This is a genomic window from Acinetobacter sp. YH12251, assembly GCF_013417465.1.
Lineage (GTDB): Bacteria > Pseudomonadota > Gammaproteobacteria > Pseudomonadales > Moraxellaceae > Acinetobacter > Acinetobacter amyesii.
The window spans coordinates 57,672-173,014 of record NZ_VPDZ01000009.1; the positions used below are offsets into that span (position 1 = coordinate 57,672).

A 115,343-nucleotide genomic window follows, 5' to 3' on the forward strand; every position below is an offset into this window, starting at 1 on the left:
AGCTACAGGTGCCGAAGGTGCATCGACCTCTTTTTCAGCCTCACCAGTTGAACCAAATGGATTATTTTGTGGTTGATCACTTGGGTTTACATCCAACTGATCTGGCGTGGCCGTTTCTTTTTCACTGACACCGGGAGCAGCCTGTTGAATGTTTGGATAGCCATCATCGGTTTTCACTTCAGAAGTCATCACAGATGTTGATGGCGTTGGACTCGCTACAGACGATGTAGGTGTATTAAAGGTGGTTTTCGCCTTTGCCTGCTCCTGTACTGGATTCGGTTCATTGGCTTCGCGTTTCGCTTTATCGATTAGATCTGATAACAATCGTTCCGCCGGATTGCGACCACCTAAACCAAAGGCCAAAGCGAAAGCAACTGCAACCGCACCGAGGGTTAAACCAAAGGCCAAATTCACGATCGAGTCGGCAATACCCATGGCACGCAAGCCCATGGCTACAACCAAGCCCATAATCAGCACACGGACCAAATTACCTAACCAACGTGAACTGTTATATTCCCCTCGTTGCACCACATTTGCCACAATATTGGCAAGCCAGAAACCCACCACCAAGATTACAGCACCAAGTAAAATACTTGCACCGAACTGGATAAACATAGCAATAAGGGCACTGATTTGCTCAAAGCCTAAACGGTTAGCAGCTTCAGATACCGCAAACAACATGGTGAAAAATACAATGAGGCAACCGACCACATCCGACACTTTGGTTTTGCCCAAAAAGCGTTGAATGTCTAATTTTTCTGGCACAGTATCAACACCTGTACCCGAGATCACATCCACAACTAGACGCGCTACAAAGCGTGACACCACATAGGCCAAGATTAAGATTAAACCTGCGGCAATGATGTTCGGTATCGCATACATGATCTCATGTAACATGGCTGTTGCAGGCTGAGAAATCGCCTCGATACCAAGTGCTTCGAAAGCCACAATTAAAGCCGTGATAATAACTATAGCAAAGACAAAATTACCCAAAACTTGAGCAAGTTTTGCATTTTTGAACATGCCCACTTTTTCGACTTGCTGCTGCAAACTCAAACTGTTTACCAAGCCTTCCACAATGCCTCGCACAATCTTCGCCAAGATGTACCCCACAAAGACGATGACACCGGCAATAAAGATATTTGGAAGATAAGAAACAACTTCAGTGACCATATTTTGGATTGGGAACAAGAGACCGTTCAAACCCAATATCGATAAAACAATCGGTAGGAAAAGTAACAAAATCAGCCAATATACAATTTCACTGATATTTTGACTGATTGGACTAACGCCAACCTCAGAACTAAGTTTTTCATCGAGTTGGGTTTTATCAAGCAGTTTCTTTGAACCGACTTTGACCAAACTCGCCACGATCCAGCCAATAAAACCTACAGCTACTGCAGCCAAGAGCTGTGGAATAAATAACAAGAACTGCTGAATCATGTTACTGAATGGGCCACTGACACTAGTCAAATTCAGTACATTGAGTGCACCAATGACGGCAATGATCAAAATAATCCAGAACACAACTCTGGAGACTATATTTTCAACATTGGAACGGTGCCCAGTTGCATTTGAAAGTTTTTGATTTGTACCTAATTTTTGCAGAACTTTTTTGACGCCAGCAGCAACCAATAAAGCAATGACCCAACCTATCAGGAGAATTGCTACTGCACTTAAAATGGGGTGAAACTGTTCCCAATAATACATGGCATCAAAACGGCCACGCGGACCACCCAGATAATCATTCATACGTTCGCCCTCATTGTTATACATGATCTGTTGTTATGTGCATTTTTACGTATGCCGCGTATCACACAGCATTAATGCTTTGAACTTAAGCTTTCTTTTCCACCTTAGTTTTTGCGTATTTTTTAATCAACCAAAGTATGCATAACTCCAACAAAAGCTCACAATTGAATGTAAAAAAGCCTTGGGACAACCAAGGCTTTATTTATGTCAGTCTGATGAGAAAATTAAGGTTCAGATCTTGCGCTCATGTAACACTGACTCATGTATTTATCATGATTTATTATCAACGATCTGTCGCAGTTGCAGTATTTGAATCATTAGCAACAGCTTCATCCCCGGGTGTACCGCTAGTCGTATCATTGGCTGTTGCAGTTTGTGCATTGGGTGCAGGATGATCAGGCGGTGCATCCGAAGCAGAAGGTTTCATATCTGCAAACATATAAAATAATAATGCGATTAAAAAGATACCCACTAAGATCAGTATGTACACAGGGATACGTTTTTTTTGTGTTGTTTCTTCCGTACTGGTGGTATGGGGTGGTTTATTAAAATCGTGTGTCATATTCCCCTCGCTATTTTGTTGTTCATAGTTGAATTTTTATACTAGCAATACAATATCCTGTATTGTGTGAAGAACAATTACAATCAGTGAAAACGTGTAACTTGAAAGATCAATTCAATTTATATCCGTTTTTCTGTTTAGATAATTCCCTTAATTTTAGATTTAAAATCAATCGCTAAGGTATAAATATCGGACAATGAACTGAATACTACATTTCAATCGTATTCATTTTCAGAGTGATAAGTTTTTCGAAAATAACTGCTTTTTTGAGCTAGATGGAATTCTCTGCTTTTGATGGATGAAATGAGCTATAATCATGCACCTTATTTTTCACCTGTTATCAAATCTATGGCGTACCATCAACAAGGTGTAACGCTTGATCTTGACACTGACGTCACTCATCAATGTTCCCTTCATTACACTCGCGATCAACATCTTATTGGCATTATTGAATTTAGTAAGCCAAGTTATGTATTGAAATGGGGTGATTTGGAATATTTTCGCCGACGTACTGAAGAGTTTTCAGTGATGCCTTTCCCTGAATGCATCAATGCGATGGTGATTGATATTCGAAATATTGCGGCTTTTTTAGATAATGAAGTGCCTATTATTCCTTGGCGCTTGCTCGAAGAAGAATGTCCGATTCGCTTAGTTGTTCCCCAAGATCGACTGGAGCATTATGCTGGCTTTTTTGAACCGACTTGGTTGACTTCCGACGTAGACACAGCGATTCAAGAAATTCGTGAATTTATGGATATGTTTGTGCATTAATACGGAGATTAAACTAAAGTTTAATCCCGAAAACCTCCATTTGGAGGTTTTTTTATGCCCTTTTATTTTAATTATTTATTTCACAATAAAATTAAATTATTTTATATTTAATGACTTATAGCAAACCTTCTTATAAAAAATGTTCATAACTTATCCCATTTCTTAGTAACAATTCGGCAATAAATTTTGCTTGAGCCTTGCTCGATTTATCACCTAAGATGTAGAAAATGATCTCTTTTTTATTGTTGAAACATTCTTAAAAACAAAGCAATAAAATCTAACGAGAAACAAGATCATAAAAAGTGGATATTAAATCAGGGTAAAAGGAGTTTTAACGATGACGTCAAAAAAACATTTAGCAACTTTGTTCTGTGCAAGTGCGCTCACTTTAGGGCTTAGCGCATGTAGTGACAATAAAGCACCTACAACGGATAAAGCTGCAGGAAGTGAAGCTGCTGTTTCTGACTCAGGGACTTTAGATAAGATCAAAAAATCCGGCACGATTGTATTAGGCTATCGCGATTCATCGATTCCATTTTCATATATCGCAGATAATCCAAACCAACCTGTAGGTTATGCACACGATCTTCAATTAAAAGTAGTTGAGGCAGTTAAAAAGCAATTAAATCTTCCCGAATTAAAAGTCCGTTATAACTTAGTGACTAGCCAAAACCGTATTCCATTGGTTTCTAATGGCACCGTCGACTTAGAGTGTGGTTCAACCACAAACAATAAAGAACGCCAACAACAAGTAGATTTCTCAACAGGTTTCTTTGAGGTCGGTTCACGCTTACTTACAGCAAAAGACTCTGGGATTAAAGATTTTGCTGACCTAAAAGGCAAAAAGTTAGTCACCACGGCAGGAACGACATCTGAGCGTTATATTCGTCAACATGAAAAAGAATTAGGTATTGGTGAAGTTATTTCTGCCAAAGACCATGCTGAGTCTTTCCTCATGCTACAAAATGGTCGTGCAGCGGCATTTATGATGGATGATATTTTGCTGGCGGGTGAAAAATCAAAAGCCAAAGATCCAAATAAATGGGAAATCGTGGGTACAGCACCGATTCATGAAATCTATGGTTGTATGATGCGTAAAGGCGATACTGGCTTTAAACAAGTGGTTGATGATGCAATCAAAGCAACTTATAGCTCTGGTGAAATCAATGACATGTATAAAAAATGGTTCCAAACGCCAATTCCACCAAAAAATATCAATTTAAATTTCCCGATGTCTGATCAATTAAAAGCATTGATTAGTAATCCACATGACCGTGACGAATAACTTTCCCTAAACATTCTAAAGATGCTTAAGCCAAACGGATTTTGGCTTAAGCTCATTATAGGGAGTTCCTATGAATTATAGCTGGAATTGGGGTGTGCTGTTCCAATCTACAGGTGTAGGTGATTCAACCTACCTGAATTGGATTTTAATTGGGATCGGCTGGCTGTTTGTCATCGCTTTGGTGGCATGGAGCATTGCGATGGTGCTTGGCAGCATCTTGGGTATTATGCGTACCCTACCGAGTCCTGTAGCACGAGGTATTGGTACGGCCTACGTGACTATTTTCCGAAATGTACCCTTATTGATTCAACTGTTTATATGGTTCTATGTTGTACCCAACTTCCTCCCCGATGCGATTAAAAGCTGGTGGATGAATGACCTTGGGGCAAATACGACCGCCTTAATTTCTGCAAGTGTCGGCTTGGGTCTTTTTACAGCTGCACGAGTCTGTGAGCAAGTCAGGACAGGTATTGAAGCGCTTCCTTTGGGGCAAACCAATGCAGGTTATGCCATGGGATTTAGTACGGCTCAACTATACCGCTATGTGATCTTACCGCAGTCATTCCGCACGATTTTGCCACCTCTCAGCTCTGAGTTGACCAACTGTGTCAAAAACACCTCAGTCGCGTCTTTGGTCGGTGTTGCAGAAATCATTTCGCAGATGAAAACCATCAGTGAATACACGCAAAACACCATCGAAATTTATACCTACGTCACCATTATTTTCATCGTGATCAATATCTGTTTAATTGGTTTCATGAATTTTCTGGAAAAACGCCTACGCGTTCCTGGCTTAATTGCAGGAGATAAATAATGGAATGGCTCAGTTCTTTTATTCAAGACCTCCAAGCGTCTGGCCCTGCGCTATGGCATGGTTTCAGTATCACACTCAAAGTGGTGATCACGGCAACCATTGGTGGTGTCTTTATTGGGACTTTATTGGCGTTGATGCGCCTGTCCTCGATTAAGGCTTTTAATATTTTTGCTAAAGGCTATGTGAACCTCTTCCGTTCTATTCCTTTGCTCTTGGTGCTGATGTGGTTCTACTTTGCAGTACCCTTTATCTACACAGGAATCACCGGTAACTATCTAACGATTGATACTGCCCTTGTGTCGAGTATCGTGGCCTTCATGCTATTTGAAGCGGCTTACTTTTCAGAGATTGTCCGTGCCGGGATTCAATCAATTCCTAAAGGTCAAACTTCTGCAGCTTATGCTCTCGGTATGAGCTATAGCCAAGCGATGCGCTTAATTATTTTGCCGCAATCTTTTCGCAAAATGACGCCACTGCTTTTACAGCAAACCATCATTCTGTTCCAAGATTCAACCATGGTTTATGCCATCGGACTGTTAGACTTTTTCCGCACCAACTATGTTCGAGGTGACCTTATGTCATTGTTAACTCAATACATTCTGTTTGCTGGTTTGGTGTATTTCACTATTAGTATGATCGCTACCTATGCAGTTAAAAAATTACAACGGAGGTTAAGTGTATGACCGATCAAAAAACGATGATTGACCTCCAAAATGTCAGTAAATGGTATAAAGATTTTCAAGTGCTTACCGATTGCACGACTCAAATTAAACAAGGTGAAGTGGTTGTGGTGTGTGGACCTTCGGGTTCAGGTAAATCAACGCTCATTAAAACCGTTAATGGACTTGAGCCTTTTCAGGCCGGTACGATTTTAGTCGACGGTATTTCCATTAATGACCCAAAAACCGATTTAAATAAATTGCGTAGTCGTGTCGGTATGGTGTTCCAGCACTTTGAATTGTTTCCACATTTATCCATTACCGAAAACCTGACCATTGCGCAGGTTAAAGTCTTGGGTCGATCAGAAGCCGAAGCCAAGAAAAAAGGTTTGGCTTATTTAGACCGTGTGGGTTTAAGTGCGCATGCCGCTAAATTCCCTGCACAGTTATCAGGTGGACAACAACAACGTGTTGCGATTGCACGTGCGCTCAGTATGGACCCGATTGCCATGCTGTTTGATGAACCGACTTCGGCACTTGATCCAGAGATGATTAACGAAGTGCTTGATGTGATGGTGGGTCTTGCCAAAGAAGGTATGACCATGATGTGTGTAACCCATGAGATGGGCTTCGCACGTCAGGTTGCGGACCGTGTGATCTTTATGGATCAAGGAAAAATTGTGGAAGACTGCAGTAAAGATGATTTCTTTAATGCCCCTCGTGGTGAACGAGCGCAGCAGTTCTTAAATAAAATTCTGCATTAAAATCAAAACGTTTATTTAACTGATGTTACGCAGTAACATCAGAAGCGTAATTTGATTCAAATAAAAGTACGATACGCGGTAACGTCATCCGCAAGTGTTTGAGATAGAACTTCTTCTAATCAAAAATATTTTTGCGATACTTTAGATAATTAGACGCTAGTGAACGAGTTTTGCGGTGAGGAGCACTGCTCCGCAAGATGGTTTCCTTGCGAAGCTTCGCTTCTCATTTTGCCTAATGAGAAGCGTGCTTCGTAAGAGTACCTCCAGCCGAAGGCTAATCACTTTATTCATTCCCTTGATGTAAGACTCCATCGAATTGGCTTAACAATCATTTTAAAAATGCAAAATTACTTTTGCATGCATAACATCAGTTATTTAATTTCCGAAAATAAAAAAGCTCATCCATCGATGAGCTTTTTTTCATGGCAGATTACCAATAATTTTCTACAGCAATATTGCCTTCACCACGACGGTTCATGGTCAAACCACGCGCTTTTAAGGCCGCCTTGGTGTCATCAACCATTTGTGGATTACCACACAGCATGACATGCGTCGTTTCCACATTAAATGCTAAGCCCGCCGCCTGTTCTAGCTCGCCATTTTCAATTAAAACTGGTAAACGATCATGCAGCGGTGCATTTGGATCACGTGTCACAATAGGTATAAATTTAAAACCCGTATGCCCTTCACCAAAGGTCTCGGAGATTTCTTGAATACGCTCGACATAAGCCAATTCTGATACGGTACGCACACTGTAGACTAGATTAATTTTTTCGTATTTAGACCACGTTTCAAAGTCTTGTAGCATTGATAAAAATGGTGCAAGACCTGTTCCTGTTCCCAACAGCCATAAGTCCTTTGGCAATGGCAACTGATAACGTGCCAAGGTAAGGAAGCCATAAGGGACTTTTTCTAAATACAGCTCATCACCCACTTGTAGATGCTGTAAATTCGAGGTAAACGCACCATCTGGAACGACGATAGAGAAAAATTCTAAAGTTTCATCAAAGGGTGACGACACCACAGAATAGGCACGAACCACCAATTCATCGCCCACTTTCAAGCCAATTCGTGCGAACTGACCAGCGGTAAATTTAAAATGCGCAGGGCGTGTCATGGTAAAACTGAACAAAGTATTGGTCCAACGGTGTACAGATAAAACCTTTTCTAAGCTAAATTTTTCAATTGACATGATTTGAACGTGGCGTGACAGACTGTGCTCATGTTAGCATGACAGCATAATTTATTAATATTTTTTAAATGTTAAGGCCTGATTCATGCGCATGACTTTACGCCAGTTGGCTGTTTTTGTAGCAGTCGCTCAAGAAGGTACCGTTACCAAAGCCAGTGATGCTGTCAAACTTACTCAAAGTGCAGCAAGTATGGCATTGGCAGACCTCGAAGATGGTCTCGGTGCTCCACTGTTTGACCGACTTGGTAAACGCTTGCAATTGAATGACTTGGGTCGTTTTTTATTGCCACAAGCTTTGGAAATTTTAGGGCGCTGTGAAGCTTTTGAACAAGCAGCCAAAGGCGAACTACAAAGTATTGATCTGCGTTTAGGTGCGACCCTAACCATCAGCGACTACCTGATGCCAGACCTCATGGCAGATTTCCTACAGATTCAGCCTCAAGCACATTTACAACTTCAAGTCGGCAATACCCGCCAAATGATTGAAGCGGTAAACCAATTTCAGTTGGATTTGGCCTTAATTGAAGGTTCATGCCATCTGCCACAGTTGCAATGTATTCACTGGCGTGACGATGAACTTGCAGTATGCTGTTCACCAGAGCATCCTTTAGCGAAGTTGGATCGTGCAATCACTGCAGCTGACTTTGATAACGTGGAATGGATCTTACGTGAAGAAGGTTCAGGCACACGTGAAGTATTTGACAACGCAATTTTAAAAGACCTGCCAGATGCCAATATACGTTTAACCTTGGGTCATAACGAAGCCATTTTAAAAATCGTGGCAGGTGGTCTTGGTATGTCATGTATTTCTAAACTTGCGATTGAGCCTTTACGTGAAAAAGGTCAATTGGTGGTTTTAGATACGCCGTTCTGGCAACTTGCCCGTCCATTATTTATGTTGGTACATCGTCAGAAATACCAAGGACCGGGTCTCAAAGCCTTTATGCAATTTTGTGAAAAATCTGTTTAAACTAAAAAGCGCCTAATGGCGCTTTTTTTATTTATTAAATTGTCGTTCGCAAGGTATTCCGTCGTTGTTTCCGTCCATTTTCGTGCCTGGACAATGTTGTAGAAAATACACCGCTTCTTCATAAGATTTCATCTGACTACAATGCGTACGCCCATCACAACTAAACTGTGCTTTCTCTACTGCCCTTGGCGTATCACTTGAAGAAGGTGCCTGCGCAGTGTCTTGAACAACAGATTGAGCTTGCGTTGAAGCTGTGCCGTATAGATTTTTTTCACCTTGCTCCGACAGCACCCGATCGGGTAAATCCCCCTGTGCTTTTCGTTGTTCTTTTACGATGTTTTCATTTTCTTGCATGAGCTGTTGTAAATGTAGCTGCTTCTGTTCTTGGTACTGCTGATATTTCCCATAAACAGCCACAGCTAATACTAGAATTACAATGAGTCCAATCATGCTGAAGATTTTACTGCCCCAAACTGTGCCTTTACCTACATCGTGAGGTATAACTTGCTCATTCACTCGATCTGTCATTGATTCAAATGACGGATTTATCTGTTCATGAGTGGACTGCTCTTTTTTCAAATCTAAACGGATGATATTTACCGCTTTAAATTTACCTTGATCTGCTTCAATCCTGTATTTGAGATTTTCTCCAACACGTGGTTCGATGTGTCGGCTAGGAAAATCACGAATATGAAAAAATAAGTCCTTTGCTTGATCTTGTTGTATAAATCCAAAGCCGCGCTCAACGTTATAGCTTTTGATTTTCCCCTCTTTAAACATAAAAATTGTCTCTCATCTTTTCTTTTAATACTCTTATGATAATAAAAAAAGAGACCCGATAGACCTCTTTTTCAATTTCAAAGATTTCATGGAAATCTCAAAATCACATTATTTACGCAAATTCGAAAGCAAAGCTGAAGTAATTGACTGGTTATTTGCCACGACTTTAGATTTTTTAGCTTTTGCAGATTTGTCTTCTTCACGCTCAATGTTTATGGCTTTATAACGATCACCATTTTTCACCACATTAAATTTCACACGATCATTACGTTTTGGCTCGACACCATCTGCGGGAAAGTCAGAGATATGGAAAAATACATCACCTTCTTCACATGAAAGAAAGCCAAAGCCCTTTTCAGGATTGTACTGCTTCACTTTACCTTTATATTGTTCGGACTTCATAAAGTACCCTATTCCATTTATTCCAATGTCTTTAGTATATAAAAAAAGAGGCTATAAAAGCCCCTTTTCTGTTCATGATGCAAAAATTAGTCTTTTTGAACTGAACCGAAAATTTTATCGCCTGCATCGCCAAGACCAGGAACGATATAACCGTTTTCATTTAAACCTTGGTCTACAGATGCTGTGTAAATGATCACATCTGGGTGAGCTTCATTTACACGTTTAATGCCTTCTGGAGCGGCAACAAGCACCATGACACGAATATCTTTACAACCACTGGCTTTTAGAACGTCAATAGCAGCAACGAGCGATGAACCTGTTGCAAGCATTGGGTCAATAATCATCGCTAAACGGTTTTGTACGTCTGGTACTAATTTTTTGTAGTAAGTACGCGCTTCTAAAGTTTCTTCATCACGCTCTAAACCCAATACAGATACTTTCGCACTTGGAATCAGGTTTAAGAAACCATCCAACATACCAATACCTGCACGTAAAATCGGTACAACTGTTATTTTTTTACCGGCAATACGATCTACAGTTACTTTACCATTCCAACCATCAATTTCATGATCGACCATTGGTAAATCTTTCGTTGCTTCATAAGTCAGAAGCATAGTCACTTCTTGAGCAAGCTCACGGAAGTTTTTAGTACTAATATCTGCACGACGAAGTAAGCCGAGTTTATGTCGAATAAGCGGATGACGGATTTCATGGATAGCCACGGGAGAACACCTAAAAGGTTAAGATAAAATTTCAACCATTATAAAGCTATTTAACAAATGATAAAAATAAAAAAGCCCCCTTTACAGGAGGCTTTTTTGTAATAAGCAAATTAATTGCTTAATTCATTAGTTAAAACCACTTTGAATTAAGCTAAAAATGAACTGTTGTAATTCAGGTGAGATCGCAAAGTATGCCACTTGAGAAACTGCAATGATTGGATCTGGATATACACCGATCAACAACACAAGAGCAGCTGCACCAAGCACCATAATACCACCCACTTTTTGACCCCAATGATCGACAGCGTCGATACGTGGGTTTTCCGGTGGAGTCATGTACATCACAACCATCACACGTAGGTAGTAGTACAAACCGATACCTGAACCAAGGATCACCATTGCAGCTAAGAACCATGAACCACCAGCAACTGCTGTTTTGATCACAAGGAACTTACCAATAAAGCCCGCTGTTAATGGGATACCTGCAAGAGATAACATCATGACAGTGAGTGTTGCAGTCAACACTGGACGACGCCAGAACAAACCACGGTACTCAGCAAGACTACCTGCTTCGTCTTTGTTGTTGTAAGGGCTAGACATCAGTGTCACAACACCGAACGCACCAATCGTTGTTAATACATAAGTAATCACATAAACGTTGACGCTGCTGAATGTTGCAAAGCCTTGTACTTGAACAAAGTCAGTATTACGTGCACTGACAATCGCAACAAGTAAGTAACCAAAGTGAGCGATTGAAGAGTATGCAAGGATACGTTTCAAGTTCACTTGACGTACTGCTAGTAAGTTACCCGCAAGGATAGACAATACTGCAATGATGGTCACGATCGTGATGAAGCTGTCAGAAAGGATTAAGCCAGAAGCCAAGAAATAACGAACGAATAGACCGATCATTGCCACTTTAGCCACAGTCGCTAAGAATGTCGCGATTGGCGCTGGCGCACCTGCATACACGTCTGGTGTCCATTTGTGGAATGGCGCAAGAGACAATTTAAATGCAACAGCAAATACAATCAGTGCAAGACCAAGGACTACACCCGGTTGGCTGAATGTTGTGAACATTTTGCCTGGTTCAGCAACGAATGCCATTGTACCTGTATACGCATATACATAAGCCATACCCATCAACAACATCGCAGAAGCGGTTGCTGAAAGCACCAAGTATTTCACACCCGCTTCAAGCGACTGTGAACGTTGGTGTGTATAAGCCAATAGGCCGTATACAGGAATCGACATTAACTCAAGGCTGATAAAGAATGACGCATAGTGAGAACTTGCAACCATTAACAATGCACCTGTTACAGAGCACAGCATCAAGATATAAAGTTCTTCACGGTTATCTTTATAGGTTTCGATATACACATGTGACAATGTACAGCAAGCAAGTGCTGCAATCAAAATCACGAATTGGTACAACATCGTAAATGGATCTACGATGAACAAATTCATTACGTTTGCAGGTGCATACTGCCCTGCAACGAAAACAAAAATAATATAAAAGGCTGCAAGGTTCAGACCGATAACGGAAGTCGTTGCAACTAAATTGTGGTTACGCTTGATTGCAATTAGCAACATCACGACGATCGCAGTTAAAGCCACGATCATCACAGGAGCTAATGGCATAAGCTCAGAAAATGACATTGTGAAGTCCATGGCTTATTGCATCTCCACATTTTCAGGTTGTACAGCAATCTGCTGCACAACATCAACGACTTCTTGAACTGGGATATAGCTATTTGCAATCCACGCCATGCTTGAATTTGAAATATCAAGGAAGCTTTGTGGGAATAGACCAAGCCATACTAGACCAAGAGCACAGATTAAAAGAATCACAACTTCACGCGCATTTAAGTCTTTCAACGGATTTGCGTAATGCTGTTTTTGTTCTTCGTTTGGTGTACCAAACAATGCTTTGTGGATCAGGATTAAACCGTAAAGACCGGCAAATACTAAGCTTACTGCAGCAAGGATTGTATACACAGGGAACTTGTCATAAGAACCCATCAAGATCAGGAATTCACCGATGAAGTTACCTAGACCCGGAATACCTACAAGTGCCGCAACAAAGAACATTAAGAAGAATGAAAGGTATTGGAACTGACCACGAATACCGCCCATCAAACGCATGTCACGTGTATGCAGACGTTCGTAAACCTGACCACACATAATGAACAATGCAGCAGAAGATAGACCGTGAGCCAGCATCATAATCATCAAGCCTTGGAATGTCAGGATGTTACCTGCATACAAAGCAAGAAGTACGAAGCCCATGTGCGAAATAGATGTGTACGCAAGCAGACGTTTCATGTCTGTTTGTTGGAATGCACACCATGCACCGTAGAAAATACCGATTAGACCAAGAATGATCGCGATGTCAGCAAACTGAGCAGATGCTACTGGGAAGAATGGAATTACGAAACGTAAAAGACCATAAGCCGCAGTTTTAATCAAGATACCTGCAAGGTCGACAGAACCCGCTGTAGGTGCTTGCGCATGTGCATCTGGTAACCAACCGTGTAATGGGAAAACTGGAAGTTTTACCGCAAAACCAATGAACATACAGATCATGAATGCATACGCAAGTGCTGGAGCTTTCGCCTCAACAGTGTGTGCAACACTCATCAAGAAGTCATAGTTAAAGCTGATTTGACCGTGAAGTTGGAAGCCAACAACCACTAGACCCAAGATACCGATCAACATGATCAGACCTGCAACCTGAGTATAGATAAAGAATTTAGTTGCAGCGTAAACGCGTGACTTACCTTCTGCCCCTTTATGACCCCAAAGTGCGATCAAGAAGTAGATTGGTACCAGCATCATCTCCCAGAAGAAGAAGAATAGGAACATGTCAATCGCTAAGAATACACCGATCACACCACCTAAAGACCACAGTAGGTTTAAGTGGAAGAAACCAACGTTCTTTTGAATCTCACCCCATGAACAGCCGACCGCAAGTACACCCAGTAATGCAGTTAAACCTACCATAAGCAGTGAAAGACCATCCACCGCAAGGTGAATGTTAATCCCTAAAGTGGTAATCCATGGTAGGTTAAATTGAGCAGCCCACTGTGGAGCTTGTGTACCCAACTCATAGTTATAAGTACCGCTTTGCCATAAAACGACGGTTAACACCAACGTTAATAGCATACCAATTAAGGCAATATAGCGTGGTAAGTGCTTGTCGAGTTTATCGACAAGCCAGCATACAAAACCTGCAATGAACGGAATAAGGATCAGAGCGGGTAGAATTAAATTGTTTGGAGTTTCCATTTTATTTCCCCACGACCTGAATCACGACCAGGATCAATAGTAATGCAAACGTACCGAATGCCATACTAGATGCGTATTCACGCAATGAACCTGTTTGACGTGAACTTGTAAAGCTATTACCGCCTTTAACAAGTGCAGGCAATACAAGCCATAAGCCGTCAATTGGATCACGACCAAAGATTTTAGCCAGTAGCAAATAAGGCTTAACGAAAACAATGTTGTACAAAGCATCGAAACCAAGTGCATTACGACAGATATTTGCAAGACCCGCGCCCAGTGAAGTTTTCGCGAACGATTTCACTGCACCATAAGCAAAGGCAAATAACACCACACCAACTGCAAGACCTGCAAGTGCAATACCAACTGCTGTATATTCAGCGCTATGCATACCGTGTTCTAGTGCTTCTGGAATATTAAACGCTGGGATTTGTGCAGCATTTAAAATATTCGTTACTGGTGCTTTTAATACATAAGCTAAACCAGTTGAAAGCACTGCAAGAATCGCCAATGGACCCCAGTAAGTAACACCTTTGATTTCGTGGTAAGGCGTGTTTTCTTTACCAAAGAATACAACCCAAATAAGACGGAATGTATAAATTGAAGTTAAGAACGCACCTGCTACACCAGTCCAGTACAAGCAGTCATAAACTGCAATCGCTTGACCTTTCACCCATACCGCACCAAGAATCGCATCTTTCGAGAAGAAGCCGATCGTGATGAATGGAATCGCAGCCAATGCACCGCCACCAATCGCGAAACAAGCAAACAAGAATTTGTTTTTGTGGAATAGACCACCCATCTTGAAGATGTTTTGTTCATGATGGTAAGCCAAAATCACTGCACCAGAAGACAAGAATAATAATGCCTTGAAGAATGCGTGAGTCAGCATGTGGAATAGACCAGCTTGGTAAGCTTCAGCACCTACAGCCATAAACATATAACCCAACTGACTCATAGTTGAGTAAGCAAGAATACGTTTGATGTCTGTTTGTACCAATGCAGCAAAGCCTGCTACCAACAATGTCACTGCACCCGTGATTGAGATGAACATCATCACTTCTGGCGCTTGTTCAAACACGCTGAACATACGGCTACATAGGTAAACACCCGCTGTTACCATTGTTGCTGCGTGGATCAATGCAGATACTGGTGTAGGACCAGCCATCGCATCTGCCAACCATGTTTGTAATGGGATCTGAGCAGATTTACCTGCAGCACCCAAGAACAACATCAATGCAGTCCAAATTGCAATCGAAGAACTCTGAGCCAAAACTGTTGGCGCAGCAGCCACAACTTCTGCAATGTTTAAAGTGCCGAATTGTTGGTAGATCAAGAACAATGCAATCAGTAAGAATACGTCACCCACACGTGTCACAGTGAATGCTTTAATTGCAGCAAAACCGTTTGCAGGTGTTTGGTAGTAGTAACCAATCAATAGGTATGAACATAGACCTACACCTTCCCAACCGAGGAATAACAACGCTAAGTTGTCACCCAACACTAAAAGCAGCATGCTTGCTACGAATAGGTTGAAGTATGAGAAGAAACGTGCAAAGTCTTCTTCGCCACGCATGTACCATGTTGCAAAGATGTGAATTAAGAAACCCACACCTGTGATCATGCCCATCATCAATAATGATAAGCCATCTAAATGAAGCGTGAAGCCCGGTGCTAAGTTACCTGCACTGAACCAAGTCCAAAGATGCTGAGTTGTTGCAACTGAACCATTATTAACAAAGTCGATACCGGCAATTAATGCAAATAAAGCTGAAAGACCAACTGAACCTGCACCAATAATTGCAGCAACTGATTCAGGAAGATTTTTACGACCTGCCGCCAACAGGATAAAACCAATTAGCGGGAAAAGTACTGTTAAATATAAATAACTCATCCGCGCATCTCACTAGCAGCATCCACATCCAGATGATGGAAGCGATGATAGAACTGAAGGACGATCGCAAGACCGATACAAGCCTCTGCTGCAGCAAGCGTTAAGATCAAGATAAACATCACTTGACCATCTGGCTGTGCCCATGCGCTTCCTGCCAAAACGAACGCTAAAGCAGCAGCGTTCATCATGATTTCAAGGCTCATTAAAATAAATAGTAGGTTGCGTCGAACCATCACACCGTAAAAACCCAGTGCAAAAAGAATGGTTGCAACGATCAAACCATGTTCTAAAGGGATGTTGCCCATTATTCTTTGTCCTCTTCTGCACCTGGCTCACGTTTGCCAAGATGGAATGCAGCGACAAGTGCGCCAAGCAATAACATCGCAGCAACTTCAACCAGCAATAAGTACTGAGTAAAGAGTGAAGTACCCACTTCTTTCGGACCGACAACTTGAGCACCCATGACAGTGCCAGCAGTTGTGTAGTCTGACTTCAACATCCAAACAAGGATTAGACCCATTAGGAAGCTCATCAACGCAGGATATGCCCACGCTGAAGAAGTCAGCCATTTGCTTTCTTGTTCAACTGTATTTTGACCAAGATTCAGCATCATCACGACGAATACGAATAGCACCATGATTGCGCCAGCGTAAACGATAATTTCGAGGGCACCGGCAAACGGCGCACCCACGATCATGAAGATACCTGCAACTGCAAGTAAAGAGATAATCAAGCTTAATAAAGCGTGTACTGGGTTCGTGTTAGTTACAACACGAACGGTAGAGACGATGGCCACAAGCGCCATCAAATAAAATGGCCACATCATGGTAATAGACTCCGTACATCAACTGGTGTGCTTTCGCGTTGAGCCTGACCTTTATCTTTACCAGCAACAGCCATACCTGTTACGCGGTAGAAGTTATAGTCTGGGTATTTACCAGGACCTGAGATAAGAAGGTTTTCTTTCTCATATACTAAGTCCTGACGAACATACTCACCTAACTCAAAGTCAGGTGTCATTTGAATCGCAGTCGTAGGACATGCTTCTTCACACATACCGCAGAAAATACAACGTGAGAAGTTGATACGGAAAAACTCCGGATACCAACGACCATCTTCTTTTTCAGCTTTTTGTAGTGAAATACAGCCGACTGGACATGCAACCGCACAAAGGTTACATGCAACGCAGCGCTCTTCACCATCAGGGTCACGCGTTAACACGATACGACCACGGAAACGTGGTGGTACGATGTCTTCCGCTTTAACCTCTGGATATAAAATGGTGTCACGTTTACGTGTCGCGTGTGAGAATACCATCCACAACGAACGTACAATTGACCCAAATCCAGCTAGAAATTTAAACATTTTATTCTCCCTGCTGTCTTAGGCCTGATTCATCAGAATCACAGCACCAGTTACCAGAAGGTTAACCAACGCCAATGGCAAGCAAATTTTCCAACCAAAGTTCATGACTTGGTCATAACGTGGACGCATTAAAGAACCACGAGCCAAGACAAACATCATTACAAAGAATGCTGTTTTAATAATGAACCAGAACGCAGCTGGAATGAATGGAATATCTAGGTTGAAAGGCGCTAACCAACCACCGAAGAATAAAGTCACGATTAATGCAGAAATCAGTACGACGTTGACGTATTCCGCAACGAAGAACATACCCCATTTCATACCGCCGTATTCGACATGGTAACCTTCTGCCAATTCTTGTTCTGCTTCTGGTTGGTCAAATGGATGACGGTGAGTTACCGCAACACCCGCAACTACGAAGATCAAGAAACCTAAGAACTGAGGAATAACAAACCAAACATCACGTTGAGCTTCAACAATTTCACGCATGTTGAATGAGCCTGCAATCGCAACCACACCCATTAGTGAAATACCCAAGAACACTTCATAAGAAATGGTTTGAGCAGCAGAACGTAAACCACCAAGTAATGCGTATTTGTTATTTGATGACCAACCACCGAACAATACTGCGTATACCGCAATACCAGCCATTGCCATAAAGAACAATAGACCGATGCTCATGTCTGAAACACCTAAATAAGGTGAAACAGGAATAACCATGAACGATAGCACCGCAGTTGCCATCGCAACTGCTGGAGCCATACGGAAAGTCAATTTGTCAGCAAATTTTGGTGTCCAGTCTTCTTTGAACATGATTTTCAGCATGTCGGCAACAATCTGGAACATACCGCCCGGACCTACACGGTTCGGACCGTAACGGTCTTGCCACAAGCCGAGTAAACGACGTTCAATAAAAGACATCAACGCAGCGATCAATACCACAACCAGTAAGATCACAATTGCTTGAAGAACTGAATAGGCGATTGGCCAGTTTTCAGCCCACAGCGGCGTTTGACGGATTAATTCTTGTTCCATGAATTACACTCCTACCGCGACTGAAACAGGTTCTGCAAGCGATACTGTAGGTGCTAGACCCACTGGGTAACCGATATAACCTGTAGGTAAGTATTCAATCACTTGAACTGGAAGGACGATTTCAACATCCCCTGCTTTCACAGCGATACGTTGACCATCTTGAACATTTAAGCGTGCTGCATCTTGTTCACCCACAGCAAACATTGCTTCAGGAATACGTGATTCCATCGCAGGTGTTTTCACTGTAAATTCACCAGAAGCGAAGATGTGATGCATCGGTACAAGACGGAAGCTTTCACCATTAACCGCAACAGGTGCAGGTGCAACGAATGTACGTGCTGGACGTTTCGCTAAACGATCGAATAAACGAACGCCTGCATCGCCACCTTTTAAGTGACCACCCACGTTGTCTTGGTATTTGTTCCAAGCTTGCGGTGAGTTCCAACCTGCAGACCAAGCAAATGGTACAAGTGAAGCTGGAGTTTGGTTACCTACATAACCTTCCATAGAGAACGTCAACGCAGAGTCTTTATCGACTGGTTGTTTTGGTTCATGAATAGAAAGTGGTGCGCGCATCGCAGTACGACCTGAGTAACGACGTGGTTCACGTGCCACTTTCAGACCATGTACACGGAAGCCAGCATCTGGTGCGACGTCTTGAATTGCTTCAAGTGCAGGAACGTTTTTCGCTACTGACTCAATCACGTCATCAAGAACTGTCCAAGAAATCGCTTTGCCTTTCACGCCAGTTTCAATGGCATGTAACCAGCGCCAAGATTCTTTGATCGCAAGTTCTGGTTTGTAGTAGCTTGGGTCATACACTTGGTAGAAACGTTGTGCACGGCCTTCTTGAGAGACCACAGTACCATCACCTTCGGCGAAGCTTGCAGCAGAAAGCACAATATTCGCTTTCTTCACAGTTTCAGTTTCAGAATGATCAAGTACGATCACTTCTTTACCAGAAAGTGCAGCATTCACCTGAGCGGCTGGTAAGCGACGATAAAGGTCATTTTCCACCACGATCACAGTATCGTAATCTTGTGCAAATGCTTGTTCTAAGCTTTGACCACCAAAGATCGCTAAGCCCATTGAGTTCACTTCAGGAACAGTCAATGTTAAGCCCGCATTACCAAGGTTCTGTGCAACTTGTGCAGCAGCTTCCATGATTGATGCGTCTTGCAAGCTTGTACCAGAGATGATTAATGGTTTTTTCGCAGCTTTTAAAGTGTCAGCAATGGTTTGTGCAAATGCTTTTGCATCGTCATCCAAACCTAAGATCACTTCACCTTTGACAGCAGCTGCGACCGCAAAACCTAAACGTGCAATGTCGTTAGGTGATGCAACAACTTCACCTGTTGCAACATCAGCTAAACGTGTTTGAGTTGCAGCAAGGATGTAAATCGGAGATTTCGCATCTTGAGCAATACGTTGTACAGGCTCAGCCAACCACTCTTGCGTACGGCGCTCTGCAGCCATTTCTTTGGCTTTATTTTTCGCAGCTTGGCGAACAGATAGAGCCATACGTGGTGCAGTTTGAGTTAAGTCTTCACCCAAAATCAACACAGCATCGTAGCTTTCGATTTCACGCATACCTGGGTTATAAACACCTTCGGTTTGCATGATAGAAGCTGCAAGCTCAACAAGTTTTTGCTCTTTTTGAGACATACCTGTTGAGAAGTTGTCTTGACCTACAAGTTCGCGAAGCGCGAAGTTTGATTCAAGTGATGCACGTGGTGAACCGATACCCAATACTTTTTTGCCTTGGATATTTTCAATTACGGTATCCAATGCTTGGTCTACAGAAACTGTAGTTACATTTGCACCAGAACGGAATTGTGGTTGACGTGGACGATCTTCACGGTTCACATAACCTGTACCGAAACGACCTTTATCGCAAAGGAAGTATTGGTTCACATCACCGTTAAAGCGGTTTTCTACACGACGTAGTTCGCCATAACGTTCACCTGGAGAGATGTTACAACCTGAAGAACAGCCTTGGCATACGCTTGGCGCATACTGCATGTCCCATTTACGGTTATAGCGTTCAGAGTGAGTTTTATCTGTGAATACACCTGTTGGGCACACTTCAGTCAAGTTACCAGAGAATTCAGATTCTAAAGTACCTGATTCTGGACGACCAAAGTAAACACGCGAAGCGTTTGCATACACACCAAAGTCTGTACCACCTGCATAATCTTTGTAGTAACGCACACAACGGTAGCACGCAATACAACGGTTCATTTCATGAGAAATGAAAGAGCCTAGCTCTTGGTTGTAATGCGTACGTTTTGTGAAGCGGTAACGACGACGGTCATGCTGAGTCATTACAGTCATATCTTGTAAATGACAGTGACCACCCTCTTCACAGACTGGGCAGTCGTGTGGGTGGTTGGTCATCAAGAATTCAACAACAGAAGCACGGAAATTTTTTGCTTCGTCATCTTCAATCGAGATGTAGGTATTGTCAGATGCTGGCGTCATACATGACATAACTAAACGACCGCGAGTATCTTCAGGATTCGCGTATTGAGTCACAGCACATTGACGGCAAGAACCGACAGAACCTAAGGATGGATGCCAACAAAAGTATGGGATGTCGATGCCAAGGCTAAGACATGCTTGTAGCAAGTTCTCTGAGCCGTTGACTTCATACGATTTTCCATCGACATGAATTGTAGCCATAGTCGAATTCCTTAAGCTTGTTCTACGTTGCTAGTTTGAGCTGCCGCATTTACGACTTTAGCTTCAAACTCGCCACGGAAATGTTTGAGTGCGCCCATTAACGGTTCCATCGCACCTGGAGCATGCGCACAGAAAGTTTTACCAATCCAAAGCTTACGAGTAAGTTCTTGTAAGTGATCGATATCTTCTTTCTTACCTGTGCCATCTTCCAAGGCTTTAAGCGCTTTAACCGCCCAAGGTAAGCCATCACGGCATGGTGTACACCAACCGCAAGATTCACGCGCAAAGAATTCTTCTAAGTTACGTGTCGCAGAAACCATACACTGAGTTTCATCGACTACCATGAGCAAACACGTACCTAAACGTGAACCTGCTTTCATGATGCTTTCAGCATCCATAGGAAGGTCAATATGTTCAGCAGCAAGGAAGTCTGTAGAAGCACCACCCGGTAACCATGCTTTGAGTTTTAAACCATCACGCATACCACCCGCATGATCTTCAATCACTTCACGCGCAGTTGTACCAAATGGAAGTTCCCAAAGACCTGGGAATTTTACTTTGCCTGAAGCGCCATAAATTTTAGTACCTGGATCTTTCGACTTACCTTCAGATAAACCGATATACCATTCAGGACCACGAAGCATAATTGCGGGTAAGTTGTTGTAAGTCTCTACGTTGTTAACAATCGTAGGACGACCCCAAGCACCTGCAACTTGTGGGAATGGCGGTTTAGTACGAGGGTTCGCACGGCGACCTTCAAGCGAGTTAATCAATGCAGTTTCTTCACCACAGATATAACGACCCGCACCAGTATGCACGTGTAACTCGAAGTTCCAACCTGTACCGAGGATGTTTTCACCCAAGTAACCTTTGGCACGAATTTGGTCTAATGCTTCATTTAAGTATTGAGCCGCTTCGATGTATTCACCACGGATGAAGATATAACCCTGTGTTGCTTCTAATGTATAAGCAGCAATCAACATACCTTCGATCAATTGATGAGGAAGTTTTTCCATCAACAGACGGTCTTTGAAGGTACCAGGTTCCATTTCATCGGCATTACAGATGAGGTAACGAGGGCCTGAGTTATCATTTGGCGCCATAAGCGACCATTTGATCCCTGCAGGGAAGCCCGCACCACCACGACCTTTTACAGTCGCAGCTTTGATCACTTCAAGCACTTCTTTCGGTTGCATGCCAACAGCTTTCTTAAAGCCTGCATAACCTTCAAGTGCTTCGTAATCATCTGCACTGCGAACGTGTTCCTGTTTACTCAAACGCCAAGTTAATGGGTGAGTTTCTGGGTTACCGTCGCCATAAATTGGTTTTGGTTCAGTATTCATACATACTTCTCCAATAACTGTTTAATTGAAGTCACTTCAACTAGACCGTGAGTGTCTTCGTCAATCATTAACGTCGGACCTTTGTCACAGTTACCTAGGCAGCAAATTGGCAATAAAGTAAAGCGACCATCTGCAGTCGTTTGACCAAATGAAATGCCTAATTCACGCTGGAATGCTTCAGCAAGTGTTTCCGCACCCATCAAGAAACAAGCAATCGAGTCACATAATAAAATTACGTGGCGACCAACTGGTTGACGGTAAATACGGTTATAGAAAGTTGCAACACCTTCTAGGTCTGCAAGGCTCATGCTAAGCAATTGCGCAATAGCATTCATCTGTGCATCATCTACCCAGCCATTACGGCGTTGTACACACTTCAAAGCATCAAGACATGCTGCGCGTGGGTACGGATAGTGACCAATGTGATGTTCGATATCGTGGATTTCTTCCGCAGTTAAAATCCCTTCAACATTCACACGTGGTTTTTTGTCAGTCAAAATCATCATAATGCGATTACCCCTTAGCGATCCACGTCAGCCATTACGACGTCAATTGTCGCTAAATAAATGATTAAGTCAGACATTAAGCTGCCGTTAATCACAGAAGGCATTTGCTGTAAGTGCGTGAAGGTTGGTGTACGGATACGTGTACGGTAACTCATCGTTGACTTGTCTGAAGTCAAGTAGTAGTTCGACGCACCTTTTACCACTTCCGCCATTACAGAGCTTTCGCCTGCTGGCATTACAGGACCCCATGACACGCTCAAGAAGTGCGTAATCAATGTTTCGATGTCTTGTAAAGTTTTATCTTTTGGTGGTGGAACAGCCAGTGGATGGTCTGCTTTGTATGCACCAGAAGGCATGTTGTCTAAACATTGCTTGATGATTTTCAGCGATTCTTCAATTTCACGGAAGTGAACAAGAACACGTGCATAAGCATCGCCTTCGTACTCTAAAGGCACATCAAAGTCGTAGTTTTCGTAGCCGCTATAAGGACGGTATTTACGAACGTCGAAATCAATACCTGTAGCACGTAGACCAGTACCCGTTACACCCCAAGCCAATGCAGATTTAGCATCATACTGAGCAACATTACGGGTACGACCGATAAACACTGAGTTTTTCAGTGCTGCAGTGTAGTACTCGTTCATACGCTTCGGCATCCAATCTAGGATTTCGCGAATGAGGTGCTGCCAGTTGTTTGGCAAGTCATGCGCTGTACCACCGATACGGAACCATGCTGGGTGCATACGGTAACCCGTGATCGCTTCGATCGCGTCATAGATTTTTTGACGGTCAGCGAACATATAGAATACTGGGGTCATACCGCCGGCATCCTGAATCGCAGTACCAATGAACAATAAGTGGTTATTGATACGGAACAATTCAGACATCATGACACGGATACATTGTGCACGATCAGGAACGGTAATCCCTGCCATTTGCTCTACGCCAAGAACGTAAGGCATGTTTTGCGCACAACCACCTAAGTAGTCAACACGGTCTGTATACGGGATGAATGAGTGCCATGTTTGACGCTCAGCCATTTTTTCCACGCCACGGTGGTGATAGCCGATGTCAGGAACACAGTCTTTCACTTCTTCGCCGTCCAACTGCAAGATCACACGGAATGCACCGTGCGCAGATGGATGGTTAGGACCCAAGTTTAGGAACATGAAGTCTTCATCATCGTTCCCACGCTTCATACCCCAATCTTCAGGTACGAAACGAAGATGTTCTTGTTCGTAATCCTGTTTCGCTTGGTTTTGGCGATAAGGCGTGTATTCAGTCGCACGTGCAGAATATTCTTTACGTAACGGGTGACCTTCCCAATATGTTGGCAACAAGATACGACGGAGCATTGGATGCCCTTCGAAGTTGATACCAAACATGTCGTAAGCTTCACGTTCGTACCAGTTGGCATTTGGCCAAATGTTGGTTGCCGTTGGAATGTTTACATCATTCTCAGCTAATGCAACCTTGATACGAATATCACTGTTACGCTCAAGCGATAACAAATGATAGAACACAGTGAAGTCAGATGCAGGCAGACCATCGCGGTGTGTACGTAAACGCTCATCAACCGCAGACAAGTCAAACAGCATCACGTATGGACGTGACACCGTACGCAAGAACATTAAAACTTCTTGTACACGTGCGCGCTCAACCCAGACTGTTGGAAAGTCTTCAAAAGTCGTTTGCACGTAGAAGTTCTCACCAAATTTGGTTTTGAGCTCTTCTACAATTGCAAATGCAGGGCGGGAATCAACTGGAGTTGATTCTGGCATAGCAATGTCAGTTTCAGCCATTGGCTTGGCTTCCTATTTAATACAAATTCAGTCAATCAAAACGACAATTACACCCAGTCCGGGTGTATCAATATTTCGTCGCAGTGATTATTTAATTTCATCCATTGAGCGTAAGTTTTTCACTGCAATACGCTGTGCGTTCTTACGGTCACGTTCTGGCATCATCTTTGGCTTATACACTGGCTTAAGATCATCACCAATCACGGCCGATAAAGGACGGCGCTCAAGTTGAATCTGGTCTTGCAATAACATCAATGCCTGAATTAAAGCTTCAGGACGTGGTGGGCAACCCGGGATATACACATCGACAGGGATGATTTTATCCACACCTTGTACAACTGAATAAATGTCGTACATACCACCAGAGTTTGCACATGCGCCCATTGAGATTACCCATTTAGGCTCAAGCATTTGCTCGTACAAACGTTGAATTACTGGCGCCATTTTCATGAAGCATGTACCTGCAACAATCATCAAGTCAGCCTGACGTGGTGAAGCACGAATAACCTCGGCACCGAAACGTGACAAGTCATGCACGCCTGTTAAAGTCGTTGCATACTCTACGTAGCAGCAAGATGTACCAAAGTTAAACGGCCAAACTGAGTTTTTACGCCCCCAGTTTACTGCTGTATGTGCAACATCCTCTAAACGAGTCATGAACACATTTTTATTCACTTCTTCTTCAAGCGGATCGGTAACGATTTGACGCTCTTGAAGTGGATATTGATCAGCATCCGGATTCGCACGGGTTAATGTATATTTCATCCCGTCTTACTCCTTGTCAGATGATGCAGTCGGTGACTTAGATTTCACACGACCAGATGATTGCGCTGGAATTTGACCTGTAGGGTCCATAACCAACTCTTCAATAGAGTTAAAGCGTGTGATTTCTGCGATATCCATATTTGGCGAACCAATTTTAGGTTTAATTCCCGCCGCTTTACGTTTGTCAGAAGGTGACCAATTCAAACCACCAGAAGACAATTCATAAACCAAACCAGCAAGTAAAACTAAAATAAAGACTGCTGCAGCTGCAAAACCAACCCACCCTGTTTCACGAACAGAAGATGCCCATGCATAAAGGTAAAGTGCTTCGATATCGAACACCACAAAGAAGATCGCAACTAAATAGAATTTCGCAGACAAGCGAATACGTGCACCACCAGCACCTACTACACCTGACTCAAACTGCTCTTGCTTAGCACGACCCCATGATTTACCCCCAAGGAGTAAAGGGACGGTCAGCATAAAGACGCAAAGAAATGTAACGCCGATCACGAAGGCAATAATTGCCCAATCGTATGGAGTAATGGCACTCATGCGGGGATAACTCCTGGCAGGCCTATTTATTAACAAAGAATGTATGTATTGGCCTTCAAATACACCAAACACAAAATTAATCCCGCCAATTGTACCTGATTGAGGAGGCTTCTTGCTAGCTTATCGATATTCGTCTTTAGGATGATTTTTTAATCATTTCAGCATTTAAATTGGGTTTACTCCCTTAAATTTAGGATTAATCGCTTAATTAGATTAGATCTTATTTTTTTATTAATTATTACATTTATGTGATTTTAACAGAAAATTATGACTGTTCAGTTTCATGAACAAATCCTTCAACTTTTAGCTCATGTATTAAATTTTCATGGCCGTATCATTTATTAAAGAAATTCCATTTTGTTTCAAATTGGTTGCTTTTTTATCCCATCTATTAGCTTTGATCTTTCCCCTAAAATGAAAAACAAGTTGAATTAGCACAAAGAAAAAAGTCTTTTTTTAGCTTCTTGTGACTTTTTTGCAATTCTTTGACACGACCCACAAAGAGTGTGATATTTGTAGTTAAAACAGAAAAAGCAATCACAACGGAGAGACAATAATGACTTTAGAATTTACGCATAAACCTGATTATTTTCTATCTGCACAATTGGTGATTCACCATATTAAAAGCTATTTAGATAAGCATCCTGATGCTCAAAATGCCATTTTTGATTTACGTGATATTTATGAGTTGTTACGACAAGATTTAGCTTCTGCAACAACCAACCTTAACGGGATTATGAATATTGCAGATGAATATAAACTTGAAACTTTAAACGGTGATCAAAAACTTATTAGCAATTATTCTATCGATGCTAAAAACAACTCCTTACTCATCGATTTTAATGCAGATGCTCTTGCCGCATTAAAAAATGGCAAACCTATTATTGAACCCGATGCAACAATTACGGAATAAGTAGAAAACTGATATCAAAAAGCCATTCAAATTGAATGGCTTTTTATACTTATCATTCACTAAAATCAGCTTAGCCACATATCTAAGCTTACTTAATTTTCATTGGTACTCGGTTCTTTAACATCTAACTTCGGTTTATTTTTCTTAAAACGAGTTGCAGGCCATGTCATGGTGAAACGCGCCCCGCCTAATATTGGACTTTCATCAATATCAATAGTCCCGCCAAACCAATATGCAATGCGACTAACAATCGATAAGCCTAAACCATAGCCCCCTGAGGCACGAGTGCGACTATCATCTAAACGTGCAAAAGCATCAAAGATACGTTTACGATCTTCTTCTGGAATGCCGGGGCCATCATCTTCAACACAGATATAAGCCATACCTTCATCATTCACACCACCACTAATCAGCACTTTATCGTCACAATATCGCACTGCATTCCCCACCAAGTTTTGTACAACACGGTGTAAATAGCGACGCTCGGTTTCCACAACCACTCCAATTGGTGGTGCTTGCAATTCCAAGGTTTTCCCAGTCTTTAAGGCTTCAGTTTCAATCAGGACCTGATCTAAAACTTCAAACAAGCTAACATCTTCAAACTCCAAAGATGGCATACCCTGTTCGAGCTTAGCATAAGTCATGATTTCATCAATCAAGGTGTTGAGCGCTTCGATATCTTTGTCGATTTGTTCAACTTGTTGCTGCCGGTAATCATAATCATCTTCATCCGCCATCATTTCAACACCAAAGCGAATACGTGCCACGGGTGTCCGCAGTTCATGCGATACCGCGCGCATTAACTCACGCTGTGCTTCAATTAAACGCTCAATATGATCTGACATCGAGTTATAGCTGGATGCCAAGGTACCAAACTCATCCGTGCTTTCGACAGGCAGACGTACAGATAAGTCCCCGCCCTTCATTTTATTTAACGCATAATTTACAGCACGCAGCTTACGTTGCATCGGCACCAATAGACCATAAACACCCAAGCTCAAGACAAACAAGCTCAGTAGCGTAATACCCGCTGCCAACTGGAAAGGCATCCAATTAAATAATGGTACCGGCCCCATGACCAAGACTTCTGAAGTTGAGCTTGGAATTGGTGATACGATCGAAATAGTTGTGCCGCGCTCTGTTGCACTATCACGATACAAAATAATACTGTGATCTAAGCGTAGTCGACCGATTTGCTCAGAGTCTAAAGGCAAACTTTGAACATTTTGAATTGAAATTGGATAAGAAAAATGATGTTGGATTTTTTCAAGATATTGTTTTTCTTGACCTGGGTAATACACCAAATAATCCAGTATAAATACAGGCAATGCTTTCATTTGGCGTTCTGAAATATTATCGGCTTTTATATACAGTAGATGTGCAGGGTCATCTTTTAAGCCAATAATAATATAAGCTGCTGTGGTTTGTGCGTCCCAACGCACTACAGCTTTACGCTCTTCTATACGTTTTGTTTCCGCTCGGGTTAAATCAACCTGATTAGCTTTTACATAATAAATAGGCAACTCAAGTAGATCGGATGCATCTGACACCCAATCTGACTTTTGTTGTTCATTTGGCTGACGTGCAATACCTTCACTTATAATGAAAGCCAAACCGTCAGTAAGCGATTCACGATATTCTTGCGCGCGCTGGTAGTTAATGATTTGCACCAGCAAATAGCCAAATGTAGCGACTAAAAAGACTAAAATCAGTAGCCCCGCATAAACGCGCAAAAATATACTGTGTTTAAACACGTAAAAGTGTCCTACTTTGCCAAACTAAGGGACGGTATTTTACATTAAATGCCGTTGGTTTCTTTTACGAATAAATAACCTTTACTACGTACGGTTTTAATGCGTTTCGGGTTTTCTGGATCATCACCAATTTTTGGACGAATTCGCGAGATACGCACGTCAATTGAACGATCTTGACCATCGTATTCAATACCACGCAGACGCTCAAAAATATCTTCACGAGAAAGAATGCGACCCGCATTAGATGCCAACAACCATAAAAGGTCATATTCTGCACTGGTAAAGTCAACCAACTCATTATTGAGTGTGACAGAACGACCACCATTATCAATTACAAGATCATCAAATTCGATGCGCTGTGCAACCTCATCTTCTGGTGCTTTGTCTGTACGACGTAATAATGCACGAATACGCGCAAGTAAAACGCGAGGTTGAACAGGTTTTGCAACATAATCATCTGCACCCATTTCTAGACCCAACACTTGGTCCATGTCTTCGGTACGTGCAGTCAACATTAAAATTGGTTGATGGTAGTGTGGACGAACTTCACGACAAATGGTTAAACCATCAGCACCCGGAAGCATCACGTCGAGTAATACCATATCTGGTTGTTCAGCGATAATACGGCGAATCGCACGATTACCGTCTGGTTCTACCCCAACCTCAAGTCCGTTACGGATTAAGTATTCTTGAGTTAAACGAGCAAGACGCTCATCGTCTTCAACAATTAAAATTTTAGGTAACTTTTCTTCTTGGCTCATTGATTGCCCCTTATTTGATTGGGCGTATCCTATTTGAAATCCGATAGATACGCTTAAACATAGTTTGCAATATACACACGTTTACATTGTAAACAAGATGGCATTCACCAAACTGATACATCAATATCGTATTTTGTAATAAATTTTAACCTGCTACATTTTTGCAGCCGTATTTACCAATCATTTCCACGCCCTATTGCTCACAATACCAACAATTATAAATTTGGATACATTTTCATCGAATAAAAACTGACTGATTAATTCACAACTTTTTAGGCTTTCTGAAGTTATCCACAATGTTATCTATAAGCACTCTTTTTCGACTTTGCTATGCTATGCCCTTGTCGGATAAGGCATATATAACAAAGATAAAAAATAGGGATTTTTTGAGATGGATTTCTGCCAGAAAAGTTCAAAGCATTTAGTAAAATGTCAATATTGATATACCCTGAATTTTCCCGTATCTTGTGTTCAATAAATTTTTAAACCACTAGGTCTTGTGTTTAAACCTCAAACACTGTGGCATAAAAATTGCCCAGTTCAAACGGTCCTAACATAAAAATAGATGACAAATGGAGCTATGCTAGCATGAGCGTAACGAATTCAACCCCTGGTCAAATTCAGGTGATTAAACGCACCGGTGACGTTGCACCTTTTGATGCAGAAAAAATCTCTGTGGCGATTGGTAAAGCGTTCTTGGCCGTTGAAGGCCAGCAAAGCGCTGACTCCAGCCGTATTCATGACCGTATCTCTCAATTAACTGAGATGGTATTGAATACCTTTAACCGTCGTTTACCTTCTGGCGGTACCATTCATATTGAAGAAATTCAGGATCAGGTTGAACTTGCGCTTATGCGTACAGGTGAGCAAAAAGTTGCTCGCTCTTACGTGATTTACCGCGAACAACGTGCCGAAGCTCGTAAACAAACTGGTGCTCACCACCACCCTACTTTACAAGTGACAGGTTCAAACGGTCAGCTTAAACCGCTTGATCTTGGCGCACTTGAGGCAAATATTGTTAAAGCAGCTGAAGGTTTAGAAGGCATCGATGTTCGAGCGATTATCGATGAGACTGTAAAAAACCTTTATAACGGCGTAAAAGAGTCAGACATATCAACGACCATGATGATGGCTACTCGTACACGTATCGAACAAGAACCAAACTATACATATGTGACTGCGCGTTTATTGCGTAACGACCTTGTTGCTACAGGGTTAGAGTTCTTAGGTTTAGATACTGACACGAATGAAGGCGACGCTTTAGAAACTTTCTTGAAGAAAGGTATCGAGCTTGATCTTCTTTCTCCAGAACTACTTAACTTTGACCTTGCAAAATTGGCTGCTGCGATTCAACCAGAACGCTCAAACCAATTTACTTATTTAGGTCTACAAACTTTATTTGACCGTTACTTCATCCACTCAAATGGCGTACGTTTCGAATTACCACAATTATTCTTCATGCGTGTTTCAATGGGTCTTTCATTGAACGAAGAAAACCGTGAAGAACGTGCAATCGAATTCTATAATTTATTGTCTAGCTTCGATTACATGGCATCTACGCCTACTCTATTTAACTCTGGTACTTTACGTCCACAGTTATCTAGCTGTTACTTAACAACGATTTCAGATGACCTTTACAACATTTATGGCGCAATGCGTGATAACGCAATGTTGTCTAAATGGGCGGGTGGTTTAGGTAATGACTGGACACCAGTTCGTGCGCTTAACTCGTACATCAAAGGTACAAATGGTAAGTCACAAGGTGTTGTACCGTTCCTTAAAGTTGCCAACGATACTGCTGTTGCAGTCAACCAAGGTGGTAAACGTAAAGGTGCAGTATGTGCATACCTTGAAACTTGGCACTTGGACATCGAAGAATTCCTAGAGCTTCGTAAGAACACAGGTGATGACCGTCGTCGTACACACGACATGAACACAGCGAACTGGGTTCCAGATTTGTTTATGCAACGTGTATTCGAAGATGCTGAATGGACTCTGTTCACACCATCTGAAACACCTGACTTGCATGACCTAACAGGTGCAGAATTTGCTGAACGCTATGCTTACTACGAAGGCATTGCGAAAGAAACCAACATGCTACATAAGAAAGTCCGTGCGAAAGACTTATGGCGCAAAATGTTGTCTATGTTGTTTGAAACTGGTCACCCTTGGATCACATTCAAAGACGTATGTAACTTACGTTCACCACAACAACACGTTGGTGTAGTTCACTCTTCTAACTTGTGTACAGAAATTACGCTGAACACTAACGAAGATGAAATCGCAGTATGTAACTTAGGTTCAATTAACCTTGTACAACACGTTCAAGGCGGTGTGTTAGATCGTGAAAAGCTTGCTCGTACAGTTAAAACTGCTGTTCGTATGCTCGACAACGTGATTGACATCAACTACTACGCTGTTCCACAAGCGCGTAACTCGAACTTGAAACACCGTCCAGTGGGTATGGGTATCATGGGCTTCCAAGATGCTTTATACGAAATGAAATTGGCTTATGGTTCTGATGCTGCGGTTGAGTTCGCTGACGAATCTATGGAAGTGATTTCTTACTACGCAATCCAAACGTCTAGCGACTTGGCACTTGAACGTGGTACTTACGAGACATTTAAAGGTTCACTTTGGGATCAAGGTATCTTGCCAATTGACTCTTTAGATATCGTACAAAAAGCACGTCCTGACCGTATGTTCGAAGTTGACCGTACAACACGTTTGGACTGGGATACTTTACGTACTAAAGTTCAAAAAGACGGTATGCGTAACTCAAACGTGATGGCGATTGCACCGACTGCAACCATTTCGAACATTTGTGGCGTGTCTCAATCAATCGAACCAACTTTCCAAAACTTGTATGTGAAATCTAACCTTTCTGGTGAATTCACAGTGATCAACCCGTACCTAGTACGTGCGTTAAAAGATCGCGGTCTTTGGGATTCTGTAATGGTGAACGACCTTAAACACTTCGAAGGTTCGGTTCAAAAAATCGCACGTATTCCTGAAGAGCTTAAAGCAATCTTCGCGACTGCGTTCGAAGTTGAGCCACGTTGGATTGTTGATGCTGCATCACGTCGTCAAAAATGGATCGACCAAGCTCAGTCTCTTAACCTTTACATCTCTGGTGCAAACGGTAAGAAACTTGATATGACGTACAAAATGGCATGGTTACGTGGTCTTAAAACTACTTATTACCTACGTGCATTGGGTGCGACGTCTGCTGAGAAATCAACCATTAATACTGGTGCATTGAACGCGGTTAAGCCTGCTACTGTTGCAGCACCTGTAACTGCAGTTGCGAAAGAAGAACCTAAAGCTGAAGTTGCTGCTGAAGAAGAAGGTTTTGGTCAAGCAGCTCCAGTGCCAATGGCATGTTCAATTGACAACCCTGATTGTGAAGCTTGTCAGTAATTAACTAAAGGTATCTACATCAGAATAAAGGCTACCTCTGTAGCCCTACCTGATAATTCTTCAAAACATGGGCTACATGTAGCATAAGTTTTCAGTAGTGAGGATTTATGTCTAAGAAGAAAGATGTCTTTGGTCAAAAGCTCAAGCTAACCAAAAAAGAAAAAGCAGATCATAAAAGTCGCATGGAGAAATTTGAAATCTTTTCTCTATATTGGATACAAACCCAAAGATTTTTAGATGCCCTGTACACATTATTAGTTCAAATGGGAAAATTAATTTTCCCTAATGAACATATAAGACAACGGTTATTGGATCTTCTTGTAAAGTTAATTACTAAATTTGGATGGTGGTTTTTCACTCCAATTTTATTTCAATTAATAAGTGATCAATTTGCGTTGTCTACATTATTCAATAATTTCTTTTTATAAAGAATTATTAACAAGCAAAGGACTCCACCATGCTCCATATGACCCATAACTATCAGTTAGGACTTGTTGCCTTGGTGGTTTCCTTTATTTTGACTTTTTATGTCCCGATCGCCTATTTCTGGTTCAAGGCATATAAATCGCGTAATCAAAATAAGTAGTGGGGATATTTGCTCTACCGAACACTTTTAGAGCAGTGATCGACAAAACTTAATTTTGCTTACACAAATTGAGCGTATAGTAGGACATCTCAGCGACGCTGGATGTCTATAAAAGATATAAAGCAACGAAGAGAGAACTGTTATGTCTATCCTAAGTTGGGACGATTTCGAAGATGATGAACCGAAACAAGCTGCACAAGCTCACCAGCCTGCGCCCGTCGAACCGCAAAAAACGACTGATTCGCAAGTGGTATCTAATGCACAGCACTCATCGCCGAATTTGGCAGCTGCACAACCCGCTCGAACCAGTACAAATCGACCAACAGATCCAACCGATCCGTTGGCAAGAGCATCTAACGCTCTAGAAAATCTAGACGTTGCACCTGGCTTAGAAGAGCTAGAAATGGGTGCTCAGCGTGTTCAAGTTGACGATAAAGCGATGATCAACTGCCGCGCTGACTTAAACCAACTTGTACCGTTCAAATACGAATGGGCTTGGCAAAAATATCTAGACGGTTGCGCAAACCACTGGATGCCGCAAGAAGTGAACATGAACCATGACATCGCACTTTGGAAGTCTGAAAATGGCTTAACCGAAGATGAGCGTACCATTGTTATGCGTTCTTTAGGTTTCTTCTCGACTGCGGATTCATTGGTTGCGAACAACTTGGTTCTTGCAATCTACCGTCACATTACTAACCCTGAATGCCGTCAGTACATCTTACGTCAATCATTTGAAGAAGCGATTCACACGCACGCTTACCAATACTGTATCGAATCTTTAGGTATGGACGAAGGCGAAGTCTTCAACATGTACCGTGAAATTCCTTCAGTGGCTCGTAAAGCAGCTTGGGGTCTGAAATATACACAATCTTTAAGTGATCCTACGTTCAAAACAGGTACACCTGAAAACGACCAAATCTTGCTTCGCAACTTGATCGCGTTCTACTGCGTACTTGAAGGTATCTTCTTCTACTGTGGTTTCAGCCAAATCTTGTCTATGGGTCGTCGTAACAAGATGAATGGTGTTGCTGAGCAATTCCAATACATCTTACGTGATGAATCTATGCACTTGAACTTTGGTATCGACATGATCAACCAAATCAAGATCGAGAACCCTCACCTATGGACTGCTGAGTTCCAAGAAGAAATCATTCAAATGATTCTTGAAGGTACAATGCTTGAAATCGAATATGCACGTGACACGATGCCACGCGGTGTATTGGGTATGAATGCAGGCATGATGGAAGAATACTTGAAGTTCATCTGTAACCGTCGTTTAAGCCAATTGGGCTTGCCTGAACAATTTGCTGGCGTGAATAACCCATTCCAGTGGATGTCAGAAATGATGGACTTACGTAAAGAGAAGAACTTCTTTGAAACTCGCGTAACTGACTACCAAACTGGTGGTGCGTTAAGCTGGTAATAAATTTTTCAGCGAAATATCAAAAGCGGAACCAAAGTGTTCCGCTTTTTTTTATGAAGAATTTCATTCACCCAAGCAAATCTATGCATTTAATTTAATTCATATTCTGCTAATATAAAACGGTATAAAAATACATCAATTAATAAAAATCACATAATAAAAGAGGACAGAATGAAAGGTCAGATATTAGATTATTCAGTACAAACTAATTCAGGCATCATCAGTGGAGATGATCAAAACCGTTATGAGTTTACAGGTGCAGAATGGCGTGGCCAAAATACACCTAAACGCGGCGATCATGTAGATTTCGATATCAGTCCAGAAGGTCAAGCTGTTCAAGTATTCAATGCACTTGGCAGCAGCAATCATATTCAACAAATTTCACAGCAACTCGATAAAATTTCAAACCAAGACCAAGCTGAATCACAATTCAACATGATTGATTGGTTTGTCAAATGTCTAAAAAATTATGCCAACTTTACTGGACGTGCACGCCGTAAAGAATATTGGTATTTTGTATTGGTCTATCTTATCGCAATGATTATTACTCTGATTGTCGATTCAGTGCTTAGGACCAAAGGAATATTCACTGGTATTTTCATCTTAGCAATGGTTATTCCGTCCCTTTCTGTTGCAGTACGTCGTTTACATGATATTAATAAATCCGGTTGGTATTGGTTAATACAAATGATTCCACTCGTTGGACCGATTTTAGTCCTAATTTGGCTTGCAACGGAAACTAAACCTGAAGTAAACCAATGGGGACAACCTGCAAAATAAATAAAAAATCGTGGCTACTATTTATGTAGCCACCCTATCAACAGCACATTAACTCAGGAAAAATATGAAAGGACAAATACTAGATTTTTCGATTCAAACTAATACTGGGGTGATTAGTGCTGAAGATGGAAAACACTATCAATTTGCTGGTCATGAATGGCGAGGTCAAAGACCACCTACACGTGGAGAACAGGTTGATTTTGCTTTGGATGAAAGTGGGCAAGCGATTCAAGTCTATATTGCATTACGCCAACAAAGTTTTTCCACCAATACGCGAACAAACTACAGTGAAGAAGAGGAAAACTATGACTTTTTCGCGTGGTCATTCAAACCACTGAAAAAGTTTGCTGAATTTGAAGGACGTGCTCGACGTAAAGAGTTCTGGTTCTTTTGGCTATTTTGTATATTGGTCATTATACTTGCCTCTGTTTGCGATTTCGTTATTGGCAGTGAACCTTGGCTAGAAAATATTACTAATATCGTTTTACTCATTCCTAGCTTAGCTGTTGGCGCACGTCGACTACATGACACAGGACGTTCAGGTTGGTGGCAACTTTTAATGCTCACAATCATTGGGATCATCCCACTGATTATCTGGTGGGCTACAGACACCAAAGCCGAGAACAACCAATGGGGTCAACCCGCTAGAGATCTGCAACAATAAGATAAGGCGCACAATGCGCCTTATCTTTTAACACAAAAATTTAGCCATATTTACGTGCAAAATCTTCATCTGAAGTGCATAGATAAATAATAAATTCAATAAAAGCAACAATGGATGGAATAAAGGTCCAACAGAATAGTAGATACACAATCCCCCATCCAATACGACCCAAATAGAATTTATGGATACCAAATCCACCAAGGAAGAATGCTAAGAGTGCAGCAACAATTCGACTCTTTTGAACGTATTGCGTGCCTAAAGCATTCGGCACAGCGACTAAGTAAATATCGGTTGCGTAACCCATTCCACTTGTCTCAAAATCAACAAATTGTCCACGAGCAGGAACAGTTTGTCCTTTCCAATCGCTTCCAGAAAATTGATAACGATTCTGATCATCTCCGCTGATGATGCCTGTATTATTTTGAACAGAAAAATCTAGTATTTGCCCTTTCATATAATCCTCTATGTTTTATCTTTATTTGATGATTCTTGGACGTTATTTTCATCAGCAATATAACGAATTATTGATGAATATCATATCATTAACTTATCTTGCCAAATAGCATTTTGTAAACATCAATCTCAATGCATATACCACAGCCATCGCAAATATCGCATAACCTGCAGGAGTAATAAACAACGGAATACACAAAACAATCACCACGGTTAAAGGATATAAAAGTTTTCTAAAACCACTTTGATGATGCAATTCATGGAGTAAATATAAACTTGTCGTATAAATCACAAGGCTGATCGCTACAAAGTAGCTTTCTTTCTCAGAACTAATCAGCGCCTCATGCGAAACTACATCAACTGCGGCAGCTAAACCTGCACCAATCGCCGCGATACTAATAAAGACAAAGAAATGTCCATAACCCCAAGTAAATGCCATTTTTCGGCTATTTAAACGCTCTGCAATACTGGTATCAAAATAAGACCACCACATGGTGAACATCATCATCAGGCCGCCTACCATCAAAAAGATCAGTTCAGTACTAAAACGCTGATTTGTTAATGCATCGGTTATGGCAATCGAGCATCCGACAATAGATTCGCCTAAAACAATAATGGTAAGCAGTGAATATCGCTCTGCTATATGATGCGCATGCCAAGGTGTACGGCTTGCAGCTTCTGCAAAAACTGGCACAGACAGTTCAGCAATTGCGAGCAAAATGAAAAGATAAACGGTGAAATGCAGCGGCGAAAAATGAAAGAACAGCCACCCGACTTGTACCAGTATGATGCCAAAAGCATAACGTAATGCAGTTTTCCGACGGGACAGATCATGCTTTGCAACGCGAAACCACTGCGTAACTAAGCCTAGACGCATAATGGCATAGCCAATCACAATCACATCAAAATCTTGCTTTTGAAATGCGCTTGGAATACCTGCAGCAATGACCAAAGAACCAATAATCTGTACAAAAGTTAAGATTCGATAGAGCGCATCATCATTATCATATGCTGAGGCAAACCAACTAAAGTTCATCCACGCCCACCATAAAGCAAAAAACACCATGCCATACAGCGTTAAACCCTGAGCTAAATGATTTTCAACAATGGCATGATGCAGTTGCTGCCCTGCTGTTGCGATCGCAACGACAAAGATCAAGTCAAAAAGCAATTCTAAAGAGGTCGCGACACGATGATGCTCATGTGGATCACGTGGGTGCAAAGGTTTGAGCCACTGACTAGGGAATAAAAATGATTTGGACATAGCATTCAGCTTTATTGTTTTCTGTCTGAATTTTTTCAAAAGCCTGAAATAGTTACAAGGTCGATTACATAAATCAGATGAGATACAGTTTTCTAGAAAAGGGATAATGGCTTTAAAAACCTACTTAAGCTTTAGATATTTCAATCGTGGAAGTTAAAAATTCAAAGTGACAAAACTGCGAAAGACGTTAAAAAAAAACTCGATAGATCGATGTGTTTTTTATATCTCAGCTATATTTTTCTCTAAATTTTAATGACATACTGCTAGCCACTAAAAACAATAATGAAACCTAAAAGTGATGTTAAAAGAAAAATTAGCGTCTTTTCCTGACGCAGTTTGGGTACAGATCCATTATGATCAAATGCAAGTTTTAACGCGTGATCATCAAATTGTAGCTGAACAAAACTGCCCTCTGGCGTTTATAGAACGCGGAAGTTTTGTCCGAAACTATCATGTTGCAGAACAGTGCTTCAACCAACTCATACAACAGATCCACTTCAAGTGGTATGAGTTTGGACAACCGGTTATTTTTATTCAGTTAAAAGAACGCTTAAGTGAAGAAGTCAGCGCACTCGAGCTACAAGCCATTCAAGAAATGGCACTAAGCGCAAATGCACATTTTGTATTTGTTTACGACAAACATGGTATCGCACTCGAAGCAGAAACCATCAAAAATGATGAGTCACCTTTGCTCAAATGGTTTTTCTGTGGGCTGATTTTTCTGATTTTGCTGATTATCTTTAAATAATCAGCATCATTCATTAGGTTCGGTGCAACTACGACACTTTCTGCTGCTGCAATTGCTCAATACTCGAAATCAAATCGTTAAAACCGTCAATTACTAGCGCAGGTGCAGCCATTTGAATTTCTTCTGCACTACCATAACCATAGCTCACAGCAATACTCGGCACTGCATTACGGCGTGCGCCTAAAATATCGTACTCACGGTCTCCCACCATCACACATTCTTTTGCATCTAACTGTTCTTGCTGCAAAATATATTCAATTAAATCGCCTTTGTTGGTTCGCTCACCGTTCAGTTCACTGCCATAGATCACAGTAAAATATTGTGCCAAATCAAAATGTTCTAAAATTTGGCGAGCATAAACCGTCGGCTTTGCTGTAGCGACGTACAAGTGAAAGCCTTGCTGTTGTAAAGTTGCTAGAGTTTCGGCAACGGCAGGATAGACTTTATTTTCAAATAAACCGGTAACGGCAAAGCGCTCGCGATAACCTAGTAAAGCCTGATCTGCAAGTACATTATGCACATCGACATTGAGGATTTTTGCCAAAGAGGCTTTTAAAGGCGGCCCAATGATCCAATCGATATTGGTCTCATCCGAAATGGGATGTCCAATTTTCGCCAGTCCATAGCGTGCTGAAGTGGTAATGCCTACTTTTGGATCTGTTAATGTTCCATCGAGATCGATCAATATATTCTTAATCACAGCTTTTACCTTATCCATTCACTTCTGCAAAAATACTATCGAGTGTTCGCTCAAAGTTGCCTATACTATCGCAAATTTTGTTTAATAAGGACATCATTGTGCGCCCTACTGTACTGTGCTTTTCAGGTCTTGACCCTTCAGGTGGTGCAGGACTGCAAGCGGACATTGAAGCCATTGGTCAAAGTGGTGCACATGCTGCCATTGCGTGTACAGCATTAACCGTTCAAAACTCACAACAAGTGTATTCGTTTGAAGCGACCTCTCGTGAGTTATTGCTGGCTCAAGCACATGCCGTCGTCGGTGACCTCCCTATTCGCTGTGTAAAATCAGGAATGTTAGGAACGACTGAAAATATCGCGGCTCTCGCTGAGTTTTTACGTGAACATCCCGAATATCATTATGTTCTCGACCCCGTTTTAGTTGCCAATAGTGGTGGTTCTTTGGGCGATCAAGCAACGTTGGTCAAAGCCTTTGCGGAATTGATTCCGCTTGCCACTGTGCTTACACCTAATACCGTAGAATTACGCGCACTCACAGGTGAAGACGACATATCTAAAGCTACAGCAAAACTTTTTGCGATGGGCGCTCAAGCGGTATTAGTAAAAGGTGGCCATGAAAATACGCCAGACTATATCCAAAACTCGTTGTACATTCAGGGTGAATTAGTTTCTGAAACCCGTTGTCCACGACTAGATGGGGAATATCACGGTTCTGGCTGCTCATTGGCGAGTTTTATTGCTGGGCGATTAGCCTTGGGTGATGAGCTCAAAACGGCTGTTCATCATGCCGAAACATGGCTATTTGGTGTGTTGAAAATCGCTGAATCACCTGTTGTGGGCGGACAAAAAATTCCAAAACGTTTTTAGTATTGTTGGTTATTCATGTTAAGCCGATAAAAACTACTTTATATGATTTAAAAGCCCTGTATATCAGGGCTTTTTGTAATTAAGAGTCGAGTTGAACCCAATATACTAAGGTTGGAATTTCCCATGCACCGCCAGCAAATCCTTTGCACTGTGTGGTTTTTGCCATATAGGTTTGGATAAAGCGCTGACCGTTCCACGACCATTCCCCTTTACTTTGACAATCGCCAATGCCTCGTCCACGTTGGTTGGAGAAAATTTGTCCTTCACTAAACCCACTTCCAGAAAAGGTCACGGATTGTTTGATTTGCTTTAAATTTCGATCCATTAACCAATAGCCATTGCCACTGTTATATGCCCCACGCCAACATGGCACTTCGACCAAGGCATTTTTTCCATTGATTGGAAACACCACGACTCGATCATCCTCTAAGAAATTTGCATCAAAGAGTTGAGGACAATCTTCCACTATGGTTTTTTTCTTAATCAAGCCAAATAATTGTTTGGCTGTGGGCGCATTGACGGCATACCGTGTTTGTAAGCCCTTACTATAATTTTGAATATACACTTTCGGAATACTTTTCGGTTTGAGTACATTGGCCGAACTGCTATTGGCTTTACGCAATAATGCCGAATTTGTCCCTATGCGCTTTTGAAAATCATCCATACGGAGCAAAACCGCACTAGCGCCCTGCACAGACAATAACCATGTTTTGTTGTTGCCTTTCCACACAATCGGTTGATTGGCTTGTAAGGCTTGAATCAGTTTTTGAGTTTGAGCTGCACTTAACTGACCTTCCGCAGTTTTGGCATCAAGCTGCACAGTTCCCTGATTTTTACCTAAAGTGTAAAGTTGAAGCGGTTTATTTGCCGCACTTAACGTTTCAGGATCGAGTTTCACTCGTGCGCTGACTTGCGCTTGAGCGCCCGCAGCACGTTGTAATAATACAGAAATAGCGGGCTGATTGCCCTCCGCTTGATAACCTGCAACGCGACAAGTCCCCGTATTATCACAAGCGATTTCCCAATCCTTATGTGAAAAATAATTTCCTTGAATTTGAGCAAAACTCACACTACAACCCAATGCAGCAACGTAGCCCAATAAAAGTTGCCAGATGACATTATTTTTGTTCATGTCTTTGGCTCGAATAATTATATTAGAGCCATCTTAGAATGCTTTTCACTGAAACTCCAGTTTAAATGGATCTGCTACATGATTTAAATTTATAGAGATGAATCATTCAGTTGCTGTATCTCTTCACATTTTATTCGTTTCGCATTTTCATCACTGAGCGTATTCATCAAATCTGCCGCTAGGTCTTTTAAAAGACTCATATCATCTTCGGTCATTTGATTCGGCTGCCGATCTAAAACACAGAAACTTCCCAATGCCACCCCATTACGGTCTCTAAGTGCAACGCCTGCATAAAAGCGAATGCGGTTATGCATCAATTCAGGTAAATGCGCAAAGCGTGGGTCACGTTGTAAGTCTTCAATAATCAAGCGTTCATTTTGATACACCAAATGGCTGCAGATCGAGTCTTGCTTCGACTGGCGCACCTGCATCGGTTGCTCGGTAGCCTGAGCCAAAGGGCTACCTGGAGTATAGACCCAGTCTTGCTTGACCCAAGAAATTTGTGCATATTTCACATCGAAGGCTTGTCGGGCTTCTTCAATATATTGTTCATAAATCGGTAAATTCCGCTCATCCAAAACATTCAGTTCTTCTAATGCTTTTAAGCGCTGTGCTTCAACGCTAGGATCAGGCTCATCCAACCAAGACTCACCATGCGTCAATTGAAAAGCTTCAATGGTTAATAACAAGTCATTCATATTATTGACTACAGCATCGACGATGAAATTTTCTTTGATCGCATCTAATTGCTTTACTTCATCACAGCTCCACAGTGCAAAAATCAGTTTTTTATCTGGAAACTGTGCCTTAAAAACATGGCTTAAAAGGCGAATTTGAGCTTCTGGTGCCGTATGGAAAATCGAAATACATACGATCTGAATATCCTCTTGGATATCATCTATACTTTGATGCTGATTTTGTATCAATACGTCGCTAAAAGCCTGAGCCGGAATACCGCTTAAGCTTAGGCTATGCGCCAACATAGCCGATACTTGAACATCAATTTCCCAACGTGCCCCGATACATAACACCGCTGCTTTCTGATCCTGCTGTGCAACTGGATATGCCCGTTGAAAACTATGATTAAACAGTTTTAATCCCTGATGTAAACGTAGTCGATGTTCAGCACTGGCCTCGGTGTTGTGGCCTCTCGAAAAAATCCGTATGGCTGGAATCGCGACTTTGGCATAAAACGCATTAACCCGCCGTGCCTTGATTTCATCCGTCGCATCCTTCGGTAACTTTTCAGCAATAAAAGTCTGTGCAACACCCATGGCATCTTGCACATCATCAGCGACTAATCTTTGATAGAAGCGCTCATGTGGTGCCAATGCAGGCGTACTACCGATCAGGGTTTTAATAAAACCTAAGGATGGTACATAGCTCGAAAGCACCAATAAACACGCGGTTAAAGGCGTCGATAAAATCAAACCAATCGGCCCCCACACAGCCGTCCAAAACATGGCAGCAATAATAATGGCTAAGGTTGAAAGTCCGGTACTTTCCCCATATAACCAAGGCTCAATAATATTATTACTGACCAACTCCAAGAGCAAAATTAAACCCGCTGTCCATAGCACCATATTCCATGTGGGATCTACCGCAAAAGCCAATGCAATGGGGAAAATCGCAGAAATCATTGGGCCGACATAGGGAACAAAGCGCATCACAATCGCCACCATTCCCCACATAATTGCTGCCGGCACCCCAATAAACCAAAGTCCCAAGGCCATCGGAATACCGTAGGTCACATTGACCATCAGCTGCATACGTAAATATTTACCGATACGATTGGCGGCTTCATCTAGTGCGTCTGTTCCGATATTTAAATTGCCGCCCAGCAGCTTAAGGAAACGGTCATGCAAATCTTTCCGATTGACCAAAATCAGAATCACAAACAAAAATACAATACCTGCGGTTGCCAAGGGATTGAGCACCCGCTCACTCCAAGCCATGACCGCTTCAGCCGTGGTTTGTTGTTGTCCAACCACTTCCACTTGCTGCACTTTAGGATTTTTCTCTTCAGGCACCACATCATCTATCGAGTTTTCAACAGTATCTATGGTGGTTTTTGCGCCATCCCAAACACTCGGGCCGCGTGCAAATTGACGAATAGAATCCATTTTCTTTTGAATCGTACCGTGATATTGCGGTAACTCTTGGCTTAATTGCCCCAGTTGATAACCCAAATAAGAGGCCGCGCCGGACAAAATCGCCAAAGCCAAACCGACCACAATAAATATCGATGGCATCTGTGGTAGTCCCCAACCTCGGAGTTTCATCACCAAAGGGTCAACTAAAAAAGCCAATAAGATTGCGAGTGCCAATGGAATAAAAATATCTTTACCAAGATATAAGGCCGCAATCAGCAAACTGCCGATGATGAATCCTGCCGTGATTCGAATCACTTTATGTAAATCTGCAGGGGGCATTTGCTTCGAGGCGTTCAGGTCTTGCAAGCCTTGCTTTTGACCTGATGGTGATGATTCAAAATCTTGCGCTAATTTATTATTTTTATGATCCATTTTCTTATCCTGAACGATGGTCATTATTTTTTAATTTAGGCTGAAGTTTTAGAACTGCATACGCATTTCATGTAATGATTTGCAAAGAAAAAAAACAGAGCTTTATAACTCTGTTTTCATACTGTGTTTTGAGATGAATTAAAAGATAATTACTTTACTTTGATGAGTCACAATATCCACTGGAACAGAAATATGTTGATGAACGATCTTCCATAGAGACTGCGTTTTTTTCATCCCAATGGTGTTACGACACCACGAGATCCCTGGCGTTGGTATCCCACTCTTATCATCAATTTTGGAATAACAGTGCAGAAAGGCAATATCAGGTTCTGCATGGATGACCAGTTCCCGCCTAAACACCTTTAAACCTTCACGAAAATACTCCCGATAAAATTCCCACATTTTTTGATATGCCATTAAGCCGCGCATTTCACAACTGGCATCAAAAAAGTTCACATCTGCTGCGCAGGATTCAGCAATATTCTCAATTTTCAATTGGCAGATAACCTCATCCCAATTGGCTAAAAATTGCAGAATTTCGTCAGCGGCCTGTTGGTCACCGACTATTTTGATTTTATCTTGCATCTCTGGCACCTATTTCTTTTATTTTTTATGAAGCATTATTCTGTGAGGCGTTTGGAAGTTGAATTTCAACGATCTTCCAGCTCCAACCTCGGCGTTGCATCCTAAATACGGTATATGTTGCTTCGCTAAGGCCTTGGAGCGGCACATACAGATCAAATCGATTCCAAGCACTATAGCTTGCTTTGGGTTCAAGGGACTGGCTTTGTTTTAAAGCGACAGTAGTTGGAGTTGCATCCTTTTTGGATGATGTTGATGTATGAGGTTGTTCTGCGACCTTATTTTCAGCATGAGTGAATAGTTCAATCCCTGAGCTAATCATGCTCGGATTGGTTAGTTGGGTTATTTCTGGTAATTGGATCGACTCTTTTAATGCTTTGCCTTGTAAAAGCAGCATGATACTGTTTGGATTGACCAGACTGTCGACCAGCGTTGCACTGAGGACTGTGCTGAGCTGCCCACCCCACGACTGAGCGAATTCGGGTAAATGCTGTAGCCCAGTTTTCTGTTGAATGAGGTCTTTAACTTGTGGTTTTAGACTCGATTTGACTGCCGCAAAATCGATATATTGAGCAATTTTTTCAGGTTGATTGTGCTCATAGGCTTGACGTATTTGGTACAGCACCCAATACGGAGACGCAATCATCCAACCCAAGACGATGATCAAGATCGCAATGAGCCCATAATACAAAATATGATTCTGCTTATTCATCGTTCACCACTCTAGCCAGTGAAGTTGTAGTACTTCCTTGTACCGTTAAATAAGCCTGCTCTAGATTGAATAGCATCCAACATAACAGCGCTTATCTGAGAACCATATAGCTTTTGATCTTGTGATTTTGACGAGCCTTCAGGTTTGTTCATCTCGCTTTGGCTGTCTTAATCAGGTTGTTTCAAATTTAAGCTGTTAATTCTCTAATTTGGGTATTCGCACCATGGGTTTTAACTGACTAAATGCCTTTATCGCGCGATTGCTCACTGGCATAAAATTGGCTGATCCCAATAATATGATGGTTTGCCGCTTTCAGATTGAAATATGGTTTACCATTATTAACATTCCGTCGTTCAAAGCGACTATCATCTGCACTGTTGTTTTGTACAGACTCAATCCCATTTTGTGATGATGCTTACACTTTATATAATTCACTCGTTAAAATGATTTCACCGTTCCATGCTTTTAATAGAAAACGAAACTGCTGATCATTAGAATGAGTGATCTGGTACCATTCCGACATATGTTACCCCATCATTTTCATTGTTTTATCTATTATTCGATCAGGATTTGTTGTTGGAAATTCAACCTGATCTACAGAATATAAATGAACTCGGTCACATTTTTCAATGTCTTTTTTGATCAGTGTCAAGGCTTAAAATTTAATCACTAAGAAAATGATTTTCAATAAATAATTCCAATAAAAAATAATCCGACCGAAGTCGGATTTCATCATTCTTTCATCATGATGTATTTGTGAATAGAGGCGCATTACTCAACGCATTGAATAAAGGCCTTAAGGACTGAGGATCTGCTTTGAATACGTCGCTTTATTCATTTCTAATATTTCCACACAAAGTTGCACTTCTATTGCTGGAGCTGTGACATGTTGTTTCAACACGTCCAATAGTAACAATGAAATTTGCTTTTGCACTTCGACCGTTCTACCCGTCAATAATGAAACTTTGGCATGCATATACGCATGTTGAGCATGTTCATCCAAACCCACAACAAAATCTTGCTGAGCGACAGCGCGGCTTTTAATATCATTGATGGCACTAACATGACCCGATTCAAATAAGGCAGTGTTTAGCGCTTTAAGTAAAGGACGAGCCTCAAGCTCAAGGTTATTGGAATATTCCAAATGAATATGCGGCATAGTAAAGACATTTCAAACCCGTAATGCGTCTATTATGCAGGCTGAAAAATAAAATCTATAGCGGATTAGTTATCTATTTCATCTTTAAGTAGACATCCCAAGCCAAGTGTGGCCTTCGCTTAGGATGATTGAAGATTGCTTTAAAGCGAACAAAAACGAAACTTAAACTTTTTTCACGTATTCAGATTTGAGTTTCATAGCCCCAATACCATCAATTTTACAATCAATGTCATGACCATCTGTTGCATCGGCTAAAAGACGGATATTTTTAACTTTGGTGCCAACTTTCACCACTGAGGATGAGCCTTTAATTTTAAGGTCTTTCACCACAGTAACCGTGTCACCATCGGTCAATACATTGCCATTGGCGTCTTTAATCAGCACCTGTTCATCTGCAGCGCTTTCGCCTTCACGCCATTCATGTGAACATTCAGGACAAATCAGTAAATCGCCATCATTATAGGTATATTCAGAATTACATTGGGGACAATTGGGTAAAGACATACAAGACCTCAAAAAAAGATGGATGTAAAAATCCACAGAAACTTAATATAACATTTTTATGTATTTCATAAACTTAAAAACCATAAATTTCGTATGGTTTAATCACCTTGTGAAGGTCGTAAATTTCACAACGCTACAGCACTTGAAGGTTTAAATTTTAGATCTCTAATGAGGTATTTAATATTAAAGCTTTTAAGATATGCGCATGATTTTTATCCATATGTTTGGCCGCTGTGAGTAAGGTCAGGGGCTCCTCTTTTTCCCATGCGCGCAGTTGTTCTAACTCGGCTTGATTGGGTTGTATTTCTTGCAAATAGCGCTGTTTAAATTCGTCCCAACGAGAAGCCATTGCCTCGTCTTGATGATACCAACGACGTAAATCTGTCGATGGCGTCAATGCCTTCGGCCACAAATCTAGCTCTGCGCTCACTTTACTGATACCTCGCGGCCACAAGCGATCGACTAATATGCGTTTCCCGTCATCTGGACTGATCTCATCATAAATACGTTTAATGTGTACAGTCATTAAGCCCTCCTTCGCCTATTTATAGTTTTCGATCATTCTTCAAATTATTCATCGGGGATCGCTGGATTCACTAAAAAAGCCAGCAACTGTAAAGACTCCTGCCAACCCAAATAACAGGCATCTGGTGGAATAACGCTCGGCAACCCTGCCTGTACAATCGTCACTTCGGTTCCGACTGAGACCGCTTTAAACTCAACAGTGACTTCGATTTCACCGGCCAACTCTGGCATATCAAATTGGTCTGTATAGCGCAGTAAATGATTCGGCACGACTTCATGATAATCACCATGGAAAGCGTGTGTGGTTCCCGTTGAAAAATTTTGAAACGACATGCGGTACGAGCCACCTACACGCACATCAGAATGTTCCACATGGGCAGTAAATCCATGCGGTGCCATCCATTTAACTAAAGCATCTGGCTCCACAAAGGCACGATAAACGCGCTCTACAGGCGCACTAAAAACACGATGTAATCGAACAGTATTGCTCATGATGATGTCCTTTTGTCATTGTTTTCACTGAATCATCCACATGCATTCACCCTCGCTTTATCGTCAATTTTTATCATACTGAAACGTTCTAAATGAAACAGCTTTGAGACGTGCGAGAAAGGTCATTGCTGTTCAATACTATAGCGAATCCTACAGATTGATCCCATCACTTTAACGCAATGCCGTGTTATGTTTTGTGAGCTGCATTCATATTAACTTAAATTTAAACTGTTTAAAAATAAATACTTAACCCAACATCCCTACAATTTAAAAAATAAAAACCCAGTTGAATCACTGGGTTCTTGTTGCTAAAGATGCAATAGTGAGACTTAGCTCAATTGTGCTTCATCTTCATCCAGATCATCATCTTCATAGATATAAGCCATACAACCCCAGCCGTCATATTCGCCCGAATGTTGTTCCGCAATTTTAATAAACCATTGCTCTAAATCAACGATATCTTCATAATCAGGTTCCATATAAACATAGACCGTGATAATCCATTCCACGCGATCTGATTCTTCATCTTGGAACAATGAAATTTTTTGCTCTTCTTTCAATAAGTACAATGCACACTGTTCAGCCTGCTCTTGAGTCGAAAAGGCAATTGAATATTCGATTTCGTGCGGCACAGATAGATCGTCACCATCTTGCTGCATCTGCCACAGCACATTGCCATTATCATCATCTGGAAATTGTTTAAAATCACGAGTCATTGTACTTTCCCTTATCGTTTATGAATTTTATTCTGTTGACTTAGATTAACGGATAATTGTTGCAATTTGCATTAGCGAAATCTCTTTCATCATAAAAAAAGACCGCCGAAGCGATCTTTCTTATAACAATTCAAATTAAACCACAACGTCCATATTGGCCTGAGTTTCTTTGAAATGTAAAACCAAAGCTGCCATTTTCAATTCTTCTAAGCGTAATTGTAGATAACTGTCGAGTACCCGTGCCTGACTAAAATGTACACCATGCGCATTGAGCAAGGTGAAATCATCCGCCAAAGCCTGCAATAACTCACCTAAGTTTTTGGTATTTAATTGGGCTAAATACAAATCAGCACGACTATTAAACACCAATGTAAATAATTGCATCGCAGCCAAACGACGTTCTTCATCAACATAATTACATTTTGCAGTCGATTGCTGCTCCATTGCATCAATCATTTTGCAACGTACCGCAGTCAAATTTTGCTTTGCCGCAGATTCATTCATGCCATCCATCAGCTGATCTAAAATACTCTGTAAAGGTAAAAAGAATGCTGACTGATAGCCCCGTATTTTGTTGTCCAAAGCACGGTTAATGTTTTCCAAATGCTGCTGATCCAGCGCTTGGCTATACAAACCCTTTAACTCGGCACGGGCTTGTTCCTGTATTTGTGATTTAGCTCTTTCTTGATATTTGCTCAAATACTGACGTACTTGTTCAATCTGTGCGCGAATATCATTCAACATGATATCGGCATTGGCTTTGGTGACTTCCACCAAACCATCAGCCTGTAAAGTTCGATACTCAACATATTGTTCAATATCCACAATATGTTGATATTTCGCTACTTTATCGACTTGGATTTTTAGCCCACTATTTTGAATACGTAATTGGCTGATTTCATAATTCAATTCATCTTGCTGAGACTCTGTTTCAGCCAGTTTTAGCCGCGTACGGTCGAAGTTTTCCTGCAGTGAACGTAGGGTTTTATCATTTTTCAATTTGCGGTTATAAACAAAAAGGAGAGCCACAATTAATAGGATGATAAGGACGATTAAAGCAATATTGATCATTTGCTAATCCTCAAAATAAGCTTCAATAATTTAAGTTTATCCCCCAAAACAAACCTAAGTTACAAAAGTTAAAATCTATAATTCATTTCATATTAGCAGAACAAATGCAAAAAACCGTATTTATCTGACCAAATACACACTTGCACAAAATTCAACTAAAATACTGTTTTAAATCAATTTAATAAAAAATTTTCATATTAAAAAATAATCAATCAATATTCTTTAGAAAATATAATAAAACTTTAGAAATGGTATTTATTTACTAAAAGATACAAAGAAACTTAATATTAATCTTTGTAAATATTTCACACACTTTATAGAGATATTTAAATTATTTATATATCCCCAGAATTGGGGATATGTTGTACATCATTATTCATTTTTAAAGCAGAAAAATCTATTTAAGGCTGTAATTATTCTTAGCTTGCTAAGCTGCCTAAAAATTTCAATTCAATACAGCAGATTTTATGAACAGTGAGCATTCACATGAATATGCTTTAAAATTCTGCTGCGCAATGAATATGAACAGCTTGTTGGGTTAAGGGCTGGGTAAATGCCAGATCGCAAGCATGTAACGCCATCCGTCCGAGTGAGCTTTGCTTTGCATTCGGGTGATACAGTTGATCCCCTGTAATGGGGTGCCCAATATGCATCATGTGTACACGTAGCTGATGAGAACGCCCTGTCACTGGCGTTAATAATACTCGGCTAATGTCTTTGCTTGCGTCATAGCTAATGGCTTGATACAAGGTTTTTGAGGGTTTTCCCAATTCAAAATGCACCATCTGTCGTGGGCGATTTTCCCAGTCCGTAATGAGGGGCACTTCAACACTGCCCTCACCTTCAAGTTTGCCCTGAACCAAAGCCACATATTGCTTTTGAACCGTTCGCGCTTGGAACATTTTACTCACCGCCACTTCTGCATCGCGGTGTTTCGCAAACATCAAAATGCCTGATGTTGCCATGTCTAAACGATGGGTAATTTTTGCAGCAGGATACTGTTGCAAAACACGAAGATAGGCACTGTCATGATGCTCAGGCAAACGTCCCGGAACCGACAGCAATTCCGCCGGTTTTTCGATGACAACCAAGTCTGCATCTTCATACAAAATACGTAGAGGACCTTGAGGCGGCGCATAGACAAAGTTGGGATCTAAAGGCATGGATAGACTGTGTACTGAGAGAATGTCGGCAAAATAACAACTGACTAATTCGCTGTCAATCGACTTTAACCGATCAGGTCTAACCCTAACGATTATTGCTCCCCAATTTACCAAAGGCTGGTGCTAATGAATGAGACAAATCATCCTCCAGTAACTGTAAGATGCTTGCACTTGTGGTTAAAGGATACTGATGTAGTGTGATGCGATATTTGCCCTGAAACCACTGTGACAAATGCAAGGCATAAGTTTGTTTAGGCCCAAGACCTAGATGTTGTTTTAAACGGTTCTTTATACCTGTCCGTGATGATCCAACATACAGAATGTGATTGGGTTGATTTAACTTGGCACAGGCATGGGTTTTCAATGCCTTAAATGCAGCATAGTCCTGATATGTCTGCTGTATATCGCCACCAACCTGCTCTATCACATAAATATAATGTGCGTGTAGAGCAAGATCATCAAAACTTGAAAACTCAAATATACGCTCAGCTTTAGTCTGCTGTGCCTGCAGACAATCCTGTATCAATTGATTCAGATAACCCATATCAAAATTATTTAAAATTTAGATAGTTAAGCATAACAACTTTGTGAAAAAGGACAATCCGAAGCTTAGATTAAGTTTGAGTTGTTCTGCGTGATATTCATTACATCAGCAATGATCAAAGTTTGTCTGGAATGAATGCGAAGTTTGGAATTTTGAAAAAGATGGAAGGATTTATTATTCGATTTAATTCTTAAAAATTTTTTAGGGTGTAAGAGAAAACAGTATTGTTTACTTCAACTATCATCACTTTGTAAGTCATGATCTTATAGCCTATAAACTTCTGGTTTATAGCGTCCTAAGCTGAATCGAGACCTTTTGGGTGAGTACTGTACACGTGTTTTGCACCACTGACAGCATGCTACTCTTTTCAATCTCTATCACACCCTTGAGATATATAGTAGTGGTATCGATGAGGGATTGTTTCCCTGAAAATTACTATTTTTGACTTATTTTAAAAATATTTTTCATATTTAAAGATATATTGAAAATATTTTCTTCTTGTATCATGTTTTAGCATTTTTTCCATCTGATAAATGACTTTTCCCGAGAATTTTCGCCATAGTTTATCACTCAAACCATCGGGATCATTTGAATTCTAGACAGGACTTTTAACCAATGAGAACTTGTATTGAAATGAGTTCTCCAACTGGATTAAGAGTCAATAATGCATACCACAGCGAGATTTGAAAATTGAGGTGTGCTTGAAAAAAGTAGCAAAAAGCACAGAAGCTATTCAATGCGATGAAAATGAAATTCGTTCAGATTTAACACTTGGCTTAGGACTATTTTTACGGGAGATGCCTGATACTCTTTAAGCTTATGGTGATTAAACTGGTGTGGTTTGTTTTATGCGGATTAAAGGAGTAATGATTCATTATTCTTTTTTATTTTGGCTTAAATTTTTGGGGTGGTATAAGAGAAAACAATATTGTTTACTTCAACTATCATCACTTTGTAAGTCATGATCTTATAGCCTATAAACTTCTGGTTTATAGCGTCCTAAGCTGAATCGAGACCTTTTGGGTGAGTACTGTACTCGTGTTTTGCACCACTGACAGCATGCTACTCTTTTCAATCTCTATCACACCCTTGAGATATACTTTAACCAAAGAGGATCGGGATTAATTTCCTAAGTTTTTCTAATTTTCTGCAAATTCAGCAAATTTTTTCAGCCATTTTAGGTTTAGCAGGATATTTTATCTTTTCAGCTCATTTCAGCGTTTTTTATCTGCAGATTTGCCCAATTATAAGAAAATTTTCTTTTACAACAGACAAAACGTCCAAACACAGCGTCAAATTTAAAAATATATCGCCGCTGAGCATTCATCCCTTCATTTGAATTATCTACATTGATTATGACTCACAAAACACCGCTCAGTGAGTAACTAATGATCTAGATCTATCTTTGTTCTACTTATTGAACTGATGTTACGCAATAACATCAGAAGCACAATTTGCTTCAAATAAATGAACGATACGCGGTAACGTCATCCGCAAGTGTTTGAGACAGGGTTACTTTTAATCAAAAATGTTTTTGCGATACTGTGAATAATTTGACGGTAATGAGCGAGTTTTGCGGTGAGGAGCATTGCTCCGCAAGATGGTTTCCTTGCGAAGCTTCGCTTCTCATTTTGCCGAATGAGAAACAATGTTTCGTAAGAGTACCTCCAGCCGAAGGCTAATCCCTTTATTCAATCCCTAGATATAAGATGCCATCGAATAGAATTAAAAATCATTTTAAAAATGCAAAACTACTTTTAAGTGTGTAACATCAGCTATTTAATGGATGATCTATTCAACGCATTATTGGTCATTGAGCTAAATAGCTTTGTACCCACTGTGCGCTAAACCACCAACCACTATATGCCGTCATACCACAAAGTAAATTGGCCAAAATTTTATTCATTCGGCTGAGGTCTGATGCATATATTTTGAGATTGATCAGATATCCAATCACGGCATATACCAGTCCAATCGCACCACCAATGATAATCAGGATCAAAGGTCATGCTGTATATCCTATTCATAACGCGATTACCTGTTTTAGTTAGCAATTTCTGCGCCATTTTTCTTGGATATACAGCGTTATTTCAAGGTACATACATGTTGAATTTCTAGCTTTGACTACAGCATTTATCGCAACCAACAACTTTTTCTGTTGGCCAGCTCATTCGTGCACGCTTATAAGCGAGTTCGAAATTGGCAAAATAACCAATCAATATTTGCTGGTCAAATTGCGGCATGTCTACACATCCTTGCGTACCATTGTGAATTAAATGCGAGCCATTCGTTAAGGCATTTTCATCCACTATAAATTTAATCATCTACCATTCCCCTCATTATTTTTTATAAAATTCAAAAGATTAATAAATCCATATAAAAATTATGTGATTTATAATCACATAATAAAATTATGCCTTTATTGTTCAAAAATCAATCGGTATTTAAAGATTTTTTTAGCCGTCTCTTGGATGACTTAAACGCATAATGATGTGCTCTTTTAGGACGGATAGATGCGATTGCTCGATTGCATTTTTTGCGCTTAAGCCAAGTGCTTGGAATGTTGAGTAAAGGTATTTTTCACTCGAACTGACATCAACAAATACGACGTCCACATCAGACAACCTATAGTACTCGTCACGAACGGTATGATGGTCTCTGTATCAGTAGCACTTCTTATAATTTTTATAATCTTTAGCAAACTTTGCCAAAACTCAGTTTCTGATTTTTATTTCTATATTTATTAAGCATAACGCAGATCACTCACTCTAAAAGATGGATTCATTTTATAGTGGAATCTTGACTGGTTTATAAAGGGGTATCGACCTGTACAGCTCGTTTTTGGCGAATACGTCGAACCAACCAGATCACGATCGCAATCACTAAGATCACCACAAAAAATGGGACTAAAAAGGCCAATACTGACAAGACCGCCGCGCCAATCCATTCCCCTGTAGATAAGATCGGATTTGCAACGCCACCTGTGGTTGCGGTAGATACGCCACGCGCAGCGACGGTACTCATTTGCACTGCTGTTGCTGTACCACCACCCACGATAATTGCAGCAGCCCAACTGGCAAACTGTGACATTTCACCTGAGCTTACTGCCATTGTAGCAATGGTCCCTGCAATCATGGCTGCAGGTGTTGAAATGGTGTCGAGGGCATTGTCTACCCAAGGAATATAGTACGCAGCGATTTCACAGACAGTCGCAATTGCTAAGCCAATACAAACCGCAGGCATAGACAACCATTCGAATCCTTTCATCGGTTCGAATAATCCTAAAATGGAAGCAACACTCATCACCAATAAAGGTACAAAGACACGGAAGCCACAAGCAGCACTTAAGCCAATACCAATACACAGTCCTAATATTGTTTCCATGGGCTTCTCCGAACGGTTAAACGTACAATTTGTTTTTATAGATGCAGTGTTATACGTTAGCAAAAAGCCCTATCGAGTGATAGGGCTTTTCTTTCTAAACAGCGGATAACTGTTAGTGTTTTGCAGCTTAGGCATTCTTATTGTTAAATTGATTGCCTTGGCATTTGGTACACGGTGGTAAACGATCAGTACCAATTTCTAAGTAGACGCGGTGTCCGCATTGAACACAAAAATAGAAGCCTGTTCCGGGTTTTTGACCAGCAGTAACCATTTTTGTTCTCCATGTGTTTTTAGAAATGGTAGATTCAGTATAACCCTCTTGTGATGAATGTCTATTGGTCATTTCGACAATTGATAATGGCATTTAGGCAAAGCATAATTTCGAATGGAAATTTTGGTGGGTTTACAGCGATTTGCTGAGCCAGTTTTCTACTTGCAGTTCGTCTACACGCAGAAATTCTTTTTCATTGTTTGTGACCATGACCCAATTATTTGATCGTGCATGAGCAGCTAGCCATAAATCGTTATTGCCAATAATTTGCCCCTGAAGCGCTAACTGTTTTCGAATTTGAGCATAGTGTACGGCGGTGTGTTCATCTAACTCTATAACAGGAATGATTGAAGTTAATTCATCAATCACTTTGAAAGCTTTGTCTTTCCATTGGCTTTTTTCCGCACCAAAGCGAAGTTCCCCCAAAGTAATCACTGAAATAAAAATATTGCCGTCAGGTAAATGTTTTTCAAAATGCTGACGGACAATTTCGGGTTGATGCTTGGTGATATAAATACAGATATTGGTATCTAATAAATATTGTGTTGGCATTAGAACTCTTCTCGTTCTTGCGGTGGTTCATCCACTCTTTTTTCCGCATAAAAATCGTCTGGCATTTGTGCCAAGACTTTAAATAGTTGATCTGCTGTGACTGGTTTTTCTCGCAGTATAACCTCATCGCCACGGCGGAAGATTTCAACTTCTTTGCCTTCAAAGCGAAATTCTTTGGGTAAGCGAATAGCTTGGCTGCGACCTGTCATAAAAACTTTTGCGGTAGTCATAGTACTACTCCATCAGTTTTGATATATATCTTATGATAGGTATTTTTCAAGTGTTTTTCAATTACATTAAAATATTTACAGATTCGTAGAATCTAAAAGACCTATTCTCTTTAGCATTAGCTTACCAAGTGGAGTAATCAATCTATAAGAAATCTCAGGCACCCCGTGATTATTAAACTTTGGTAACTTCGTTTTATTGTCAAATTTATAAATTGACCGAATTAGCCTTAATCTTTCCAAATGTAATTTATAGCTTTCCTGAATATCTTTTTGTTCTAAGATACTATCATCCACACCAATATAGGCTCTAATCGGCTCAAGTACATTTTCATGTTTACGACGAAACTCCTGATCTCCACCAATTGTTGGATCTAAAAAAGAACGTAACCAAATCACTTCCTGATCATTAAGCTCACCTAGTAACTTTAATACATACTTACTATCTGAAATATTTTTGACTTCATCCGATATCCCATTGCAAACTAAATTTGCAATATATTCCCGTCTCTCATCTGTGAGTGATCGAGATGCCTGAACAAATCCTTCTTCTATAAGATCAATAACTGCTTCATTAGTTCTAACAATTTCTAAAAACTCACTGTCTATTTGCTGAACTTTTTCATCTAATATTTTTATATATTTAACCAATCTATCCATTCGCTGATCGGGAATAATAGCCCCGACAATTTCTGAAAGTATTGAACCAAAACCTGGTACTAAACCTACTACTGCCTTGTAAGTTGCAACCCTGGTATCGAGAAAATTTGTGTTTAAGTTATTATCAGTCATCTCATCTCCTGAATGTAATTTTACTAATAACAGTCAACCGAATTTTTACTTTAAAATCATATATGTAATTGATGCTGCCAAAAAAATCATTGCAAGAAAAAAATTAATACCTATATTCAATGAGGTAAGTCCAAATGTAAAATATTTTTGATCTAACTGAATAAGTCTTTCTTTCAATATGTTTTTATACGCTAAATCTATATCACTTTGATCAATTTTATTTTCATACAGGTTAAGCATCTTTTTGAAATTATTATTCTCTGCTAAATACCAAGCCTTAGTATTAACAACTTCACGAGCTACCATAATAATGATTATTATAAAAGCTAGCCATTTTAAATAATCATTTGGAGCACTAAATGCACCTAATATAGCTAAAAATAACCATACACCCTGCTTATTTAGGTCTTTAAAATAACTAATGATTGCTTCTTCTAACTCAAAAACCTTATGAAAAATATCCTCATTTTCCAAAATATTATCCTCCAAAAAAAGGCCCCTAAATTGGAGCCTCTCTCTCAATCAAGCCACATTCCCTTCTAAAAAGTCCTGTGCAAAACGCTGCAATACACCACCCGCTTCATACACATGCACTTCTTCTTCAGTATCCAAACGGCAAGTCACAGGCACTTTAATAATTTCATTTTTGCCGTCTGCTGTAGAACGCTCAACGACTAAAGTTAAGTCAGAACGCGGCGCAATATTACCAATCACGCTATACAACTCAGTACCATCAAGCTTCAAGGTTTTACGGTCAGTCCCTGCTTTAAACTCAAGCGGTAACACGCCCATACCCACCAAGTTGGTACGGTGAATACGCTCAAAACCTTCCGCTACAATCACTTCTACACCTGCAAGGCGCACACCTTTGGCAGCCCAGTCACGGCTCGAACCTTGACCATAGTCTTTACCTGCAATGATGATCAGCGGCTGCTTGCGGTTCATATAAGTTTCAATCGCTTCCCACATACGCATCACTTCGCCTTCAGGCTCTACACGCGCTTTTGAACCTTGCTTGATCGTACCGTCAGAGCGAACCACCATTTCATTGAACAATTTCGGGTTGGCAAATGTTGCACGCTGTGCTGTCAAATGGTCACCGCGGTGGGTTGCGTATGAGTTAAAGTCTTCTTCAGGCACGCCCATTTTATGCAGATATTCACCCGCAGCCGAATCCATCATGATCGCATTTGAAGGCGATAAATGGTCTGTGGTGATGTTGTCAGGCAGAATCGCAAGCGGACGCATATTTGCAAGTGTACGCGGTGCAGCCAATGCCCCTTCCCAATACGGCGGACGGCGGATATAAGTACTTTGCGGACGCCAGTCGTATAGTGGGCTTGCCGCTTTTTCACGCTCACCCAAATCAAACATTGGGATATACACTTTCTTAAACTGTTCAGGCTTCACCGCTTTTTTCACCAATGCATCAATTTCAGCATCAGACGGCCAAATGTCTTTTAAGTAAATTGGATTACCGTCTTTGTCATTGCCCAGTGAATCGGTTTCGATATCAAAACGAATCGTCCCTGCAATGGCATACGCCACAACTAAAGGTGGAGAAGCCAAGAATGCTTGTTTTGCGTATGGATGGATACGGCCGTCAAAGTTACGGTTACCTGAAAGTACCGCAGTTGCGTACAAATCACGGTCAATAATTTCTTGCTGAATCACTGGATCGAGCGCGCCCGACATACCATTACACGTCGTACATGCATAGGCTACGATACCAAAGCCTAGTTTTTCTAAATCACCCAATACACCTGCTTCTTCTAGGTATAAAGCTGCTGCTTTAGAACCTGGTGCAAATGATGATTTCACCCAAGGTTTACGCACAAGTCCTAACTCATTAGCTTTACGTGCAAGTAAGCCTGCTGCCACGGTATTACGTGGGTTAGAAGTGTTTGTACATGAGGTGATTGCTGCAATGATGATTGCGCCATCAGGCATTAAACCTTCAGCTTCCTGAGCTTTAGCCGCTTCTAAGTTACCTGCAATGCCTTTCGCTTTTAAATCAGCGGTTGATACACGTGCATGTGGATTCGATGGACCTGCAATATTACGAGTGACTTGTGATAAATCAAAACGTAGTACACGCGGGTATTCTGCCGCTGTCATATCCGACGCCCAAAGACCAATTTCTTTGGCATAGGTTTCAACCAATTTCACTTGATCCGCTTCACGGCCTGTCAATGTCAGGTAATCAATGGTGTTTTGGTCAATGTAGAACATCGCAGCCGTTGCACCATATTCAGGGGTCATGTTTGAGATCGTCGCACGGTCACCCACTGACATGCTGTCTGCACCTTCACCGAAGAACTCTAAATAAGCACCAACCACACGTTCTTTACGCAAGAATTCAGTTAAAGCCAATACGATGTCAGTTGCGGTAATGCCTGCTTTACGCTGACCGACAAGCTCTACACCAATAATATCTGGTAGACGCATCCAAGATGCACGGCCGAGCATCACGTTTTCAGCTTCTAGACCGCCGACACCGACAGAAATCACACCCAATGCATCAGTATGCGGCGTATGTGAGTCTGTACCCACGCAAGTATCAGGGAAAGCTAAACCATCACGGTTTTGAATCACTGGAGACATTTTCTCCAAGTTGATTTGATGCATGATGCCGTTGCCCGCAGGGATCACATCGACATTTTCAAAGGCTGTTTTGGTCCATTCAATGAAATGGAAACGGTCTTCGTTACGACGGTCTTCAATCGCGCGGTTTTTCTCAAATGCGTCTGGGTCAAAACCGCCAAACTCTACAGCTAGAGAATGGTCAACAATCAGCTGCGTTGGAACAACAGGATTGACTTTTGACGGGTCACCGCCTTGGTCTGCAATCGCATCACGCAAGCCTGCAAGGTCAACCAAGGCTGTTTGACCTAAGATGTCATGGCACACCACACGTGCAGGGTACCAAGGGAAATCGTGGTCTTGTTTGCGGTTAATCAGTTCTTTTAAAGACTGTTCTAAGATTGCAGGGTCGCATTTACGAACCAACTGCTCTGCAAGGACTTTAGATGTATATGGGAGTTTTGCGTATGCGCCTGGCTGAATATCTTCTACGGCTTGGCGTACATCGAAGTATTCTAGCTGGGTGCCTTGCAGCGGTTTACGGTAGTTGTTGTTCATAGCGTTCCTGCCCTCGGTCTTTCATTTTTTTGCGTTGTCTTTTTCATAGACAATTCATCTTTGTTCGATAGGCATACTACACTGCCGAAAACCCATTTCCCAAATCTGATATATTTCATAGAGTTAAATATAAAAACAGGGGTTTTTGAAATATTTAGTTACACTAACTTTGGAATATTCGCTCTAAATGTGATTTTTTTTGAAAAATAGCTGCAAATCTGCCTCATTCTTTAGTCTAAGGAAAATTGCACTGCATAATATTTAATCTAAATATCAACCAAATTGATTAAAAATCAGTCTTATCAATTTTAGTATTTAATAATCAAGGCATTAAATTATTTTATTAGCTCATTGCGCCTCAAAGTCATAATGTGAATCAAAACACGGTTTTATTATTTATTTTATCTTAATTCTCAATTTATCCCTATTTGCAGGGATAGCGTCGAATCACTCCTCTCTCAGATAATAAAAGCACGACATACAAGCACAGTAATTCACTGTATTCGCCAAAATAATCACAATATTTACAAAACCTTAGCTAAATAAATCTGCGATTACTGTTCTACCGTCATTATGCTTTGGGGAAAGATCATGACAAAATTTAAAACTATCATTGGGGCTGGCTGCCTCTTAAGCTGTCTCAGCTTCATTGCCTGTGGCGAAAACGACCAATCGACAACGGATTCGACGACTCAAGAAGAGGAAGCGGACTCACCTACTGTCGTCTCGAATCCACCACGTTTGAAGGCCAATGCACAAGGTGAGCATGAACTGCTGATAGCGTATAAACGCCAAGCCTTATACGACCCTGAAACGGGTGAAAATGACCTATTACAGGTCAGAGGCTATCTGACTAGACCTGAACTCTGGAACTCGAAAAATACCAATGGCAGCGTTTCGGATGTGCTGGTTGGCCCACAAATTCGTGCGAAACAAGGTGACAATTTAAAAATTCATCTGGTCAATCATCTCCCTGTTGAATCGACGGAGACCTGTCCAAGTCCAGTGACCAATATTAACCAAGGGAACTGTTTTAACACCACAAATTTACATACACATGGTCTCTGGGTTAGCCCGCAAGGAAATAGTGACAACGTATTTTTGAGCTTAAAACCTCAGCAAGATTTTCATTACGAATTTAAGATCGAACCGAATCATCCTGCGGGAACATTTTGGTATCACTCGCATGTGCATGGTTCAACCGCGATTCAGGTCTCAAGTGGCATGGCTGGCCCATTGATTATTGAGGGAGAGCGGAAACCTGTCATTCGTCAGGGGCAAATTCAGCAGACTGGAGATTTGGACATCTTATGGAAAAATCAAAAAACCCAGCAGTATGACCATGAAAAAATCATGCTATTCCAGCAGATTCAATACAATGAAGATTGCGACAGCAATTTAAGCCAAGTGAATGGTACTCCCTGCATCTATAGCTTAGAAGATTATTCAAAACTCGATATACCAACCTCATGGGCGGATGAAAATCGTTTTACCAGTATCAATGGCAAAATGTTTGGTGAAATTAAGGTGGATCAAAACCAATACCACCGCTGGCGCATGATTCACGGCGGTATCCGTGACACCATTGCTTTGACCATCAAAGAACTGCCAGATTCTACGCTCTTTACCGCAAAGCAAACCCTTAGTGAATGTCAAAAGTATCAAAGCAAGTCGATGTCTTCAGAGTTTAAAACGCTGAAAACATTACCGTTGTATACCCTTGCACAAGACGGCTTGACCATGGGGAAAATCCAAAAGCACGGGATTGAAATTTTTCAGCCGGGTTATCGCTTTGATGCCATGCTCTCCTTCCCGACCACCAATAAATACTGTGTATACGATGCCAAGCTGAATCTAGAAGATGAAATTAATGCGCCTGAATCAAGTCCGTTACTTCGTCGCGCACCAGAAGAAAAACTCAATACACAACTCCTCGGTTGGGTCAATGTGCAAGCAACTCAACTACCGCAGCAAACACCGTTTAACTTCTTAAAAAGTCAGGCCACCCAACTAAAACTGGCACCAGAAGTGATTGCACAGCTCGAACAGGGTGATTTATCAGCCTTTATCTCTCATGCGAGTTTAATGACTGCTGAAGTCGATGAAATGCTCAAAACGATGGCGAAGCAAATCACCAACTTTGACATTCTGTTCAATACAGATGGCAGCTTTAAATTTGGTATTCGTCATGCCGAAGAAGGTACCTTGATCAGCTTTGGCGATGCCTACCATGATGAAGACCATACCCACCATAGCTATGTCCGCAAGCTTCCAATCGGGCAAACTCAAGAGTGGGAGTTAAGCAGTAATGTTGCCAGTCATCCCTTCCATATTCATGTCAATCCATTCCAAGTCGTGAAAATATTGAATGAAAATGGTGTCGATGTCAGTGCGATCGGCAGCTCAGATAAAGATGGTGCAGGAAATATTGACTCGCAATATGATGGAATGAAAGGCGTTTGGAAAGATACGCTCTTCGTCAAACAGGGCTATAAAATCTTTGTACGCAGTAAATACGAAAAATTTGAAGGCGACTTTGTGCTGCACTGCCATATTTTAGACCATGAAGATCAAGGCATGATGGAAACCGTGCGTATTTGTGGCGACCAATATGATTGTAATAGTGAGCCTCCTTCACATCATTCCACTATGGATATGACTGCAAGCGATATGCCGACACACAATCACTAAGACAGATCTCTGCTGTACAAAAGCCCATATCAATATGGGCTTTTTGTTTGCCTAACACTGCGGCTTGCTGCAAAATAACATGATTAATGATATCTAAAATTTATACTGAGGCTGGTCATGACAATGTCTATGGCATTCACATCTTTTTCTCTCAACGGTGTCGATGCACAAAAATTTTTACAAGGGCAAGTGACTTTACATGTTGAACGCCTTGAAGAAAATGCAACACGTTATACCGCAATCTGCGACCTCAAAGGCCGTATTCATTTTGGTTTATGGCTCACCAAACACAGTGCTGAAAGTTTTTCTATTGTCACTACAGCAGATCAAGCCGAAGAATTTGCCAAACATATTAAAAAATATGGTGCATTTTCTAAGATGAAACTTGAAGAAACTGGTGCAGTTTTTCCAAGTTTAGTCGGTGATGAAACGACATTTACTTCGGAACCGACGGATGTTGCAGCATGGGAAATTCAAGCGATTCAAGCGGGTCAGGCCTATATTGACCAAGCGCTTGAACATGTGTTCCAACCGCAAGAGTTACGTCTACATCAGCGTGAAGGCGTCCACTATGACAAAGGCTGTTATTTGGGTCAGGAAGTGATTGCACGCTTATGGTTTAAAGCCAAACCGAAAGCTTGGTTGCATGCGATTTCAGGTACAGGCGCTGCTCCTGCACAAGGCGAACAGCTGAATAAAGGCGTACAAGTCGTCAATAGCGCGGCTGTAGATAATGGTTATGTAGCATTGGTTGTTGCTCGTCCAGAAGCTTTAGAAGAGTTAGATGTAACTGTTTTAGCCTTGCCTGAAGCTTTGAATGGTGATGTGGCGCGTCCTGCTTAAGCATCTTAATTTTGAAAATAAGAGCCAAATTACAAAAGTTGTTTGGCTCTTATTCTGATTACTATTTAAAATTACAACAAAATATAAAGATTTATAAAAATGCTCATCCCTTTCCCATTTCGCTTTTTCTTATTGAATTGCCTCATTCTCTTCAGTTGTTTTATATCACCAAATATTTATGCCGAGATAGATTCAGCAGTATTGGAAGAGCTAAAAAATAGCAATGTGGTCGATCAAACCAACTCGCTTTCCCGCGATGAAATTGTCCAGTTGAAAAAGCAAAACGAGCAGCTTTATCAGCAAAAGCATATCGACTTTAAAATTTTGATGATTCCCTCGACCAATGGAAAACCTATTGATCAATATGCACTTGAGATATTCAATAAACTTAAAATTGGCAATGAGAAGCTCGATAACGGCTTACTACTTTTGGTTGCAAAAGATGATCGTAAAATGCGGTTCGAGGTAGGTTATGGTTTAGAGGGAGATTTCACTGATCTAGAAGCTGGGCGCATAATTCGACACACACTCGCTCCAAATTTCCAAAATAATGACTATTTTAATGGCTTTAAAGAAACACAAAAAAAGTTACTAGATAAATCAATTACTCTTGGTAAACCTAAAAACGAAGATCAAAAAATAGATCACATTCTAAAAACAATAGCTGGAATATTTCTATCATTCTTATTGTGTATCCCACTCTATTGGTGTTACACAAAAGTGATTATTAAATTTGGTACTAATGGTGCCTTAGGTGCTTTTATTGGACTCCTTATCTTTGAAATTTTTATTCATCTTTTGATTTTTGGTTATTTAAATTTTGGAAAAATTGCATTTTTACTTTGCGCATCTATTCCTCTTTATGCCCCTTTTATGTTGACTATATTTCTTCCCTTCAATGAACCATACAGATTACTTAAAACTATTTTATACAGCTTACCACTTCAGATTTTTGCTTTATTTGGCTTCGGCATTTTTTACTTCATCGAATTCTATCCTCAAATATCATTCATTATATTAACATCCATAACCACTTGTTTTATTTTACTTTTATTAAGATATGCGGTGTTTTTATATCGATTCAGAGCAGGGACTGAAAATACCTATCTCACCGCTTTTTATAATCAATATTTACAAGAAAAAGCACGTCAAAAAATGTTGGATGAACAATATGAGCGTTTAAATCCTTTCAATAAAACGAGCGAATCAAGTCAGTCTTCTTCCTCTAGTTACAGCTCTTCATCGTCAAGCAGCAGTTCTTCATCAGGAAGCAGCTCAAGTAGTTCTTCCTCATCTTCCTCACGAGATTCAGGAGGCAGCTCAGGCGGCGGCGGCGCATCGGGTTCATGGTAATACCTAAAACGACGTGACGATTAAAGATTAATTTTTTAAAATCCAATCACTCAAAGCCAAAGCCTAAAGACTTTGGCTTTTTAATCACTAATTTTTTCCCTCACATAATAAATCACCCCTGCCCGATCATCCGAAAAATAAAAAGATTTTTCATCGATCTTATAAATATCTGCAGGCCGCCCAATTACCGTTTTACCGAATAAAAAACCATCCATAAAGGTTTCAAGTTTTTGCCCTTTACGCATAATTGCAATTTGATAGCCATGGCCAATCGCTTCGTCGGTAGAGCCATGCAAAGCCACTAAAAAAGAATTTTTGATGGTGTCATCTGTGTCTGGATGGTCAAAATAATCAAAACCTAATGCAGAGGAATGCGAAGGGAAATAAGCATAGGGCGATGGAACATTTTTACAGCCTGATGCACGTTTAAATTTAGAGTCCGCCAAGACATTGCCCAGCCATGAATAACATGCGGGCCAACCATAATCGACATCCTGTTTTAGCGCATAAAAAGTTTCATCTGGCTTTTTACGTCCCAAATGATCAGCACCTTGATTGGTCGCAAATAGAAATCTACCGATCCATTTTAGCCCAACAGCATTACGCAAACCTGTCGCATAAATCCGTTGCTCTGAACCATCAGGATTCATCTCAATGACGGAGGCTCGTACTTTTTCTTTTTCAACACAGGCGTTACAACTCGAACCAACCGACACATAAACTTTTCCATTTCCACCGATAGCAATCGTCCGCGTCAGATGCCAACCGCCGTATTTATAACTCAAACCATAATCGGGAAATGTCGCTAAAACTTCAGCCTTACTCGAAGGCTGAGTTTCTCCTCTACTAAATTTTTGCCGTGTCAATCGATGCGTTTCCGCCAAATAGAGCCAATCCTGTCCTTGAGCATCGGTATAAAACTGAACTGAATTTGGATTTCTCAAACCAGTCAAATAAGGAATGATTTTGCCAAATTTACCGGTGTCAGCATTCCAATCATCCAATATATACACAGTACCTTTTTTATTATCTGTTAGATCATACATATCCGTGACAAACATTCTGCGATCAGGTGCTTGCGCAAAAAAGCGTACCCGTTTGAGACCATCAGCAGCAGGAATGATCTCGAAATTTGTAGGCAAATTTAAAGAAAACTGCTTGCCATTTTTTAAATGGATTGGATGAGGTACCAGCTTGGGTTGTTGAGCCCAACTGGTCATTGAACAAACGAAACTAAGGATCAAGATGGCACTTATTTTTATCATATTTAAATACATCTCAATGAATCATGTATATCTGTATTCATCATAGATGCCTTGTATCTATTTTATTCAATTTATATTTTTATAAAATATTATACTTTTGAAAATTAAGGTTTTTTTAAATCACATACGCTGGTGCAGTACACAACAAACAAAAATAAGGAGGAACTTTATTCCCCCTCATGTTTTCGTTTTTAAATCATGATTTTAATCAAAATCCATGAAACAACTTATTCATGTCTTTGCATACATATTCTTTAAAATGATAGGCGCGCGCATGTTTGGCATCAAATTTAGCTTCTAAATCGCCTTTTTTGAAAATATAAACACGATCCTCTTTACTGACTAAAAATTCTGCCCCCAGTTTCATCAAAAGCGCATCGATTTTATCTTCATCTGCAATCGATTCATCTGCATTAATTTTATCGTAATTGCGTTTAATGCCTTTAATAAACATCGCGCTGCCTCTGAGAAAATAACAATGCGCGATTAAATCAGAGTCCTGCTTTTTTGCAAAGGCTTTTGATGCAATAAAGTCATGGCATTTAAAGCGCTAAGGGCAATCAACATTATTTTATAAAAACGCTTTAAATCACAATTCCTCACTTTACATTTACGTAAATCTACCTATGATGTAAAAACCGAAAAAAATAACCACCAAAACACATAAATGGAATTATGTGTATGATTTAAAAAAGGTTTCAAGATGAAAAAAATCCTACTCGCAAGCATTTTAGCAATGAGCACTCAATTGGCTTTTGCTGAAACTAAAACAGATGCCGTCGATCCTGAATTTGCTAAAGTGGAAGCTATGGTCAAGGCCAAAGATATGAATGGCGCCTACCAAACACTGAGCAAGCTTGCAGCAAAAGGTAATGCTCAGGCTATTTATAATTTGGGCTATCTTACTCAAACAGGTCAAGGCGTAGCGAAGGATGAGAAAAAAGCCATCCAACTCTATGAACAGGCTGCAGCCAAAGGCTACCCTGTTGCAAACTATGTTTTAGGTAAAAATTATGCAACGGGCACACTGGGCTTAAAACAAGACACCAACAAGGCCAAACAATATTTAGAACGCGCATCTTCGGCAGGTTTTGAAGATGCCTCCATCGACTATGCCATTTTACTTTTTGCAGAAAATAAACCTGAGTCAGATAAATTGGCACTCAGTAAACTTGATCCGCTGATTAAAAAAGGCAACTACCCTGCGATTCATGCCAAAGCACTTTATGACATCAGTGCAGGCTTTAAAGCTAAAAATGAAAAGCCTATTCAGCAAGGTCTAAATAGCATTCAAGAATTAGCAAAAAAAGGCTATGTCCCTGCATTGATGGCGGTGGGCAATATGTTTGTAAATGGCAATATCATCCCGCAAAATTTGCCTGAAGCTAAAAAAATATTTAGCGCATTAGCCAAAGAAAATATTCCGCAAGCGAAAGAATCTTTGGCAACCGTGGATAAAATGATTGCTGAACAAGCCAAAGCACCTAAAGCCAATGCGAAAAAGAGTTAATTAAGCATTAAAAAAAGCCCTGCACATGCAGGGCTTTTTCATGGGTTTAAGCAAATCTTGAGCTGATCAAAATCACGCCCACCACAGACTGATTAATACACCTGTTACGACAAAGCCCAAGATAGTACTCATCAACAAAGGCGTTAAGGTCTTTTCATTTAAGCCATAAACTTGTCCAAGCATGGCAAAAATCGTCGGCATCGGTAATGCGGCAATAATCGTCCCTGCATATAACATCTCTTGGCTGACATCGGTCAAATAGCGTAAGCCCAAATAAGTCAGTAAAGGCATCACCAAGTTGCTTGAAATCACCAAATAGAAGCTCTGAGCATTCACATACTTTAAGCTCATGCCGACGATCCCTCCACCAATTGCAAACAGCGCCAGTGGTGAAGCCGTTTGACCTAACATCGCCAGTACATCATTGATTTGATGTGGCAAACGAATTTGGAAAATTGCAAACCCAATCCCTAGCATTACCCCTGCAAAGAGTGGATTTTTTAACAGGGTCATTAAGGTATTTTTGATGATGTCGCCAATATTGGCTTTTTGCTGTGAACTTCCTAATTGCGCAAGGACCAGCACCGTTGGAATCAGTAGCACACTTTCAATGATGACGATTAGTGAGGTATAGGTCATCGCATTTTGACCGACCAATAAGCTTAGGACAGCGGTGCCAATTAAGCCTGTATTTGACATGCCAGCGCCTAATGACAGTACCGCTGTTTGCGACATATTATTTTTAAAATGTGTCGACAATAGCCAATAGGCCATGCCATACAGTAAAAAAGTGACTCCGGTATAAACAAAGAAATAGCCGGGATACCAAATTTGATGCAAATCTTTAGAAGCTAATGACTGAAAAAACAAAGCCGGCAGTGCAATCTTAATCACAAATGCACCAATGGTTCCGACCTGTTCCTTGCTCAATAAACTGCATTTTACAGATAGATATCCCAAGGCCAAAAGAAAAAAGATTGGACCAATCACCTCAAAGACCATACGAAATATCCTGTGTAATAGACTCTTCTATCCACACCCTCAACCTGAGAGTGTAGATCGGCCCGTTATAAATTTTGAAAATTAGAAAGCCGTAAATTGACTTCTTTGTGCATGTGGCTGACAGCGTAAATACTGCGGAGAAATTTTTAGGTTTTCACCGAGTTCAGCAGCGGCATGCCATGGCCAACGCGGGTCATATTGAATTGCACGAGCAAGACCAATCGCATCTGCCATACCATATTGTAAGATGCCTTCGGCTTGCATTGCTTCGGTAATTAAACCCACAGCAATTACGGGAACCTGAACGGCTTGCTTAATAGCTTCTGCAAAGGGCACTTGATAACTGGCTTGTAATTGAATTTTTTGCGCAACATCTAAGCCGCCACTAGAAACATGAATATAGGCTGTGCCTAGTTGTGCAAGCGCTTTTGACAAGCCAACAGCCGAGTCTAGATCCCAACTCGGTGCTTCAGTATATTCCATCCAGTCGGTTGCGGATATACGTACCCCAATTGGATAATCTTCAGGAACGGCATTTTTCATGGCTTGGAACACTTCAAGCGTCAGCCGAATGCGATTTTCCAGACTGCCGCCATATTCATCGCTACGCCGATTCGACAATGGTGACATAAATTGATGCAGCAAATAACCATGTGCGGCATGTAGCTCAATTAAGTCAAAGCCTGCATCTACCGCTCGTTTTGCTGAATCGGCAAAGTCTTGAATGATCTGCTGGATTTCTTCTCGGCTTAAAGCATGGGGTGCATGATCTGTGGCATTAAAGGGCAACTCACTTGCTGAAACAGTTTGCCATCCTTGAGGGTGATCTGGGGGTAATTGTCCACGTCCTGCCCAAGGTTTATCTGTCGATGCCTTACGACCCGCATGTGCCAGTTGGATAGCAAATGGCATAGGTGAAAGTGATTTCACCTTGGCCAATAGTGCCTTCATCTGTGCGCGTTGCATATCATTCCAAAGGCCGAGGTCTGCATAGCTAATGCGCCCCTCTGCCTGTACAGCCGTTGCTTCGACGATACAAAGTCCAGCACCTGACAAGGCATAATTCGCCCATTGTTGCTCATGCCAATAGCTTAACTCCCCTTGCTCATTGGCTGAATACTGACACATGGGTGCAATCACGATTCGATTACTCAGCCCCAATGTTCCAAACTGAATTGGTTGAAATAACAACGCCACATCACTCTCCTTTTAGAAGGCTTTGGTCACACTTAATCCTGCACTCCAATTCAAACCATCAGCGGGTTCAAAGAAGCGTCCGTTTCCATCATTGACGATCACTGAGCCGACATAGTTCTCATCAAACAAATTATCTGCACGTACATAGGTTTTAACTTTCCAATCTGCTTGTTTCCACACATAACCTGCGTTGGCAGAAACCACGGTATAGCTCGACGCGGCATCACTGTTGGCATCATCGACATAGACTTTATCCATATAGCGAACATCTAGGCCGGCATTAAAGCCAATATCTGGCTGCCAATTCAGTGCGGCAAACGCTTGGTTTTTGGCAATACCCGGTATATAAGTGCCTTTGACGACATCACTGTCAGGAATTGCAGCATCAAATGTGGCATCGATATAACTGTAGCTTGCTTGCGCGCTTAAATCTCGCCATAGTTGTTTATTCCACGAAAGCTCAACACCTTCACGTAAGGTTTTATCGGCATTTTTATAGGTTGAACGACCATTGATACTTCCTGCAGAGACGATGTCATCTTGAGTTTTGCTTTGGAATACCGCTGCAGTGAAATTCCCCCATGCATTTTGTGATTTAAGCCCAAGCTCGTAGTTATCGCTACTGGCTGGTTTTAAATCAAAATTCATGCCGTCATCTTTGGAGTAGGCCATTTCTGTAAAGGTTGGTGTTTCAAAACCTTTGGCATAACTGGCATAGGCATTCAGTTGAGGCGCAATATTCCAGCTTACTGCTGCTGAAGGTAAAACTTTGTCATAGTCAGTTTTACCGCTGTCATCCTTATTTAAACCCACGACATATTTATCGTCAGATTCATAATGAACATTGCTATATCGTAGCCCTGTATCTAAAGTCCAATTGGGTAAAAAATTCCACGAAGCTTGGACATAGGGGTCTAAATTCCACAAGGTGTTATTTTCATTTCGACGAATATTGCCTTTCTTGCCAAAATTTCCATTGGCATCAAAATTTTCATAGCCCTTACGGTCTTCATCCATATAGTCAAAGGCTAGGCCTGCAGTAAAACGCGTATTCGGCAAGAGGTCTTTGCCTGTCCAGCGAATATCTGTTCCATAATAATCACGGCTAAAATCAATCACACCGCCTGCATGGCGCGCATTATTTTGTGGATTTTTGGGGATGGACTGATACTGCACCACATCACGTTGCCCCATATACACCATTGCATTGAGTTCATGCTGCTCATTCAATGGTTTTTTCCACGTCAACCCAGTTTGAGTTTGGCTAATTTCCTTACGTACATCATAGGTATTATTGGCATCATTAACTTGTTTTGGATTTTGACGCAATTGCTCCCGATTCAGACCTTGTGGATCATCGGCATTGATATCCACATGATTCACAATCCAATTGACCTTGGAACCATCATCCAAATCCCAAGTCAGTTTTGCATTGCTAAGTACTTTATTTGCGGCACTATGATCACGGTAGCCATCGGTTTCAAAATAAGAAGAACTCACGACATAGCTAGGCTCATTGGCCTGTTCCGAGCCACCTTGCAGCACAATGTCAGCACGACTTTTATGATGACTGCCGCCCGAATAACCAAGTTCGATAGAGTCTTTTCCTGTGCCTTGCTTGGTCGTTGTTAAGATCGCCCCACCCGAAGAATTACCGTATAAAGAGGAAAATGGCCCACCCAATACCTCGATATGATTTAAGCTACTCATATCGATATTTGATGTCTGTCCCTGACCATCCGGCATGGTCGCAGGGATTCCATCAACATATAAACGGATACCACGCACACCAAATGTTGAACGTGCGCCAAAGCCTCGCATAGACAGTTGCAAGTCTTGTGCATAGTTTTCACGGTTATTCAGTTGTAGTCCGGGCACACCTTTTAAAGTTTCAGACAGATTCACACCCGTATTGTTATTATTTTCAGCCTGCTGTACACGGTATACCGATGCAGGTGTTTTTAACCACGTGGTATTGGTTCGTGGTGCTTCAATGGTAATCTCAGGAAGTAAAACAGGTTCCGTAGAACCTGTTTCTGCATACAGCTGCTGGCTAATACATGCCGTTAGGCAAAGTAAATGTGTCTTAAATGATGTGACGTTAAATTTACTTTGCATAGAGCACCTATTTTGACATTAGAATATTACCTTAGAGCTTAAACCAATTAGGAAAGCATCATCAACCCGATTTGTTGAGCCTGGGTTAATCACATATTGTAAACTTGGGCGAATCATCAACCATTTCGTCGGGTTATGGCTATAGTTCAACTCGACATTATATTCTGCGCTTGCATCAAATTTCTCAGCAGAAAGTCGATCATTGACATGCACACGGTTCACGCCCAAGCCAACCATATCGTTTGGTAAACGATCGGCCAATCCAATGTATTTCAAACCCAACTGCTGTGAGTTATCAACTTTTGTGGTGACACGATCATGCCAAGTAAAATTAGCAAAGCTATGCAAGCCACGTTTGCCTTCACCAGTAGACGTTAACTGTTGCTCAATCGCGACCCAACCACCAAAGGTACGATCTTCAGCTTCACCCGAAATAATGTCTTTTTGATTTTTTACATTATCTGCAGTGTTGTACATCGCACCAAAGCGGTAGCTCCCCGGTAAGCCATTTACAAATGATTTTGGTGTCCAAACCAATTCTACGGGAATAGTTACGCCATCAGCATGATCTGTATCTAGACTCCAACCTTGACCTTCTGCTTTGGCATTACCATTGTCAGGGTTAAATTCATAAACACCGACTTGTGCCGCAAGTTCTGGCGTTGCTTGGTATTTCACACGTCCACCCCATTGTGAAACTGGAGTATTCATCCACATAGAACCTTGCCATTTACCCATTTGCGCTGCACAAAATGCGGTGCTGGCAAAGTCACATGCCATCACGTTAAAGTCCATACCTAGACCTAAACGACCTGCTTTTACACTAATGCCTTGTTCTTTGAAATTCTTTTCAATCGAAAGCTCGGTTAAGCGGCTGTCTTGGTTACCACGGCCAAAATTGGCTTGTGCATTTGCCAATTGAGGAACATCCCCTTGCAAATCACGAACTGAGGTACTTTGACCTTGACGAGCAGTCATTACAGCACGCACAGTCACGCCATCCCAACCTGCAAGTTTTTCCATATCAAGCTGTGTTCCTAACCACAATTGGCTGGCTACCGTTGCTGAATGTCCCGGATTACGACCGCCATCGGCAAGATAGGCAGCATCAGCAGCAATATTGGCTTCAAACTTCACACCTTGTTGTGCAAGTTCGGTACGTTTACCATCCCAATCCCCGAGCATGTACTGACCTTTAGTGTCGAATGCTTCTGTGGCGTGAACATGTGTCATGGCTGCTGCAACAAATGCAGGTAGAAGAGCTAGACTGTATTTTTTCATGGTAAAACCTAAATCTGGAGAGAGTCTCTAGACAAGCCACATGGCTTGAAATCTAATGTCACAAAAATTACATAATTTTTCACGTTCTATCTCAGCATTATTTTTATCATTCACAAAACTTTAATTTATCAATAAGTGACTTTAAATAAATCTATTGTTATGTAATATTTTTAGTGATTATTTTTCAATATCTTATATATCTATTAATTCAATTGTTTAACTTCTGATCGCTTTTTCAAACTCATTATTGTGACTTGTTGGTTTATTATTCTCACAATTAATAATCAATAACCTATTCATATACTCCCTTAGGCCGCGATGAAACTTGCATTCTGTAGGGCTAGACCCAATAGTATGCATAACTTGAATGATCCATTGCTTCGACCTTTATGCCTGAATTACCAGAAGTAGAAACCACTAAAACCAGTTTATTGCCATTATTGAATGAAAAGGTTCTCAAAGTTGAGGTTTTTCAGTCGAGCCTGCGTTGGCCTATTCCTGACGACATTCAAAAACTCGTCGGACAAAAGCTGCTTCAGCTCAGCCGTCGATCAAAATATATTTTGGCTGAATTTGAACAGGACAGCATGTTGTGGCATTTGGGCATGTCTGGCAGTTTTCGGATTTGTGAAGGTGATGAAGCATTACGAAAGCATGATCATCTGGTGATTCATTTTGAAGATATGCAATTGCGCTATCACGATCCACGCCGTTTTGGCTGTATTTTATGGTTAGATGCATCGTCTCAAAGCAAACTGATTGACACGCTTGGCCCTGAACCGCTGAGTGATGACTTTAATGCTGAATACTTATTCCAAAAATTTAAAAATAAGCAGACCAGTATCAAAGTATCGATCATGGACAATCATATTGTGGTTGGTGTCGGCAATATCTATGCAACGGAAAGCTTATTTAACTTAGGCATACACCCTGCGCAGCCTGCATCAAGTTTGAGTTTTGAACAAGTTGAAAAAATGGTCATCGAAATCAAACGTATTTTAAAACAAGCCATTGATTTAGGCGGTTCGACTTTACGTGATTACACCAATGCGATGGGCGAAAATGGTTATTTCCAACAAACCCTACTCGCCTACGGACGTGCCGGTGAAATGTGCATCAACTGTGAAACCATCTTGCAAAATATCAAACTAGGGCAACGCGCATCGGTGTTTTGCCCTGAGTGCCAGCCTTTAAAAAAGGTTAAAATGCTGACTAAGAAAACCGTGAAAGGAAATAACGCATGAAGTCTGCGATTGTTCGCCACATATTAGTCAAAGATAAAGAACTATGTGAGCAACTGAAAAAGAAAATCAAAGGCGGTGCGGACTTTGCCAAAATTGCAAAGCAGCATTCGACATGCCCTTCAGGTAAAAAAGGCGGTGAGCTTGGCGACATTAAAAAAGGCCAACTGGTTGGTCCAATTGATAAGGCAGTTTTTACTTTGCCCGAACGTGAACTACATGGCCCAATCAAAAGCCAGTTTGGCTGGCATTTATTAGAAATTAAGTTTCGGATGTAACATAGCACCCACATTGAACATGCTATAACGAGTATATCGCGAATATGTGCTTTTCATCTTAAAGCACATAATTCCAGTATTTTTTTCAATCGTTCAGAACATTGGCTGGCGGTTTTCAATCATATAATATAAATCATAGCAACCAGATAACATTGCACTAAATCAATTCTACTTAATAATAAATAAAGGACATTCCATTGGGCTATTACAACTATTTTCGTCTTGGCACTGTCGATACAACAGATTTTACAATCATTCGAGGTGAACGAAAGCATGCACTTATCCAAGCATTATATGATGATCAAGATATGAACCCTCATGGTGAAGTCCAGTTGGCACTAGATTTAGATGGGAATCGTAACGATGAATCAAAATGGTATGATGCGATACAGCAAATTAGCAAATTATCCAAAAATCACCCTTTAGTCTTATTTATATTAGGTCAACAAGCCTGCGCACCCGAATCACCTGAAGAAGCAAATGAAGTATTTACAGGCATTCGAAATGGCATTGTTTTTTCGACATCAGAACCTAAGTTTATGAAAATGACTCCTCAACAAAATTCACAATAAAAAACGGCGCTTTAAGCGCCGTTTTCACTGCTAAAGGATTAACCTTTACGTTTTAATTCATCACGAATTTCACGAAGTAATTCGATATCTTCTGGAGTCGCCTCTGGAGCTGGCTCTTCAACTTTTTGACGGCGCAATTTGTTCATCAATTTCACTAACCAGAATACGACCCATGCCAAAAGCAAGAAGTTGATTAAGATGGTTAGGAAGTTACCGTAAGCCAAAACATTAAGGCCTGCATCCTGTGCTGCTTTTAGCGTGGTTAAATTGTTTGGGTTATCGCCCAATACTAAGAACCAATTTGAATAATCAACGTCACCACCAAGGATCCAAGAAATAAAAGGCATGATAATGTCTTTTACCATTGAATCGATGATTTTACCGAAAGCACCACCAATGATGACACCTACAGCCAAGTCCATCACGTTGCCTTTTACGGCAAATTCTCTAAATTCTTGAATAATACTCATGTGATCTCCAGAAATTTTTTTCAGCTTTAATTTTGTGACGAAGTATACATTATATCTATATAACTATTTCCACCTAATTTACTTGGTTTATATTAGATTCTAAATACCATGTATAAAAATTCACACAAAACATTTTTAATTTTGGTAATACATTCTATTAAAAAGGATTTATCAAAATTATGCATGTCGAATTAAATGAATAAAGTCATTCAACTTTTGCATTTTTATTCAAAACACCCATGCATAAAAAAACCGCTAACCTAAGTCAGCGGTTTTTTTGAAACTGTAAAATTAAACGTTACGGTTACGTTTACGTTCGTTTTCAGTCAACCAGCGTTTACGGATACGGATTGACTTAGGCGTTACTTCAACTAATTCGTCGTCTTCAATAAATTCAAGCGCTTGTTCAAGCGTAAATTCAATGTGCGGAACAAGAGTCAACGCATCATCAGTACCAGAAGCACGTACGTTAGTTAGCTGTTTCGCTTTAGTTGGGTTAACAGTCATGTCGTCTGAACGTGAGTTAATACCAACGATCATACCTTCATAAACTTCTAACTGAGGTTTAGCGAATAGACGGCCACGGTCTTGTAAGCTGAATAGTGCATAGCCCAAGCAAGTACCTTGAACCATAGAAATCAACACACCATTTTGACGTTTCGCAACAGTACCTTGTTTCATAGGACCGTAGTGCGAGAAGCTAGAAGTCATGATACCTGTACCTGAAGTCATAGTTAAGAATTCAGAACGGAAACCAATCAAACCACGTGAAGGAACTGTTGCTTCAATACGGATACGGCCTTTACCGTCAACTTCCATATTGGTCATTTCACCTTTACGGTGACCCATTTGTTCCATTACAGCGCCTTGGTGCTGCTCTTCAACGTCAAACGTTACGTTTTCGTATGGCTCTTGTTTTTCACCATCAATTTCTTTAATGATTACTTGTGGACGTGATACGCCCATTTCAAAGCCTTCACGACGCATGTTTTCAATAAGAACTGAAAGGTGAAGCTCACCACGACCAGATACTTTGAAACGGTCAGGACTGTCAGTATCTTCAACACGTAATGCTACGTTGTGAATCAATTCGCGATCTAGACGTTCACGGATATTACGTGAAGTTACGAATTTACCTTCTTTACCAGCAAACGGTGAGTTGTTTACTTGGAAAGTCATCGATACTGTAGGTTCGTCTACAGAAAGTGCAGGTAAAGCTTCAACTGCTTTTGGATCACAGATTGTGTCAGAGATATGAAGTTCATCAATACCCGTTACACAAACAATGTCACCAGCAGAAGCTGATTCAACATCGATACGCTCTAAACCATGGTAACCCATGATTTTTAAGATACGACCGTTACGTGTTTTACCGTCTTTGTCGATTACAGTTACAGGAGTGTTTAATTTCACTGAACCACGTTGAATACGACCAACACCGATAACACCTACGAAGCTGTTATAGTCAAGTGAAGACACTTGCATTTGGAATGGACCGTCAACGTCAACCGCTGGTGGTTCAACGATGTCTACAATTGTTTCGAACAATGGAGTCATGTCTTCAGCAAGTTCTTCTGGAGATGGACCAGCCACACCACGAAGACCTGAAGCATATACAACTGGGAAGTCTAACTGTTCGTCAGAACCACCAAGGTTGTCGAACAAATCGAATACTTGGTCAATTACCCAGTCTGGACGAGCGTTTGGCTTGTCGACTTTGTTAATAATTACGATTGGTTTCAAACCACGTGCGAACGCTTTTTGCGTTACAAAACGAGTTTGTGGCATTGGGCCTTCTTGAGAGTCAACAAGAAGAAGTACGCAGTCAACCATTGACATTACACGTTCTACTTCACCACCGAAGTCGGCGTGTCCCGGGGTATCCACGATATTGATACGGTATTCAGTGTTAGTACGCTTGTCTAACCATTTGATTGCAGTGTTTTTTGCAAGAATGGTAATACCACGTTCACTTTCAATAGCGCCAGAATCCATTACACGTTCGATCTCGCCTGCGCGATCGCCAAGAGCACCTGATTGCTGTAAAAGTTTGTCTACAAGAGTAGTTTTACCATGGTCGACGTGCGCGATGATGGCAATGTTACGGAGAGTTTTAATATCTGACATGTGAATTCGATACGCCTAAAGTTTGAGGGCAAATTATACAGAAAAAATATAGATTTTAGTAGTGACAGTTTATTGACAATCGCATTTTTTTTGACGACTGGTACGCTTTTGGTTTTGTAAAGCTGTGTAAACAGATTAGAATAGCGCCACCTAGCCTTAATTTTCAGTGCCGCATGTCTGATTTAAACCAATCTCCCGAAGCAAAAGATCAACTCGATTTAGTCTATGGATTGAATGATCGACCAAAACCTTTTATTGCTTTTCTCGCTGCGTTCCAACATTTATTGGCCATTATTGTCCCAATTGTGACGCCGGGTCTGCTGATCTGTTTGGCACTTGGTGTGTCAAAAGAAGACACCAATATGATTCTGTCGATGTCATTGGTGATCTCTGGTATCGCAACCTTTTTACAATGTAAAAAAGTCGGTCCATTTGGTGCAGGTCTCCTGATTGTACAAGGAACCAGCTTTAACTTTATTGGTCCTATTATCGGTATTGGTTCTGCAATGGTTGCGGCAGGTACACCTGTAGAAGCAGTTATGGCATCTATCTTTGGTGTGGTGATCGCGGGTTCATTCATTGAAATGGGTGTGTCACGAATCTTACCTTGGGTGAAAAAACTGATTACCCCATTGGTAACAGGTATTGTGGTGCTATTGATTGGTCTGACTTTAATTAAAGAAGGCCTGATCAGCATGGGTGGTGGTTATCAAGCCATGGGCGATAAAACATTTGCCAATGCAGACAACCTCATCATGTCTTGTACCGTTTTGGCACTGATCATTTTATTGAACCGTGTGCGTATTACATGGGTAAAAAGTTCTGCCATCCTAATTGCCTTAGTCGTGGGTTACATCCTTGCAGGCTTTATGGGTCATTTAAACTTTGATGGCTTAAAAGATGCGCCACTGGTTCAAATTCCAACACCGATGCACTTTGGCTTAAGCTTCTCTTGGAGCTTGTTTATTCCAATGGCATTTATCTACCTTGTGACATCTTTGGAAGCGATTGGCGATATTACCGCGACGTCTAAGCTTTCAAATCAAGCTGTAGATGGCCCTGAATGGATGAAGCGTATTAAAGGTGGTGTATTGGTGAATGGTGCAAACTCATTCCTTGCCGGTATCTTTAACACGTTCCCAAGTTCTGTTTTCGCGCAAAACAACGGTGTCATTCAGTTAACAGGTGTTGCAAGCCGCTATGTAGGCATTTGGATTGCTGCCCTATTGGTTATTTTAGGCTTACTTCCTGCTGTAGCAGGTGTCATTCAGGCAGTTCCACAAGCCGTGCTTGGTGGTGCTGTGATGGTGATGTTTGGTGCCGTGGCTGCCTCGGGTATTAATATCTTGTCAGGCATTCATTTAGACCGCCGCGCACTATTAATCATTGCGATTTCATTGGCATTGGGTCTAGGTGTTGCACAAGTACCACAAATCCTTGAACATCTTCCTGAATTGTTCCGTAATATCTTCAGTTCAGGCGTTGCCACTGGTGGTATCGCTGCCCTTATTTTGAATATTGTTCTTCCTGAAGTGAAGAAGTAAGTTCATTTGTCAAAGAACACTGCCTAGGTTCCGCCCTAGGCAGTGTTTTTTATGATGGAGAAATCTATGGATCTCACAAGTGAAGTCGTTATACGACAGATCGATTTATTACAAGATCGCGTGCTTTTCGTAAATGCACCGACAGATGACTTACTCAGTCAATTGAATGACAATATTAAGCCATCGATTTGGTGCTGGAATTTTAATGATTTTCAGTACTTTCAAAATCAACAGTCAAACGTCCATTTTGGTGTCGATTTTCCTGAAGGTCAGTTTGATCAAGCGGTTATTTTTGTTCCTAAATCAAAAGAACTGCTGAATTATTTATTACACAATGTGGCAAGTCACCTTGCTCAAGGTGCGTCTATTTTCCTCGTGGGTGAGAAAAAAGGCGGTGTTGAACGCGCAGCAAAACAATTACAACCCTTTGGTAAAACCCTAAAAATTGATAGTGCACGTCACTGTCAAATGTGGCAAACCCTCTTAGAAAAAACTGTAACACTCAAGCCACTACAAGATTGGGTGCAAAAATATCCAGTTGAGACTCCAAATGGTGAGCTTACGATTTGCGCACTGCCGGGCGTATTTAGCCAGAACCGTTTAGATGTGGGTACGGCTACCTTATTGCCTTATTTATCACAAGTCACTTCGGGCAAAATTGCTGATTTCGGCTGTGGTGCGGGTGTCATCAGTGCTTATTTAGCCAAACTGAATCCTAAAAATCGTATCTTTGCCATGGATGTAGATGCTTTTGCACTGGCTTCTACACAAATGACATTTGAACAAAATTTGCTTGAACCTGAACAACTTGAGATTAAAGCTGTCACAGGAATCGAGGATGCACCACTATTTTTACATGCCGTAGTCAGCAATCCACCCTTCCATCAAGGGATTCAAACCGACTACAATGCCAGTGAAAATCTATGCAAAACTTCGCGCAGACATTTGAAGTCTGGGGGTGAGCTTTGGATTGTTGCCAACCGATTCCTCAATTATCCGACTTTAATTGAGCAGCATTATGGTCAATGTACAATCAAAGCCGACCAACAAGGATTTAAAGTCTTGTTTGCGAGCACGCAAAAAAATCTTAAGGAACAATGATGAGCGAAACTCAAAAACCAGCTCAGCTTCAGCGTAAGTTGGGTGCTCGCCATCTCAACATGATTGCAATTGGTGGATCAATTGGTACAGGTTTATTCCTTGCCTCAGGTGCAACCATTGCCAATGCAGGCCCGGGTGGCGCCCTGCTTGCATACTGCTTAATTGGTATCATGATTTACTTCTTGATGACCAGTCTAGGTGAGCTTGCAACACATAATCCAACTTCGGGTGCATTCTTTACCTACGGCACCAAATATGTCGAGGGTGGTTTCGGCTTCGCTTTGGGTTGGAACTATTGGTATAACTGGGCGATTACCGTGGCATTTGAATTGGTTGCAGTCCAATTCATTATGAAATTCTGGTTTCCAGATATTCCGGGCTTTTACTGGAGTGCGATTTTCCTCGCAATCGTCTTTGCCATTAATGCGCTGACCGTAAAAGGCTTTGGTGAATCCGAATTCTTCTTCTCGCTTGTTAAAGTGCTCGCAATTGTTGCCTTTATCATTATCGGTCTGTTTATGATTGGCAAAATCATGCTGACACCGGGCGTAGAAACATTTGCCAACTGGACCAAGGGTGAAGCCCCATTTGTCGGCGGTTTATCTGCCTTGATTGGTGTAGCCATGATTGCCGGTTTCTCTTTCCAAGGGACTGAAATGGTTGGTGTGGCTGCAGGTGAATCGAAAGATCCTGAAAAGACCATTCCTATTGCCATCAAGCAAATTTTCTGGCGTATCTTGTTGTTTTATATCGTGTGTATTTTCATTATCGGCACTCTTATTGCCTATGATGACCCACGTTTATTACAAGCAGCATCTACTGAAAATATTGCACTATCACCATTTACCTTACTGTATGAAAAAGCAGGTTTTGCTTTTGCTGCATCGGTGATGAATGCGGTGATCTTGACTGCGATTTTATCAGCGGGTAACTCTGGTATGTACTCCTCTACTCGTATGCTGTTTGATATGGCACGTAAAGGCAGTGCGCCGAAAGTCTTTGGTCGCTTAGATTCACGTGGCGTACCGATGAATGCACTTTATGCAACGACGGCGATCGCGGCACTATGCTTCTTAACCACATTTATCGGTGAACAAGCGGTCTTTAACTGGTTACTGAACATGTCAGGTATGTGTGGCTTTATTGTGTGGCTCGGTATTGCAGTTTCACATTATCGCTTCCGTAAAGGCTACTTGGCTCAAGGCAATAAATTAGAAGATCTTGCTTACCGTGCAAAATTCTTCCCATTTGCACCGTGGTTTGCCTTTATTTTGTGTGCCATCGTGGTCCTTGGTCAGAACTATCAAGCCGTTTTAGATGGTGAATGGTTGGCCGTTGTTTCTACCTATATTGGTATTTTCTTATTCCTTGCCATTTGGTTCGGTTATAAGTGGAAACACAAAACTAAGTTGGTTTCCTATCAAGAAATGGATGTAAAACCAATGAAAGTTGATCAAGAATAATGTGATCACTGAATAAAAATAAGCAGCCTAAGGGCTGCTTTTTTTATAGCTAAAATTGTATCTCAATACATTCACGCTTTAGCAAAATATTTCGTGAGTAATGTTGAGGAATACTGTCTGATCTATCACCAACAACTGATACGCTCACTCAATCATGTTAAGCACCGAAAATAAAAACGCCCAATGCAATGCATCAGGCGTTTGTTCAAAAGTAACTACGTTTTCAGGTTAAATTTTTCAATACTTAAGAAGCATTTTGCTGTTGTACAAAGGAAATAAACTCCTCTTCACTCATCACAGGTACACCCAACTTTTCAGCCTTTTCTAATTTAGAACCTGCCTTTTCACCTGCAACTACACATTTGGTTTTACCCGAAACACTACCACTGACACGTGCGCCTAAGGCTTGAAGCATTTGCGTCGCTTCATCACGACCCATGGTACTCAATGTCCCAGTAATCACCCAACTCTCGCCATTCAGCGGCTGACGACTTGGTGCAACGGGTGCATCCCAATGAATCCCAGCTGCCAACAAACGATCAACCACTTCGAGGTTATGCGGCGCTTGGAAAAAGTCGACAATCCATTCAGCGGTAATATCACCAACGTCTGGCGTTTTTTTCAAGGATTCGAGATCTGCATGACGAATCGCATCAAAGGTTTGGAAGGTATTGGCGAGCATGCGTGCCGTGGTTTCACCCACGCCTCGAATGCCGAGTGCATAAATAAATGCACTTAGTGTCGTTTTCTTACTGTTTTCAATAGAATCGATGAGGTTTTGAACCGACTTTTCACCCATTTTTTCAATGGTCAGTAATTTTTCACGATGCTCAGGCAAGCTATAAATATCAGCAACATCTTTGAGCAGATCCAGATGTAAAAGAGATTCCGCCCAACGGTCGCCTAAGCCCTCAATGTCCATAGCTTTACGCGATACAAAGTGACGAATCGCCTCAATACGCTGTGCAGCACAGTACAAACCACCTGAACAACGTGCCAAGGCTTCACCTTCGGGCATCACCACAGGTGAAGAACAGACAGGACAACATTCGGGCAATTGAACTTCAACTGTTTCTACAGGTCGAAATTCAGGCCAAACTTTTTCCACTTTGGGAATCACATCACCACTACGGTAAACACTCACGGTATCGCCTACACGGACATCTAAACGGTGAATTTCACCAATATTATGTAGAGTGACATTGGAAACCGTTACGCCACCGACTGCCACAGGGTTTAAACGCGCGACTGGGGTTAAAGTCCCTGTACGCCCCACTTGCCAATCAATATTTTCAACTGTCGTCAGCGCTGCGACTGCAGGGAATTTATATGCCGTTGCCCAGCGCGGTTCACGACTTAAAAAGCCCAGTGTTTGCTGTTGCTTCAGGCTGTTTACCTTAATCACCATGCCATCAATTTCAACGCTCAGGCTTGGTCGATCAATGATCATTTGCTCATACGCAGCTTGTACGTCCTGAATGCTGTCACATATAAAGTGACGTTCACCGACAGCAAAACCAAACTGTTTCAGCCATTCTAAGCTAGCAGACATGGTGGTTTGACCATGATGTGGTTCGCACTGTGCAATGCCATAAGCATAAAAAGCCAATGGACGTGAAGCCGCAATTGCAGGGTCGAGTTGACGTAAGCTTCCTGCTGCTGCATTTCGTGGATTGGCAAAGGTTTTTTCACCATTGGCTTCGTTTTCAGCATTGAGCTTTTCAAAGCCTGACTTTGGCATCAGGACTTCACCACGAACTTCAAGCAGACTTGGAATATTGGTCTGTGTAGAAGTCAGTACTTTAGGCAAATTACGAATGGTTTTTACATTTTGGGTAATATCTTCCCCTGTTTCACCATCGCCCCGTGTCACACCACGGATCAAAATACCATTTTCATACCAAAGAGAAATCGCCAGCCCATCAAATTTTAATTCGACATCATATTCAATTTTTTGATTCGGTAAGCGCTCTTCTACGCGGCGTGCAAAGGCAAATAAATCTTCTGCATTAAATACATTACCCAATGACAACATGGGTACTGCATGTGTCACCGACTCAAATTTGGAGAGCGCTTTACCACCCACTTTATTGGTCGGGCTATCGGGTTGAGTTAGCTCAGGATATTGCTCTTCAAGCGCTTTTAATTGGTGAAAAAGTTGATCATATTCACTGTCCTCAATTTCTGGCGTGTCCATGACATAGTAGGCATGGTTATGCTTCGCCAAGAGTTGAATCAGTTGTCGCATCTGTGCAACGACAGTGGATTGTTGTGTCATACATTCACCATAAAAAAGGGCGGTTCATACTCCGCCCTCAAATTTCATTATCTGTTGCTATTATAGAAACCCACTCGGTGAGTTTCAATCAAAGACGCTTAGACTTCGATAGCTTGACCTTGACGATAATCAATCGCTTGATGACGCCAATGTTCACGCATCTGCGGTGTAAATTCTTGGTTATTTTGATCATACACAGTACCGTCAATTTCACGTGCAATTAGACGTGAAATGCTGTCCATAGTATCAAAGGCATTTTGTACATCGCTGTGTGGAAGCGCTAAGAAGAAGGCCAAACCTTTTACTTCTTCAGTCGATAAAGTTTCAAGATCAAAACCTTGCGCAGCGCCATCATTATTCATTTGCAATACAGAGAATAATAACTTTGTACCTTCTTCATCATAGCGATGGAAACAGGCCATTTCGCCAAAACGCAGGCCGTATTTGAGTAACACTTTTAATGCTTTTTCACCCGACAAGGCACGGCTATCCGGGAACACATTTAAGGCGATATAAGTTTCCGCAGTCGCTAAAGCACTTTCTTCATCAACAATTTTTTGTTCATGTAAATGCGCATCCAAAATACTGCTTTCTTCATCAAAATCGCTGATTTCAGCTTTTTCAATTGCGCTATTTACACTAAATTCTGGCGCTTTTTCTACAGGAACAGCGTCTGCCTGAACGTGTGTCGCAGCAGTCGCTGCGTCATTGGCATCGGCGGCTACAGATGCAACCGTTGTAGAGTCAGTTGCTTCTGTAGACAATGTACTGTCTTCTGTTGCAGTTTGAGCGTTTTCAACTGAAACGGGATCCGTCGTTGTTGTCTCAGTCTTTGCCGTAGCCTCAACGCTCTGCTCTGCTTGTTCCGTTGCCGTTGCTTCTGGCGTTACATTTGCTTGAACAGCTTCAGTTGTTTCAACCGCTGTGACTTTTTCCTCAGCCAAAGTCGGCTCTACACGTTGCGTGGTTTCAGGTGTATTTAACTGATTTCGTACATGGCGCGGAATAACAGGTTGCTGACTATCAGGATTAATATGTAATTCGGTGTCAAGTGATGGCGCTGCATCTGCAGGTTTACGAAACATCATTCGAATACCCACAACCATGATAATTACAGCGATTACAATCCCAGCTATAGTGGTGATTTCCATGTTATGCCTCCGCAGCTAAACCGTATTCTTTGGCTTGCTCTATATTCACAGTCACTAATTTTGAAGTTCCTGGTTCTGGCATGGTCACACCAAGTAAGTCAGTTGCCATTGTCATAGCCAGTTTATTGTGTGTAATGTAGATAAATTGCACTTGTTCTGAAAGCTCTTTTACAAGATTACAAAATCTTCCTACATTTGCATCGTCTAAAGGTGCATCGACTTCGTCTAAAACGCAAAATGGTGCAGGATTTAGGCGGAAAATCGCAAAAACCAAAGCCAATGCGGTCAGTGCCTTTTCACCACCTGACAATAATGCCAAAGAGCTATTTCGTTTACCCGGTGGTCGTGCCATCAGTTTTACACCTGATTGCCAACCATCTTCAAGGCTTAAACTTGCTTCACCACCATTAAATACTTTCGGAAACAACGCTTGAAGTTCAGCATTAACCTTATCAAAAGTGGTCATAAACAGCTTTCGCGTTTCCTGATCAATGCTTTTCATCGCAGCTTGCAGTTGTTCAACGGTCTTTTGCAAGTCATCAATTTGGTGGCTTAAATCATCAAAGCGTTTAGAAACTTCAGTATATTCTTCTGCCGCAGCCAAGTTGACTGCACCCAATTTATCAAACTGCTGCTGTGCTTTTTCTAGTTTTTGCTGATGGGATACCACATCAATGCTTAAACCTGTCAGCATTTCGCTGTTCATTTCTTTCAGCTGTTCAGAATAATGCTGTAAATCAGACTGCGCGGATTGCCAAGCCAGACGCTTTTCTTCCAATTGCGTACGCAATTTTTCATCTTGCTGTTGATGTGAATGGCGTTGTTCCGTCAATGTCTGTTGTTTGCTCTGAACATTATTGAGTTCAAGCTGCCAGTCATTCCAGGTTTTTTGTAAACGTTCAGTGACTTGAGCCTGTTCAGAATACTGTGACTCAAGCGCAGGCAATTCTAACTGTACCGGATCGACAAATTTCTTCGCCTGTTCCATCTGTCCAATAATTTGCTGAGTTTGCGCTTTCAAAAAGACCGTGTCTTTTTCTAATAATTCAATCTGTTGTTTTGTCTGTACAGACTGACGACGCACAATTTCCAATTCTTGCTGACTGTGTAATGCCACTTGCTGAGCACTTTCCAGTGCTAGACTCAACTCTTCAACTTGGAATTGCAAGGTTTTATAATTGGGCAAAGCTTGCTCAAGCTTCATCGTCAGCGCATGCAAATCAATTTCCAAATCGTCTTTTTGCATGGCATCTTCTTCAAGCTGTGCTTCAAGTTGCTGTAATTGATCTTCTAACTGCTGCTTTTGTAATGCAAAAGCCTGATTGGAACTTTGTACCTTCGCAATGGCAACATCAGCATTTTGAATGTCTTTTTGCCAATTTTTTAATTGGCTATGTTGCTGTTGCAGATTTTGCTGTAAAGCTTGTACGGCATTTTGCAACTCAGGCAATTGGCCTTCTAGTTGCGTTAGCTTTGGCTGCTGCTCTGCAAGTAATTCAGTCAATTCATCTAAGCGAATACGGTGACTCAATGCACCTTGCCCTGCTTGGCTGTCCTCATCATAATCTAGACCAATCACCCAATCTGCACCGACATGATAACCATCGAGCGTGAGTATCGACTGACCAGCAGCCAGTTTAGCCTGATGGCTCAATGCCATCGGCAATGTTTCGGCAATTGCGACCTGCTGCCAGATTGAAAGCTGTGGTGCTTCAATCCACGTCGTCAAAGCATCTAATCCAACGATTTGTGCTGCGGTGTGGTGACTGCCTTTGACCTGACGTGCAACACTGTCTTGAAAATTATCACTGTGTCCCAAGACTTGGGCACTCAGCCATTTAGACAAAAATTTCTCGACCAGTTGTGCATGCTGTTTACCCTTTGTGCTCAACTGCAACTGCTGCATTAAATGTTGACGCTGGCTTTGCTGCTTTGGACTGGCTTTAATCATCAATTGGTTTAGGTTTTTCTGCTCTGACAACAGCACCTGTATTTCTGACTTTAGCTGCAGCACCATATTTTTATGCTGTGCCTGCTGTTCTTGTGCAGCTGTAAGCTGTGCTTGAGTTTCGGCAATCACCTGCTCTTGTTGCACAATTTGTTGTTCGAGCTGTTGCTTATTTTGCTGATACTGCTCCAACTCATCTTGCTGCGCCTGATGCTGAATTTGACCTCGTTGCTGTTGCAGAGTCTCACGTTGTTGCTCAATACGACCAATATTTTTGGTCAATTGTTCACTCTGCGCCAACATCTGTAGCTTTTGCTGTTGCTGCTTTTCAACTTGCCCACGGCATTGTTCAAATTGTTGAACCGCTTGTTGATGCTGAGCTTTCAAATCGGCCAATTGTTGAGTCTGATCTTGACTACTGCTTTCTTGGCGCTGTAATTGCTCAACAAATCCATCTTGCTGTTCTTGCAGCGTTTCCAGTTGTAACTCTAATAGCTGTAAACGTTCTTTGGTTTGAGCTTTTTGCTTTTCAAGCTCCACCAAACTTGCCGAATTTTGTGCAAATAAACCCTGCTTTTGCTCCAGCGTCATTTTCAACTCAGACAGTTTCTTTTCCGCCTGTTGCCATTCACTTTGTAAAGGAGTGGACTGTTGAATAAGCCGTTGAAATAAAGCACTGGTGGAAGATAAGTCATGTTCTAAGGTGTTCAGCTCAGAACGCACCAGTTTGAAAGTTTCCCCAAGCTCATTCATATGAAGCGTGTATTCTTGCTGTAAACGCATACTTTGTTCACATTGGAAAGACAGCACTTCAATTTTAATCGTGCGAATTTGGGTTTCTAATTCTTTGTATTGCACCGCCGTTTCAGACTGGCGTTTTAAGGTTTTCAGCTGAGATTTCAGTTCTGATGCAATGTCTTCGAGACGTTCTAAGTTTTGAGTGGTGTGTTCTAGATGCTGTAAAGTTTCACGACGACGAGCTTGATAGCGAGATACCCCAGCGGCTTCTTCAATATACACACGCATTTCTTCAGGTTTGGCATCGACCAAACGGTTGATCATGCCCTGTTCAATAATCGCATACGAACGTGGACCTAAACCGGTACCTAAGAAAATATCGGTAATATCACGACGGCGGCATTTGGTGCCGTTGAGGAAATATTCGGATTTACCATCACGATTGACCTGACGACGAACTGCTAGTTCAGTATAGGCATTATAAGCGCCACCTAGCTTGCCATAGGTATTATCAAAACGCAGTTCAACACTCGCCATCCCGACTGGTTTACGCTTAGCCGTTCCGGTAAAAATAACATCTTGCATGGTGCCACCACGCAATTGACGGGCACTGGACTCCCCCATAACCCAACGAATGGCATCAATCACATTGGATTTACCACAGCCGTTCGGTCCAACAACCGCACTACGGTTGCCTTCAAATTTTAGAGTTGTGCTATCGGCAAAAGATTTGAAGCCGGAAAGTTTTAAACTGCTTAAACGCATAATGTCCTGATCAGCGGCGTGAACGTCTCGCCCACGCTAATTCGATTTGTTTCATCCGTGTTAGTGATTCCAACACAAGGTTGCGTAAGTGTCGACAAAAATCTTCCATAAATAAAGTGGCTTGATGTGATTTTCTGATTAAAACTGCATCAGTCACCAATTTAAACAAATCAAAAGATTCTTGTAGTTCACGTCGTGAAATATTCAGTGTCAGAAAATAACTACGTCTGAGTGATGGCAACAATTCTTGGTAATAACGCATCAGGTAGGTATTTCCCACCATTTCATGCTGACGAGCCATGCCCTGAAAAATCAGATCATAAAACTTTTCAGTATTGCCTTGGCGAGTTTCCACGTCTAATTGTTCAAGTAATAACTGAATACGCTCAGCTTCATGGCTGCGCCACGTTTCCGCCATACGATGCACAATTTGACCCAACAATAATGCTGCAATATCAAATAATGAGCGCACTTGTAAAGCCGACATTTCAGAGACTAAGGCGCCACGGCGTGGGTAGATTTCAATGAGCTGGGTCCGTTCTAAAATCAATAAAGCTTCACGAACAGAGCCACGGCTCACATCCAATTCGGCCGCAATTCTGAGTTCCTGAATACGCTCGCCTTCGACCAACTCACCGCGAATAATTTGTTCACCGATGTGTTTGGCAATTTGTTCTGACAAACTGTCCGCTTCTTGTTGTTGCATACTGTTCCTATCTTTTTTTTATAAGATGCAATGTTCAGATTTACACTCAATCTATTTGCATTAGAAACGATAAGCAACCTAATTGAACATGACATTGTCTGACAATCTTGTGTCAATAAAGCCAATTTTGTCAGTCAAAACGGACAATCAAGCGCCAAAGGCTTGCACACCTTGGTAAATAAAATAGCAGCCGACTGTTGTTAATAAACATGCAAAACAACGCTTTAGCATAAATGGCGACAACATATGAGCCACTTTCGCACCCAATTTCGCAGTGATGAAGCTCATTACACTAATCCCGATAAATGCATAAATATGGATATAACCAATGGTATTGGGAACCTCGATATCGGCATGATGACCAAACCACATAAAGCCAAGGGCCCCTGCAATCGCAATCGGTAAACCACATGCAGCAGATGTCGCGACCGCTTTTTGCATAATGACGCCGTTTTTATTCAAATACGGGACGGTTAAGCTACCTCCACCAATACCGAAGATCGCAGAAGCAATCCCAATACCACCGCCTGCTGCCATTTGCATGGCTTGTGAGGGTAAATGTTTATTCGGATCGACTGGTGTCGCTGCACCGCGAAACATTTTAAAGGCCACCCAGACCGCAAAAAAGCCAATTAACAGTTGCAAACCCTGCCCTGATAAATAATCTGCAATGCCTGCACCGAGAAATGAACCAATCACCAAACCCGGTGCCAAATTCCGAAAGACATTCCACAGTACTGCACCTTTTTTATGATGAGCCGAAACCGAACTGAGTGAGGTCACAATAATCGTGGCCAAAGAGGTGCCCACCGCCATGTGCATAATCACACTGGGGTCATACTGAAGTTGGGTAAAGACGATGAATAAAATCGGCACAATAATCAGGCCACCGCCAACACCAAATAGCCCCGCAGCAAAACCAGCGATTGCACCAATCAGTAAATATATGATTAACTCCATCAATATTATTCCACAACTCTCAGATTCAAATGGATTTAGAGACCAGACACTTACAGCAATTGCTGAGCACAGTACCTCAACCGCCTGAAGTTTTATTACTGAAGCCCATTACTACATCGACCAATGACGATGTCCATGAGATTGCCAAAAAAGGCATCCAACATGTATTGGTATGCAGTGAACAACAGACTCAAGGCCGTGGGCAACGCGATCATCAATGGGTCTCACCCGTTGGTAATATCTATTTAAGCACATTGCTGAATTTACAGACAGCGATAGATGGACGGCTTGCACTCGAAATTGCCTTAAATATCTTGCAAATGCCAAGTTTGCAAAATCTCGCATTACAAGTGAAATGGCCCAATGACCTATATAGCCCACAAGGCAAATGGGGCGGGATTTTGATTGAACCAATTTCGCCACATCAAGCGATTGTCGGCGTGGGCATGAACTTATTTCCGATTCCATCCACAGGAATTGAGCAACGCGCAACGTCGTTATATGAACTCGGACTTCACTCGCCAAACCGTTTACAGTTAATCGCTGAACTCTATGCAGCGATTCAACTTGCAGGTGAATGGTTCGATCATAACTGCTATAACCTCGCTGCAAGATTCAACCATTATGCTGCATTTATGCAACAGCCTGTTGAGCTTGAACACCTACAAGGCAAAAGCCAAGGTCTCTTTCTCGGTATTGAAAATGATGGTTCGATCAACATCCAAACTTCGCAGCGCTTAGAAAATCATTTCCAAGGTCGCTTACGTTTAGCAGATCAATCATAAACAGGATTGCAAAGGCCTACTGATGAAAAAATTATGGCTCGATGTCGGTAATACTCGGCTGAAATACTGGATTACTGAACACGATCAAATCATAGAACATGCTGCGGAACTGCATTTACAGTCGCCTGCCGAACTCCTACTCGGTTTAATCCAGCACTTTAAAAGTTTGAACTTAGATCAGGTGGGTATATCTTCGGTACTCGACAAGAAAAATAATGATCGGATTCAAAAAATTCTTAAATTTTTAGCCGTTCCTGTCACCATTGCGAAAGTTCATGCCGAATATGCGGGCTTGCGCTGTGCCTATGAAGATACCAGTAAATTCGGGATCGACCGTTGGCTGCAAATGCTCGCAGTGGTCAAAGACCCTACTCAAAAATATTGTGTCATTAGCTGTGGAACAGCACTCACCATTGACTTAACGGATGGATTACAACATTTAGGTGGCTATATTTTGCCAAATTTATATTTGCAACGTGATTCGCTCATCCAAAACACCAAAGGCATTAAAATTCCAGATGCCATCTTTGACGAGTTGTCTCCTGGTAAAAATACCATCGACGCTGTTCATCATGGCATATTGCTCAGTTTGGTCAGCACCATTGAAAAGGTGCTTGAGAAATATCCCAGTCGCTTAATTTTAACTGGGGGCGATGCTGCGCTATTTGCCAAATACCTGCAGCGCTTTACGCCTGAAGTCCATAATGATCTGCTTTTAAAAGGCCTGCAAAGCTATATTGGCCAACAACCGTAGATTAAGCCCGGATCAAATACGGCTCCACAGCATCCCAGACTTCGGGCAATTCGGTACAGCCTTCAGAGTCAATAAAATGCCCCTGATGACGCGCTTCAATCACCTGTGCATCTAGGCTTTTTGCCTGAGCCAAGCTGAATTCGGGTTGCACTCGCTCATCGCCTTTTGAATAGATCACTACCCGATGCTCAACCTGTTGTTTTAGCAAGTCAAAATCTATTTTAGCTGCATCAATAAAAGGATTCACCTGCTCTAGACGTCCCAAGCGGCCATTAAAACCGGCCGCAAGCACAAGAGCTTTTATGTTCTGATGCTGCAGTTTTTGCGACAGATAATGCAGTGCAGCGATACATCCCAAACTATGGGCAATTAATATAGAGTTTTCATTTAATGCGTCAATCTGTGCATCCATTTGCTTCATCCACACATTTAAGACGGGTGTTTTGGATGGATCAAGCCGAAGCACCTTGAGGCTGACGCCCGCTTTTTTTGCCTTTTGCGCGATCCACGGAAACCAATTCTCTTCAGGGCTCGCGGTATAGCCATGCACCACAATTACTTGCGCCATTTCATGCTCCATTCCTCTTTTTGAATTCAGTCTGAAATAAAAATTAGAGATTGAGGGTAAACAATTGTGAATTTTTGCAAAACTTGACTATTTGCTAGAACACTTTCATGAGCTGATTCAAAATATCCAGCAATTCTGGAAACATTATGAAGCCGTAAAAGTCCTGTATTTTCCCTTCAGTGTTCTACCTTTGGATCACTATTGATAACTTCAGCGTGAACGGTGGCGGAACAAAAGGATCATCACTGGACAGCATGCGCACGGCCAATGGCAAATGCTGATGCAGCATATGACGGTTCAATTTGCATTTTAAAATAAAGCTGCCTAATTCAGAAAAAAATTAAAGGAATACACAAATCCAGAAATAAAAATGCCCGCTTAAATCTTGCCTTACCGCTGGCTGAAATGCGCTGTCAGACAACCCAAACTGTGCGCAATAACAATTTTATTTCATCGAGCTTAGACATTTGCAGGGAAATAAACTTCTAACAATGGTCAAAATCTGGTTGTACTGCATTTGCCATATTAATGCGCCAAGAATAATGTCCTACCCCTTGCTGCTTTTGTCTCAATAAGGAAACTAATACTCATTAGGGGAAGCCTGATGAGCATGAATCAGATAGATGTTTTGGCTCTCTGGCGTATGAGGTGTATTCATTATTTGATGCTTATTTTGGGTAAAGCTTTCAATTTGCAGTTAGGCAAACTTTCACCTCTGTTTTAGACCTGTCATCTACACGGTCTCAATGTCAATTTCGCATGTTTTTGTAATGATTTAGCTCAATTGGTATTTATCAGTTCATATACAAATTCCTTCATCCAGTGCTTACTTATAATTCTCGTAGCAATTTTTTGAATGCGGTCTTATCAAATTTTAGCCATAAAAAAAGGCGCTGAATGCGCCTTTTTTTATGTCCAAATTACTTCGGATCTTTGCTGCCGAACAATGGTCCCATGCCACCGCCACCAAATTGCTTTTGCATGTTACCTAATGATTTCATCATTTTTGCCATACCTGTTGGGTTGGCAAATTTCTTCATCATTTTCGCCATTTGCGCATGTTGCTTGATGAGTTTATTCACTTCTGCAACATCCATACCACAGCCTGCTGCAATACGTTTTTTACGGCTTGGATTCATCAAGTCTGGGTTACGACGTTCTTTAATGGTCATCGATTGAATAATCGCTTCCATTTTTTTCACTTGCTTTTCAGGATTTGCTTGTGCAATTGCATCTTGAATCCCTGAGTTGCTCATGCCTGGAAGTTTATCCAGGAAGCCCATCATGCCGCCCATTTTGTTCATTTGTTCAAACTGCATCAGCATATCTTCAAAGTTGAAGCTACCGCCTTTTTGCAGTTTTTTCGCCATTTTTTCGGCTTTTTCTTTGTCGATTTTACGTTCAACTTCTTCGACCAAAGAAAGTACGTCACCCATACCCAAAATACGCTGTGCGATACGTTCAGGATGGAATGGCTCTAGGGCATCGAGTTTTTCACCCATACCCAAGAATTTAATCGGCTTGCCAGTAATAGCACGAACAGAAAGTGCCGCACCACCACGTGCATCACCATCCGTTTTTGTCAGGATCACACCGGTTAAAGGCAAGGCATCATTAAAGGCTTTTGCCGTATTCGCCGCATCCTGACCGGTCATGGCATCAACCACGAACAATGTTTCAGTCGGCTTAATCGCTGCATGAAGCTCTTTAATTTCATCCATCATTTCGTCGTCTACATGTAAACGACCTGCTGTATCGACAATCAAGACATCAGCAAATTGAATTTTTGCTTGCTCAATCGCACGATTTGCGATGGTAATCGGTTTTTCGTCTGCGCTTGATTCAAAGAAAATAGCGCCAACTTCACCTGCAACTGTTTGTAGCTGTTTAATCGCTGCTGGACGATAAACGTCGGCAGACACCATTGCTACTTTTTTCTTTTGACGTTCTTGTAAGAAACGTGCAAGTTTTGCCGCAGTGGTTGTTTTACCCGCACCTTGTAAACCTGCAAGAAGCACAACAACTGGTGGTTTTGCCGCTAGGTCTAGGCTTTCATTCGCCTCACCCATCATTTTGGTCAATTCGTCATGAACGATTTTGACGAAAGCCTGCCCCGGTGATAACTGAGTCATCACTTCTTGGCCCAATGCTTCTTCCTTAACTTTCGCGATGAATTCACGAGTTACAGGTAACGCAACATCGGCTTCAAGAAGTGCCATACGTACTTCGCGTAACGTATCTTTAATATTGTCTTCGGTTAGCTGCCCTGAGCCAGTAACATTTCTTAAACTCTGCGTGAGTCGTTCTGTTAAGGTATCAAACATTGCAAAATCCGCTTAAAATAGCCATGAGCAAAAAATTGTTTCTTAAAATAGAAAATTTATGCATAGAATGCTATAGGATACTTTAGTTCTTGCAGAATTTATATAAATGAATATTCAACATCCTGAAAAAGGTTTGACATGATCAGTCTCCCCTTGGTTTACACGATCCTAGCATTAATCGCTTATACCACGTCTTTTTGGTATTTATTCAGCCATTTAATGTCTAAACGTGCGCCGAACCATTGGTTTATTGGTGTTGTACTTGGTTTAGGCATGTTATTGCATGCAGGTGTTTTATATAACGACATGTTGACGCCTATGGGTGTGAACTATGACGTGTTCAACCTGATGTCTTTTACTTCAGGTCTCATGCTATTACTCAGTGTATTATTTAGTACCTATCGGCCTGTGCTTGCGATGAACCTATTGGGCATTCCTGTGGCAGCGACGGGATTGATTTTGGGCTTTGCATTTAGTCGACAAAATCAATTTATAGAACAACATTCACTGGGTTTAGACATCCATATTATTTTGTCACTTTCCGCATATGCCGTCCTGCTGATGGCAACAATTCAAGCGGTTATTTTGCGTTTACAAGACCGTGAACTAAAAAACAAGCAGAAAAAGCGTGTATGGGTGAGCCTACTTCCATCCTTCCAAGCCATGGAATCTTTGCTATTTGATTTATTGATTGCTGGATTTGCACTACTGACCGTGGCACTTGGGTTTGGTTTCTTCACCATCGATAACTTCTTTGCACAGCATTTGGCGCATAAAACTGCCTTTAGCATCATTTCATGGTTCGTCTATGGAGCTTTGCTTATTGGACACTATCGATTTGGCTGGCGTGGTCAAAAAGCTATTCGCTTTACCATTATTGGTTTTTGTCTCTTGGCAGTTGGCTTTATTGGATCTAAGTTTATTTTAGAAATGGTTTTGGGCCGCTAAGTCGACGATGAAACGATTTAATATTTTATCAAGAAGTAAGTTTTATCAAGAAGGGAGCTAAAGCTCTCTTTTTTATAGCTTGATTATTCACACAGAAATAACAGGCATAAAAAAAGCGCTATACAGCGCTTTTTTTTCATTACGTCTAAATTATAGAGCAACGATGTTTACAGCATTTGGGCCTTTTTGACCTTGAGCGATGCTGAAAGAAACCTTTTGGCCTTCTTGCAAAGTTTTGAAGCCAGAACCAGTGATTTCGCTGAAGTGAGCAAAAACGTCAGGACCGTTGTCTTGTGCAATAAAACCGAAACCTTTAGTTTCGTTGAACCATTTAACTGTACCAGTAACTGTATTAGACATAATAATACCTATTAATTTGTTGATTTAGCCATTGGATGATGACTGACTATAACTTGGAAAATAATAAAGAATTGAACTTCATTTCTGTAAAAAACGAAGGATTATGACTAACACTGCGATACTTAAAGAAAATTTACGAAACAATACTTTTTTTCTAGTTGCAGCCATCATACATGAAATCTTAAAAGATTCAAGCACAGTATATGTTGTTGATTCCATTAAAAAACAACAGTATAAGCCATCTTCTTATTATTACTATCCATATGTATTTACTCATTTTATTGTTAAAGTTTTATGTCAGTCAATACTTTACGACTTTGGTCCTAATTTCACCAAATAGTTACATAAAATCTTGTCATTTCGTATTCCGCGTCACCATAAGCACAAAACCTAGACATCCCTTTCAAAACCACGTATAACTCCGTTTTTCAATTTTTGGCTGTGTGACCGTGAAACTTGTTCTTGCGCCGATGGAAGGCTTAACCGACCCAATTATGCGAGATGTGTTGACGCATGTGGGGAGTTTTGACTGGTGTGTAACCGAGTTTATCCGTGTCACGGACTCTGTCCTGCCCGACCATATTTATCATAGCTATTGTCCCGAACTGAACAATGCAGGCAAAACTGCAGCAGGAACACCAGTTCATGTACAGTTCTTAGGTAACAATCCGACCATGCTCGCGGCAAATGCTGTACGCGCGGTAGAACTTGGTGCCCCTGCGATTGATATGAACTTTGGTTGCCCTGCAAAAACCGTCAACCGCCACCGTGGTGGTTCAGTTCTGCTAGATGAGCCAGAAGTGGTGTATGAGTTAGTCAAAGCTGTGCGTGATGCTGTTCCGAGTCATATTCCTGTATCGGCAAAAATGCGTTTGGGTTATATGGACCGTAACTTCACCATGGAAAATGCGCATGCCATTGAAGATGCAGGAGCTGCATGGGTTACAGTCCATGCGCGAACCAAAGCCGATGGTTATACCCCACCTGCCTTTTGGGATCAGTTGCAACCCATTCGTGAAGCATTAAAAATTAACGTGATTGCCAACGGTGAAATTTGGAACAATGCCGATGCCAAACAGTGCCAACTCGAATCGGGTTGTGAAGACCTGATGATTGGTCGTGCTGCAGTGACCACCCCTGACATTACACAGTGTATTCGTCGTAATACCGATGAGCCGCTGATTACATGGCATGAACTACTTGGCTTACAAATTCGTTTCTTAAATGGTTCGTATAAAAAAGAAATGAATATGGTCGGTCGTTATAAACAATGGCTCGGCATGATGTCAAAACATTACCCAGAAGCCAAAGTCCTTTGGGATGAAGTAAAACGTGTCAAACCACTCGATGAAATCGTGGAAAAACTCAAAGCCGGTATGTAAGTTTTAAAACACATATCTCAGCGTAGCCGCAAAGCCTTTGAACACGCCTACAGTGTTCAAAGGCTTTGTTGTTTGGCAAACTCTAAAATTGCATCGATCTCATCTGCCAAAAACTCTTTTGGGTGTTCCGAAGTCGGGTTCATCACCAAGCTTGCGCCTTTGGTAATCGCAAATAATTTTTCCGCACTGATCATGACAAACTCTGCATCTGCGCCAACATCCTGTTGAAGCATCGCAAGACTCAGAAAGAACGGAATGGCTTGCTCGCCCTGCTCCGTTTCCATCAATTGAAAATGTAAATGCTGCTCAGCATCACGCTCACCCAAACAATATACTTGGCTAGCTAAAAGTTGCTGATAAAAGTCTTGGTATTGCTCAGGATGATCTAAAGTCGATTCATAAAGGTGTTGAAGCGTGTCGTTCATTGTTATTGTCCGTCTATTTTTATCAGTCAGATACTGTTCACAATCCACAGCATACAGGAAGTTTATGAATTATGCCGTTGATTTAAATCCTCAATGTGCTGTCGATTTGTTTTCCACGATTTTTCTAAAATTTCTTTTTCTAAACGTAACTGTATTCGTTTAAGTTTCATTTCAGAGACCACGGGTTGCTGAAAGGTTTGAACATAGTCCACCCAAGCTGTACCCCGAAATACATTCGACGGCATCTCTGTTTTAAACACTGCTTCAGGCATAAAAACAATCACAGAATGCATATTGTCTTTATCCACAATATCGCTCAACACCTGTTCTAACACTTTCATATGTTTATAATTTTGGTGAATTGGATTTTGAAATTTAAAACTTTTTTTATAAATCTTTTGCGTCCATTGTTTTTGTCTCTCGCTCCCAAAAATCCAGCCCTTATAGTTTTTAGTTTCAATCACAAACACACCAAATGGGCTTAAAAGAAGATGATCAATTTGAGTTGTAGCTCCTTCGCCATCTGGTAAGGTCAAATCATTTAACAATATATAATGGTCTTTCAAATAAAGTTTGACATGAACAGCGACAGCAAACTCCCCCATTTTCCCCTTTAAATAAGGTTTAAATGCTTTGATTGCCCCCACAATCAGTAACAATGGAATTAACCACCACAACGTCGAAATGAGCGGTGCAAAAATTTGAGAAATATTCATTGATTTGATTCATTATTTTAAATTACTGATGTTACCCACATAAAAGTAATTTCGCATTTTTAAAATGATTTTTAAGCCTATTCGCCGGAGTCTTACATCTAGGGTTTAAATAAAGGGATTAGCCTTCGGCTGGAGGTACTTTTGTTTCGGCAAAAGTACCCAAAACCATTGTCATCCGCAAAACTCGTTCACCACCGTCAAATTATTCAAAGCATCGCAAAAACATTTTTGATTAGGCGGCATCCTGTCTCAAACACTTGCGGATGACGTTAACGCGTATCGTTCTTTCTTTGAAGCGAATCGTGCTTTGATGTTACTGCGTAACATCAATTAAATAAGTATATTTTCTATTTTATTGTAATTTCTCAATTTTTAACAATATTTCTTTATTTTCTAGACCACCCGCAAAACCTACTAATTTTCCATTTGCGCCCACGACACGATGACAGGGTGCAATAATTGAAATTGGATTTTTACCATTGGCTGCACCGACAGCACGTACGGCTTTGACATTGCCGATCTGCTCTGCAATTTGTTTATAGCTGCGAGTTTCTCCAAAAGGAATCGTCAGTAAAGCTTGCCAAACTTGTTGCTGAAATGCGGTGCCTTCAAAGTCTAGCGGCAAGTCAAATTGCTGTCTTTTACCTGCAAAATATTCATTTAATTGCTGTGCGGTTTTGAGCAAAATCGGGTGTTGCAGATCTTCAACCAAAGCCGCCAATCGCACACGATTAGGGTTTTCATTTTCCCAAAGAACAGCCACCAATGCGGTTTCATGTGCAACAAGTTTTAATTGTCCAACGGGTGAATCTAAAAACTGATAAGAAAGTTGCATAACATACTCCAAGCTCAAAATCGCAGCACTTCATTATTCAGGAGGACGATAATTTCATCAAGACTAGTCCTGAAATAATCAGGACCGCAGCTAGCATACGCATGGCATTGGCAGGCTCACCCAATACAACGATGCCGAGGATAAATGATCCCACTGCACCAATGCCTGTCCACACGGTATAGGCTGTACCCAGCGGTAAGGATTTCATTGCATAAGACAATAAAGCAAAACTTGCGATCATGAAAACAATGGTCAAAATACTTGGCGTCAGTTTGCTAAAGCCTTCAGAGACTTTCATACAATATGCCCAGACTACCTCAAGCAATCCCGCTACAATTAATAAAACCCAAGCCATATTTTTACCCATAAAAAAAGCACAGGGGTCAATGACCGCTGTGCTTTAGAACATATTAACTTGAAGATAATTTCATCAAGATTAGACCAGAAATGATCAGTACTGCGGCTAACATCCGCATGGCAGTTGCAGGCTCACCGAGTATAAAAATACCCACGAGGAAAGAGCCAATCGCGCCGATTCCTGTCCAAATGGTATAAGCCGTTCCTAGAGGCAACGTTTTCATGGCATAGGCCAATAAACCAAAGCTCAGGATCATAAAAAATAAAGTGACTAAACTTGGGCCAAGTTTTGTAAAGCCTTCTGAGAGCTTCATCGAATAGGCCCAAACGATTTCAAAAATACCAGCGAATACCAGAACAACCCAGGCCATGATGCCTTCCTCCATATTAGTAGAGTCAGGTCGTCCTGACGATTTTTCTTACTGGCTTTGAACAAAGATGTAAGGGAGGTCGTTCCTCCGAATATTTTCTCAGTATAGCAAATATGCTGAATTTTAGTGCAGTCTTTACATTTTTTGACCAAATTCAGGGCGTTATTCAGTTGAGTAAAACTCTAGTGCAGATGATTTGCGCCAAAACATAGCATGTCTGTTCAAAGGACAGATTCATAAATAAAAAAGGCATCACCAAAACCTGTTGATGATGCCCTCTTTATTTGGTCTATTTTTCTATTAGAACTTCAGACGAAGGCCTGCGCCATACCACCAGTGTTTTTCACTTCCAGTTTCAGCTTGCCATGCCGTATGCTGATTTCCTTTTTCGTAGCTGTAAGCAACATCGATAAAGGGCATTAACTTTTTATTGATTTCATAGCGTGTTTCTAGCCCTAGCCATACAGAACTGAGTCCTGTTTTTTGTGCATAAGCAGAGTCATCACTCAGCACCACATCTAGGTTTAGATACGGTTTTAAAATCAATTTTTGCGTCAGCAGCAAATCACGTTCGGTTTCTAAAGAAAAACTGACCTGTTTATCTGCACCAAGATATAAATAAGCATCGGTTTCAAAGAAATACGGTGCCAGACCATGCAGACCCACCGCAGCATCTAACTGTTCCTTGTCCGTCACTTGATGTTCATCGACCCGATAACGCGCACCAATTTGCGCATCCCAAAAGTCGGAGATCATACGGCTATACATCAATTGAGCCGCATAATCAGCATCTTGAGATTCTGCTTTATCCGCATGTAGTTTGATGAAGAGCTTATTTTCATCGGTCCCGATTCGACTCTCAATTTCGGTCTTTAAACGTCCTCGGCCATCGGCATTATTGAGCCATCGATTGTCCATCTCGGTCGCTTGATAAATCTGTCCACCATGTTCACGCTTATGATCAACAGGATGCTGCGCAAAATCAGCACGTGACGCAATAGATGATGCATTTGCATGTTCTACATGTTCTGCATGTTCTGCATGTTCTGCATGTTCTGCATGTTCTGCATGTTCTGCATGTTCTGCATGTTCTGCATGTTCTGCATGTTCTGCATGTTCTGCATGTTCTGCATGTTCTGCATGTTCTGCAGTATGCTCCATCTGGCTCGATTTAATCCCTGTTTGCATCTCTTGATGCGACGAATCAAGTGAGGAATGCGACTCATGTTGAGCTGACATCGGCATGCTGTGATGTGCATCTTGCGCCATGGTCATTTGAGTGACCGATGCCAAAGCTAAACTTAGAACCGTATATGTGCATGGTTTAATGATGCGCATGAGACACCTCCTTTTGCGGTACAGATGCCGTTTTCGTATTCTCTGCGACATTTGCGACCACAAGTTTATTCATCATCCCTGCAGACATGTGATACAGCAAGTGACAATGAATCGCCCATTCCCCTAATTCATTGGCCGTTAACAGAGCAGTCACTGTTTTCCCTGGCGGCACAATCACAGTATGTTTATTTGGCATTTCAGAAGACACTTGCCCATTTTCCAATTGCATGAACATGCCATGTAAATGCATCGGATGCGCCATCATGCTGTCATTGACAAATTTCAGTCGAATTCGCTCACCATATTTCACCTTTAGTGGTTCAGCTTCACTGAATTTTTTGCCATTCATGGTCCACATATAGCGTTCCATCGTTCCACCCAAATGAATGACCAAGTCTTGCGTCGGTTCACGTGTATCAGGCTGCGGGGTTAACGCTTTTAAATCACTATATTGCAGTGCCTTATTACCAACAGGTGTTGAAGCATTGGCCCAACCCATAACCGTTGCTGAATTTTCAACTGCCTGCTTCTCCTCTTTAGACTGTGCATGCTCCATCGCTGTATGCATATCATGTTTCATGGATGAGTTTATTGAGGAGTGGTTCATAGATGAATGATCCATCACACTATGATCCATATTGGCATGCGCTGAATCAGACATATTCTGTTTATGCATATCTGGATGCTGCATAGTAGTATGCGCAGTCACTGGAGAATGCTCCATGTCATGTCCCATAGCTGCATGATCATGTGCTTGATTCGTCTGAATCTTTGACGGATCGACAGTATGCGTGTTGTGCTCATGAGCATTCACTTGCTGGATTGCTGAAGTTTGGGTTGAACCTGTAGCCATATGTCCCATGTTGCTATGGTCCATACCTGACATTGAACCATGCCCCATATCTTCCATGGTCAGCAAAGCGCGTGGCCGTGCTTTTGGTATACGAATACCTGAGTGCTGAGGCTGCGTTTCATCATGTAAAGTGCCAATCGCAAATCCAGTCCGATCAATCGACTCAGCTTCAATCTGATAATGCGCAGATTTAGGCTCTACGATCACATCATAGGTTTCTGCAGCACCAATGCGAAATTCATCCACAGCGACCGGCTTGACCGCTTGACCGTCTGCACTGACCACCGTCATTTTGAGCTGAGGAATACGCACATCAAAAAACGACATAGCCGCAGCATTTACAAAACGAAGTCTGACTCTTTCATTGGGCTTAAACATCCCTGTCCAGTTCTGCTGTGGTGTTTTGCCATTCACTAAAAACGTATAACCCGTGACATCAGACAAATCCGTTTTCAGCATACGCATCTGATTCCACATCGAACGGTCTTGCCAAGTGTTTTTTAAACCTGTTCGTTGAATTTGCGTCCATACATCTGAAAACGTTTCACGCTGATTTTGATAGTATTCGGCAGACTTTTTCAGATTTGCCATAATCTGAGCGCTAGATGATTCATGAAAATCCGACAACATGACCACATAATCACGTTGAGTCTGTTCATGTGCGGCAAGTGCTTGTTTGCCTTTCGGATAAATTACCAAAGCGCCATATAATCCGTCTTGTTCTTGGCCTTTGGAATGCGCGTGATACCAATAGGTTCCGCTTTGACGGACTTTAAATTTGTAAGTAAAGCTACCATCAGGCTGAATTTCATTAAAACCATTAAAACCGGGTACACCGTCCATTAAACCGGGCAGCAATAGACCATGCCAATGCACCGAGGTATTTTGTTTTTTGAGCAGATTATGCACATGGATGACCGCATCATCGCCTTCTTCAAACTCCAGTATAGGCGCTGGAAACTGACCATTGACACTGATTTTCTTGACCGCTTTACCAGTCAAATTGATGGTCTTTTCATCAATATTCAGATGATATTCTTTAATGGCTGCAAACGCCCACGTTGGAGACAGCAGACACACCCCGAGCACGAGGCATGATTTAGATAAATTAGACATGACTTAACCTTTATAAAATAACGAAAAAACGTATTTAATACTCAGGTTAAGCTTGCGGAGGTCTTAGAATTTCTTGCCAAAAGCCTTTTAAATGCTGTCCAGCAAAAATGAAACGAGGGGGTTCTGCATAGTGATGCACATGGAAGGTCTGCAATGCGACCAAGGCGCTATCGACATAAGAGGTACTGATTTGGCAATGTGCGAGTGTACAGTCCTGACAGTCTGTACTTTGTGTTGTTGAATGATGCACCTGACCATCTTGCAGTGCAGATGGCGAATCTAAAGATTGATGACAGTCCATCATTGAAATGACTTCAGGTGTCGTCTGCTTGCCATGATGTGCTGCATGCTCTGGAACAGCTTGCCGCTGATTTTGATGGCAATTTGCTATATTTGAATGTGAAGGATCAGTATGTGCTGCATGAACTGATGCCTGATGGGCATTCGCAGTCATCATTTGTTGATGTTGAAAATTTTGCTGTGCACTGACCACACTGCTCCACCCCATGACAAACGCCATGAGCCAAGCAAAGCCAAGATGCTTACGCAAAAAATTAAACAATTTAGTATCCTAATTCAACCCAATGATGCACTGTGACAATATATCCCTATTAACACATCTTTAGAAACATCACGCGATCGGCTCAGCCGAAATCCGCATGAAACACCATGAAGATATTATTTACGATTCAAATGCAATCACATGACATTTGTATCAACATGACATGCAGCTCGACCGATTTATCCATCATGAACGATACATTCAGAAATATCTAAAAGCACTATCTAGTGCGATCGATGATGTGTTTTGCCAGTCACAGCGTATCTCAATAGTTGCTAACAGCATAATTAATTGTGCAGTTATTCACAACAGTTTTAAATTTATTGCGCTGTCATAAAAATCAGCGCATATCTTCCAGTTAAAACATAAAAGTTATTTTTTAAACTGATTAATTATTTACCATAGATTAATAAACATACAGCATTTCAAACACTTTACCCCATAAAAAAAGGACTCAATTGAGTCCTTTTTATACTTAATACGTATAATTATTAAACCATTGATGTACAATCGTTTATAATTTATCCAAGTTATCCATATAGTTATCTACACAGATATCCATACGGTTATCCATATAGTTATCCACAAGCAAGGAATAACTTATACCCAAAGGCTTAAGCCTCTTGAGCATGCACTTTTGCCAACTCTGAACGCATGTCATCAATCACAGCTTTATAATCAGGCTTACCAAAAATCGCTGAACCTGCAACAAACATGTCTGCACCGGCTTCAGCAATGTCACGAATATTGGCTGGAGTAACACCACCATCCACTTCTAAGCGAATATCACGACCTGAAGCATCAATAATTTTTCGTGCTTGACGCAGCTTTTCCAAGGTCATTGGAATGAACTTTTGACCACCAAAACCTGGGTTCACACTCATCAACAAGACTTGGTCAACTTTATCTAAAACGTAGTCTAAATAATGCAGAGGTGTCGCAGGGTTAAACACCAAGCCCGCTTGCGCACCGCCAGATTTGATTAACTGTAAAGAGCGGTCAATGTGGTCAGTCGCTTCTGGGTGGAAAGTGATGATATCTGCGCCAGCTTCCAAGAAATCACCAATCATACGGTCTACCGGTGAAACCATTAGATGCACATCAATTGGCGCCTTAATGCCGTATTTTTTCAATGCCTTACAAACGCCCGCACCAAAAGTTAAGTTCGGTACATAATGATTATCCATGACATCGAAATGAACAACATCTGCACCTGCTTCTAGAACGTTTTCAACTTCTTCACCTAAGCGCGCAAAGTCTGCTGACAAAATTGAAGGTGCGATTAAGAATGGCTTGGACATGAAAAACCTAGCTTTGAAAAGGGAGTGATTGACGCATTATAGCAAATTGTCCCCCTATTCGCTGCCCACGCCCTCAGTCGTTTTTTCGATACTGATGATTGATATCTCTATAATAAAAAAACCTAGGATGAACTGATGTTACGCAGTAATATCAGAAGCGAAATTTGATTCAAATAAAAAACGATACGCGGTAACGTCATCCGCAATTGTTTGAGATAGCACGACTTCTCATCAAATTTTTTTTTTGCAATACTTTAAATAAATAGACGCTAGAGAGCGAGTTTTGCGGTGAGGAGCATTGCTCCGCAAGATGGTTTCCTTGCGAAGCTTCGCTTCTCATTTTGCCTAATGAGAAACATCGTTTCGTAAGAGTACCTCCAGCCGAAGGCTAATCCCTTTATTTAAGTCCTAGATGTAAGACTCCGTCGAATTGACTTAAATATCATTTTAAAAAATGCAAAATTATTTTTTGCTTACGTAACATCAGTGATTAATATGGATAAAGATCTCAGGGATAGAAACACAGCGTTGCATATTTAGACTTAACGAGCATCTATGTACTTTGCTAAGTTAAAGGACTGACGGCTTAATAATAAAATTGCATTTATGAAAAGTTCAACACAAATCACCACCGCCCAAGCAGCACGTGTTGCTAAACGCTTAGTCAATCATTGGAAACATAAATTTGAAGTCAATGAACAGCTCGTTGGAGAAAATACTGCATTCAAGATTCAACTGCCCTCTGCAGAGGTCAGTCTTTTACCACAAGTTGCATTTTTAGATGTGGTGATTTCAGCCCAAGATCCAAGCACAAATCTAGATCAATTGGAACATGTGGTATTAGATCATTTGATCCGCATGGGGCGAGAAGAACTCAGTGCAACATGGCAACGTGAACCGTAGTCTACGTCGCTATATTGTCAAAGCCTTTCACTCAATGTTGATGGGATTGATAATTTCTAACTGCATCAATACGAGCTTTCGTCGCTGGATGTGACTCAAAGAAGTCTGTCCAAGATCTCTGATCTTTGGCAGTTTCATCCTTTGCACCTTTCTCTTTTGCTATTTCACCATCAGCTTCATCTTCCATACGTTGTAAGAAGTTTGCAAAATGTGCCGTTGGAATTTGATGTTTTGAAAGTTGTTTTAAGGCATATAAATCTGCTTCTGATTCAAAGTCTCGTGAGTAACTTGCACCCACCGCAGCCACTGGCAAACTGGTGAGAATGTCAGAGCCATCCCCTGTAATCATCAACAAAATAATACTGATGCCTAAACCTGACAAACTTTGCTGCAAACTATGGCGTTGAACTAAATGCCCCTGCTCATGTGCAAGTACACCAATTAACTCATAATCATTTTTCGCTAGTTTAACCAACTCATCTGTCACGATAATGGTGTTATTGGGTATCGCCAATGCATTTGCACCGATGCTGCCACCACCGCGGAATAACAACTTCGCAGGACGATTTTCAGCCACCAATTGTTGATATTCTTGCTTCAACTTGTCTTGACGTGCTTGTGGCAATTTTGTGGGTTCAGTCATATCGATAATATATTTTTCCGCCTGATCCCCCCAACTCTTTAAAGCTGTCTCAGGAAGTTGATTAGCCACCACATGCGACGCCGCAGGTATGCCCCATTTAATCAATACAAAAGCAAACGCCACCACGAAAATCACACTAAAAATGATTAAGGAGGGTGAACGCTCTAACTTCCAAATCGAATGCCAACGCGACTTTACGTCGAGATTGAACCACTCTGGCAAAGGTTGATGAAACTCTAAACGAGCATCGTCCTTTAACTCGATCACCGGCTGAATATCCCCTAAAGCACCAATCAGCGTCATATCTTGATAGGTGTAATGCTGCGTTTGTTCTAGGTCTTGACCATAACGCACAATCACAGCATGTTCCCCATCTGCACTGATTTGAGCAACAAAGGGTTTTGACACTTTCCCATCATAATAGGTTGCATTCACTACTGATGTTTTCATGTAATTCACCTGCGTTATAAGGAAATATCTAGGTCAAAAATATCGGATAATTCTTCAGCAATCGCATTGTGATCTTGCTGCATTTGATTGTGTAATTGGTCAGGATCATCGACCAACATTAAGTGCAAAGATTCAGTCTGATATTTATATAGTCGTACAACTGCCCATGGTGTCAGTAAACCGAGGCTAATCACTTTAGCCAACCAATTACTCAAGACAATCCATGCATAACGCCATTGATTACAGTCCGTATGAAACTGACTGCGGCTCAACGTGGTGTTATTCCAAGTGGTAATAAAAATACGTGCAGCTGTGAGTGGCCAAATAAACATATAGCCAATCAAATACATACCAAAAATAATGAAGACATAAGATGCGTCATTTAAACCATCTGAACTACCAAACAGTATTGCAAAGATTACTGCCAGCAATGCACCAAAGCCCATAAACAGAAATAAAGGCACATACATGGCGCGCATATAATCGCCCCACGTATTATTCAGATTAAATTTCAACTGCCCCAGATACAAATGATTCAGACATTCACGTTTATATAGCCAGACCGCAACTGGTGTAAACAAACCAAGGGTAAAGACAACCACCGCAAGACATTTAAAAAAGCACCAATATGCGCTTTTATTCGTCCCTGAAAAAAAGAATCGGCTATTACTAAACTTACTGTTACGAGCGCGGAAACGAATCGTAGATCGAATGAGCCAAGGAACCGCAAAGAAGATCAGGACAAAGCCCGCTAAGAAAGCTTCCCAAGAATAATTTATAGCAAAAGAGAAACCACCATAGACCACTAGCGCAATGATTCGCCCGACTAAAATTTTTGTAGGCAAACCGGTAAAGTCAAAACGACGCTGAAACACCCAAGTATTACCATAAAAATAACGTAAACGGCGGACCTTTGCCCAAGGCGCATAAAGTCCAAGCGTGACAATCGTTAGTAAGATATTCACGATCCAAATACCGAAATATTCAGACGCATTACCTTTAAACCTAAAATGATAATTTCTTCCCAAAATATCAGCCTGTTCTGTCTCACCAAATAAACTCGGTGGATTTATTACGGGCAGCTCTGGCGGAAGCGGCGTTTCCATTTGTGAATTTTGCATAAGTACCCTAAATTATTTTTTTTTGGTATGTCGAATTTATTCATTTGCATGGTAATGCTCATCACCATGCTTTATTTATACGTATATTAAAGCAAGTTATGCCTCAATATTTTTAACCACTGGCTTTAGAATTAATGAACCGCTGTTTGCAATTGGACAGCGTGAAATTGCAAATGATCGTCCATAAAACTTTGAATAAAATAATACCCATGATCATAACCAACATGTTCACGCAGTTCGAGTGGCTGCCCAACTTGCTCACACGCTTGCTTAAACAACATCGGATTTAACTGGCTATAAAATTGATCATCAATGCCTTGGTCAATCAAAATGGCTTTAAACAAAGCCCCTTTAGTTTGCACTAAAGCTGTAGCATCATGCTGAAGCCACTGCTGTCGGTCTGAACCTAGATATTGACTAAAAGCTTTTTCTCCCCATGGACACTGACTCGGCGCACAAATCGGTGCAAAAGCAGAAACCGATTTAAACAGGTCAGGATGCTTCAACGCTAAAGTTAATGCACCATGACCGCCCATACTATGTCCGAATATGCCAATCGCACCTTTTTGTACCGGAAATTCAGCCTGTACCAGCGAATACAATTCTTCAGTAAGAAAACGTTCCATTTGATAATGCTCGGCCCACGGTTGTTCCGTTGCATTAATATAAAAACCTGCGCCTTGCCCAATATCCCAATGATCACCTTGTGCTACCTGTTCCCCACGTGGAGAAGTATCAGGGCTGATTAAAATCAGGCCGAGCTGCGCAGCTAAACGCTGTGCATGCGCTTTAATAGCAAAGGTTTCTTCAGTACAGGTTAATCCAGCCAAATAAAACAATGCAGGACACGCTTGGCCTTGTAAGGCTGCTTCTGGCAGAAAAATACCAAACTTTGTCGTGGTCTTTAGACTTGAAGAATCCAATTGATAAATGCGCTGCTCACCCGCAAAACAAGTATTTCGTTGTACTAATTCCATGATCTTTATCCTAAAGTTTTTTAATCTTTTAAGGCGTAACCGTCGTAGCCGGTGCAGTAGTTGTCGGCGGGAACAATCGTTGTTCTAATTGAGGCAACATTAATGCCATGTTTTTCCCCATCGACCACTGCGGTTCAGAAGGTTCGAAACCTTGCGCGGCTTCCCATTTCGCTACAGTCGCTTTGGTTTCATTAAATGCCGCTTGAATACTGGTCTGCTCACGCATCGCCTGATCAAAGAACGCACGACCAAAATAGGTGTATTCAGCTTCATTCGAACAGCCAAAAGACTGACGATCTGCTGCCGATGCAGTAATGATTAAAGTATTATCATTTTGTAGTGCTGGAATAAAACTGCCTGAATAACATGAAGAAATCACAATCACACGCCAACGAATTCCGGACGCATCCAAGGCTTCTTTTAACCATTTAGGATCGACTTGCGCCAAATCCAAAGGTGCATTTTCCATTTCAAAGACATTTGGTAAACCATGTGAGGTCATATATAAAAATAAGACATCACTTTCTCGGTTCATCTGCTGACCAATACGACGCAGCGCCAACTCCATACTGGTTTTAGATGCCAGCGGAATTTCAGTGCGCGTTGCAGGGTTATTGATCAGCTCAACCGAACGCCCATAGGTGCCAAAACGTGTATCAAACTGTTCTTTAATCCGTTCAATTTCCAGTTTAAAGACATCTTGATAACTCGCACCTGCCACCCCTAAGAAATACCAATGGGATTGGGCAAATTCACCATATTCCACTGCATCCAAGGATTTATTAAGTAAACGGCTTTGTGCATAGAAGGCATCTTCAGCAAAGCTTGGTGGAACTTCTTCCACTTTCCAAATCGGCTGATCTTTGACTGAGACTTGCCACACGACCAAAGTAAATAGCGTCGCACCCATAATTAGTGCTCGCTCCCACCATGGCCATTTCAGCTCACGTGAAAACACCCAAACGACAGCCAAACTTTGCCAAACAAATAGAATAATGAATAACGTTGGAATGTAGTCATACAGAAAGTATGGGAGAAAATCGAGATCTCCCAAATATTGAATCAAACATTGAAACAACATGATGTGCGTATCAAGCACCAACCAAAGCAATGCAGGGACCAACATTAACCGTGGATTATTTACACGTTGTGATAGGAAAATCCCCACAATTAAAGCAATAAATGGCCACAATGCATAACTTATAAGACCTTGAGCGTTAAATTCACCAATACGCCCCGTGCTCAGCCAACTAAATAAACTGTTAGCACAACCACCTAAAATCCCCCAAAACACCAATTGTAAAATCGATGGACGAACGATTTGTAAAGAACGACGAGACCCAAAAAATAACCACATCCCCGCAGTTTGGTTGCTTTTAAAATCATGCCAAAAATTGATGGAGGGTTTGAAATCAATCATAGAGTTCTAATGGTGGCCTTGGCTCGCTTAATTGCACAAATAATTTTATGCCTGATGTCGTTTTTAGCAATGCTATTTTTTAACTATATAACAAATCTTTGAACAATATTGAAGCAAATATCATTTTAAGTCACAAGATCATGTTGGAAATATGCATCAAAGCGACAAGCATCACCTTGCCACTGATGTTGCGGCTCTTGATTCGCTAAAAAAACCGCCAATCGTGGACGTTTAACCACGACACGTTTAGCAATTTTTTGTGCTAAATCCAGTAAATTATCACCTAAATCCATCTCACCATCTTCAGGTAACAGCAAATGCAATAATTGCATTTGTTTTTTGACCTGAGCTTGCTTTTTGACGGCTTGCTGGTTTTGATCTCGCTGTGGAAACATCGGATCGAGATAAACCACATCAAAGATTTGATTGGTCGTCGACAAATGTTTCAAAAAGTCTGCCGAATCTGAAAAGACCAATTCAATTCGTGCCACAACCGAACTTAAAAATGCATCTTTCTGCGCGCGTTGATGTGAGTCTTCCAATAGGGTAAATAAAATTGGATGACGTTCCACAAGGGTCACATGCGCACCCAGATGTGCCATCAATAAACTATCGTGCCCTAGCCCTGCGGTTGCATCCACAAGCTGTGGCTTTTCAGCCAAATTACACGCACGTGCAATCATCTCAGACTTTAAGGATGCTCGCTTTAAACGCCCCACTTCTGCTTTCCAATCGGGTTGCATCTTCATGCCATTGGCCGCTAACCACAAACCATCTGCGTCGACACACAAACTGAGTTCAGAGTTTAAACGTAAAAAACGCGCGTTTAATTTTTCAATCAATTCAATATTTACAGATACACCACGTGAAGAAAGCACAGCAGAATACTGCTGTGCTTTCTCATGAAACTCTTGTTCTGTGTATAAGCGGATTTCGCTTACCATAATTTCCAGCCTGTAAATGCGAACAATAAAATCAATAAACCTGAAACAATTCGATACCACGCAAAAATCATGAAATCACGTTTTGCCACATAAGCGACAAGCGCACGAATTAAAATCAATGCAGAGACAAATGAAACGATTAAACCAACGGCGATCACAGTCCAATCTTGAGTGCCTTGAAATACATCATAGCTTTGATATAAATCCAGTAAACCTGCACCGACAATAACAGGAATACCCAAAAAGAATGAAAACTCAGTGGCTGCTTTACGAGAAACACCCAAGAACATAGCACCAATAATGGTTGCACCTGAACGTGAAGTCCCTGGAATTAAAGATAAAACTTGAATTAAACCAATCCAAATCGCATCTTTAATGGTTAAATCTTCTACTTCTTTGGCACGCACCTGCGGTGGATTTTTTTCGATCCAAATAATGATCAAACCACCAATAATCAACCCCATAGCAATCGCAATGTTATTGAACAGCAGTTCTTTCACCGTCTGACCAAACGTCAAACCAATCAACACGATTGGAATCGAAGCGAGAATTAAGCCAAAACCTAAACGGCGACCTTTTTCTTCACCAGTCACCATACCGGTTGCTGCGCCCCACAGGCGGCCCCAGTATTCATAAATCACCGCCGCAATCGCACCCATTTGAATCGCGATCACGAAAACATCACTTTTTTCTTTGGTCCAGAAGTTCATTAATTCTGAGGCTAGAATCAAATGCCCTGTACTTGAAATCGGTAAAAATTCGGTAATACCTTCAACAATACCCATGATTGCCGCTTTGAGCAGCAGTAGAAGATCCATATATAACCCTAATTATGGCTTGCCTTGTTCTGAAATTTTCTTCCAGGCGTTATCTCGTAAATAAACGGGCAATGCAAGTTCAGCACTCACCCATGCTTTTCTTTGCGCCGCTTCGCGGGCAATAGTAGCAATATCTTGTGCTGTTGCACTTAAGTCTTTGTATTGTGTTTGTTCTGATTGAATGAGCTCGCTACCAGAACCCACGACGGTAAATTTGATCTGTGGTGTGGCATCTGCGTAACTTAATAGTTGTTCTTCATCTACAGCTTGCATAATGCCATTGACATCGAGTCGATAGCTGGCGATATACACTTCTTGCATGCGTGCATCAAGGACTGCTGTTACTTCAGTCAAACCCTGTACACGATGCGCCGCTTGAGCCACAGCTTGCAAAGTCGAGACTGGAACAACAGGTACGTCATTGGCCCATGCCAAGGCTTGTGTTACCGCTGCATTAATACGAACACCACTAAATGAGCCAGGCCCACGACTAAATGCAATCGCAGTTAAACCCGCTAACTCAATAGCAGTTTGATTAAGCCCTTGCTCAATCATTGGGAGAATGGTTTGTGTCTGCGCTTTTGCCCGTAAATCGAGTTGAAAATAAAGCTCTTGAGTTTCATCTACAATCGAGACGGAACACTGCTCATTGGCAGTTTCCAATGCCAGTAATTTCATGCGCAACCTTAATTAAATTTAATCTTAAAAAACGTTGAATATGATACTCCACTCCATCGCAGTTCGCGAGATTTTCCACCACAGACTCAGCGCTTTCTGTATTTAATCTATAAAAAAGCCTCGACAAACGTCGAGGCTTTTTTGCTTACCATGTATAGCGTTCTAAAGTTCAGCGACTTCGAGTTGAGTAAAATGTTTAAAATGAGCGGCATATTGCATGGCACTCATTTTTAGACGTGCTTCGGCTTGTTCATCTAAAGTCTTGACGACTTTACCCGGTGAACCCATCACAACAGAATTATCCGGAATCACCTTCCCTTCCGGAATTAAAGCATTCGCACCAATGATGCAATTTTTACCAATCACGGCATGATTTAGGACCACGGCATTGATTCCAATCAGACTATTATCACCTACGGTACATCCGTGTAGCATGGCTTGATGCCCAATCGTGACATAATCGCCAATGATCATTTCAATGCCCGCATCGGTATGCAGCACCGCATTTTCTTGTACGTTGGTAAAATCACCCAGTTTGATACGACTGTTGTCCCCTCGAATGACGGCTCCGAACCAGACACTCACTTCTCGGCCTAATTCAACTTGCCCAATGACCGTTGCATTTTCTGCAACCCAACCATCCCATGGTTGATGCGTAGCTTTCGGGCTATATCCTTGAAATTTGTACAACATGATCAAACATCCTATTTTGACTTTCTAAAAATGATTTATGGCTCACGGCCCAAATGAAATGAAGGAGAATTTAATAAAAAAGGCCATTCTTTTTGATAGTTCAGACCATATTGAAATAAGGAAATCAGCATCCGTGCAGTCAAGCCCCATACGATTTCGTTTTCGACTCTTAAACTGGGAAAATAAAGCGATTGCTGGGCAAAACGAACTTCATACGGCGTTGGCGGCGTTTCTAAAAGCTGCCTTAATGATGCAAAAAAAATACGATCAATTTCAGTTGGTTGAGGTATCAAATTTACGTCAGGCGGGATCAATCCCACGATCGGTTTAACCAACATCCCATTCCGTGCTTTTTGCATTGGTAAATCACCCAAAAGTTGCACATCAAATGGATTTAGAGCGGTTTCTTCTTGAGCTTCTCTTAACGCCACCACGATATTACTGGTGTCTTGGGCATCACGTTTGCCACCGGGAAAGGACACCTCACCGGCATGATTATTCATATAGAGTGAGCGGCGGGTCAATAAAATGCGTGGATTATCTTCTTGGGTAATCGCAATCAATACAGCAGCATGCGCAGGTTGAATACGCTTAGAAAAACGTAAACTTTGCTGCAATCGCTGAGTCAATAAACCCTCATCCATCCACATTACATCCTTATAATTATCTTATTTTCATCATAGCTGAATTTCAGCCAAGCTGGTTAGAAATGATGCCAAAGTTTTATTTTTAAGTTATTCTGACGGTTCACACAATCCATGACGATGAATATGAACTTTTGCTCAAACTGCGGACAAAAAACAAAAGAAGCGATCCCGCTTGGAGATCATCAGATACGCCGTATTTGTACCGCATGTGGGTTTATTCATTATGTGAATCCTAAAGTCATTTGTGGTGCTTTAGCCGTTTGGGACAGTCAAGTTTTACTTTGCCGTCGAGCGATTGAGCCACGCTATGGGCTGTGGACATTACCCGCTGGCTATATGGAACTCTATGAGACAATGGAGCAAGGCGCAGCACGTGAGACTCGCGAAGAAGCCGAAGCAGAAGTCAACATTGAGCAACTGTATTGCATGTATAACATTCCCCGTATTGGGCAAATTTATGCCTTGTTCAAATCTGAATTAATCAATGGAGAATTTGGTGCGGGTGATGAAACCATTGAATCACGATTATTTAGCGAAGAAGAAATTCCATGGGATGATTTAGCCTTTCCAAGTGTGGAAAGAACGCTGCGGCATTATTTTGCTGACCGCAAAACTGGTCAGTTTGAAATGCATCTCGAAACCCTTGGTACGCGACTCGATCACACAGGTTAATTTGCTGCTCTCAATATTAAAAAAGCCCATCACTGATGGGCTTTTTTA

Annotated in this window: 109 protein-coding genes and 2 pseudogenes (1 of these 111 only partly in view); 30 read left to right on the forward strand and 81 right to left on the reverse strand. The window is 41.3% G+C overall.

Annotation, left to right across the window (positions count from 1 at the left end):
• Both FTV27_RS09450 and FTV27_RS09455 read right to left on the reverse strand, forming a co-directional pair.
• On the reverse strand, positions 1-1,752 hold the 5' portion of the coding sequence (locus tag FTV27_RS09450; protein WP_180078209.1) for a mechanosensitive ion channel. The gene continues 27 nt to the left of window position 1, outside the view; the window shows 1,752 of its 1,779 coding nt (coding positions 1-1,752); the start codon lies at positions 1,750-1,752; the stop codon falls past the left edge of the window.
• Positions 1,753-2,035: 283 nt separating this feature from the next.
• A complete protein-coding gene (locus tag FTV27_RS09455) occupies positions 2,036-2,314 on the reverse strand; it encodes a hypothetical protein (RefSeq protein ID WP_078192282.1) in 279 nt (92 codons plus the stop codon).
• A gap of 348 nt (positions 2,315-2,662) precedes the next feature.
• Between FTV27_RS09455 and FTV27_RS09460 the strand changes: the two genes are divergently transcribed.
• The 5 genes from FTV27_RS09460 (at position 2,663) to FTV27_RS09480 (ending at position 6,607) form a co-directional block, all read left to right on the forward strand.
• Complete coding sequence (locus FTV27_RS09460) at positions 2,663-3,085, forward strand: hypothetical protein (RefSeq protein WP_078191199.1); 423 nt, start codon at positions 2,663-2,665, stop codon at positions 3,083-3,085.
• Positions 3,086-3,422: 337 nt separating this feature from the next.
• The gene (locus FTV27_RS09465) at positions 3,423-4,370 is read left to right on the forward strand and encodes a transporter substrate-binding domain-containing protein (RefSeq protein WP_111884898.1); all 948 of its coding nucleotides are present in this window, start codon (positions 3,423-3,425) and stop codon (positions 4,368-4,370) included.
• Positions 4,371-4,440: 70 nt separating this feature from the next.
• Complete coding sequence (locus FTV27_RS09470; RefSeq protein WP_180007506.1) at positions 4,441-5,184, forward strand: amino acid ABC transporter permease; 744 nt, start codon at positions 4,441-4,443, stop codon at positions 5,182-5,184.
• Positions 5,184-5,867, forward strand: coding sequence for an ABC transporter permease subunit (locus FTV27_RS09475; RefSeq protein WP_078191088.1), 684 nt, complete (start codon positions 5,184-5,186; stop codon positions 5,865-5,867). Before FTV27_RS09470 ends, FTV27_RS09475 begins: the two co-directional genes overlap by 1 nt.
• Positions 5,864-6,607, forward strand: coding sequence for an amino acid ABC transporter ATP-binding protein (locus tag FTV27_RS09480; protein ID WP_078191089.1), 744 nt, complete (start codon positions 5,864-5,866; stop codon positions 6,605-6,607). Before FTV27_RS09475 ends, FTV27_RS09480 begins: the two co-directional genes overlap by 4 nt.
• A gap of 430 nt (positions 6,608-7,037) precedes the next feature.
• Here the strand turns inward: FTV27_RS09480 and FTV27_RS09485 are convergent, their stop codons facing one another.
• Positions 7,038-7,799 carry a ferredoxin--NADP reductase gene (locus tag FTV27_RS09485; protein ID WP_180078211.1) on the reverse strand — a complete coding sequence of 254 codons (762 nt, stop codon included), beginning with the start codon at positions 7,797-7,799 and terminating at the stop codon, positions 7,038-7,040.
• A gap of 85 nt (positions 7,800-7,884) precedes the next feature.
• Here FTV27_RS09485 and gigC point away from each other — a divergent pair, with 85 nt between their 5' ends.
• Positions 7,885-8,769 (forward strand): LysR family transcriptional regulator GigC, encoded by an 885-nt coding sequence (gigC, locus tag FTV27_RS09490; RefSeq protein WP_180021333.1) that lies wholly within the window; start codon positions 7,885-7,887, stop codon positions 8,767-8,769.
• A 27-nt stretch (positions 8,770-8,796) separates the two neighbouring features.
• Here gigC and FTV27_RS09495 read toward each other — a convergent pair whose 3' ends face one another.
• From FTV27_RS09495 to ndhC, 16 genes are all read right to left on the reverse strand, one after another.
• Positions 8,797-9,549 carry a cold shock domain-containing protein gene (locus FTV27_RS09495; RefSeq protein ID WP_180078213.1) on the reverse strand — a complete coding sequence of 251 codons (753 nt, stop codon included), beginning with the start codon at positions 9,547-9,549 and terminating at the stop codon, positions 8,797-8,799.
• A 108-nt stretch (positions 9,550-9,657) separates the two neighbouring features.
• A complete protein-coding gene (locus FTV27_RS09500; protein ID WP_078192288.1) occupies positions 9,658-9,951 on the reverse strand; it encodes a cold shock domain-containing protein in 294 nt (97 codons plus the stop codon).
• 86 nt (positions 9,952-10,037) lie between these two features.
• Positions 10,038-10,673 (reverse strand): uracil phosphoribosyltransferase, encoded by a 636-nt coding sequence (gene upp / locus FTV27_RS09505; RefSeq protein WP_078192289.1) that lies wholly within the window; start codon positions 10,671-10,673, stop codon positions 10,038-10,040.
• A 126-nt stretch (positions 10,674-10,799) separates the two neighbouring features.
• Positions 10,800-12,344 carry an NADH-quinone oxidoreductase subunit NuoN gene (gene nuoN / locus FTV27_RS09510; RefSeq protein WP_180078215.1) on the reverse strand — a complete coding sequence of 515 codons (1,545 nt, stop codon included), beginning with the start codon at positions 12,342-12,344 and terminating at the stop codon, positions 10,800-10,802.
• A 3-nt stretch (positions 12,345-12,347) separates the two neighbouring features.
• The gene (gene nuoM, locus FTV27_RS09515; protein ID WP_078192291.1) at positions 12,348-13,961 is read right to left on the reverse strand and encodes an NADH-quinone oxidoreductase subunit M; all 1,614 of its coding nucleotides are present in this window, start codon (positions 13,959-13,961) and stop codon (positions 12,348-12,350) included.
• 1 nt (position 13,962) lies between these two features.
• The gene (gene nuoL / locus FTV27_RS09520; RefSeq protein ID WP_078191097.1) at positions 13,963-15,852 is read right to left on the reverse strand and encodes an NADH-quinone oxidoreductase subunit L; all 1,890 of its coding nucleotides are present in this window, start codon (positions 15,850-15,852) and stop codon (positions 13,963-13,965) included.
• A complete protein-coding gene (gene nuoK, locus FTV27_RS09525; RefSeq protein WP_067665227.1) occupies positions 15,849-16,157 on the reverse strand; it encodes an NADH-quinone oxidoreductase subunit NuoK in 309 nt (102 codons plus the stop codon). The genes nuoL and nuoK overlap by 4 nt, the downstream gene beginning before the upstream one ends.
• Positions 16,157-16,675, reverse strand: a complete 519-nt coding sequence (nuoJ, locus tag FTV27_RS09530) for an NADH-quinone oxidoreductase subunit J (protein ID WP_171262661.1) — start codon at positions 16,673-16,675, stop codon at positions 16,157-16,159. The genes nuoK and nuoJ overlap by 1 nt, the downstream gene beginning before the upstream one ends.
• Positions 16,675-17,217: an NADH-quinone oxidoreductase subunit NuoI gene (gene nuoI, locus FTV27_RS09535; RefSeq protein ID WP_078191099.1), complete on the reverse strand. Its 543-nt coding sequence runs from the start codon at positions 17,215-17,217 to the stop codon at positions 16,675-16,677. The genes nuoJ and nuoI overlap by 1 nt, the downstream gene beginning before the upstream one ends.
• 18 nt (positions 17,218-17,235) lie before the next feature.
• Positions 17,236-18,252 carry an NADH-quinone oxidoreductase subunit NuoH gene (nuoH, locus tag FTV27_RS09540; protein WP_078191100.1) on the reverse strand — a complete coding sequence of 339 codons (1,017 nt, stop codon included), beginning with the start codon at positions 18,250-18,252 and terminating at the stop codon, positions 17,236-17,238.
• A 3-nt stretch (positions 18,253-18,255) separates the two neighbouring features.
• Complete coding sequence (gene nuoG / locus FTV27_RS09545; RefSeq protein WP_180078216.1) at positions 18,256-20,934, reverse strand: NADH-quinone oxidoreductase subunit NuoG; 2,679 nt, start codon at positions 20,932-20,934, stop codon at positions 18,256-18,258.
• An 11-nt stretch (positions 20,935-20,945) separates the two neighbouring features.
• A complete protein-coding gene (gene nuoF / locus FTV27_RS09550) occupies positions 20,946-22,277 on the reverse strand; it encodes an NADH-quinone oxidoreductase subunit NuoF (protein WP_111884890.1) in 1,332 nt (443 codons plus the stop codon).
• Positions 22,274-22,783 (reverse strand): NADH-quinone oxidoreductase subunit NuoE, encoded by a 510-nt coding sequence (gene nuoE, locus FTV27_RS09555; RefSeq protein WP_078191103.1) that lies wholly within the window; start codon positions 22,781-22,783, stop codon positions 22,274-22,276. Before nuoE ends, nuoF begins: the two co-directional genes overlap by 4 nt.
• Positions 22,784-22,797: 14 nt before the next feature.
• Positions 22,798-24,585: an NADH-quinone oxidoreductase subunit C/D gene (gene nuoC / locus FTV27_RS09560; protein ID WP_078191104.1), complete on the reverse strand. Its 1,788-nt coding sequence runs from the start codon at positions 24,583-24,585 to the stop codon at positions 22,798-22,800.
• A gap of 87 nt (positions 24,586-24,672) precedes the next feature.
• Positions 24,673-25,350 (reverse strand): NADH-quinone oxidoreductase subunit B family protein, encoded by a 678-nt coding sequence (locus FTV27_RS09565; protein WP_078191105.1) that lies wholly within the window; start codon positions 25,348-25,350, stop codon positions 24,673-24,675.
• 6 nt (positions 25,351-25,356) lie between these two features.
• Positions 25,357-25,905: an NADH-quinone oxidoreductase subunit A gene (ndhC, locus tag FTV27_RS09570; protein ID WP_078192295.1), complete on the reverse strand. Its 549-nt coding sequence runs from the start codon at positions 25,903-25,905 to the stop codon at positions 25,357-25,359.
• Between the two features lie 556 nt (positions 25,906-26,461).
• On the opposite strand from ndhC, the gene FTV27_RS09575 reads away from it, so the two are divergent.
• Positions 26,462-26,818 carry a hypothetical protein gene (locus tag FTV27_RS09575; protein WP_078192296.1) on the forward strand — a complete coding sequence of 119 codons (357 nt, stop codon included), beginning with the start codon at positions 26,462-26,464 and terminating at the stop codon, positions 26,816-26,818.
• 92 nt (positions 26,819-26,910) lie between these two features.
• Here the strand turns inward: FTV27_RS09575 and bfmS are convergent, their stop codons facing one another.
• Positions 26,911-28,572: a sensor histidine kinase BfmS gene (bfmS, locus tag FTV27_RS09580; protein ID WP_180034533.1), complete on the reverse strand. Its 1,662-nt coding sequence runs from the start codon at positions 28,570-28,572 to the stop codon at positions 26,911-26,913.
• A gap of 44 nt (positions 28,573-28,616) precedes the next feature.
• Positions 28,617-29,333 (reverse strand): response regulator transcription factor BfmR, encoded by a 717-nt coding sequence (bfmR, locus tag FTV27_RS09585; protein WP_067764711.1) that lies wholly within the window; start codon positions 29,331-29,333, stop codon positions 28,617-28,619.
• Between the two features lie 588 nt (positions 29,334-29,921).
• Between bfmR and FTV27_RS09590 the strand changes: the two genes are divergently transcribed.
• From FTV27_RS09590 to FTV27_RS09610, 5 genes are all read left to right on the forward strand, one after another.
• The gene (locus tag FTV27_RS09590; protein ID WP_180078217.1) at positions 29,922-32,753 is read left to right on the forward strand and encodes a ribonucleoside-diphosphate reductase subunit alpha; all 2,832 of its coding nucleotides are present in this window, start codon (positions 29,922-29,924) and stop codon (positions 32,751-32,753) included.
• Between the two features lie 107 nt (positions 32,754-32,860).
• Entirely contained in the window at positions 32,861-33,181 is a 321-nt protein-coding gene (locus FTV27_RS09595) for a hypothetical protein (protein WP_180078219.1), read from the forward strand.
• A 300-nt stretch (positions 33,182-33,481) separates the two neighbouring features.
• Positions 33,482-34,765 carry a ribonucleotide-diphosphate reductase subunit beta gene (locus tag FTV27_RS09600; protein WP_078191110.1) on the forward strand — a complete coding sequence of 428 codons (1,284 nt, stop codon included), beginning with the start codon at positions 33,482-33,484 and terminating at the stop codon, positions 34,763-34,765.
• A 171-nt stretch (positions 34,766-34,936) separates the two neighbouring features.
• Positions 34,937-35,545, forward strand: coding sequence for a DUF805 domain-containing protein (locus tag FTV27_RS09605; protein ID WP_180078221.1), 609 nt, complete (start codon positions 34,937-34,939; stop codon positions 35,543-35,545).
• 64 nt (positions 35,546-35,609) lie between these two features.
• Positions 35,610-36,209, forward strand: a complete 600-nt coding sequence (locus FTV27_RS09610; protein ID WP_180004738.1) for a DUF805 domain-containing protein — start codon at positions 35,610-35,612, stop codon at positions 36,207-36,209.
• 40 nt (positions 36,210-36,249) lie between these two features.
• On the opposite strand, the gene FTV27_RS17200 is transcribed toward FTV27_RS09610, so the two are convergent.
• Both FTV27_RS17200 and FTV27_RS09620 read right to left on the reverse strand, forming a co-directional pair.
• The gene (locus FTV27_RS17200) at positions 36,250-36,663 is read right to left on the reverse strand and encodes a TM2 domain-containing protein (protein WP_249749088.1); all 414 of its coding nucleotides are present in this window, start codon (positions 36,661-36,663) and stop codon (positions 36,250-36,252) included.
• Between the two features lie 93 nt (positions 36,664-36,756).
• Positions 36,757-37,926: a low temperature requirement protein A gene (locus FTV27_RS09620; protein WP_078191113.1), complete on the reverse strand. Its 1,170-nt coding sequence runs from the start codon at positions 37,924-37,926 to the stop codon at positions 36,757-36,759.
• Positions 37,927-38,224: 298 nt separating this feature from the next.
• Here FTV27_RS09620 and FTV27_RS09625 point away from each other — a divergent pair, with 298 nt between their 5' ends.
• Positions 38,225-38,674, forward strand: a complete 450-nt coding sequence (locus FTV27_RS09625) for a hypothetical protein (protein WP_180048969.1) — start codon at positions 38,225-38,227, stop codon at positions 38,672-38,674.
• Between the two features lie 28 nt (positions 38,675-38,702).
• Here the strand turns inward: FTV27_RS09625 and FTV27_RS09630 are convergent, their stop codons facing one another.
• On the reverse strand, positions 38,703-39,374 hold the full coding sequence (locus tag FTV27_RS09630; RefSeq protein WP_180078302.1) for an HAD-IA family hydrolase: 672 nt from the start codon (positions 39,372-39,374) through the stop codon (positions 38,703-38,705).
• A 98-nt stretch (positions 39,375-39,472) separates the two neighbouring features.
• Here FTV27_RS09630 and FTV27_RS09635 point away from each other — a divergent pair, with 98 nt between their 5' ends.
• Entirely contained in the window at positions 39,473-40,240 is a 768-nt protein-coding gene (locus tag FTV27_RS09635) for a hydroxymethylpyrimidine/phosphomethylpyrimidine kinase (protein WP_180009867.1), read from the forward strand.
• Positions 40,241-40,319: 79 nt separating this feature from the next.
• Here the strand turns inward: FTV27_RS09635 and FTV27_RS09640 are convergent, their stop codons facing one another.
• The 23 genes and pseudogenes from FTV27_RS09640 to acnD form a co-directional block, all read right to left on the reverse strand.
• Positions 40,320-41,372 carry a DUF1176 domain-containing protein gene (locus FTV27_RS09640; RefSeq protein WP_180078223.1) on the reverse strand — a complete coding sequence of 351 codons (1,053 nt, stop codon included), beginning with the start codon at positions 41,370-41,372 and terminating at the stop codon, positions 40,320-40,322.
• An 89-nt stretch (positions 41,373-41,461) separates the two neighbouring features.
• Complete coding sequence (locus FTV27_RS09645; RefSeq protein WP_257230008.1) at positions 41,462-43,897, reverse strand: AI-2E family transporter; 2,436 nt, start codon at positions 43,895-43,897, stop codon at positions 41,462-41,464.
• Positions 43,898-44,035: 138 nt separating this feature from the next.
• Complete coding sequence (locus tag FTV27_RS09650; RefSeq protein WP_218948040.1) at positions 44,036-44,482, reverse strand: nuclear transport factor 2 family protein; 447 nt, start codon at positions 44,480-44,482, stop codon at positions 44,036-44,038.
• A gap of 25 nt (positions 44,483-44,507) precedes the next feature.
• Positions 44,508-45,191 carry a DUF2939 domain-containing protein gene (locus FTV27_RS09655; protein WP_180078225.1) on the reverse strand — a complete coding sequence of 228 codons (684 nt, stop codon included), beginning with the start codon at positions 45,189-45,191 and terminating at the stop codon, positions 44,508-44,510.
• Positions 45,192-45,429: 238 nt separating this feature from the next.
• Positions 45,430-45,714, reverse strand: a pseudogene (locus tag FTV27_RS09660) (YegP family protein).
• Positions 45,715-45,987: 273 nt separating this feature from the next.
• On the reverse strand, positions 45,988-46,350 hold the full coding sequence (locus FTV27_RS09665; protein WP_078192315.1) for a 5-carboxymethyl-2-hydroxymuconate Delta-isomerase: 363 nt from the start codon (positions 46,348-46,350) through the stop codon (positions 45,988-45,990).
• 162 nt (positions 46,351-46,512) lie between these two features.
• Positions 46,513-46,854: a zinc ribbon domain-containing protein YjdM gene (locus FTV27_RS09670; RefSeq protein WP_078192316.1), complete on the reverse strand. Its 342-nt coding sequence runs from the start codon at positions 46,852-46,854 to the stop codon at positions 46,513-46,515.
• A gap of 157 nt (positions 46,855-47,011) precedes the next feature.
• Positions 47,012-47,380 (reverse strand): DUF488 domain-containing protein, encoded by a 369-nt coding sequence (locus FTV27_RS09675; RefSeq protein ID WP_180055549.1) that lies wholly within the window; start codon positions 47,378-47,380, stop codon positions 47,012-47,014.
• 44 nt (positions 47,381-47,424) lie between these two features.
• Complete coding sequence (locus FTV27_RS09680; RefSeq protein ID WP_078191122.1) at positions 47,425-47,871, reverse strand: SRPBCC family protein; 447 nt, start codon at positions 47,869-47,871, stop codon at positions 47,425-47,427.
• Positions 47,872-48,200: 329 nt separating this feature from the next.
• Positions 48,201-48,587, reverse strand: coding sequence for a ribonuclease E inhibitor RraB (locus FTV27_RS09685; protein WP_078191123.1), 387 nt, complete (start codon positions 48,585-48,587; stop codon positions 48,201-48,203).
• A 135-nt stretch (positions 48,588-48,722) separates the two neighbouring features.
• On the reverse strand, positions 48,723-49,658 hold the full coding sequence (locus FTV27_RS09690) for a hypothetical protein (RefSeq protein ID WP_180078227.1): 936 nt from the start codon (positions 49,656-49,658) through the stop codon (positions 48,723-48,725).
• Positions 49,659-50,155: 497 nt separating this feature from the next.
• Complete coding sequence (locus FTV27_RS09695; protein ID WP_111884818.1) at positions 50,156-50,821, reverse strand: pseudouridine synthase; 666 nt, start codon at positions 50,819-50,821, stop codon at positions 50,156-50,158.
• Between the two features lie 85 nt (positions 50,822-50,906).
• Positions 50,907-51,365: a GIY-YIG nuclease family protein gene (locus FTV27_RS09700; protein WP_180078229.1), complete on the reverse strand. Its 459-nt coding sequence runs from the start codon at positions 51,363-51,365 to the stop codon at positions 50,907-50,909.
• 1,810 nt (positions 51,366-53,175) lie between these two features.
• A pseudogene (locus FTV27_RS09705) lies at positions 53,176-53,370 on the reverse strand (hypothetical protein); the annotation flags it as partial.
• 109 nt (positions 53,371-53,479) lie between these two features.
• On the reverse strand, positions 53,480-53,689 hold the full coding sequence (locus tag FTV27_RS09710) for a hypothetical protein (RefSeq protein WP_078191130.1): 210 nt from the start codon (positions 53,687-53,689) through the stop codon (positions 53,480-53,482).
• Positions 53,690-53,821: 132 nt separating this feature from the next.
• Positions 53,822-53,980: a hypothetical protein gene (locus FTV27_RS09715; RefSeq protein WP_180078147.1), complete on the reverse strand. Its 159-nt coding sequence runs from the start codon at positions 53,978-53,980 to the stop codon at positions 53,822-53,824.
• Between the two features lie 193 nt (positions 53,981-54,173).
• Positions 54,174-54,749 (reverse strand): DUF4126 domain-containing protein, encoded by a 576-nt coding sequence (locus FTV27_RS09725; RefSeq protein WP_180078233.1) that lies wholly within the window; start codon positions 54,747-54,749, stop codon positions 54,174-54,176.
• A gap of 127 nt (positions 54,750-54,876) precedes the next feature.
• Positions 54,877-55,113, reverse strand: coding sequence for a hypothetical protein (locus FTV27_RS09730; RefSeq protein WP_143221616.1), 237 nt, complete (start codon positions 55,111-55,113; stop codon positions 54,877-54,879).
• Between the two features lie 39 nt (positions 55,114-55,152).
• Positions 55,153-55,572, reverse strand: coding sequence for a type II toxin-antitoxin system VapC family toxin (locus FTV27_RS09735; RefSeq protein ID WP_078192327.1), 420 nt, complete (start codon positions 55,570-55,572; stop codon positions 55,153-55,155).
• Positions 55,572-55,802 carry an antitoxin gene (locus FTV27_RS09740; protein ID WP_180078235.1) on the reverse strand — a complete coding sequence of 77 codons (231 nt, stop codon included), beginning with the start codon at positions 55,800-55,802 and terminating at the stop codon, positions 55,572-55,574. The genes FTV27_RS09735 and FTV27_RS09740 overlap by 1 nt, the downstream gene beginning before the upstream one ends.
• Positions 55,803-55,877: 75 nt before the next feature.
• Positions 55,878-56,591 (reverse strand): hypothetical protein, encoded by a 714-nt coding sequence (locus tag FTV27_RS09745; protein ID WP_180078237.1) that lies wholly within the window; start codon positions 56,589-56,591, stop codon positions 55,878-55,880.
• Between the two features lie 45 nt (positions 56,592-56,636).
• Entirely contained in the window at positions 56,637-57,080 is a 444-nt protein-coding gene (locus FTV27_RS09750; RefSeq protein ID WP_180078238.1) for a hypothetical protein, read from the reverse strand.
• Between the two features lie 33 nt (positions 57,081-57,113).
• Positions 57,114-59,732, reverse strand: coding sequence for a Fe/S-dependent 2-methylisocitrate dehydratase AcnD (gene acnD, locus FTV27_RS09755; protein WP_180078240.1), 2,619 nt, complete (start codon positions 59,730-59,732; stop codon positions 57,114-57,116).
• A 591-nt stretch (positions 59,733-60,323) separates the two neighbouring features.
• Here acnD and FTV27_RS09760 point away from each other — a divergent pair.
• The 3 genes from FTV27_RS09760 to FTV27_RS09770 all read left to right on the forward strand — a co-directional run bounded on the left by FTV27_RS09760 (position 60,324) and on the right by FTV27_RS09770 (position 64,619).
• Positions 60,324-62,423 carry a multicopper oxidase family protein gene (locus FTV27_RS09760; protein WP_180078242.1) on the forward strand — a complete coding sequence of 700 codons (2,100 nt, stop codon included), beginning with the start codon at positions 60,324-60,326 and terminating at the stop codon, positions 62,421-62,423.
• A gap of 123 nt (positions 62,424-62,546) precedes the next feature.
• Positions 62,547-63,266 (forward strand): folate-binding protein YgfZ, encoded by a 720-nt coding sequence (locus FTV27_RS09765; protein WP_180078244.1) that lies wholly within the window; start codon positions 62,547-62,549, stop codon positions 63,264-63,266.
• Between the two features lie 99 nt (positions 63,267-63,365).
• Positions 63,366-64,619: a YgcG family protein gene (locus FTV27_RS09770; protein ID WP_180078246.1), complete on the forward strand. Its 1,254-nt coding sequence runs from the start codon at positions 63,366-63,368 to the stop codon at positions 64,617-64,619.
• 80 nt (positions 64,620-64,699) lie between these two features.
• Here FTV27_RS09770 and FTV27_RS09775 read toward each other — a convergent pair whose 3' ends face one another.
• Positions 64,700-65,884 (reverse strand): sorbosone dehydrogenase family protein, encoded by a 1,185-nt coding sequence (locus FTV27_RS09775; RefSeq protein ID WP_180078248.1) that lies wholly within the window; start codon positions 65,882-65,884, stop codon positions 64,700-64,702.
• Positions 65,885-66,092: 208 nt separating this feature from the next.
• The gene (locus FTV27_RS09780) at positions 66,093-66,338 is read right to left on the reverse strand and encodes a hypothetical protein (RefSeq protein WP_078191141.1); all 246 of its coding nucleotides are present in this window, start codon (positions 66,336-66,338) and stop codon (positions 66,093-66,095) included.
• 249 nt (positions 66,339-66,587) lie between these two features.
• On the opposite strand from FTV27_RS09780, the gene FTV27_RS09785 reads away from it, so the two are divergent.
• Positions 66,588-67,394, forward strand: coding sequence for a tetratricopeptide repeat protein (locus tag FTV27_RS09785; RefSeq protein WP_180078250.1), 807 nt, complete (start codon positions 66,588-66,590; stop codon positions 67,392-67,394).
• 72 nt (positions 67,395-67,466) lie between these two features.
• Here the strand turns inward: FTV27_RS09785 and FTV27_RS09790 are convergent, their stop codons facing one another.
• The 4 genes from FTV27_RS09790 to FTV27_RS09805 all read right to left on the reverse strand — a co-directional run bounded on the left by FTV27_RS09790 (position 67,467) and on the right by FTV27_RS09805 (position 72,992).
• Positions 67,467-68,396, reverse strand: a complete 930-nt coding sequence (locus FTV27_RS09790) for an AEC family transporter (protein ID WP_180027265.1) — start codon at positions 68,394-68,396, stop codon at positions 67,467-67,469.
• A gap of 81 nt (positions 68,397-68,477) precedes the next feature.
• A complete protein-coding gene (locus FTV27_RS09795) occupies positions 68,478-69,593 on the reverse strand; it encodes an NADH:flavin oxidoreductase/NADH oxidase (RefSeq protein ID WP_180078252.1) in 1,116 nt (371 codons plus the stop codon).
• 12 nt (positions 69,594-69,605) lie between these two features.
• Complete coding sequence (locus FTV27_RS09800; protein ID WP_180078253.1) at positions 69,606-71,711, reverse strand: TonB-dependent receptor; 2,106 nt, start codon at positions 71,709-71,711, stop codon at positions 69,606-69,608.
• Between the two features lie 18 nt (positions 71,712-71,729).
• Positions 71,730-72,992: a carbohydrate porin gene (locus tag FTV27_RS09805; RefSeq protein WP_180078255.1), complete on the reverse strand. Its 1,263-nt coding sequence runs from the start codon at positions 72,990-72,992 to the stop codon at positions 71,730-71,732.
• A gap of 389 nt (positions 72,993-73,381) precedes the next feature.
• On the opposite strand from FTV27_RS09805, the gene mutM reads away from it, so the two are divergent.
• The 3 genes from mutM to FTV27_RS09820 all read left to right on the forward strand — a co-directional run bounded on the left by mutM (position 73,382) and on the right by FTV27_RS09820 (position 75,083).
• Positions 73,382-74,236 carry a bifunctional DNA-formamidopyrimidine glycosylase/DNA-(apurinic or apyrimidinic site) lyase gene (mutM, locus tag FTV27_RS09810; RefSeq protein WP_180078257.1) on the forward strand — a complete coding sequence of 285 codons (855 nt, stop codon included), beginning with the start codon at positions 73,382-73,384 and terminating at the stop codon, positions 74,234-74,236.
• A complete protein-coding gene (locus FTV27_RS09815) occupies positions 74,233-74,511 on the forward strand; it encodes a peptidylprolyl isomerase (protein WP_078192338.1) in 279 nt (92 codons plus the stop codon). The genes mutM and FTV27_RS09815 overlap by 4 nt, the downstream gene beginning before the upstream one ends.
• A 197-nt stretch (positions 74,512-74,708) precedes the next feature.
• A complete protein-coding gene (locus FTV27_RS09820) occupies positions 74,709-75,083 on the forward strand; it encodes a hypothetical protein (protein ID WP_005007840.1) in 375 nt (124 codons plus the stop codon).
• A 38-nt stretch (positions 75,084-75,121) separates the two neighbouring features.
• On the opposite strand, the gene mscL is transcribed toward FTV27_RS09820, so the two are convergent.
• Both mscL and typA read right to left on the reverse strand, forming a co-directional pair.
• Positions 75,122-75,553 carry a large conductance mechanosensitive channel protein MscL gene (gene mscL, locus FTV27_RS09825; RefSeq protein WP_078192339.1) on the reverse strand — a complete coding sequence of 144 codons (432 nt, stop codon included), beginning with the start codon at positions 75,551-75,553 and terminating at the stop codon, positions 75,122-75,124.
• Positions 75,554-75,844: 291 nt separating this feature from the next.
• On the reverse strand, positions 75,845-77,680 hold the full coding sequence (gene typA / locus FTV27_RS09830) for a translational GTPase TypA (protein WP_078192340.1): 1,836 nt from the start codon (positions 77,678-77,680) through the stop codon (positions 75,845-75,847).
• Positions 77,681-77,853: 173 nt separating this feature from the next.
• Here typA and FTV27_RS09835 point away from each other — a divergent pair, with 173 nt between their 5' ends.
• The 3 genes from FTV27_RS09835 to FTV27_RS09845 all read left to right on the forward strand — a co-directional run bounded on the left by FTV27_RS09835 (position 77,854) and on the right by FTV27_RS09845 (position 81,788).
• Positions 77,854-79,224 carry a uracil-xanthine permease family protein gene (locus tag FTV27_RS09835; RefSeq protein WP_078191151.1) on the forward strand — a complete coding sequence of 457 codons (1,371 nt, stop codon included), beginning with the start codon at positions 77,854-77,856 and terminating at the stop codon, positions 79,222-79,224.
• A 66-nt stretch (positions 79,225-79,290) separates the two neighbouring features.
• Positions 79,291-80,325, forward strand: coding sequence for a methyltransferase (locus FTV27_RS09840; RefSeq protein ID WP_180055569.1), 1,035 nt, complete (start codon positions 79,291-79,293; stop codon positions 80,323-80,325).
• Positions 80,325-81,788 (forward strand): amino acid permease, encoded by a 1,464-nt coding sequence (locus tag FTV27_RS09845; RefSeq protein ID WP_111884798.1) that lies wholly within the window; start codon positions 80,325-80,327, stop codon positions 81,786-81,788. Before FTV27_RS09840 ends, FTV27_RS09845 begins: the two co-directional genes overlap by 1 nt.
• A 244-nt stretch (positions 81,789-82,032) precedes the next feature.
• On the opposite strand, the gene ligA is transcribed toward FTV27_RS09845, so the two are convergent.
• From ligA to FTV27_RS09870, 5 genes are all read right to left on the reverse strand, one after another.
• A complete protein-coding gene (gene ligA, locus FTV27_RS09850; protein ID WP_180078259.1) occupies positions 82,033-84,066 on the reverse strand; it encodes an NAD-dependent DNA ligase LigA in 2,034 nt (677 codons plus the stop codon).
• 98 nt (positions 84,067-84,164) lie between these two features.
• Entirely contained in the window at positions 84,165-85,217 is a 1,053-nt protein-coding gene (locus FTV27_RS09855; RefSeq protein WP_180078261.1) for a cell division protein ZipA C-terminal FtsZ-binding domain-containing protein, read from the reverse strand.
• 1 nt (position 85,218) lies between these two features.
• Positions 85,219-88,668 carry a chromosome segregation protein SMC gene (gene smc / locus FTV27_RS09860; protein WP_180078263.1) on the reverse strand — a complete coding sequence of 1,150 codons (3,450 nt, stop codon included), beginning with the start codon at positions 88,666-88,668 and terminating at the stop codon, positions 85,219-85,221.
• 10 nt (positions 88,669-88,678) lie between these two features.
• Positions 88,679-89,374 carry a GntR family transcriptional regulator gene (locus FTV27_RS09865; RefSeq protein WP_078191157.1) on the reverse strand — a complete coding sequence of 232 codons (696 nt, stop codon included), beginning with the start codon at positions 89,372-89,374 and terminating at the stop codon, positions 88,679-88,681.
• Between the two features lie 147 nt (positions 89,375-89,521).
• Complete coding sequence (locus FTV27_RS09870) at positions 89,522-90,334, reverse strand: sulfite exporter TauE/SafE family protein (protein ID WP_180078265.1); 813 nt, start codon at positions 90,332-90,334, stop codon at positions 89,522-89,524.
• Positions 90,335-90,363: 29 nt separating this feature from the next.
• Here FTV27_RS09870 and FTV27_RS09875 point away from each other — a divergent pair, with 29 nt between their 5' ends.
• Together FTV27_RS09875 and FTV27_RS09880 are read left to right on the forward strand one after the other, a co-directional pair.
• On the forward strand, positions 90,364-91,119 hold the full coding sequence (locus tag FTV27_RS09875; protein ID WP_180078267.1) for a biotin--[acetyl-CoA-carboxylase] ligase: 756 nt from the start codon (positions 90,364-90,366) through the stop codon (positions 91,117-91,119).
• 22 nt (positions 91,120-91,141) lie between these two features.
• Positions 91,142-91,873 carry a type III pantothenate kinase gene (locus FTV27_RS09880; protein ID WP_180078268.1) on the forward strand — a complete coding sequence of 244 codons (732 nt, stop codon included), beginning with the start codon at positions 91,142-91,144 and terminating at the stop codon, positions 91,871-91,873.
• A 1-nt stretch (position 91,874) separates the two neighbouring features.
• Here the strand turns inward: FTV27_RS09880 and FTV27_RS09885 are convergent, their stop codons facing one another.
• Positions 91,875-92,441: an alpha/beta hydrolase gene (locus tag FTV27_RS09885; protein WP_180078270.1), complete on the reverse strand. Its 567-nt coding sequence runs from the start codon at positions 92,439-92,441 to the stop codon at positions 91,875-91,877.
• Between the two features lie 920 nt (positions 92,442-93,361).
• On the reverse strand, positions 93,362-94,765 hold the full coding sequence (gene ffh, locus FTV27_RS09890) for a signal recognition particle protein (RefSeq protein ID WP_078191163.1): 1,404 nt from the start codon (positions 94,763-94,765) through the stop codon (positions 93,362-93,364).
• Positions 94,766-94,903: 138 nt separating this feature from the next.
• Here ffh and FTV27_RS09895 point away from each other — a divergent pair, with 138 nt between their 5' ends.
• On the forward strand, positions 94,904-95,713 hold the full coding sequence (locus tag FTV27_RS09895; RefSeq protein WP_078191164.1) for an inner membrane protein YpjD: 810 nt from the start codon (positions 94,904-94,906) through the stop codon (positions 95,711-95,713).
• Between the two features lie 150 nt (positions 95,714-95,863).
• Here FTV27_RS09895 and FTV27_RS09900 read toward each other — a convergent pair whose 3' ends face one another.
• A complete protein-coding gene (locus FTV27_RS09900; RefSeq protein WP_067761877.1) occupies positions 95,864-96,073 on the reverse strand; it encodes a cold-shock protein in 210 nt (69 codons plus the stop codon).
• A 449-nt stretch (positions 96,074-96,522) separates the two neighbouring features.
• On the opposite strand from FTV27_RS09900, the gene FTV27_RS09905 reads away from it, so the two are divergent.
• Positions 96,523-97,455, forward strand: a complete 933-nt coding sequence (locus tag FTV27_RS09905; protein ID WP_180078272.1) for a tRNA-dihydrouridine synthase — start codon at positions 96,523-96,525, stop codon at positions 97,453-97,455.
• 56 nt (positions 97,456-97,511) lie between these two features.
• Here FTV27_RS09905 and FTV27_RS09910 read toward each other — a convergent pair whose 3' ends face one another.
• The 9 genes from FTV27_RS09910 to rpe form a co-directional block, all read right to left on the reverse strand.
• A complete protein-coding gene (locus FTV27_RS09910; protein ID WP_078191165.1) occupies positions 97,512-97,880 on the reverse strand; it encodes an SseB family protein in 369 nt (122 codons plus the stop codon).
• 62 nt (positions 97,881-97,942) lie between these two features.
• On the reverse strand, positions 97,943-98,596 hold the full coding sequence (locus FTV27_RS09915; protein WP_180078274.1) for a nuclease-related domain-containing protein: 654 nt from the start codon (positions 98,594-98,596) through the stop codon (positions 97,943-97,945).
• A 352-nt stretch (positions 98,597-98,948) separates the two neighbouring features.
• The gene (locus FTV27_RS09920) at positions 98,949-99,431 is read right to left on the reverse strand and encodes a methylated-DNA--[protein]-cysteine S-methyltransferase (RefSeq protein WP_168378519.1); all 483 of its coding nucleotides are present in this window, start codon (positions 99,429-99,431) and stop codon (positions 98,949-98,951) included.
• A 37-nt stretch (positions 99,432-99,468) separates the two neighbouring features.
• Complete coding sequence (gene sugE / locus FTV27_RS09925; protein WP_078191206.1) at positions 99,469-99,786, reverse strand: quaternary ammonium compound efflux SMR transporter SugE; 318 nt, start codon at positions 99,784-99,786, stop codon at positions 99,469-99,471.
• A 55-nt stretch (positions 99,787-99,841) separates the two neighbouring features.
• The gene (locus FTV27_RS09930) at positions 99,842-100,159 is read right to left on the reverse strand and encodes a multidrug efflux SMR transporter (RefSeq protein WP_078191168.1); all 318 of its coding nucleotides are present in this window, start codon (positions 100,157-100,159) and stop codon (positions 99,842-99,844) included.
• 300 nt (positions 100,160-100,459) lie between these two features.
• Positions 100,460-101,497 (reverse strand): copper resistance protein B, encoded by a 1,038-nt coding sequence (locus FTV27_RS09935; RefSeq protein ID WP_257230009.1) that lies wholly within the window; start codon positions 101,495-101,497, stop codon positions 100,460-100,462.
• Entirely contained in the window at positions 101,484-103,466 is a 1,983-nt protein-coding gene (locus tag FTV27_RS09940; RefSeq protein WP_180078276.1) for a multicopper oxidase domain-containing protein, read from the reverse strand. Before FTV27_RS09940 ends, FTV27_RS09935 begins: the two co-directional genes overlap by 14 nt.
• A 46-nt stretch (positions 103,467-103,512) precedes the next feature.
• A complete protein-coding gene (locus FTV27_RS09945; RefSeq protein ID WP_180078278.1) occupies positions 103,513-104,028 on the reverse strand; it encodes a hypothetical protein in 516 nt (171 codons plus the stop codon).
• Between the two features lie 614 nt (positions 104,029-104,642).
• Positions 104,643-105,329, reverse strand: a complete 687-nt coding sequence (gene rpe, locus FTV27_RS09950) for a ribulose-phosphate 3-epimerase (RefSeq protein ID WP_078192356.1) — start codon at positions 105,327-105,329, stop codon at positions 104,643-104,645.
• A gap of 606 nt (positions 105,330-105,935) precedes the next feature.
• Between rpe and FTV27_RS09955 the strand changes: the two genes are divergently transcribed.
• Positions 105,936-106,232 (forward strand): DUF2218 domain-containing protein, encoded by a 297-nt coding sequence (locus FTV27_RS09955; RefSeq protein ID WP_180078280.1) that lies wholly within the window; start codon positions 105,936-105,938, stop codon positions 106,230-106,232.
• Between the two features lie 31 nt (positions 106,233-106,263).
• Here the strand turns inward: FTV27_RS09955 and FTV27_RS09960 are convergent, their stop codons facing one another.
• The 9 genes from FTV27_RS09960 to FTV27_RS10000 all read right to left on the reverse strand — a co-directional run bounded on the left by FTV27_RS09960 (position 106,264) and on the right by FTV27_RS10000 (position 114,620).
• The gene (locus tag FTV27_RS09960) at positions 106,264-107,325 is read right to left on the reverse strand and encodes a M48 family metallopeptidase (RefSeq protein WP_180078283.1); all 1,062 of its coding nucleotides are present in this window, start codon (positions 107,323-107,325) and stop codon (positions 106,264-106,266) included.
• A 14-nt stretch (positions 107,326-107,339) separates the two neighbouring features.
• Complete coding sequence (locus tag FTV27_RS09965) at positions 107,340-108,446, reverse strand: YjgN family protein (protein WP_180078285.1); 1,107 nt, start codon at positions 108,444-108,446, stop codon at positions 107,340-107,342.
• A gap of 131 nt (positions 108,447-108,577) precedes the next feature.
• Positions 108,578-109,423: an S-formylglutathione hydrolase gene (gene fghA, locus FTV27_RS09970; RefSeq protein ID WP_180078287.1), complete on the reverse strand. Its 846-nt coding sequence runs from the start codon at positions 109,421-109,423 to the stop codon at positions 108,578-108,580.
• Between the two features lie 28 nt (positions 109,424-109,451).
• Positions 109,452-110,843 (reverse strand): C13 family peptidase, encoded by a 1,392-nt coding sequence (locus FTV27_RS09975; protein WP_180021433.1) that lies wholly within the window; start codon positions 110,841-110,843, stop codon positions 109,452-109,454.
• Positions 110,844-110,968: 125 nt separating this feature from the next.
• Complete coding sequence (locus FTV27_RS09980) at positions 110,969-111,787, reverse strand: class I SAM-dependent methyltransferase (RefSeq protein ID WP_218948634.1); 819 nt, start codon at positions 111,785-111,787, stop codon at positions 110,969-110,971.
• Positions 111,781-112,605, reverse strand: coding sequence for an undecaprenyl-diphosphate phosphatase (locus FTV27_RS09985; RefSeq protein ID WP_078191179.1), 825 nt, complete (start codon positions 112,603-112,605; stop codon positions 111,781-111,783). The genes FTV27_RS09980 and FTV27_RS09985 overlap by 7 nt, the downstream gene beginning before the upstream one ends.
• 12 nt (positions 112,606-112,617) lie before the next feature.
• Entirely contained in the window at positions 112,618-113,283 is a 666-nt protein-coding gene (gene tsaB, locus FTV27_RS09990; protein WP_180078289.1) for a tRNA (adenosine(37)-N6)-threonylcarbamoyltransferase complex dimerization subunit type 1 TsaB, read from the reverse strand.
• 162 nt (positions 113,284-113,445) lie between these two features.
• Positions 113,446-113,976, reverse strand: coding sequence for a gamma carbonic anhydrase family protein (locus FTV27_RS09995; RefSeq protein ID WP_180026917.1), 531 nt, complete (start codon positions 113,974-113,976; stop codon positions 113,446-113,448).
• Positions 113,977-114,011: 35 nt separating this feature from the next.
• On the reverse strand, positions 114,012-114,620 hold the full coding sequence (locus tag FTV27_RS10000; protein ID WP_078191182.1) for a CoA pyrophosphatase: 609 nt from the start codon (positions 114,618-114,620) through the stop codon (positions 114,012-114,014).
• Positions 114,621-114,746: 126 nt separating this feature from the next.
• Between FTV27_RS10000 and FTV27_RS10005 the strand changes: the two genes are divergently transcribed.
• A complete protein-coding gene (locus FTV27_RS10005) occupies positions 114,747-115,295 on the forward strand; it encodes an NUDIX hydrolase (protein ID WP_180078310.1) in 549 nt (182 codons plus the stop codon).
• The last annotated feature ends 48 nt before the right edge of the window (positions 115,296-115,343 follow it).

Excerpts from the sequence above, each read along its gene's own strand:
- FTV27_RS09455 (WP_078192282.1), bottom strand. The coding sequence starts at position 2,314 with ATGACACACGATTTTAATAAACCACCCCATACCACCAGTACGGAAGAA.
- FTV27_RS09460 (WP_078191199.1), top strand. The coding sequence starts at position 2,663 with ATGGCGTACCATCAACAAGGTGTAACGCTTGATCTTGACACTGACGTC.
- FTV27_RS09465 (WP_111884898.1), top strand. The coding sequence starts at position 3,423 with ATGACGTCAAAAAAACATTTAGCAACTTTGTTCTGTGCAAGTGCGCTC.
- FTV27_RS09470 (WP_180007506.1), top strand. The coding sequence starts at position 4,441 with ATGAATTATAGCTGGAATTGGGGTGTGCTGTTCCAATCTACAGGTGTA.
- FTV27_RS09475 (WP_078191088.1), top strand. The coding sequence starts at position 5,184 with ATGGAATGGCTCAGTTCTTTTATTCAAGACCTCCAAGCGTCTGGCCCT.
- FTV27_RS09480 (WP_078191089.1), top strand. The coding sequence starts at position 5,864 with ATGACCGATCAAAAAACGATGATTGACCTCCAAAATGTCAGTAAATGG.
- FTV27_RS09485 (WP_180078211.1), bottom strand. The coding sequence starts at position 7,799 with ATGTCAATTGAAAAATTTAGCTTAGAAAAGGTTTTATCTGTACACCGT.
- gigC (WP_180021333.1), top strand. The coding sequence starts at position 7,885 with ATGCGCATGACTTTACGCCAGTTGGCTGTTTTTGTAGCAGTCGCTCAA.
- FTV27_RS09495 (WP_180078213.1), bottom strand. The coding sequence starts at position 9,549 with ATGTTTAAAGAGGGGAAAATCAAAAGCTATAACGTTGAGCGCGGCTTT.
- FTV27_RS09500 (WP_078192288.1), bottom strand. The coding sequence starts at position 9,951 with ATGAAGTCCGAACAATATAAAGGTAAAGTGAAGCAGTACAATCCTGAA.
- nuoN (WP_180078215.1), bottom strand. The coding sequence starts at position 12,344 with ATGGACTTCACAATGTCATTTTCTGAGCTTATGCCATTAGCTCCTGTG.
- nuoM (WP_078192291.1), bottom strand. The coding sequence starts at position 13,961 with ATGGAAACTCCAAACAATTTAATTCTACCCGCTCTGATCCTTATTCCG.
- nuoL (WP_078191097.1), bottom strand. The coding sequence starts at position 15,852 with ATGAGTTATTTATATTTAACAGTACTTTTCCCGCTAATTGGTTTTATC.
- nuoK (WP_067665227.1), bottom strand. The coding sequence starts at position 16,157 with ATGGGCAACATCCCTTTAGAACATGGTTTGATCGTTGCAACCATTCTT.
- nuoJ (WP_171262661.1), bottom strand. The coding sequence starts at position 16,675 with ATGTGGCCATTTTATTTGATGGCGCTTGTGGCCATCGTCTCTACCGTT.
- nuoI (WP_078191099.1), bottom strand. The coding sequence starts at position 17,217 with ATGTTTAAATTTCTAGCTGGATTTGGGTCAATTGTACGTTCGTTGTGG.
- nuoH (WP_078191100.1), bottom strand. The coding sequence starts at position 18,252 with ATGGAACAAGAATTAATCCGTCAAACGCCGCTGTGGGCTGAAAACTGG.
- nuoG (WP_180078216.1), bottom strand. The coding sequence starts at position 20,934 with ATGGCTACAATTCATGTCGATGGAAAATCGTATGAAGTCAACGGCTCA.
- nuoF (WP_111884890.1), bottom strand. The coding sequence starts at position 22,277 with ATGAATACTGAACCAAAACCAATTTATGGCGACGGTAACCCAGAAACT.
- nuoE (WP_078191103.1), bottom strand. The coding sequence starts at position 22,783 with ATGATGATTTTGACTGACAAAAAACCACGTGTGAATGTTGAAGGGATT.
- nuoC (WP_078191104.1), bottom strand. The coding sequence starts at position 24,585 with ATGGCTGAAACTGACATTGCTATGCCAGAATCAACTCCAGTTGATTCC.
- FTV27_RS09565 (WP_078191105.1), bottom strand. The coding sequence starts at position 25,350 with ATGAAATATACATTAACCCGTGCGAATCCGGATGCTGATCAATATCCA.
- ndhC (WP_078192295.1), bottom strand. The coding sequence starts at position 25,905 with ATGAGTGCCATTACTCCATACGATTGGGCAATTATTGCCTTCGTGATC.
- FTV27_RS09575 (WP_078192296.1), top strand. The coding sequence starts at position 26,462 with ATGACTTTAGAATTTACGCATAAACCTGATTATTTTCTATCTGCACAA.
- bfmR (WP_067764711.1), bottom strand. The coding sequence starts at position 29,333 with ATGAGCCAAGAAGAAAAGTTACCTAAAATTTTAATTGTTGAAGACGAT.
- FTV27_RS09590 (WP_180078217.1), top strand. The coding sequence starts at position 29,922 with ATGAGCGTAACGAATTCAACCCCTGGTCAAATTCAGGTGATTAAACGC.
- FTV27_RS09595 (WP_180078219.1), top strand. The coding sequence starts at position 32,861 with ATGTCTAAGAAGAAAGATGTCTTTGGTCAAAAGCTCAAGCTAACCAAA.
- FTV27_RS09600 (WP_078191110.1), top strand. The coding sequence starts at position 33,482 with ATGTCTATCCTAAGTTGGGACGATTTCGAAGATGATGAACCGAAACAA.
- FTV27_RS09605 (WP_180078221.1), top strand. The coding sequence starts at position 34,937 with ATGAAAGGTCAGATATTAGATTATTCAGTACAAACTAATTCAGGCATC.
- FTV27_RS09610 (WP_180004738.1), top strand. The coding sequence starts at position 35,610 with ATGAAAGGACAAATACTAGATTTTTCGATTCAAACTAATACTGGGGTG.
- FTV27_RS17200 (WP_249749088.1), bottom strand. The coding sequence starts at position 36,663 with ATGAAAGGGCAAATACTAGATTTTTCTGTTCAAAATAATACAGGCATC.
- FTV27_RS09620 (WP_078191113.1), bottom strand. The coding sequence starts at position 37,926 with ATGTCCAAATCATTTTTATTCCCTAGTCAGTGGCTCAAACCTTTGCAC.
- FTV27_RS09625 (WP_180048969.1), top strand. The coding sequence starts at position 38,225 with ATGTTAAAAGAAAAATTAGCGTCTTTTCCTGACGCAGTTTGGGTACAG.
- FTV27_RS09640 (WP_180078223.1), bottom strand. The coding sequence starts at position 41,372 with ATGAACAAAAATAATGTCATCTGGCAACTTTTATTGGGCTACGTTGCT.
- FTV27_RS09645 (WP_257230008.1), bottom strand. The coding sequence starts at position 43,897 with ATGGATCATAAAAATAATAAATTAGCGCAAGATTTTGAATCATCACCA.
- FTV27_RS09650 (WP_218948040.1), bottom strand. The coding sequence starts at position 44,482 with ATGCAAGATAAAATCAAAATAGTCGGTGACCAACAGGCCGCTGACGAA.
- FTV27_RS09655 (WP_180078225.1), bottom strand. The coding sequence starts at position 45,191 with ATGAATAAGCAGAATCATATTTTGTATTATGGGCTCATTGCGATCTTG.
- FTV27_RS09665 (WP_078192315.1), bottom strand. The coding sequence starts at position 46,350 with ATGCCGCATATTCATTTGGAATATTCCAATAACCTTGAGCTTGAGGCT.
- FTV27_RS09670 (WP_078192316.1), bottom strand. The coding sequence starts at position 46,854 with ATGTCTTTACCCAATTGTCCCCAATGTAATTCTGAATATACCTATAAT.
- FTV27_RS09675 (WP_180055549.1), bottom strand. The coding sequence starts at position 47,380 with ATGACTGTACACATTAAACGTATTTATGATGAGATCAGTCCAGATGAC.
- FTV27_RS09680 (WP_078191122.1), bottom strand. The coding sequence starts at position 47,871 with ATGAGCAATACTGTTCGATTACATCGTGTTTTTAGTGCGCCTGTAGAG.
- FTV27_RS09685 (WP_078191123.1), bottom strand. The coding sequence starts at position 48,587 with ATGACTCGTGATTTTAAACAATTTCCAGATGATGATAATGGCAATGTG.
- FTV27_RS09690 (WP_180078227.1), bottom strand. The coding sequence starts at position 49,658 with ATGATCAATATTGCTTTAATCGTCCTTATCATCCTATTAATTGTGGCT.
- FTV27_RS09695 (WP_111884818.1), bottom strand. The coding sequence starts at position 50,821 with ATGCCTTTAGATCCCAACTTTGTCTATGCGCCGCCTCAAGGTCCTCTA.
- FTV27_RS09700 (WP_180078229.1), bottom strand. The coding sequence starts at position 51,365 with ATGGGTTATCTGAATCAATTGATACAGGATTGTCTGCAGGCACAGCAG.
- FTV27_RS09710 (WP_078191130.1), bottom strand. The coding sequence starts at position 53,689 with ATGATTAAATTTATAGTGGATGAAAATGCCTTAACGAATGGCTCGCAT.
- FTV27_RS09725 (WP_180078233.1), bottom strand. The coding sequence starts at position 54,749 with ATGGAAACAATATTAGGACTGTGTATTGGTATTGGCTTAAGTGCTGCT.
- FTV27_RS09730 (WP_143221616.1), bottom strand. The coding sequence starts at position 55,113 with ATGCCATTATCAATTGTCGAAATGACCAATAGACATTCATCACAAGAG.
- FTV27_RS09735 (WP_078192327.1), bottom strand. The coding sequence starts at position 55,572 with ATGCCAACACAATATTTATTAGATACCAATATCTGTATTTATATCACC.
- FTV27_RS09740 (WP_180078235.1), bottom strand. The coding sequence starts at position 55,802 with ATGACTACCGCAAAAGTTTTTATGACAGGTCGCAGCCAAGCTATTCGC.
- FTV27_RS09745 (WP_180078237.1), bottom strand. The coding sequence starts at position 56,591 with ATGACTGATAATAACTTAAACACAAATTTTCTCGATACCAGGGTTGCA.
- acnD (WP_180078240.1), bottom strand. The coding sequence starts at position 59,732 with ATGAACAACAACTACCGTAAACCGCTGCAAGGCACCCAGCTAGAATAC.
- FTV27_RS09760 (WP_180078242.1), top strand. The coding sequence starts at position 60,324 with ATGACAAAATTTAAAACTATCATTGGGGCTGGCTGCCTCTTAAGCTGT.
- FTV27_RS09765 (WP_180078244.1), top strand. The coding sequence starts at position 62,547 with ATGTCTATGGCATTCACATCTTTTTCTCTCAACGGTGTCGATGCACAA.
- FTV27_RS09770 (WP_180078246.1), top strand. The coding sequence starts at position 63,366 with ATGCTCATCCCTTTCCCATTTCGCTTTTTCTTATTGAATTGCCTCATT.
- FTV27_RS09775 (WP_180078248.1), bottom strand. The coding sequence starts at position 65,884 with ATGATAAAAATAAGTGCCATCTTGATCCTTAGTTTCGTTTGTTCAATG.
- FTV27_RS09780 (WP_078191141.1), bottom strand. The coding sequence starts at position 66,338 with ATGTTTATTAAAGGCATTAAACGCAATTACGATAAAATTAATGCAGAT.
- FTV27_RS09785 (WP_180078250.1), top strand. The coding sequence starts at position 66,588 with ATGAAAAAAATCCTACTCGCAAGCATTTTAGCAATGAGCACTCAATTG.
- FTV27_RS09790 (WP_180027265.1), bottom strand. The coding sequence starts at position 68,396 with ATGGTCTTTGAGGTGATTGGTCCAATCTTTTTTCTTTTGGCCTTGGGA.
- FTV27_RS09800 (WP_180078253.1), bottom strand. The coding sequence starts at position 71,711 with ATGCAAAGTAAATTTAACGTCACATCATTTAAGACACATTTACTTTGC.
- FTV27_RS09805 (WP_180078255.1), bottom strand. The coding sequence starts at position 72,992 with ATGAAAAAATACAGTCTAGCTCTTCTACCTGCATTTGTTGCAGCAGCC.
- mutM (WP_180078257.1), top strand. The coding sequence starts at position 73,382 with ATGCCTGAATTACCAGAAGTAGAAACCACTAAAACCAGTTTATTGCCA.
- FTV27_RS09815 (WP_078192338.1), top strand. The coding sequence starts at position 74,233 with ATGAAGTCTGCGATTGTTCGCCACATATTAGTCAAAGATAAAGAACTA.
- mscL (WP_078192339.1), bottom strand. The coding sequence starts at position 75,553 with ATGAGTATTATTCAAGAATTTAGAGAATTTGCCGTAAAAGGCAACGTG.
- typA (WP_078192340.1), bottom strand. The coding sequence starts at position 77,680 with ATGTCAGATATTAAAACTCTCCGTAACATTGCCATCATCGCGCACGTC.
- FTV27_RS09835 (WP_078191151.1), top strand. The coding sequence starts at position 77,854 with ATGTCTGATTTAAACCAATCTCCCGAAGCAAAAGATCAACTCGATTTA.
- FTV27_RS09840 (WP_180055569.1), top strand. The coding sequence starts at position 79,291 with ATGGATCTCACAAGTGAAGTCGTTATACGACAGATCGATTTATTACAA.
- FTV27_RS09845 (WP_111884798.1), top strand. The coding sequence starts at position 80,325 with ATGAGCGAAACTCAAAAACCAGCTCAGCTTCAGCGTAAGTTGGGTGCT.
- ligA (WP_180078259.1), bottom strand. The coding sequence starts at position 84,066 with ATGACACAACAATCCACTGTCGTTGCACAGATGCGACAACTGATTCAA.
- FTV27_RS09855 (WP_180078261.1), bottom strand. The coding sequence starts at position 85,217 with ATGGAAATCACCACTATAGCTGGGATTGTAATCGCTGTAATTATCATG.
- smc (WP_180078263.1), bottom strand. The coding sequence starts at position 88,668 with ATGCGTTTAAGCAGTTTAAAACTTTCCGGCTTCAAATCTTTTGCCGAT.
- FTV27_RS09865 (WP_078191157.1), bottom strand. The coding sequence starts at position 89,374 with ATGCAACAACAAGAAGCGGACAGTTTGTCAGAACAAATTGCCAAACAC.
- FTV27_RS09870 (WP_180078265.1), bottom strand. The coding sequence starts at position 90,334 with ATGGAGTTAATCATATATTTACTGATTGGTGCAATCGCTGGTTTTGCT.
- FTV27_RS09875 (WP_180078267.1), top strand. The coding sequence starts at position 90,364 with ATGGATTTAGAGACCAGACACTTACAGCAATTGCTGAGCACAGTACCT.
- FTV27_RS09880 (WP_180078268.1), top strand. The coding sequence starts at position 91,142 with ATGAAAAAATTATGGCTCGATGTCGGTAATACTCGGCTGAAATACTGG.
- FTV27_RS09885 (WP_180078270.1), bottom strand. The coding sequence starts at position 92,441 with ATGGCGCAAGTAATTGTGGTGCATGGCTATACCGCGAGCCCTGAAGAG.
- ffh (WP_078191163.1), bottom strand. The coding sequence starts at position 94,765 with ATGTTTGATACCTTAACAGAACGACTCACGCAGAGTTTAAGAAATGTT.
- FTV27_RS09895 (WP_078191164.1), top strand. The coding sequence starts at position 94,904 with ATGATCAGTCTCCCCTTGGTTTACACGATCCTAGCATTAATCGCTTAT.
- FTV27_RS09900 (WP_067761877.1), bottom strand. The coding sequence starts at position 96,073 with ATGTCTAATACAGTTACTGGTACAGTTAAATGGTTCAACGAAACTAAA.
- FTV27_RS09910 (WP_078191165.1), bottom strand. The coding sequence starts at position 97,880 with ATGAACGACACGCTTCAACACCTTTATGAATCGACTTTAGATCATCCT.
- FTV27_RS09915 (WP_180078274.1), bottom strand. The coding sequence starts at position 98,596 with ATGAATATTTCTCAAATTTTTGCACCGCTCATTTCGACGTTGTGGTGG.
- FTV27_RS09920 (WP_168378519.1), bottom strand. The coding sequence starts at position 99,431 with ATGCAACTTTCTTATCAGTTTTTAGATTCACCCGTTGGACAATTAAAA.
- sugE (WP_078191206.1), bottom strand. The coding sequence starts at position 99,786 with ATGGCTTGGGTTTTATTAATTGTAGCGGGATTGCTTGAGGTAGTCTGG.
- FTV27_RS09930 (WP_078191168.1), bottom strand. The coding sequence starts at position 100,159 with ATGGCCTGGGTTGTTCTGGTATTCGCTGGTATTTTTGAAATCGTTTGG.
- FTV27_RS09935 (WP_257230009.1), bottom strand. The coding sequence starts at position 101,497 with ATGCGCATCATTAAACCATGCACATATACGGTTCTAAGTTTAGCTTTG.
- FTV27_RS09940 (WP_180078276.1), bottom strand. The coding sequence starts at position 103,466 with ATGTCTAATTTATCTAAATCATGCCTCGTGCTCGGGGTGTGTCTGCTG.
- rpe (WP_078192356.1), bottom strand. The coding sequence starts at position 105,329 with ATGTCCAAGCCATTCTTAATCGCACCTTCAATTTTGTCAGCAGACTTT.
- FTV27_RS09955 (WP_180078280.1), top strand. The coding sequence starts at position 105,936 with ATGAAAAGTTCAACACAAATCACCACCGCCCAAGCAGCACGTGTTGCT.
- FTV27_RS09960 (WP_180078283.1), bottom strand. The coding sequence starts at position 107,325 with ATGAAAACATCAGTAGTGAATGCAACCTATTATGATGGGAAAGTGTCA.
- FTV27_RS09965 (WP_180078285.1), bottom strand. The coding sequence starts at position 108,446 with ATGCAAAATTCACAAATGGAAACGCCGCTTCCGCCAGAGCTGCCCGTA.
- fghA (WP_180078287.1), bottom strand. The coding sequence starts at position 109,423 with ATGGAATTAGTACAACGAAATACTTGTTTTGCGGGTGAGCAGCGCATT.
- FTV27_RS09975 (WP_180021433.1), bottom strand. The coding sequence starts at position 110,843 with ATGATTGATTTCAAACCCTCCATCAATTTTTGGCATGATTTTAAAAGC.
- FTV27_RS09980 (WP_218948634.1), bottom strand. The coding sequence starts at position 111,787 with ATGGTAAGCGAAATCCGCTTATACACAGAACAAGAGTTTCATGAGAAA.
- FTV27_RS09985 (WP_078191179.1), bottom strand. The coding sequence starts at position 112,605 with ATGGATCTTCTACTGCTGCTCAAAGCGGCAATCATGGGTATTGTTGAA.
- tsaB (WP_180078289.1), bottom strand. The coding sequence starts at position 113,283 with ATGAAATTACTGGCATTGGAAACTGCCAATGAGCAGTGTTCCGTCTCG.
- FTV27_RS09995 (WP_180026917.1), bottom strand. The coding sequence starts at position 113,976 with ATGTTGTACAAATTTCAAGGATATAGCCCGAAAGCTACGCATCAACCA.
- FTV27_RS10000 (WP_078191182.1), bottom strand. The coding sequence starts at position 114,620 with ATGGATGAGGGTTTATTGACTCAGCGATTGCAGCAAAGTTTACGTTTT.
- FTV27_RS10005 (WP_180078310.1), top strand. The coding sequence starts at position 114,747 with ATGAACTTTTGCTCAAACTGCGGACAAAAAACAAAAGAAGCGATCCCG.